95 protein-coding genes and 1 pseudogene (1 of these 96 cut by a window edge) are annotated in these 89,322 nt (G+C 68.1%); 46 read left to right on the forward strand and 50 right to left on the reverse strand.

Annotated features, from left to right (window positions below):
- The 5 genes from ABT313_RS34025 to ABT313_RS34045 form a co-directional block, all read left to right on the forward strand.
- A protein-coding gene (locus ABT313_RS34025) for a succinate dehydrogenase/fumarate reductase iron-sulfur subunit (protein WP_350862261.1) crosses the window boundary here: on the forward strand, nt 1–297 show its end. It extends 456 nt beyond the left edge of the window; 297 of the gene's 753 nt are visible here — the last part of the coding sequence; the start codon falls outside the window, past its left edge; it ends in the stop codon at nt 295–297.
- A 253-nt stretch (nt 298–550) separates the two neighbouring features.
- A complete protein-coding gene (locus tag ABT313_RS34030) occupies nt 551–2,557 on the forward strand; it encodes an ABC1 kinase family protein (protein WP_350862263.1) in 2,007 nt (668 codons plus the stop codon).
- 29 nt (nt 2,558–2,586) lie between these two features.
- A complete protein-coding gene (locus ABT313_RS34035) occupies nt 2,587–3,972 on the forward strand; it encodes an MFS transporter (RefSeq protein WP_350862265.1) in 1,386 nt (461 codons plus the stop codon).
- Nucleotides 3,973–4,013: 41 nt separating this feature from the next.
- Entirely contained in the window at nt 4,014–4,301 is a 288-nt protein-coding gene (locus tag ABT313_RS34040) for a 4a-hydroxytetrahydrobiopterin dehydratase (protein WP_350862267.1), read from the forward strand.
- Between the two features lie 76 nt (nt 4,302–4,377).
- A complete protein-coding gene (locus ABT313_RS34045; RefSeq protein ID WP_350862269.1) occupies nt 4,378–5,427 on the forward strand; it encodes a WD40/YVTN/BNR-like repeat-containing protein in 1,050 nt (349 codons plus the stop codon).
- Here the strand turns inward: ABT313_RS34045 and ABT313_RS34050 are convergent.
- Nucleotides 5,400–5,765, reverse strand: a complete 366-nt coding sequence (locus ABT313_RS34050) for a VOC family protein (protein ID WP_350862271.1) — start codon at nt 5,763–5,765, stop codon at nt 5,400–5,402. The two genes, ABT313_RS34045 and ABT313_RS34050, sit on opposite strands and share 28 nt — an antisense overlap.
- 11 nt (nt 5,766–5,776) lie before the next feature.
- Nucleotides 5,777–6,634, reverse strand: coding sequence for an AraC family transcriptional regulator (locus ABT313_RS34055; RefSeq protein WP_350862273.1), 858 nt, complete (start codon nt 6,632–6,634; stop codon nt 5,777–5,779).
- 49 nt (nt 6,635–6,683) lie between these two features.
- On the opposite strand from ABT313_RS34055, the gene ABT313_RS34060 reads away from it, so the two are divergent.
- Nucleotides 6,684–7,508, forward strand: coding sequence for an acyltransferase domain-containing protein (locus ABT313_RS34060; RefSeq protein WP_350862275.1), 825 nt, complete (start codon nt 6,684–6,686; stop codon nt 7,506–7,508).
- Here ABT313_RS34060 and ABT313_RS34065 read toward each other — a convergent pair.
- The 4 genes from ABT313_RS34065 to ABT313_RS34080 form a co-directional block, all read right to left on the reverse strand.
- Nucleotides 7,503–8,699, reverse strand: a complete 1,197-nt coding sequence (locus tag ABT313_RS34065; protein ID WP_350862277.1) for a polysaccharide deacetylase family protein — start codon at nt 8,697–8,699, stop codon at nt 7,503–7,505. The genes ABT313_RS34060 and ABT313_RS34065 overlap by 6 nt on opposite strands.
- A gap of 75 nt (nt 8,700–8,774) precedes the next feature.
- Nucleotides 8,775–9,404 carry a DedA family protein gene (locus tag ABT313_RS34070; protein WP_350862279.1) on the reverse strand — a complete coding sequence of 210 codons (630 nt, stop codon included), beginning with the start codon at nt 9,402–9,404 and terminating at the stop codon, nt 8,775–8,777.
- Nucleotides 9,405–9,502: 98 nt separating this feature from the next.
- The gene (locus tag ABT313_RS34075) at nt 9,503–10,684 is read right to left on the reverse strand and encodes a cytochrome P450 family protein (protein WP_350862281.1); all 1,182 of its coding nucleotides are present in this window, start codon (nt 10,682–10,684) and stop codon (nt 9,503–9,505) included.
- Between the two features lie 10 nt (nt 10,685–10,694).
- Nucleotides 10,695–13,385 (reverse strand): helix-turn-helix transcriptional regulator, encoded by a 2,691-nt coding sequence (locus ABT313_RS34080; RefSeq protein ID WP_350862283.1) that lies wholly within the window; start codon nt 13,383–13,385, stop codon nt 10,695–10,697.
- A gap of 96 nt (nt 13,386–13,481) precedes the next feature.
- Here ABT313_RS34080 and ABT313_RS34085 point away from each other — a divergent pair, with 96 nt between their 5' ends.
- From ABT313_RS34085 to ABT313_RS34095, 3 genes are read left to right on the forward strand one after another with little or no spacing between them, the layout of a single operon-like run.
- On the forward strand, nt 13,482–14,546 hold the full coding sequence (locus tag ABT313_RS34085; RefSeq protein WP_350862285.1) for a class I SAM-dependent methyltransferase: 1,065 nt from the start codon (nt 13,482–13,484) through the stop codon (nt 14,544–14,546).
- A gap of 33 nt (nt 14,547–14,579) precedes the next feature.
- Nucleotides 14,580–14,906, forward strand: coding sequence for an ArsR/SmtB family transcription factor (locus ABT313_RS34090; RefSeq protein ID WP_350862287.1), 327 nt, complete (start codon nt 14,580–14,582; stop codon nt 14,904–14,906).
- Nucleotides 14,896–15,345, forward strand: coding sequence for an SRPBCC family protein (locus ABT313_RS34095; RefSeq protein WP_350862289.1), 450 nt, complete (start codon nt 14,896–14,898; stop codon nt 15,343–15,345). Before ABT313_RS34090 ends, ABT313_RS34095 begins: the two co-directional genes overlap by 11 nt.
- Here ABT313_RS34095 and ABT313_RS34100 read toward each other — a convergent pair.
- From ABT313_RS34100 to ABT313_RS34135, 8 genes are all read right to left on the reverse strand, one after another.
- Nucleotides 15,305–16,096 carry an ABC transporter permease gene (locus ABT313_RS34100; RefSeq protein ID WP_350862291.1) on the reverse strand — a complete coding sequence of 264 codons (792 nt, stop codon included), beginning with the start codon at nt 16,094–16,096 and terminating at the stop codon, nt 15,305–15,307. The two genes, ABT313_RS34095 and ABT313_RS34100, sit on opposite strands and share 41 nt — an antisense overlap.
- The gene (locus ABT313_RS34105; RefSeq protein ID WP_350862293.1) at nt 16,080–16,892 is read right to left on the reverse strand and encodes a 2-aminoethylphosphonate ABC transporter permease subunit; all 813 of its coding nucleotides are present in this window, start codon (nt 16,890–16,892) and stop codon (nt 16,080–16,082) included. Before ABT313_RS34105 ends, ABT313_RS34100 begins: the two co-directional genes overlap by 17 nt.
- Nucleotides 16,892–18,049, reverse strand: a complete 1,158-nt coding sequence (locus tag ABT313_RS34110; RefSeq protein WP_350862295.1) for an ABC transporter ATP-binding protein — start codon at nt 18,047–18,049, stop codon at nt 16,892–16,894. Before ABT313_RS34110 ends, ABT313_RS34105 begins: the two co-directional genes overlap by 1 nt.
- Complete coding sequence (locus ABT313_RS34115) at nt 18,046–19,080, reverse strand: 2-aminoethylphosphonate ABC transporter substrate-binding protein (protein WP_350862297.1); 1,035 nt, start codon at nt 19,078–19,080, stop codon at nt 18,046–18,048. The genes ABT313_RS34110 and ABT313_RS34115 overlap by 4 nt, the downstream gene beginning before the upstream one ends.
- Complete coding sequence (locus ABT313_RS34120; protein ID WP_350862299.1) at nt 19,077–19,754, reverse strand: phosphonatase-like hydrolase; 678 nt, start codon at nt 19,752–19,754, stop codon at nt 19,077–19,079. The genes ABT313_RS34115 and ABT313_RS34120 overlap by 4 nt, the downstream gene beginning before the upstream one ends.
- Nucleotides 19,751–20,836, reverse strand: coding sequence for a TIGR03364 family FAD-dependent oxidoreductase (locus ABT313_RS34125; protein ID WP_350862301.1), 1,086 nt, complete (start codon nt 20,834–20,836; stop codon nt 19,751–19,753). Before ABT313_RS34125 ends, ABT313_RS34120 begins: the two co-directional genes overlap by 4 nt.
- Nucleotides 20,837–20,958: 122 nt before the next feature.
- Nucleotides 20,959–21,660 carry a GntR family transcriptional regulator gene (locus tag ABT313_RS34130; RefSeq protein WP_350862303.1) on the reverse strand — a complete coding sequence of 234 codons (702 nt, stop codon included), beginning with the start codon at nt 21,658–21,660 and terminating at the stop codon, nt 20,959–20,961.
- Between the two features lie 105 nt (nt 21,661–21,765).
- On the reverse strand, nt 21,766–21,942 hold the full coding sequence (locus tag ABT313_RS34135; RefSeq protein WP_157996243.1) for a DUF5302 domain-containing protein: 177 nt from the start codon (nt 21,940–21,942) through the stop codon (nt 21,766–21,768).
- A gap of 50 nt (nt 21,943–21,992) precedes the next feature.
- Between ABT313_RS34135 and ABT313_RS34140 the strand changes: the two genes are divergently transcribed.
- Entirely contained in the window at nt 21,993–22,607 is a 615-nt protein-coding gene (locus ABT313_RS34140; protein ID WP_350862305.1) for a LysE family translocator, read from the forward strand.
- 33 nt (nt 22,608–22,640) lie between these two features.
- Nucleotides 22,641–23,528: an aminoglycoside phosphotransferase family protein gene (locus ABT313_RS34145; protein WP_350862457.1), complete on the forward strand. Its 888-nt coding sequence runs from the start codon at nt 22,641–22,643 to the stop codon at nt 23,526–23,528.
- Here the strand turns inward: ABT313_RS34145 and ABT313_RS34150 are convergent.
- From ABT313_RS34150 to ABT313_RS34165, 4 genes are read right to left on the reverse strand one after another with little or no spacing between them, the layout of a single operon-like run.
- Entirely contained in the window at nt 23,515–24,240 is a 726-nt protein-coding gene (locus ABT313_RS34150; protein ID WP_350862307.1) for a class I SAM-dependent methyltransferase, read from the reverse strand. The two genes, ABT313_RS34145 and ABT313_RS34150, sit on opposite strands and share 14 nt — an antisense overlap.
- Before the next feature lie 44 nt (nt 24,241–24,284).
- Nucleotides 24,285–25,064, reverse strand: a complete 780-nt coding sequence (locus tag ABT313_RS34155) for an ABC-2 family transporter protein (RefSeq protein ID WP_350862309.1) — start codon at nt 25,062–25,064, stop codon at nt 24,285–24,287.
- Nucleotides 25,061–25,810: an ABC-2 family transporter protein gene (locus tag ABT313_RS34160; RefSeq protein ID WP_350862311.1), complete on the reverse strand. Its 750-nt coding sequence runs from the start codon at nt 25,808–25,810 to the stop codon at nt 25,061–25,063. The genes ABT313_RS34155 and ABT313_RS34160 overlap by 4 nt, the downstream gene beginning before the upstream one ends.
- Nucleotides 25,807–26,775, reverse strand: coding sequence for an ABC transporter ATP-binding protein (locus ABT313_RS34165; RefSeq protein ID WP_350862313.1), 969 nt, complete (start codon nt 26,773–26,775; stop codon nt 25,807–25,809). Before ABT313_RS34165 ends, ABT313_RS34160 begins: the two co-directional genes overlap by 4 nt.
- Before the next feature lie 62 nt (nt 26,776–26,837).
- Between ABT313_RS34165 and ABT313_RS34170 the strand changes: the two genes are divergently transcribed.
- Nucleotides 26,838–27,764, forward strand: coding sequence for a helix-turn-helix transcriptional regulator (locus ABT313_RS34170; RefSeq protein WP_350862315.1), 927 nt, complete (start codon nt 26,838–26,840; stop codon nt 27,762–27,764).
- A 3-nt stretch (nt 27,765–27,767) separates the two neighbouring features.
- Here ABT313_RS34170 and ABT313_RS34175 read toward each other — a convergent pair whose 3' ends face one another.
- Nucleotides 27,768–28,127, reverse strand: a complete 360-nt coding sequence (locus ABT313_RS34175; protein WP_350862317.1) for a hypothetical protein — start codon at nt 28,125–28,127, stop codon at nt 27,768–27,770.
- Nucleotides 28,128–28,178: 51 nt separating this feature from the next.
- Here ABT313_RS34175 and ABT313_RS34180 point away from each other — a divergent pair, with 51 nt between their 5' ends.
- A complete protein-coding gene (locus ABT313_RS34180) occupies nt 28,179–28,766 on the forward strand; it encodes a nucleotidyltransferase family protein (protein WP_350862319.1) in 588 nt (195 codons plus the stop codon).
- Here ABT313_RS34180 and ABT313_RS34185 read toward each other — a convergent pair.
- On the reverse strand, nt 28,755–29,021 hold the full coding sequence (locus ABT313_RS34185; protein ID WP_350862321.1) for a hypothetical protein: 267 nt from the start codon (nt 29,019–29,021) through the stop codon (nt 28,755–28,757). The genes ABT313_RS34180 and ABT313_RS34185 overlap by 12 nt on opposite strands.
- A gap of 99 nt (nt 29,022–29,120) precedes the next feature.
- Between ABT313_RS34185 and ABT313_RS34190 the strand changes: the two genes are divergently transcribed.
- On the forward strand, nt 29,121–30,026 hold the full coding sequence (locus tag ABT313_RS34190) for a hypothetical protein (RefSeq protein WP_350862323.1): 906 nt from the start codon (nt 29,121–29,123) through the stop codon (nt 30,024–30,026).
- 51 nt (nt 30,027–30,077) lie between these two features.
- On the opposite strand, the gene ychF is transcribed toward ABT313_RS34190, so the two are convergent.
- Both ychF and ABT313_RS34200 read right to left on the reverse strand, forming a co-directional pair.
- Nucleotides 30,078–31,154: a redox-regulated ATPase YchF gene (gene ychF, locus ABT313_RS34195; protein WP_350862325.1), complete on the reverse strand. Its 1,077-nt coding sequence runs from the start codon at nt 31,152–31,154 to the stop codon at nt 30,078–30,080.
- Nucleotides 31,155–31,196: 42 nt separating this feature from the next.
- Nucleotides 31,197–31,727, reverse strand: a complete 531-nt coding sequence (locus ABT313_RS34200; RefSeq protein WP_350862327.1) for a GNAT family N-acetyltransferase — start codon at nt 31,725–31,727, stop codon at nt 31,197–31,199.
- Nucleotides 31,728–31,794: 67 nt separating this feature from the next.
- Between ABT313_RS34200 and ABT313_RS34205 the strand changes: the two genes are divergently transcribed.
- The 8 genes from ABT313_RS34205 (at nt 31,795) to ABT313_RS34240 (ending at nt 38,974) form a co-directional block, all read left to right on the forward strand.
- Nucleotides 31,795–32,661, forward strand: a complete 867-nt coding sequence (locus ABT313_RS34205; protein ID WP_350862329.1) for a DUF817 domain-containing protein — start codon at nt 31,795–31,797, stop codon at nt 32,659–32,661.
- A 77-nt stretch (nt 32,662–32,738) separates the two neighbouring features.
- Nucleotides 32,739–33,512: a polysaccharide deacetylase family protein gene (locus tag ABT313_RS34210; protein ID WP_350862331.1), complete on the forward strand. Its 774-nt coding sequence runs from the start codon at nt 32,739–32,741 to the stop codon at nt 33,510–33,512.
- A gap of 23 nt (nt 33,513–33,535) precedes the next feature.
- The gene (locus ABT313_RS34215; protein WP_350862333.1) at nt 33,536–34,540 is read left to right on the forward strand and encodes a methyltransferase; all 1,005 of its coding nucleotides are present in this window, start codon (nt 33,536–33,538) and stop codon (nt 34,538–34,540) included.
- Nucleotides 34,541–34,580: 40 nt separating this feature from the next.
- The gene (locus tag ABT313_RS34220) at nt 34,581–35,750 is read left to right on the forward strand and encodes a DNA recombination protein RmuC (RefSeq protein ID WP_350862335.1); all 1,170 of its coding nucleotides are present in this window, start codon (nt 34,581–34,583) and stop codon (nt 35,748–35,750) included.
- A 101-nt stretch (nt 35,751–35,851) separates the two neighbouring features.
- Nucleotides 35,852–37,024, forward strand: a complete 1,173-nt coding sequence (locus tag ABT313_RS34225; protein ID WP_350862337.1) for a glycoside hydrolase family 64 protein — start codon at nt 35,852–35,854, stop codon at nt 37,022–37,024.
- A 39-nt stretch (nt 37,025–37,063) separates the two neighbouring features.
- On the forward strand, nt 37,064–37,402 hold the full coding sequence (locus ABT313_RS34230) for an ArsR/SmtB family transcription factor (RefSeq protein ID WP_350862339.1): 339 nt from the start codon (nt 37,064–37,066) through the stop codon (nt 37,400–37,402).
- Nucleotides 37,399–37,848 carry an SRPBCC domain-containing protein gene (locus tag ABT313_RS34235; RefSeq protein WP_350862341.1) on the forward strand — a complete coding sequence of 150 codons (450 nt, stop codon included), beginning with the start codon at nt 37,399–37,401 and terminating at the stop codon, nt 37,846–37,848. Before ABT313_RS34230 ends, ABT313_RS34235 begins: the two co-directional genes overlap by 4 nt.
- Before the next feature lie 7 nt (nt 37,849–37,855).
- Nucleotides 37,856–38,974 (forward strand): aromatic ring-hydroxylating oxygenase subunit alpha, encoded by a 1,119-nt coding sequence (locus ABT313_RS34240; RefSeq protein WP_350862343.1) that lies wholly within the window; start codon nt 37,856–37,858, stop codon nt 38,972–38,974.
- Here the strand turns inward: ABT313_RS34240 and ABT313_RS34245 are convergent.
- Complete coding sequence (locus tag ABT313_RS34245; protein WP_350862345.1) at nt 38,958–39,566, reverse strand: NAD(P)-dependent oxidoreductase; 609 nt, start codon at nt 39,564–39,566, stop codon at nt 38,958–38,960. The genes ABT313_RS34240 and ABT313_RS34245 overlap by 17 nt on opposite strands.
- A gap of 76 nt (nt 39,567–39,642) precedes the next feature.
- Here ABT313_RS34245 and ABT313_RS34250 point away from each other — a divergent pair, with 76 nt between their 5' ends.
- From ABT313_RS34250 to ABT313_RS34260, 3 genes are all read left to right on the forward strand, one after another.
- Nucleotides 39,643–40,002: a winged helix-turn-helix transcriptional regulator gene (locus ABT313_RS34250; protein ID WP_130440258.1), complete on the forward strand. Its 360-nt coding sequence runs from the start codon at nt 39,643–39,645 to the stop codon at nt 40,000–40,002.
- 211 nt (nt 40,003–40,213) lie between these two features.
- A complete protein-coding gene (locus tag ABT313_RS34255; RefSeq protein ID WP_350862348.1) occupies nt 40,214–40,732 on the forward strand; it encodes a SigE family RNA polymerase sigma factor in 519 nt (172 codons plus the stop codon).
- Between the two features lie 3 nt (nt 40,733–40,735).
- The gene (locus ABT313_RS34260) at nt 40,736–41,530 is read left to right on the forward strand and encodes a hypothetical protein (protein WP_350862350.1); all 795 of its coding nucleotides are present in this window, start codon (nt 40,736–40,738) and stop codon (nt 41,528–41,530) included.
- Here ABT313_RS34260 and ABT313_RS34265 read toward each other — a convergent pair.
- Nucleotides 41,523–42,563, reverse strand: a complete 1,041-nt coding sequence (locus tag ABT313_RS34265; protein ID WP_350862352.1) for a 4-hydroxy-3-methylbut-2-enyl diphosphate reductase — start codon at nt 42,561–42,563, stop codon at nt 41,523–41,525. The two genes, ABT313_RS34260 and ABT313_RS34265, sit on opposite strands and share 8 nt — an antisense overlap.
- 71 nt (nt 42,564–42,634) lie before the next feature.
- Complete coding sequence (locus ABT313_RS34270; RefSeq protein ID WP_350862354.1) at nt 42,635–43,006, reverse strand: HAD domain-containing protein; 372 nt, start codon at nt 43,004–43,006, stop codon at nt 42,635–42,637.
- 39 nt (nt 43,007–43,045) lie between these two features.
- Between ABT313_RS34270 and xseA the strand changes: the two genes are divergently transcribed.
- The 3 genes from xseA to ABT313_RS34285 are packed head-to-tail and all read left to right on the forward strand — an operon-like array spanning nt 43,046 to nt 44,992.
- Nucleotides 43,046–44,260, forward strand: a complete 1,215-nt coding sequence (xseA, locus tag ABT313_RS34275; RefSeq protein WP_350862356.1) for an exodeoxyribonuclease VII large subunit — start codon at nt 43,046–43,048, stop codon at nt 44,258–44,260.
- 17 nt (nt 44,261–44,277) lie between these two features.
- Nucleotides 44,278–44,472 carry an exodeoxyribonuclease VII small subunit gene (locus ABT313_RS34280; RefSeq protein ID WP_350862459.1) on the forward strand — a complete coding sequence of 65 codons (195 nt, stop codon included), beginning with the start codon at nt 44,278–44,280 and terminating at the stop codon, nt 44,470–44,472.
- A 16-nt stretch (nt 44,473–44,488) separates the two neighbouring features.
- Nucleotides 44,489–44,992 (forward strand): GNAT family N-acetyltransferase, encoded by a 504-nt coding sequence (locus ABT313_RS34285; protein ID WP_350862358.1) that lies wholly within the window; start codon nt 44,489–44,491, stop codon nt 44,990–44,992.
- Here the strand turns inward: ABT313_RS34285 and ABT313_RS34290 are convergent.
- Nucleotides 44,970–45,596, reverse strand: a complete 627-nt coding sequence (locus ABT313_RS34290) for a TetR/AcrR family transcriptional regulator (RefSeq protein WP_350862360.1) — start codon at nt 45,594–45,596, stop codon at nt 44,970–44,972. The genes ABT313_RS34285 and ABT313_RS34290 overlap by 23 nt on opposite strands.
- A gap of 40 nt (nt 45,597–45,636) precedes the next feature.
- On the opposite strand from ABT313_RS34290, the gene ABT313_RS34295 reads away from it, so the two are divergent.
- Together ABT313_RS34295 and ABT313_RS34300 are read left to right on the forward strand one after the other, a co-directional pair.
- Nucleotides 45,637–46,242, forward strand: a complete 606-nt coding sequence (locus ABT313_RS34295; protein ID WP_350862362.1) for a flavodoxin family protein — start codon at nt 45,637–45,639, stop codon at nt 46,240–46,242.
- A gap of 25 nt (nt 46,243–46,267) precedes the next feature.
- The gene (locus ABT313_RS34300) at nt 46,268–46,588 is read left to right on the forward strand and encodes a DMT family transporter (RefSeq protein ID WP_350862364.1); all 321 of its coding nucleotides are present in this window, start codon (nt 46,268–46,270) and stop codon (nt 46,586–46,588) included.
- 108 nt (nt 46,589–46,696) lie between these two features.
- Here the strand turns inward: ABT313_RS34300 and ABT313_RS34305 are convergent, their stop codons facing one another.
- The gene (locus ABT313_RS34305; RefSeq protein ID WP_350862366.1) at nt 46,697–47,353 is read right to left on the reverse strand and encodes a nucleotidyltransferase family protein; all 657 of its coding nucleotides are present in this window, start codon (nt 47,351–47,353) and stop codon (nt 46,697–46,699) included.
- 165 nt (nt 47,354–47,518) lie between these two features.
- On the reverse strand, nt 47,519–48,133 hold the full coding sequence (locus ABT313_RS34310) for a DUF4245 domain-containing protein (protein ID WP_350862368.1): 615 nt from the start codon (nt 48,131–48,133) through the stop codon (nt 47,519–47,521).
- A 69-nt stretch (nt 48,134–48,202) separates the two neighbouring features.
- Here ABT313_RS34310 and glpX point away from each other — a divergent pair, with 69 nt between their 5' ends.
- Genes glpX through ABT313_RS34325 form a run of 3 tightly spaced genes read left to right on the forward strand, consistent with a single transcriptional unit; the run spans nt 48,203 to nt 50,656 of the window.
- Nucleotides 48,203–49,237 carry a class II fructose-bisphosphatase gene (gene glpX / locus ABT313_RS34315; protein ID WP_350862370.1) on the forward strand — a complete coding sequence of 345 codons (1,035 nt, stop codon included), beginning with the start codon at nt 48,203–48,205 and terminating at the stop codon, nt 49,235–49,237.
- Nucleotides 49,234–50,184, forward strand: a complete 951-nt coding sequence (locus ABT313_RS34320; protein ID WP_350862372.1) for a carbohydrate kinase family protein — start codon at nt 49,234–49,236, stop codon at nt 50,182–50,184. The genes glpX and ABT313_RS34320 overlap by 4 nt, the downstream gene beginning before the upstream one ends.
- Nucleotide 50,185: 1 nt before the next feature.
- Complete coding sequence (locus ABT313_RS34325) at nt 50,186–50,656, forward strand: hypothetical protein (RefSeq protein ID WP_350862374.1); 471 nt, start codon at nt 50,186–50,188, stop codon at nt 50,654–50,656.
- Here the strand turns inward: ABT313_RS34325 and ABT313_RS34330 are convergent.
- Nucleotides 50,653–51,321 (reverse strand): FadR/GntR family transcriptional regulator, encoded by a 669-nt coding sequence (locus ABT313_RS34330; RefSeq protein ID WP_350862376.1) that lies wholly within the window; start codon nt 51,319–51,321, stop codon nt 50,653–50,655. The genes ABT313_RS34325 and ABT313_RS34330 overlap by 4 nt on opposite strands.
- 184 nt (nt 51,322–51,505) lie before the next feature.
- Here ABT313_RS34330 and ABT313_RS34335 point away from each other — a divergent pair, with 184 nt between their 5' ends.
- From ABT313_RS34335 to ABT313_RS34350, 4 genes are read left to right on the forward strand one after another with little or no spacing between them, the layout of a single operon-like run.
- A complete protein-coding gene (locus ABT313_RS34335) occupies nt 51,506–52,834 on the forward strand; it encodes a 2-isopropylmalate synthase (protein WP_350862378.1) in 1,329 nt (442 codons plus the stop codon).
- Nucleotides 52,822–53,610, forward strand: a complete 789-nt coding sequence (locus ABT313_RS34340; protein ID WP_350862380.1) for an ABC transporter ATP-binding protein — start codon at nt 52,822–52,824, stop codon at nt 53,608–53,610. The genes ABT313_RS34335 and ABT313_RS34340 overlap by 13 nt, the downstream gene beginning before the upstream one ends.
- A 36-nt stretch (nt 53,611–53,646) precedes the next feature.
- Nucleotides 53,647–54,153 carry a hypothetical protein gene (locus tag ABT313_RS34345; RefSeq protein WP_350862381.1) on the forward strand — a complete coding sequence of 169 codons (507 nt, stop codon included), beginning with the start codon at nt 53,647–53,649 and terminating at the stop codon, nt 54,151–54,153.
- On the forward strand, nt 54,153–54,641 hold the full coding sequence (locus ABT313_RS34350; RefSeq protein WP_350862383.1) for a hypothetical protein: 489 nt from the start codon (nt 54,153–54,155) through the stop codon (nt 54,639–54,641). The genes ABT313_RS34345 and ABT313_RS34350 overlap by 1 nt, the downstream gene beginning before the upstream one ends.
- On the opposite strand, the gene ABT313_RS34355 is transcribed toward ABT313_RS34350, so the two are convergent.
- Entirely contained in the window at nt 54,638–55,342 is a 705-nt protein-coding gene (locus tag ABT313_RS34355) for a DUF1707 SHOCT-like domain-containing protein (protein WP_350862386.1), read from the reverse strand. The two genes, ABT313_RS34350 and ABT313_RS34355, sit on opposite strands and share 4 nt — an antisense overlap.
- A gap of 95 nt (nt 55,343–55,437) precedes the next feature.
- Between ABT313_RS34355 and ABT313_RS34360 the strand changes: the two genes are divergently transcribed.
- Together ABT313_RS34360 and ABT313_RS34365 are read left to right on the forward strand one after the other, a co-directional pair.
- The gene (locus tag ABT313_RS34360; protein WP_350862388.1) at nt 55,438–55,746 is read left to right on the forward strand and encodes a hypothetical protein; all 309 of its coding nucleotides are present in this window, start codon (nt 55,438–55,440) and stop codon (nt 55,744–55,746) included.
- 101 nt (nt 55,747–55,847) lie between these two features.
- Entirely contained in the window at nt 55,848–57,512 is a 1,665-nt protein-coding gene (locus tag ABT313_RS34365; protein WP_350862390.1) for a fumarate hydratase, read from the forward strand.
- A 66-nt stretch (nt 57,513–57,578) separates the two neighbouring features.
- Here ABT313_RS34365 and ABT313_RS34370 read toward each other — a convergent pair whose 3' ends face one another.
- The 8 genes from ABT313_RS34370 to ABT313_RS34405 all read right to left on the reverse strand — a co-directional run bounded on the left by ABT313_RS34370 (nt 57,579) and on the right by ABT313_RS34405 (nt 65,543).
- Nucleotides 57,579–57,737, reverse strand: a complete 159-nt coding sequence (locus tag ABT313_RS34370) for a hypothetical protein (RefSeq protein WP_350862392.1) — start codon at nt 57,735–57,737, stop codon at nt 57,579–57,581.
- Between the two features lie 57 nt (nt 57,738–57,794).
- On the reverse strand, nt 57,795–58,310 hold the full coding sequence (locus ABT313_RS34375; protein WP_350862394.1) for a hypothetical protein: 516 nt from the start codon (nt 58,308–58,310) through the stop codon (nt 57,795–57,797).
- Entirely contained in the window at nt 58,310–58,975 is a 666-nt protein-coding gene (locus ABT313_RS34380; protein ID WP_350862396.1) for a DUF402 domain-containing protein, read from the reverse strand. The genes ABT313_RS34375 and ABT313_RS34380 overlap by 1 nt, the downstream gene beginning before the upstream one ends.
- Nucleotides 58,968–60,371 carry a class II fumarate hydratase gene (locus ABT313_RS34385; RefSeq protein ID WP_350862398.1) on the reverse strand — a complete coding sequence of 468 codons (1,404 nt, stop codon included), beginning with the start codon at nt 60,369–60,371 and terminating at the stop codon, nt 58,968–58,970. Before ABT313_RS34385 ends, ABT313_RS34380 begins: the two co-directional genes overlap by 8 nt.
- A gap of 72 nt (nt 60,372–60,443) precedes the next feature.
- Nucleotides 60,444–61,088 (reverse strand): spermine/spermidine synthase domain-containing protein, encoded by a 645-nt coding sequence (locus ABT313_RS34390; RefSeq protein ID WP_350862400.1) that lies wholly within the window; start codon nt 61,086–61,088, stop codon nt 60,444–60,446.
- Nucleotides 61,089–61,101: 13 nt separating this feature from the next.
- A complete protein-coding gene (locus ABT313_RS34395) occupies nt 61,102–61,668 on the reverse strand; it encodes an aggregation-promoting factor C-terminal-like domain-containing protein (protein WP_350862402.1) in 567 nt (188 codons plus the stop codon).
- 336 nt (nt 61,669–62,004) lie between these two features.
- Nucleotides 62,005–63,336 carry an RNA 5'-3' helicase PhoH2 gene (gene phoH2, locus ABT313_RS34400; RefSeq protein ID WP_350862404.1) on the reverse strand — a complete coding sequence of 444 codons (1,332 nt, stop codon included), beginning with the start codon at nt 63,334–63,336 and terminating at the stop codon, nt 62,005–62,007.
- A gap of 1,427 nt (nt 63,337–64,763) precedes the next feature.
- On the reverse strand, nt 64,764–65,543 hold the full coding sequence (locus tag ABT313_RS34405) for an isoprenyl transferase (protein WP_350862406.1): 780 nt from the start codon (nt 65,541–65,543) through the stop codon (nt 64,764–64,766).
- 260 nt (nt 65,544–65,803) lie between these two features.
- On the opposite strand from ABT313_RS34405, the gene trhA reads away from it, so the two are divergent.
- Nucleotides 65,804–66,499 (forward strand): PAQR family membrane homeostasis protein TrhA, encoded by a 696-nt coding sequence (gene trhA / locus ABT313_RS34410; protein WP_350862408.1) that lies wholly within the window; start codon nt 65,804–65,806, stop codon nt 66,497–66,499.
- Here the strand turns inward: trhA and ABT313_RS34415 are convergent.
- Nucleotides 66,496–66,738 (reverse strand): hypothetical protein, encoded by a 243-nt coding sequence (locus ABT313_RS34415; RefSeq protein WP_350862410.1) that lies wholly within the window; start codon nt 66,736–66,738, stop codon nt 66,496–66,498. The two genes, trhA and ABT313_RS34415, sit on opposite strands and share 4 nt — an antisense overlap.
- Nucleotides 66,739–66,850: 112 nt before the next feature.
- Complete coding sequence (locus ABT313_RS34420; protein ID WP_350862412.1) at nt 66,851–67,627, reverse strand: LLM class F420-dependent oxidoreductase; 777 nt, start codon at nt 67,625–67,627, stop codon at nt 66,851–66,853.
- Between the two features lie 23 nt (nt 67,628–67,650).
- Here ABT313_RS34420 and rph point away from each other — a divergent pair, with 23 nt between their 5' ends.
- Complete coding sequence (rph, locus tag ABT313_RS34425) at nt 67,651–70,269, forward strand: rifamycin-inactivating phosphotransferase (protein WP_350862414.1); 2,619 nt, start codon at nt 67,651–67,653, stop codon at nt 70,267–70,269.
- On the opposite strand, the gene ABT313_RS34430 is transcribed toward rph, so the two are convergent.
- Nucleotides 70,242–70,715 (reverse strand): MarR family winged helix-turn-helix transcriptional regulator, encoded by a 474-nt coding sequence (locus ABT313_RS34430; RefSeq protein WP_350862416.1) that lies wholly within the window; start codon nt 70,713–70,715, stop codon nt 70,242–70,244. The two genes, rph and ABT313_RS34430, sit on opposite strands and share 28 nt — an antisense overlap.
- Before the next feature lie 53 nt (nt 70,716–70,768).
- Here ABT313_RS34430 and ABT313_RS34435 point away from each other — a divergent pair, with 53 nt between their 5' ends.
- Together ABT313_RS34435 and ABT313_RS34440 are read left to right on the forward strand one after the other, a co-directional pair.
- Nucleotides 70,769–71,920 (forward strand): phosphotransferase, encoded by a 1,152-nt coding sequence (locus ABT313_RS34435; RefSeq protein ID WP_350862418.1) that lies wholly within the window; start codon nt 70,769–70,771, stop codon nt 71,918–71,920.
- 57 nt (nt 71,921–71,977) lie between these two features.
- Entirely contained in the window at nt 71,978–72,496 is a 519-nt protein-coding gene (locus ABT313_RS34440) for a hypothetical protein (RefSeq protein ID WP_350862420.1), read from the forward strand.
- On the opposite strand, the gene ABT313_RS34445 is transcribed toward ABT313_RS34440, so the two are convergent.
- The 3 genes from ABT313_RS34445 to ABT313_RS34455 all read right to left on the reverse strand — a co-directional run bounded on the left by ABT313_RS34445 (nt 72,493) and on the right by ABT313_RS34455 (nt 78,234).
- The gene (locus ABT313_RS34445) at nt 72,493–73,902 is read right to left on the reverse strand and encodes a M20/M25/M40 family metallo-hydrolase (RefSeq protein ID WP_350862422.1); all 1,410 of its coding nucleotides are present in this window, start codon (nt 73,900–73,902) and stop codon (nt 72,493–72,495) included. The genes ABT313_RS34440 and ABT313_RS34445 overlap by 4 nt on opposite strands.
- A 71-nt stretch (nt 73,903–73,973) precedes the next feature.
- Nucleotides 73,974–76,055: a M4 family metallopeptidase gene (locus tag ABT313_RS34450; RefSeq protein WP_350862424.1), complete on the reverse strand. Its 2,082-nt coding sequence runs from the start codon at nt 76,053–76,055 to the stop codon at nt 73,974–73,976.
- Nucleotides 76,056–76,281: 226 nt separating this feature from the next.
- Entirely contained in the window at nt 76,282–78,234 is a 1,953-nt protein-coding gene (locus ABT313_RS34455) for a thioredoxin domain-containing protein (RefSeq protein WP_350862427.1), read from the reverse strand.
- A gap of 49 nt (nt 78,235–78,283) precedes the next feature.
- Here ABT313_RS34455 and ABT313_RS34460 point away from each other — a divergent pair, with 49 nt between their 5' ends.
- Entirely contained in the window at nt 78,284–78,820 is a 537-nt protein-coding gene (locus tag ABT313_RS34460; RefSeq protein WP_350862429.1) for a nitroreductase family protein, read from the forward strand.
- Between the two features lie 2 nt (nt 78,821–78,822).
- On the opposite strand, the gene ABT313_RS34465 is transcribed toward ABT313_RS34460, so the two are convergent.
- The 5 genes from ABT313_RS34465 to mca form a co-directional block, all read right to left on the reverse strand.
- A complete protein-coding gene (locus ABT313_RS34465; protein ID WP_350862431.1) occupies nt 78,823–82,350 on the reverse strand; it encodes a caspase, EACC1-associated type in 3,528 nt (1,175 codons plus the stop codon).
- Complete coding sequence (locus tag ABT313_RS34470) at nt 82,350–82,727, reverse strand: hypothetical protein (protein WP_350862433.1); 378 nt, start codon at nt 82,725–82,727, stop codon at nt 82,350–82,352. The genes ABT313_RS34465 and ABT313_RS34470 overlap by 1 nt, the downstream gene beginning before the upstream one ends.
- A gap of 92 nt (nt 82,728–82,819) precedes the next feature.
- Nucleotides 82,820–83,854: a CopD family protein gene (locus ABT313_RS34475; protein ID WP_350862435.1), complete on the reverse strand. Its 1,035-nt coding sequence runs from the start codon at nt 83,852–83,854 to the stop codon at nt 82,820–82,822.
- Between the two features lie 114 nt (nt 83,855–83,968).
- Nucleotides 83,969–84,289, reverse strand: a complete 321-nt coding sequence (locus ABT313_RS34480; RefSeq protein ID WP_350862437.1) for a hypothetical protein — start codon at nt 84,287–84,289, stop codon at nt 83,969–83,971.
- Nucleotides 84,290–84,320: 31 nt separating this feature from the next.
- Nucleotides 84,321–85,184, reverse strand: coding sequence for a mycothiol conjugate amidase Mca (gene mca, locus ABT313_RS34485; protein ID WP_350862439.1), 864 nt, complete (start codon nt 85,182–85,184; stop codon nt 84,321–84,323).
- Nucleotides 85,185–85,242: 58 nt separating this feature from the next.
- Between mca and ABT313_RS34490 the strand changes: the two genes are divergently transcribed.
- Nucleotides 85,243–85,671: a DUF4307 domain-containing protein gene (locus ABT313_RS34490; RefSeq protein WP_350862441.1), complete on the forward strand. Its 429-nt coding sequence runs from the start codon at nt 85,243–85,245 to the stop codon at nt 85,669–85,671.
- Between the two features lie 219 nt (nt 85,672–85,890).
- The gene (greA, locus tag ABT313_RS34495) at nt 85,891–86,403 is read left to right on the forward strand and encodes a transcription elongation factor GreA (protein WP_134108254.1); all 513 of its coding nucleotides are present in this window, start codon (nt 85,891–85,893) and stop codon (nt 86,401–86,403) included.
- A gap of 1,309 nt (nt 86,404–87,712) precedes the next feature.
- On the opposite strand, the pseudogene ABT313_RS34500 reads toward greA, so the two are convergent.
- Nucleotides 87,713–89,322, reverse strand: a pseudogene (locus tag ABT313_RS34500) (hypothetical protein); the annotation flags it as partial.

Genomic DNA, 89,322 nt, shown 5'->3' on the forward strand with positions numbered 1-89,322 from the left:
ACCTGCCACGTGATCCGGGACCACGAGGAGAACAAGGAGTCGTTCTCCGGTCCCCGGTTCCTGATGCGCGTCGCCGAGCTGGACATGCACCCGCTCGACGCCGCCGACCGGCAGCACGCGGCGCAGGAACAGCACGGCCTGGGCTTCTGCAACATCACCAAGTGCTGCACCGAGGTGTGCCCCGAGCACATCAAGATCACCGACAACGCGCTGATCCCGATGAAGGAGCGCGTCGCCGACCGCAAGTACGACCCGATCGTCTGGCTCGGCAACAAGATCCGCCGCCGCCCGGCCTGAGGCGCTACCCGCAAGACCGCAGTACTCGAGCCCCTGGCCCCACCCGGCGCCAGGGGCTCACCATTTGCCTGGTCCACCACCGAATTTGCCTGGTCCACCAGCGAACTGGTGGGTTCCCCACCCTGAGTCAGGGTGGAGAACCCACCACGTGCTGGGTCTACCCACCAAATGCGACCGGGGGCGGGGGTGGTCCGGGATCCTTCACCCGTGTGGGGGAACCGGGCGCCCTGGTTCAGCCCCTATCGTTCCGGGCATGGATGTTGTGGTTGCGGGGTTGTTCAGCCTGGGTGTGTTCCTGGTGATCTTCGTGCCGGTCGCGCAGCGGTTGCTGGGTGTGCGGTTCGGGGTGGTGCGGATGGTGCTGGCGGCCGCGATCACGCTGAGCCTGTTCAGCCCGATCGCCAACGCGCTGGTCGGCAAACCGCCGTACACCGGGTCGAACGGCGTGGCGATCGCGTTCCTGGTGCTGACGACGCTGTTCTCGATGCTGGCCGGACTGGTGTTCCTGGTCCTCGCCGAGGCCCTGGTGCCGACCGGGTCGTTGCCCCGGGCCCGCGATCTGCGCCGGGACCTGAGCGGCCGGATCGCCCGCACCCGGCGGTACCTGCAGATCCTCCGGATCGCGATCAAGCACGGCCTCGGACCGTACCTGCGCGGCCGCCGGCGACCCGGCCGGGAGAACGCCGCCGGCCAGGCCGATCTGGCCCGTTCGCTGCGACTCGCGCTCGACGAGGCCGGTGTGACGTTCGTGAAGCTCGGCCAGGTGCTGTCCACCCGCAGCGACATCATCCCGAGCGCGGTCGCCACCGAACTCAGCCGGCTCCAGGACCAGGTCTCCCCTGCTCCCTGGCCGGAGAGCGAGCAGGTCCTCACCGAGGAGCTCGGCGCCCCACCCCGCCAGTTGTACGCCGACTTCGACACCACGCCCCTGGCCGCCGCCTCGGTCGCTCAGGTGTACACAGCGCGCCTCCGCGACGGCGCCGCCGGGAGTGGAGCCGACCCGGACGCCGGTGCCGCCGTGGTGGTGAAGGTGCAGCGGCCCGGGATCGGGGCGCTGGTCGACCGCGACCTCGACATCGTCCGCCGCCTCGCCCGCCTGCTCGAGCGGAACACCGACTGGGGCCGTTCGATGGGCGTTCGCGCGCTCGCCGACGGGTTCGCCGACGCGATGCGCGAGGAGCTGGACTTCACCGTCGAGGCCGGCAACATGACCACGGTCGCGGCCGGCCGTTCCGTTGCGTCCAGCAACGACCTCGTCGTACCGCAGCTGTATCCGGAGCGGTCCACCCGGCGCGTCCTCACGATGGAGCGCCTGGACGGTATCGGCCTCGGCAACGCCCGGCAGGCGATCGCCGACCGCGGCCTGGATCCGGTCCGTCTCGGCCGTTCGCTCTTCGACTGCCTGCTCGGGCAGGTGGCGATCGACGGCGTCTTCCACGCCGACCCGCATCCCGGCAACTTCCTGCTGCTCGCGGACGGCCGGATCGGCATGCTCGACCTGGGCTCGGTCGGCCGCCTCGATCCGGCGTCGCGCGATGCCTTGCAGCGCTTCCTGCTGGCGATCGACCACGGCGATCCGGTCTCCGCGACCGACGCCCTGCTGGAGATCGTGTACCGCCCCGATGTCATCGACGAGCGGGCTCTCGAGCGTGCCGTCGGCCAGTTCATGACCCGGCACCTCGCCGCCGGGGTCACGCTCGGGCCGGCCATGTTCAACGACCTGTTCAAGATCATCACCTCGCACGATCTCGGCGTACCGCCCGAGGTCGCGGCGGTGTTCCGCGCACTGGCGACGATCGAGGGGACGATCTCGCGGATCTCCCCTGGGTTCGATCTCGTTGCCGCGTCGCGTCAGTTCGCCGCGACCCAGGTCACGGACCGCCTTGCGCCGGACGCGTTACGCCGTACGGCGACCGAGGAGCTGGCGACCTTGCTGCCGATGTTGCGACGGCTGCCGCGGCGGATCGACCGGATCGCGGCCGCCGCGGAGAGCGGACGGCTCGGCGTCAACGTCCGGCTGCTCGCCGACGACCGCGACCGCCGGCACATCACCGGCCTGCTTCACCAGGCCCTGCTGGCGATCCTCGGCGCCACCGCCGGTCTGATGGCCGTGCTCCTGCTCGGTACGCCGGGCGGGCCGCAGGTCACGTCCTCGATGACGCTGTACCAGCTGATCGGCTACAACCTGCTGGTGATCTGCGCTGTCCTCGTGCTCCGCGTACTCGTGCTGATCTTCCGCCTGCCACGGCACTTGACTTAAAGTGAACTTGAACTTCGACCATATCCTTCATGCCCTCCACCACTGAGTCCCGCCCCAGGCTGTTCACCGGACAGCACCTGCCCTTGGTGCTCGGCGTGATCGGGCTGGTCACGCTCGGCGCGTTCGAGAACCGCGCGGTCGGTACGGCGCTGCCGACGATGGTCCGCGAGTTCGACGCGCTCGGCAGCTTCGGTCTCGCGAACGCGGCGCCGAACGCGAGCTACCTGATCTCGCTCGCGATCGCCGGTCTCTGGTCCGACCGCCGCGGACCGATCCCGACCTTGCGCGCGGGCGCGATCTCGTTCGCGCTCGCCCAGCTCCTGGTCGGGACCGCGACCGCGATGCCGATGGTCGTCGCCGGCCGCCTGCTCAGCGGCCTGGCCGAGGGACTGCTCGACGTCTCGCTGGTCGTGCTTGTGGCTCGCGCGCTTCCCGCCGTACTGCGGCCGCGCATGTTCTCGTTGTTCGCCGCGATGTGGATCCTGCCGTCCGTGCTCGGACCTGTGCTGACCGGCGTGGTCACCGAGCAGTTCGGCTGGCGCTGGGTCTTGCTCGGCGCGATCGTCCTGCTGGTCCCGAGCTGGCTGCTGCTCGGCCCGGCGATGCGGCAGTCGGCAACCGCAGAGGCACCCGAACGGACCGTCGACGACGTCGCCGAGCTGGAGGCGTGGCGAGCCGCACTCCCCTGGGCGCTTGCCGCCTCGGTCGCGCTCTTCTCGATGACTCTGGCCGGTGACCACCTCGAGGCGCATCCGATCATCAGCGGTACGGCGGTTGTCGTGGCGCTCGCTGTCCTCGCGCGAGCCGCCGTACGGGTGATGCCTGCGGGCATGTTCGTCGCGCAGCGCGGTTTCCCGGCCGTGGTCGCAGTACGCGCGCTGGGAGGCGCTGCGTTCGCTGTCTCCGGTGCGTACCTCCCGCTGTTGCTGACATTGGAGCACCACTTCAGCCCGTCGAAGGCCGGTGTGACGTTGTCGATCACCGGAGTGTGCTGGGCGTTCGGTTCGTGGCTGCAGGGTCGCGAGCACGGGATCGAGCGAGTCACCGTACTGCGGACCGGGCTGGCCTTCATGACAGTCGGACTGCTTGTCACCTCGTTGCTGGCGTGGACGGACGGGACGACCTGGATCGGTCTGGTCGGCTGGGGGTTCGCGGGTATCGGTATGGGCCTCAGCTCGTCGAGCCTGTCCGTGCTCACGCTCGACCTCTCCGACCACAGCAACTCCGGCCGCAACAGCAGCGCCGGCCAGATGGCCGCGACGATGAGCGTCGCGACCGGACTGGCCATCAGCGGGACGCTGCTGGCGTTCAACGCGGACAATCCGCGCCCGTGGGTCTTCGGCTCGATCGTCACTGCCGGCGGCGTACTGGCACTGCTCGGCTTCCTGGCTGCACCACGGTGCCGCCGCCCCTGAGCAATGCGCAACGGCATGCCGGGCAGGGCTAGAGTGAGCGTATGGCTGAGCTGCTGACCGACGACCAGATCGATCTCGCGATTCGCGACCACCTGCCGCAGTGGAAGGTCGTGGACAAGGAACTGGTCCGCGAGGTCAAGGCGCCGGCCTTCCTGGACGGGATCCGGCTGGTGGCGACCGTCGCACAGCTGGCCGAGTCGATGAACCACCACCCGGACATCGACATCCGCTACACCACGATCACGTTCCGGGTCAGCACCCACGACGCCGGCGGCATCACCGACGACGACCTGGTGCTGGCCCGGCACATCGACACCGCCGCGGGCTGACCTGTTCCCGTCATGACGCTTGTCCGCCAGGGCAAGCGCTGGTCCGGCATGCCCGGAAACGCCTTGAATCTAAGGCATGACCGCCCTCGGTAGTGCCCTCACCGTCCTGCTTGCACTCGTCCCCTCCCAAGCTGATCCCGGCTGGTTCTGGAACGCACCGCACTGCGACACCGTGTACGGCGACGGCTCGGTGACGATCACCGAGTCCGACGGCGAGACCCTCGCGCCGACGACCGGCAAGCTGCGCGCCGTCACGTACGCGAAGGTCGCCGCGCTCGAAGAGCCGAACACGCTGATCACCATCGGCAAGCAGTCCATCCAGCGCTCCAGCGACGCCGGCTGCAGCTGGCAGTTGCTCGACAAGGCGCCCGACGACCTCAGCACGTACGACGTCCAGCCCGGGCCGGGCGATTCGGCGTACATCTACAGCGTCAACGACCAGCCGATCCACCGCGTCCACGGGTCGAAGGTCAGCACCGTGCCCGGACCGGTCGACGGCGGCGGGCTGGCGGCACTGGACGCGCGGTCCGGCCGGTTGCGCGTCGTCGCCGGGGACGGGCAGTTGTACGACTCGTCCGACGACGGGCTGACGTGGCGGCGTACCGGCGTACTGCCTGCTCGCGATCTCTTCGTGTACGACGCTGTCGTGGACCCGCGGAACCCGGACCACGTCGTCATCGGCGTGATGTCCGACGGTGTCTATGTCACCTACGACGCCGGACGGAGCTGGACCCGCTCGCGCCCCGTGGAGCGGGTGAACGCGTTCAGCCTGACGATCTCGCCGGCCGATCCGTCCAAGGTCTGGATGGAGGGGTACGACCGGGACCGGGCGACGCGGTTCATCTGGGAGTCGACCGACGGCGGCCTGAAGTTCCGCGAGGTCCTGGACCAGAGCCGCGCCGACCTGATCAACGGCAACAAGATGTGGGCCAGCCCGGTCGACCCGGACGTCATCTATTTCAGCTACGGCACATCCTTCGCCAACTTCGGCGCCGACCTCTACCGCTTCCGCCCCTCCACCGGCGCCCTCACCAAACACCACAACCACAACGACGGCATCCCCTCCCTGGCCTTCAACCCCTTCAACCCCAAAATCCTCTACCTAGGCCTAGCCGAAGAACGCTGACGGAGGCCGATCAGGACGCCCTCGGTGTCGTGGAGGTAGGTGAGGCGGCCGACGTCGGCGAGTTCCTGGATGGTGCCGACTGGAGTGCCGCCTGCGGCGCGGGCGGCTTCCAGGGTTGCCTCGAGGTTGTCGACCTCGATCCAGGGGATCGCCGGCTGTGACTGGTACCGGCTGCTCATGATCGCGGCGTCGATCCCCTCGCCCGGCCCGGTCTCCGCGAGCAGGTACCCGTCCGGCACCGGGGCCGGTGTCACCTGCCAGCCGAACACCTCGCGGTAGAACTCCCCGGCCCGGTTGTGGTCCTCGGCAACGATTTCGACATGCACAATGCGTCCCATGCGTCGTATCGTCACCCATCCCGGCCACGGTCGTCTTGGACGGATCTTCCGTGCATCAAGGCCGCGATGCCGTTCTGTACAGCGAGGAACGAGGTCGCGCTGACCCCGGTGTAGCGCTTGAAGTCGCGTGCGGCGTGCGCCTGGTCGTAGTACCCGTGGAGCGCGGACAGGGTGGCTGCGGCGTCGGCGGGACCGCCCAGCAGCCCGCCGACGAAGTGGTAGTAGCGGATGATCTCGGCGTACTGCTTCGGCCCGATCCCGACGTACTTCCGGAACACCCGGTACAAGGTGCTGTACGACGTGCCGCACCGGCGTACGACGTCTGCCACGGCGACCTGCCCGCGTAACTCGTCGATCGCCCGTACCGCCTCGGCGACGATCGGCGGCGCGGCTGTGGTCGACATACGTGCCGCAAGAAAGCCCAGTAGCCGGTCCGCCCGCGCCTGGCCGAATGGCACCGACCGCAACTCCGCCGCCAGACCGGCCGTCGTCGCCGGCCCCACCCAGTCCGCCAATTGCCGCACCTCGTCAACCAGCGCAGGCAAGCCGAGCGACGCCAGTCCCCACGGGGTGAACTCCACGCCCGCGTAGCTCGACACACCCGCTTGCCCGATCACCTGCGGCCGCGTCATGACGCCGAACACGGACGCCGCGTTCGGCCACTCGGCCCGCGTCACCGGATCGTGTCGCGTACCGGGATCACCGAGTGCAACCGCAAGCCCCGGCCGGCCGTTCGGAATCAGGATCTCCTGCCGCAGCGAGGGCAGCGGTGCGGAGTCGACCAACCACACATGGTCGATCACTTCCCGCAACTGCGCTGCCGGCAGAAACCGCTCATAGCCCATACCCACCGTCCTACCCCTGTTCACGACGCGAATCGTAAGTCTCTGGCTCGTTTACATCGGTTACCGTTGAGAAGTGACGACTGCTGAGGAGTACCGCCTGCTGGGTTTCGCCGATGCCGACCGGGAGGCGGCGGAGGCGTTCACGCCGGATGCGGCGGTGGTGAAGGATCTGGCCGACCAGATCCGGGCCGCGATCGGGAAGCTCGGAAGTGAGCCGGAGTTCCGGATGCCGGAGGACCCGCGGAACTCGGTCCAGGCGTACCTGGACACCGTGCCGGACATCCGCGCGTACCACTCCGGCCGCGGCATCCCGGACGACATCAGCTGGGCCTCGCTGGCCGACCTCGGACAGCAGCTCAAGGTCAGCCGCCGTACCCACGGCGAGTACAGCCTGGAGACGCACTGGTGGTTGACGAACTTCTGGGTCGGCAACCTCTACACGCTGGGACGTCTGCAGTACATGCTGTTCCAGGTCACGGAGAAGGACCCCGTGCCCGGCACAGAAACCGGTGAGTGGATCATCGGCGTACACATCCCCGAGACGGGTCCGCTGACCCCGGAGCTGGTCGACGACAGCCTCCAGCAGGCGCGTGAGTTCTTCCCGCGGTACTTCCCGGAGTACCCGGTCAAGACCGCGAACCTGTGGTCCTGGCTGATCGACCCGTACCTGCTTGACAACCTGCCGCAGGACTCGAACATGGTGAAGTTCGGCCGCCGCTTCACGCCGTACGGGACACCGAACGACAGCCAGGACAGCGCGATCTTCTTCACGTTCCGCACCCATGGCACCGACCGCTTGGACGAGCTCCCGCAGGACACCCGTCTGCAGCGCCTCGTGGTCGGCCGCATCAAGGACGGCGGCACCTGGCAGAGCGCCTACGGCTACCTGAAGCTATGACGGCCGAGTCTGGTTGGTCGGTACGCCGTACTTCGCCAGCCAGCTCGCCAGCTCCATGTTGGACACGCAGCGTACGTCGGGCTGCCTGCACGTCTGCTTGACGAAGTCCGCCAGGGCGTCCGAGTACACGCTGTTGTTCCAGCGGTTGAAGTGGTTGCCGAGGAACAGCGGCGGGTTGCCGCTCGCCCGGGACTTCGCCAGCGCCTGCTGGTACGTCGCCAGCACCTGTGCCTTCAGCGCGGGCGCCTGGGCGAGCGGAGCCTTCCGCGCCTGGGTCTGCGCGAACCACAGGTTGTAGTCCATCGTCAGCGTCTTCTTGCTGGTGCCGGCCAGGGTCACTGACTCGAGCGGGAAGTCCCACAGGCCGTTCTGCTTCTTCGGCCAGGTGATGTAGCCCGGCGCGGACGCGTCGTACAGCATGCCGCGCTGGACCATCGCCTGCCGGTACGCAGGCCGGTTGCCCTCCAGACACGGAGTCCGCATGCCCTTGACTGTCGACGGGTCGAACGGCGATATGACGGTCTTGCCGGCAGCCAGCGTCGGCCCGGTCCGCACCATCCGGTCGAACGCGCTCAGCTCGGCGGTCCACTGCGCCGTGGTCCAGCGGCCGACGCCGTTCTTGCCGCAGAAGTGCCCGTTCGCGTGGGTGCCGATCTCGTGGCCCTCGGCGATCGCCTCCCGCAGTACCTTCGTACGGGCGAGCACGTTGGCGGCGTCGCCCCAGCCGATGTCGGAGGCGCCGGGCTGGTGGTACGGCGGCTTGTAGTCCGTACGGTGATCTCCCGGGTACAGGTACGGGCCGGACAGGAAGAACGTCATCCGCGCGTTGACCTGCTTCGCGACGGCGCGCCAACGGGCCCAGAGGGCCAGATCACCGGCGCCGTCGAACGAGACCACCACGAAGAGTGGCGGCTTGCCGTTCGGCAGGCGTGCCGGGAACGACCGCAGGACGGGCGCCGCAGCCGGCAGAGTGCCGCTCGCCTTCGGCGGCGGAGGCTTCGGCGTGCTGCTGGCCGTCGGTTTGGCGGTTGTCGGCGCTGGAGTCGGCTTGCGCGACGGCGACGTACCGGTCGACGCGCTGGGTGATGTGCCTACCGACGGAGCGCCTTCCAGCGGTACGTCGGCACATCCGGCCAGCACCGCGGCGACAACGAGCGCGGCGCCCGCGAGGTGTACCCCAGGCCTCACCACGCCCCTACTGACGCACGAAAACCGGCCGAGGTTGGTCCGGGACACGCCCCCGGCCGGAAACCGGGGTGGGGATCGTTAGGCGCTCGTGATCTTCGCCGCGCGGCGCTTCACCGCGATCCGGCGGGACGTCTCGACGACCAGACCGATCATCGCAGCCAGGCCGAGGCTGAACGCGAGCCCCTTCAACTGGTCGTGCGCGAACGCGTCGCCGCCGAGGTAACCGAGCAGCGCGACATACGTGTAGGCGATGGTCACGCCGAAGAACGTGAACACGATGAACTTCTTGAACGAGTACCGCGTGGCGCCCGCGGTCAGCGTGGCGACCATCCGCGCGCCGGGGATGTAGCGGACCGTCATCAGGATCAGCCCGCCGCGGGAGTGCAGCGCGGACGACACCCGTTCATAGACCTGCTGGCGGCGCTCCTGGCGCTTCATCCAGCGATGCAGCGCCGGACCGGAGCCTCGGCCCAGCAGATAGCAGATGGACTCGCCGATGACGGACCCGGCCATTGCGACCGCGATGACCAGCAGCAGGTTCTGGTGGCCGGCGGCCGCGGCCATCCCTGCGGTGATGACCATGCCCTCGCTCGGGACCACCGGGAACACGGCGTCAACTGTCGCAGCGATGAACAGGATGAGCAGCAGCCAGTGCGAGGCCATCGCGATGCCCAGCAGGTGTCGCGCAACCTCCATCAACTCTGTCACCCGGAAAAGGATGCCATCCCGAACCAAAATCGCCGCAATCCCACTGATGTGATTCAGGCGCGGTTCACCGAATGTTCAGGACCTGCAGCCGACTGTGGTCAGAGCTGTACGGGCAGTTCGCGGATCGCGTTCATCAGCAGGCCGGGCGTGCGAACCGGGTCGCGCTCCGGCTCGGCCAGGCGGAGGTCGGGGAAGCGTTCGAAGAGCATGCCGAGCGCGATCCGGCCCTCCAGCCGGGCCAGCGGTGCACCGAGGCAGTGGTGGATCCCGTGCCCGAAGGCCAGGTGCGCGGAGTCCGGCCGGGTGATGTCGAGTTCGTCCGGTCGCTCGACCTTCCGCGGGTCGCGGTTCGCCGGCAGCAGCGCGAACACGATCACCTCGCCGGCCTCGATCCGGCTCCCGGCGATGTCGATCGGCGCCTGCGCGATGTACGGGATCGCCGCCTGCAGCGGGCCGTCGTACCTGAGCAGTTCCTCGACCGCCGCGGGCAGCCGGTCCGGCTCGGCCTTCAGCAGCTCCAGCTGGTCGGGGTGCCGGAGCAGCGCGTGTACGCCGTTCGTGATCAGGCTGACCGTGGTCTCGTGGCCGGCCGCGAGCAGCAGGAAGATCATCGAGGTCAGCTCGTCCTCGCTGAGCCGGTCGCCGCCGTCACGGGCCGCGATCAGGCCGGACAACAAGTCGTCGGTCGGCGCCTGCTGCTTCTGCACGATCAGCTCGTGGACGAAGTCGAGCATCAGCGTGGTCGCCTCGATGTACTCCTCGGCGGTGTGCATGGAGGCGTTCACGAACACGGAGGACCACTGCCGGAAGTCCTCGCGGCGGACCGGCGGAATACCGATCAGCTCGCAGATCACGGTGATCGGCAGCGGGTAGCTGTATGCGTTCACCAGATCGACGCGGTCGCCGGCCGCGGCCATCTCGTCGAGCAGGCCGGTCGCAATCTCGCGGATCCGCGGCTCCAGCGCGTCGATCCGGCGGCGGGTGAACGCGGCCGTGACCAGCTTGCGCAGCCGGGTGTGGTCCGGCGGGTTCGCACCGAGCATGTGCCGCTCGGTGCGGCTGATCAGGTCGTCCAGCATCGTGTCGCGGTGCGGCCCGTCGAGCGGTGAGCGCACCACGTCCGGATGAGCGAGCAGTTCGCGGGTCTCGGCGTACCCGGTGATCAGGCAGACCGGGACGCCGGTGAACAGCGTGAGCCGCTGGACAGGTCCTTTGGCCGCTAGATCCTCGAAGCCCCAGTGCCGGGCGATTCCGCTGGTCTCCGTGAACGGCTGCCTCATACTCGCCAGCCTACGTTCGCCCCAAGGCCTCAGCGAGCTCCGTGCGGGAGTGGATGCCCAGCTTCGTGTAGACCTTGCGCAGGTGGTACTCGACGGTCTTCGGGCTCAGGAAGAGCCGTGCCGCCGCCTCCCGGATGCTGTGCCCATCAGCCAGCAGTACGGCGATCTGCCGCTCCTGCGGGGTCAACTCGTCCGCAGTGCTCGGCACACGACGCCGTGCGGTCTCACCGGTCGCCTTGAGCTCAGCAGCGGCCTGGTCAGCCCAGCCGAGCGCCCCCAGCCCGTCAAAACCCTCCACCGCGAGCCGGAGCTGCGTGCGCGCGTCGACACGCCGCCGTACCCGCCGCAGCCATGCGCCGTACGCAAGACGTGTCCTCGCCAGCTCAAAGGCGTCCAGCGTCACCTCATGCCGACTCAGCGCGAGCAGGAAGTCGTCCTCACTGTCACCCGCAACACCGCGCGCCCGTGCGGCCCGGGCCAACGACCATGGCTGGCCCTTGGCCTCAGCCAGAGCGGAGTGCTCGTCAGCCACACGCTGCGCATCGTCGACACGCCCCAGCCGCAGGTACACCTCAACCAGCTCGGGTGCCGGCGACAGGTCCGGATCCTTCAACCCATACTCGGCCAGCACGTCGACCAGCCGCTCGTACTGCGGTAGCGCCGCCGCCGGATCGCCCCGTCCCAACTCCAGGTCGCCCAACGCGAACAGGGACCACAGCGTGCCGAGGTGGATCTCCTGCTCGGCACAGATCCGCAGACACTCCGCAGCCAGCTCCTGGCACTCCGCTCGTCCCTCGTGCGACCACAACCACGCCAGTCCGGCCAGGTTCATCGCCAGCTCGGTCGTCTGCCCGGTCTCACGTGACAACCGGATCCCCTCGTCGTACGACGTCTCCGCATCGGCCCAGCGATCCGTTGTCGCGTCGTCCCGCGCCAGCACGAACAGGAGGCCCGGCAGCGTCCCGAGAGCGACCTGCTCCCGCCGTTCGAGCATCGCCTGCTGCAGCATCGTCCGGCCGGTGCCGGTCTCGCGGAGGAACAGCGCGGCCATCACCATCCACACCTGGCGGCGGCGGTCGCGGTCCAGCTCGTCCGACGGCTCCAGCCCGATCGCCGCACGGATCTGATCCATCCCGCCGTCCCCGGCGAGCACCTTCGCCACACCGCTCGCGAGCATGCCCATGATCCGTGGACCAGGTCGCTCGAGCGCTGGGCGGAGCCGATCCAACTCGTGCGCGACCTCCAGCCCTGCTGCGGCATCACACAGGCGAAAGCACGCCCCGACAGCATCAGCCAGCAGCCCGGTGGCCACCTCCGGGTCCGTGCACTCGGCCGCTGCGGCCACGAGGATGTCGCGAGCCCGGCGCGGCGAGCCGCACTTCACTTCGATGTCGCCGCGAATCTCCTGCGCCCGAAGTTTCACCGACAGCGGCGGCTGCAGCATCAACGCGTCAGCAAGCAAGGCGTCTGCCCGCTCCGCAAGTCCGGCCGACCACGCCGCCTCGCCAGCGGACACCAGCCTGACTGCGCGGTCCTGCAGCCCCTCGCTCAGTCGCCCTGCCCGCTCGTACGCCGTCGCAGCGACTGCATGCGCCCCGCGAGCCGCGGCGTGCTCAGCCGCAACGACCAGTGCGGCGGCCACCTCGTCGTCAGCGCCTAGCACTGCCTCGGACAGGTGCCAGGCACGCCGGTCCTCGTCCGGTGTACTGCGGGCAACCGCGCGATGCGCAGTACGTCGCGCTGCTGGATCAGCACTCGTGTAGATAGCGGATCGGACCAGAGGATGCCGCCAGACGACCTCACCATCGCGGATCGCAACCAGTCCGGCTGCCTCTGCCTCCTCGAGTACCGCGACGTCCACGCGCAACTCTGCGCACGCTCGCGCCACGGCTCCGAGTTCACAGTCGTCGATCGCCGCGACCAGCAGGGCCGTGCGCACATCCGGGTCGAGTCGGTTTGCCCTGCTGACAAAGGCTTCCGCGAGCATCGTCGGTACTGCGAGCGGCACACCAGGCGGCGTACGGTGCAAGCGGTCCGGGTCGTCTGCGAGCTCGAGCAGGGCCAGTGGGTTGCCTGCCACAGTTCGGTAGAGCTGTTCGACCAGGTCGCCCGGCAGGTGCGGCACGAGTTGCTGCGCGGCCTCGAGCGTGATCCCGTCGAGCTGCAGCCTCGGCAGGTCGGCCTCCAGCGCATGTGGTTCGTGCGCGCGGGCTGCGATCAGCATGACGATCGGATCGGCCACCAGGCGTCGCGCGGCGAACAGCAAGGCTTCTGCGGACGGACGGTCGAGCAGGTGTGCATCGTCGATGATCAGTGCGAGCGGGGCGTCTTCGGCGTACCGGCAGATCAGGCTCAGGGTTGCAGCGCCGACAGCGAACCGGTCCGCCGGAGTGCCGGTGTCAGGTCTCAACGCCAGCGCGGATGCTAGTGCTGACTGTTGGGGACCGGGGATACGGTCAAGGCTGGACAGCGCTGGTCGTAGTAGTTGGAGCAGCGCCGCGAACGGCACCTCCTGCTCAGCTTCGGCGCCGCGAGCACGCAGGACGCGCAGTCCGTCGGCCTGTGCGGCGGCCTCGTCCAGCAGGCTGGTCTTACCGATGCCGGGCTCGCCGGTGACGAGCAGCACCCCAGCGGCTCCGACACGCGCCCCCGCGATCACTTGCTCGATCACCCGGCGCTCAGCCTCCCGCCCGATGAGCATGTCTCGCAGTGTGCACCAGGTGCCCCACCTGATGCGACGGTCAGTCCACGTTGCCTAGGTTCGCTCGGGTACGCAAACCACTAGGGGGCAAAGCAAATGACTGTTGCAATCGACGCCGACAAACTGATGGGCTTCGTGTTCAAGGCTGTGGACGAGGTAGGTGCGACGCTGAATGCGGCGCTGGTGGTGATGGGCGATCGACTCGGGTACTACCAGGCGCTCAGCGATCAGGGCCCGGCCACACCGTCCGAGCTGGCCGAGCGGACCAGCACCGACGAGCACTACACACGCGAATGGCTGAACGCCCAGGCCGCAGGTGGGATCGTCGAGTACGACGCGAGTACCGGCCGCTACACGTTGCCACCGGAGCACGCCGTCGCCATGACCGACCCGAGCAGCCCGGCGTACCTGCCCGGCTTCTTCCAGATCGCGCTGGGCACGCTGCAGCACACCACGGACACGATCGAGGCGGCGCGCAGTGGTGCCGGGGTCGGCTGGCACGAGCACACGTCGGATGTGCACGTCGGGTGCGAGCGGTTCTTCCGGCCGTCGTACAACGCCAATCTGCTGCCGAGCTGGCTTCCCGCGCTCGACGGCGTGGTGGAGAAGCTCCAGCAGGGTGCGACGGTGGCCGACATCGGCTGCGGGCACGGCTCGTCGACCATCCTGATGGCCGAGGCATTCCCGCGGTCGACGTTCATCGGCTCGGACTACCACCAGGCCTCGATCGAGACCGCCCGGCTGCGTGCGGCGGACGCAGGTGTCGCCGATCGGGTGTCGTTCGAGGTCTCACCGGCCGACAGCTTCAGCGGGTCCGGATTCGACCTGGTGACGACGTTCGACGCCCTGCACGACATGGGCGATCCGGTCGGCGCGGCCCGGCACGTACGGGAGGCGCTGGCGCCCGACGGCACCTGGATGCTGGTCGAGCCGATGGCCGGCGACCGCGTCGAGGACAACCTCAACCCGGTTGGACGGGCGTACTACGGCTTCTCCACGCTGCTCTGCACACCGGCGTCACTGTCCCAGCCGGTGGGGCTCGCGCTCGGCACCCAGGCCGGTCCGGCGCGGATCCGGGACGTCACCAAGGCCGCCGGGTTCACTCGGTTCCGGATCGTGGCGGAGACGCCGTTCAACCTGGTGTTCGAGGTGCGCCCTTGACAGATTAATTCACCAACTGGTGAAGTGTTGCAGGTGCTGACTGGGCTGCCGAAAACGTTCGGAGCGCTCGCGGACCCGACTCGGCTGGCGATCGTGAGCCGGCTGAGCCGGGGCGACGCGACGATGGGCGAGCTCGCCGAGCCGCACCGGATCACCCCGCCCGCGATCACCAAGCACGTCGGCGTGCTGGTGGACGCGGGTCTGGTGCGCCGGCGCCGGGTCGGGCGGACGGTTGTGTGCACGCTCCGTCCGGAGGCGCTGTCGGAGGTGGAGCAGTGGCTCGGCGACCTCACGACGTACTGGAACAGCACCGTTGACCGGTTGGAAGAACTCCTGCGAGGGGACGACGATGGACACTGAGATCCGGATCGAAAGGGTGCTTCCGGCAACGATCGGCCGGGTGTACGACGCCTGGACCCGCGCGGAACTGCTGGCCCGGTGGTACTGCCCGAACCCCAAGCTCGATCTGTTGGTGCAGGCCGACGTCCGGGTCGGCGGCGAGTACGTCGTCGAGATGGGGCCACACGTGGTCCGCGGGAGCTACCTCGAGGTCGAGCCGCCGAGCCGGCTGGTGTTCAGCTGGAAGTGGGACGGCACCGAGGACGAGCCGACCCGGGTCGAGGTGGCGTTGACCGAAGTTGCCGACGGCACCCGGATGGTCCTCAGCCACACGGGCTTCGCCGACGCCGAGGACGCCGCCAACCACCGCCTGGGCTGGGAGCCCGAGGTCGGCCGGCTGGTTGCCCTGCTCGAGTCCGTCACCGCTCCACAGCCCGGCCCCGCAGCCGATCGAGGATGAGGACGAGGACGACGGTTGCCGCCAGCAACACCACGGCCTCGGCCGCGGCGACGAACGTCTGACCGCGGTCGGTCAGCGCGAAGATACTCACCGGCAAGGTCCGCCACGACGCCGGGTACACCATGATTGTCGCGCCGACCTCGCCCATCGACAACGCGACGGACAGCCCGGCCGCCGAGGAAATGGCGGGCAGCAGCATCGGGAGCCGGACCCGCCACAGCACTCGCGCCGGCGAGGCACCGAGCGAGGCGGCGACGTCGGCGTACGACGGATCGACTCGTTGCAGCGCCGCGGCAACCGTTCCGTAGCTGAAGGCAACCATCAGCACCAGGTGTGCGATCACCACGATCCATTTGGTCCCGTTGAGGAGCACGGGTTGCCGCGAGAACGCGACCAGCAGGCCGAGCCCGACCACCACCGACGGCACGGCGATCGGCAGGTGATGCATCGCGTCGGCAACTCTCGCAAACCGCGAACCATAGGCAGCGATCGCGCCCCATGTCCCGAACACCACCGCGAGCAACCCGCCCATGAACGCGGTCTGCAGACTCACCGACAACGACGCGAGCTCGTCACCCGACAACGCCTCGCGCAGGTGAGCCCCCGTCGGATCCGAAGGCAGTACGCCGTTCCACGAGCCCGCAAAGGCCGCCGCGATCACCACCACGAACGGCAGCAACACCAGCAGCCCGAACACCACGGCGAACGCGGTCCAGACGACTGCCTTCCCGGTCCTAGTCCAGACGAGCACGACGGCCTCCCAGTGCCATCCGCAGTACGGCGTACAGCCCGAGCGACAACACGATCTGGACGACCGCGATCACGCACGCGCCCGGGTAGTCGAACATCACGATGCCCTTGGTATGCACGAGCATCGGCAAGGTGGTCGTCCCCTTCGCACCGAGGAACAGCACGATGCCGAACTCGTTCAGGGTCAGCAGCAAGGTCAGGCTGCCGCCCGCGACGAGCGCCGGGCGGACCTCGGGAAGCACGACCTGGCGCAGTACACGCCACGGGCCGGCGCCGAGACTGGCTGCCACGTCGAGCTGTGCCCGCGGCAACCGACTCATTGCTGCTAGCAACGGTCGCATCACGAACGGCGTGTAGAACGCGACCTCGGCCAGTACGACGGACCACGGCGACGTGAGGAACCCGCCCGCGCGCAGGATCCCGGTCGTGCCGTAGATGAACGTGAACGACAACGCCACCAGGAACGACGGCAGCGCCAGCATCGTGTCGACGAGCCCGGCGACCACGCGCGCACCCGGGAACGGCACGAAGCTGATCACCACCGCGAGGAACGTTCCGACGATCAGACAGCCGGCCGTCGAGCTCACGGCGATCTGCACGGTACGCACCAGCGCGTCCCGGAACTCCACCGACCCGACGACGTCACCCCATGCGGGGATTGACTCGATCGCCACCAGCACCAGCGGATACACGACCAGCACCGCGATCACCAGCAACGGCGGCAACATCCACAACCACCACCCGTCCCGCCGCTGGCTGTTCACGACGACGGTGGCCCCCAACGCCTCGACAGCCATCACCCCACCCCCGCCGGCACCAAGCTGCACGCCTCCACCGGCAACACAATCACCACAGCCGCTCCCAGCTCGGGCACCCGCCGATCAGCCGGCACATCAACCCGCACCACCACATCAGCAAGCCCATCCACCACACAACTCACCTGACTAGAAGCCCCCCGCCACTGCGCCGCCACCACCCGCCCCACCAACCTCACCGTGTCCTCGCCCGCACCCAGCACGCCCACACCACCCGCCGCCGGCGGCGCGCCCGCACCACCCGGCACCGCCACACCAGCCGCGCTCACACCAGCCGCCGCGGCCGCGCTAGCGGCCGCTGGCGGCTCGAAGCGGATTGCATGCGGGCGGATGCACAGCAGGCTCTTCCCCTCCTCGGGCTTCAGCCCCGGGATCACGACGCCCGCCACCCGTATGACACCGTCGTCCACCACGACCGGCAGCAGGTTCGCCCCGCCCAGGAACGACGCGGTGAAGGCCGTCGGCGGTGCGGCGTACAACTCGGCGGCCGGCGCGATGTCGACAAGTCGAGCATCGCGCATCACCGCGATCCGGTCCGCGAGCGCCAACGCCTCCGACTGATCGTGGGTGACGTAAACGATCGCAATATCCGGCACCTCACGCCGCAACTTCTGCAACTCACCGAGCATGTCCGCCCGCAGCTGCGCGTCCAGCGCCGCAAGCGGCTCGTCCAGCAGCAAGACCGACGGCTGGATCGCCAGCGCCCGCGCGATCGCGACTCGCTGCTGCTGCCCACCGGACAACTCCCGCGGAAAGCGCCGCCCGTACGCCGTCATCCCGACCATCTCGAGCATCTCGCCCACCCGCCGCCGGACCTCGCTCGCGGGCTTGCGGGCCGCCCGCAGCCCGAACGCCACGTTGTCCGCGACCCGCAGATGCGGGAACAGCGCGTACTGCTGCACGACCACCCCAATCCCCCGCCGGGCAGGCGGGAGGTCGGTGACGTCTTTCCCGCCCAGCCGGATCCGCCCGCGCGTCGGCCGGACGAACCCGGCCACCGCCTTCAACGCGGTCGACTTCCCCGACCCGGACGGCCCGAGCAGCGCGACCGTCTCACCGGCCGCGACGCTCAGGTCGAACCCTTCCAGCGCGCACGTCCCGCCAAAGTGCACGGTCACGTCCTCGAGCTGAACCGTCATCCAACAGCCTTCGTGTACGCCGCGACATCGCCGTCCAGGTCGCTCAGCACGGCGGACCAGTCCGGCTGCCAAACCTCGACGCCGGCAGTCACCTTCTCGACCGTCTGGAAGTTCGCGTCGGTCGGCTTCACGTCGTCCCGCGCCGGAACCCCGAAGGCGTCCTTCGAGACCGTCTGCTGCGCGTCGGTCGAGAGCAGGTAGTCCATCAACTGCTTGCCGCCATCGGCGTTCGGCGCACCGGCCGCGAGCCCCATGACGTACGGCAGCGCCAGCGTGGTCTGCTTCCCGTCCGCACCAGCGGGGAAGAAGATGCTGAACGCCGACTTGTCGTTGGCGATCGATGCCGCGTTCATCTGTACGTCGCCGTTCGCGACCAGCAGCTCGCCCTTGCTGACCTTCGGCTGCAGCTTGCCGGTCGACGCGGACGGACCGACGTTGTTCGCCTCGAGCTTCTTCACGTAGTCGAGCGCGCCCGGCTTCCCGAGCAGGTGCTGAAGCAGCAGCAGTACGGCGGTACCGTCACCGGCCTGACCCGGCGTCGAGTACTGCAGCTTGCCCTTGAACTTCGCGTCGAGCAGATCGTCGAACGTCTTCGGCGTACCCGCCTTCTGGTTCGCGATGAAGCACAGGTAGTTGTCGACGACCGTGACGTAGTCGTCGCCCTTGACGCCCTTGACGTGATCGGCGCCGGCTACGGCGTACTTCTGCAGCAGGCCGTCCTGCGACGCCTTCTGGATGAACGGCGGCAGCGTCACGAGGACGTCGGCCTGCGGGTTCGACTTCTCCTTCTGCAGCCGCGACACCACCTCGCCGGAGCCGGCCTCGACGGTCTGGACCTTGATCCCGGTCTTCTGGGTGAACGCGTCGAACCGGGTCTTGTACCAGTCGCCCAGGCCGTCCGCGGTGTACACGGTGACGGTCTTCTTGCCGCCGTCGCCGGTGGCCGCGACTCCGGTCCCACCGCACGCCGTCACACTGATGGTTGCCGTCAACACCAACGTCGCGGCAAGCAGGGTCTTGAGTGCCTTCACTTCTCCAGCCTTCGATCGAGGAGCAGGCCGGGCAGTTCCCGGACCGACTCGAGTACATGCGTCGCACCCGCGGCGTCGAGCTGTTGTTTGCCGTGGGCACCGGTCAGGACGCCGGCGACGATCCCGGCACCGGCCCGGATCCCCGTCGTCATGTCGTAGGCGGTATCGCCGGCCACGGCCACGTTCGCCACGCTGTCGGTCTTCAGCTCGAGCAGCGCTTTCAGGACCATGTCCGGATACGGTCTGCCACGGCCCGCCTGAGCCGGACAGAGAGTGAGGTCGGCCAGCGTCTGCCAGCCGAGTGCGGTCAGGATTCGGTGTTGGGTGGTCTCGGAGAAGCCGGTGGTCAGACAGACCTTGATGCCGGCGTCCTTGAGTTGGCGGATCGCGTCCGCTGCGCCGTCGATCGGCTTCAGCCCGTCGATCAGGTTGCTGTAGGCATCTTCGAACGCCGCGTTCGCCTCCTGCGCCGCCTCTTCACGGTCGAGCAGCGCACGGAAGACGGTGATCTTCGACTCGCCCATCGTCGCGCGGACATGCGCGATCATCCGCTCGCACTCCGGTGTGCCCGGCTCGATGCCCTGGGCACCGATCGCGGCGGTGAATGCCTGTTCCACCAGGCCGCCGTCGGCAACCGTCGTACCTGCCATGTCGAGTACTGCGAGCTGGATCATGCGCCGAGCCCTTCGAAGCTCGCCTCGGCGATGGCGGGTGACATCGTCATCCCCCGGCCGCCCGGTCCCGTCACCAAGTGGATGCCGCGAGCAACTTCCCGCCGTACGACCACCTCGTCGTTGGTCGCCTGTGAGTACACGCCGGCCCATCGCTGGGTGATCGCGGGCAGTTCGCGCCCGAGGATGCTTTCGGCCGTCGCGCGCAGGTACTCGTACGGCTCGCTGCGCACGTCGAACGAGAACGGCTCGTCGTACTCATGGGTGTCACCAATGGTCAGCCCACCGTGCGCGCGCTGCACCATCAGCAGCTGCATCCGGTGCTCCTCGGCGATGGGAGCCTGCGGCGGGAGATCATCGGCGTTGTACGCCGGGTAGTACCGGAAGCTGTCCCCGTCGGCGACCGCGGTCGTGAGTACGTCGTCGAGCGGCGCTGTCTGCATCATCTGCAGGCGCACCCGGCGTACCGGGAGGTCCTCGGTGAGCTCGCGGACCAGCCCGCTGTGCCACGCCCCGGTGCAGAGGAAGACAAGGTCGCCCTCATGGGCCTCACCGCGGTCGTCGACGATCCGGCCGTCCTGAACGTTGCGCACTTCCCGGCCCCCGAGGAACTGGTAGCGGTCCGACTTCATCAGCTCGGTACGCAGCGCCGGCACCACCTCCCGCGGCTCGACGATCGCATCCCGCGCGCACCACAGCGCACCTTGCAGCTCGCCCTTCAACGCCGGGTTGCGTTCCCGGGTCTGCTCCGCGTCGAGCACCTGAAACCCACGCGCCGCCGCATCCGGCCGAGCTGCCGCCTCCTTGGCAATGGCGACCTCGGCCTCGCTCCGGCAGACCGTCAGCGAGCCGGCCTTCCGTACGCCGATCCGCGGCAGCTCCGCCCACAGGTCCCGCGCCCGCTGCGCCAGCTCCACCTCGGCGCCGTCGGCGCGCCCGCTGACCCAGACCAGCCCGAAGTTCCGCACGCTGGCGCCACGGGCCTCGAGCTCGCGCTCCACCTGGACCACGTCGTGCCCCCGCCGTACCGCTTCCCAGGCATGGAACGTGCCCAGGACACCTCCACCGACCACAACCACCCGCACACTCGCTCCTCTCGTCGGACCATAGATTGGTCCGGACCAATGAAGAGCGCGTGCGAAGAGACCGACCGCCGGATGAACCGACGGCGAACAGGTGGGGATCTAGGGCCCGGCCCAGCGCGGATCTAGGGGCGGAGGGTGGCGCGGAAGCCGACGCGGTCGCCCCTGTACAGCGAGCGGACCGCCTCGATCGGGCGGCCGGCGGTGTCCCGGCTCTTGCGGTGCAGCAGGAGCATCGGGAGTGACTGGGTCGCCTTCAGCAGGTCAGCCTCACGAGGCGTCGCGATGACGGTCTCGACGAGCTCTTCCCCTTCGCCGAACTGCACCCCGAGCTGACCGGTCAGGCACCCGTACAGCGAGCCGGTGGGATCCAGCACCTCTTTCAAGGTCGGGAAGCGTTCAACGGAGAGGTACGTCGTCTCGAGCCCGATCGGCTGCCCGTCCGCGAACAGCACCCGCTCGAGCCGGTGGACCGGCGCGCCCTCGGCAATGTCGAGCTTCTCCGCGAGTACTGCGTCCGCGGCAAGGTCGTCGAACTCCACGACCTCGCGTGCCGGCGTATGACCCTGCGCCCGGAGCGCTTCCGTGTAGCTCACCAGCGCGAGCGGCTGCACGAGCTTCGGCGTCGCGACGAACGTGCCCTGCCCCTGCCGCGCCCGCAGCCGCCCGTCCGCAATCAGCTCCCGGATCGCCTGCCGCATCGTCCAGCGGGAGACCCCGAACTCCTTCGCGAGCACCCGCTCTGGCGGCAACGCCGCGCCCTCGCCCAGACCCTCGACGACCTCGACCAGCCGGGTCTTCACCACGAAATGCAGCGGAACGCTCACGAAACCGACTCTAGTCGAGCCCCGGTTCCACTCCCGGCCGTCACAAAGGTCGAGCCCCGGGCGGCAACCCGGGGCTCATGCGGATGGATGGACAGTTGGCGGAACTCAGCTGCCGGACTTGCGCCTGAACTGGCGCTTCTGCTTGTCGTTGTGCGCGTCGCCGACGCCCTGCCCCCGCACCCCGGATCCCGGATGCGAGTGCTTCCCGGCGTTCTTCTTCTCGAGCGCTTCCCGGAACTTCTTCTGCAGATCGTCCGCCGGCTCGCTGGACTTGTCGCTCATACCGTCTCCTTCACAAACCGTCAGGCGTACGCACCCCACGCTAACCGAGGGTGAAGACGAACCGCGAGTGGAATACCGCCGATCTCACCTGTGGAAAACTCCGGCCGCGGTCCGGGCCGCGCTGTCGCCGCGCCGGCCTGATCTCGCTCGCCGGGGTCGGCATCGGCTTTCTTGTGTACCTGCTCGCCGCGAGCGCCGGTCTCGCCACACTCTTCGCGCTGGTCCCCGAGATCTACCTGACGCTGAAGCTTGCCGGTGCGGCGTACCTGCTCTGGCTCGCCTGGAACGCTCTCCGTCCCGGCGGCTCGTCGGTCTTCGCGACCCAGGAACTGAACCCCGACCGCCCGCGCAAGCTGTTCGGCATGGGCCTGCTGACCTGCCTGCTCAACCCGAAGATCGCGATCCTCTACATCTCGCTGCTCCCGCAGTTCCTCGACCCGTCCCGCGGCCATCTCGGTCTGCAGAGCCTGATCCTCGGCCTCACCCAACTCACGGTCGGCGTCGTCATGAACGCCGTCTTCGTGATCACCGCCGGCTCCATCGCCGTCTTCCTGTCCGCCCGCCCGGCCTGGATGCGCATCCACCGTTACCTCATGGGCACCGCCCTCGCCGCCTTCGCCATCCGCCTCGCCACCGACCGAGCCCGCCCACTCGCCTCCCACTGAACCCTGTCGTCCCGGATACTGCTGCGCGTGGTGATGCATGCGGGGCAGCTGAGCGTGACGGTCGAGCTGGTCGAGGGGCTGGTGCGCGAGCAGTTCCCGGAGTGGAGTGGGCTCGCGGTTCGCTCGGTGTCGTCACACGGGACGGTCAACGCGCTCTTCCGGATCGGCGACGACCTCGTGGCGCGGTTCCCGATTCTGCCGGGTGACGTTGCGACGGTGCGGGCCGAGCTCGAGGACGAGGCCGATGCGGCCCGCCGGTTGCGGCGCATCTCGCCGTACCCGACTCCTGAGCCGGTCGAGATCGGGGTGCCCGGCCTCGACTATCCGCTGCCCTGGAGCGTCTACAGCTGGATCGACGGGACGATCGCGTACGACGCCGACGTGGCAGGCTCGACAGCGTTCGCCGAGGATCTGGCGCGATTCGTGCTGGCGTTGCGCGCGGAGCCGACCGACGGACGCGTGTTCACCGGCACGTGGCGCGGTGGCGTACTGACCTCGCAGGACAAATACGTCGTCGATGGGCTGGAGCGCAGCCGCGACCTGATCGACGTCGACGGCCTCGCTCGGTTGTGGGCCGACCTCCGTACGACACCGCGCACCAAGCCCGACGCCTGGACCCACCGCGACCTGATGCCGGGCAACCTCTTGGTCGAGGACGGCCGGCTCGCGGGCGTGATCGACGTCGGCACGTTCACCGTCTCCGACCCCGCGATGGACCTCCAGCCCGCGTGGAACCTCCTCGACCCGACCGCGCGCGCCGCCTTCCGCAGCGCGCTCGGCAGTGATGACGACGAGTGGCGCCGCGGGATGGGCTGGTCGTTCGCGCAGGCCATCGGTTGCCTCTGGTACTACGTCGAGACCAACCCGGTCATGTCCCGGACGGCCCACCACACCCTGACGGCGCTGCTCACCGCCGCCTAGCCACGAAGACCCACTCCTTGCCCGGCCGATCCGGCGCCTCCCGTACGTCGTCCACCGTGAACCCGGCCGCGGTCAGCGAATCCTCGACCTCGCTCCGCTCCCGGAACCGCAACGTCGAGTCCGACGTGAGTACGGCGCCGTCCGACGAGAACACGTACGTACCCCGGAACGTCACGTACGGCAGCTCGACACTGACCAGCTCGCTCCAGACCTCCACCGTCCCACCGCCCGGGACCGGCTGCACCTGATGCGTGGGCTCTCGCGTCCACTCCTCCCACTGTCGCCGCGCCGGATCCCGCGTCTCGAACACGAACCGCCCGTCCGGCTTCAACGCCGCATGCACACCGTCCAGCGTCGCCGACCACTCCTCGTCGGTCAGGAAGACCTGCGCCACGTTCCCCGTCATCACAGCGAAGTCCACCTGCAGCGGCGGCAACGTCGTCGCATCCCCATGGATCCACCGCACCCGATCCGCAAACTCCTTGCCCCGAGCAACCTCCAACGAGGCCTCCGCCGGATCCACACCGACGACTTCGACGCCGATACGAGCCAGCCAACAAGCCAGCTCCCCCGTCCCGCACCCCACATCCAGCACCTGCCGCGCCCCGAACTCCCCCACCATGGCGACGTAATGCTCCAGATCCCCCCGCCCAGCATCCAGCGAGTCATAGATCGCCACCAACCGAGGCACCCCGAACAAGGCATCAACCATGCCCGCGACGCTAACCCGTCGCCCGTGATCTGGGCGAACGCATTTCAGGACGTCGCTCCGGTGTAGCGCCGCAACCCCCGTCGCCACGCAAGTCCTGCCAGCGCGGCCGCACCGATGGCTGCAAGGACCCCAGCTGCGACCACGCCCACCCGCGGTCCGCGCAGCAACGCGGCCGACGGGACCGAGGCGATCAGCGCCATCGGGAACACATAGGTGAGGACGACGCGGATCGGGCGGGCGAAGACGTCGGTCGGGTAGCGGCCGAGCTGCCACGCGGAGTGGAAGAACACATCCAGCTGCAGCTTCGGCGCCCAGAACGCCAGGCATGCGAGCAGCACACTCAGCGCCCACGTCACGACCAGCCCCGCCACGACAAGCACCAGCCAACTGACCACCCCGGCCACGCTCAGCGGCTGACCAGCGATCCCCCAACCGAGCACACCGAGGCCCAGCACGAACTGGATCAGCGCCAGCGGCGAGGACAACGACAAGCTGGCCAGGAACAGACTCGATGCCGGCTGCAACAAATACCCGTCGAGCTTCCCGTTCCGGATCCCGGTCTCCGGGAACCACGACAGGTTCGGATCGATGAACGTCCCACGCAACCCGGTGATCAGCTGATACGTCCCTATCAGCACCAGGAACTCCGCCTTCGACCAGCCCGCCAGGCTGTCCGCCCGCGTGAACACGATCAGCACCGCGGCCACCGCCGTACCAAGGCCGGTGAACGCCAGCAGTACGTCGAAGACCAGGTTGACCCGGAACGCCACACTCCGCCGCAGCGCCATCGAGAACCCCACACCCACCAGCCGCAGCAGCTTCACGATCCCACCGCCGTGTACCGCCGTACGCCGATCCGCCAAACGACCGTGACCACGAGCACCAGCACCACCACCCAGATCAGTTGATAACCCAGCGAACCCCGGCCGCCGGAAGCGATCTCGGCCGGCAGACCATTCATGCCGTAGAACGGCAGCACCTCGGCCACCCGGCGCCACGCATCCGGCAGCAGCGCGATCGGCGCCGCCGTACCGCCGAGCAGGAACGTCAGCTGACTCCCGAAGCCGACCACCGCATGCACGCGATCGGTCCAGAATGCGGTCAGCGCCAGCAGGAACGTCCACAGGAACACGAGGACCGCGGCGAGCAGGATGTACGGCGTACTCCGCACCACCGCCGACCATTCGAATCCGACCTGCAACGCGATCCCGGTCAGCAGCACGATCGGTGCCCCGAGCAACGTCAGCCACGCGCGGATCGCGAGGTTCATCCCGATGACGCCGATCACGACCGGTTGCGGGCGGAGCAGCTCGTGGCTCAGCGTCCCGTCGTAGATCCGCTCGGAGAACGTGTGCTGCTCGAACGACTCCGTCATCAACGTCACGAGGATGATCGCGACGTAGTACCGCCCGATGGTTGGATCGTCCGGGTAGACGGCGGACCACACGAACAATCCGATCAGCGGCGCGACGACCGCCTGAACCACGAGCGTCAGCAGGAACCACCACGCGCCCGACCACTCCAGCACCTCCTGCCGGAGCCGGAATCCCAGCAGGACTGCGGTTCTCATCGCAACCCCTCGCGATAGGCCTGGTCGATGACCTTCTCCAACGGCGGCTCCTCGACGGCGAGATCCACGACTTCCATTGCCTGCAGCAACCGTCCGGTCGTCGCCGCCACCTCGTCGCGCGGCACCCGCAGTACCCACTGCCCGTCGGCCTTCTCGACCACCTCGCCGAACGCGGCCGGATCGCCCTGGGTGGAGATCCGGATCAGCTTGTACGGCGACAACCGGGCGGACAGCTCCGCGAGCGGGCCGTCGTACTGGACCTTGCCGTGGTCGATCAGGATCAGCCGCGGGCACAGGGTTGCGACGTCGGCCATGTAGTGGCTGGTCAGGAGGACTGTCGCGCCGGTCTGCTCGACGTACTCGGAGACGAACTCGCGGATCTGGCTGGCGGCGCTGACGTCGAGGCCGATCGTCGGCTCGTCGAGGAACAGCACCTCGGGGCGGTAGATCAGCGCCATCGCGAGGCCGACGCGCATCCGTTCGCCGAGGCTGAGGGCGCGGAGTTGCCGTTCCAGCAGGGGTTCGAGATCGAGGAGAGCCTCGAGGTCGGCGAGCGTACGGCGGAACGTGGGGCGCGGGACGTCGTACAGCAGACGCTGGTACTCGAGGGAGTCCATCACGGTCAGTTCCTGCGATCCGCCCACCGGCTGGCTGCCTCGGACGAACGCGATGCGCTTGAGGAAGGCGGAGCGGCGTTGCCACGGGATCGTGCCGAGGACGCGGACGTCGCCGCCGGTCGGGTGCAGGATCCCGGACAGGATCTTCATCGTCGTGGTCTTGCCGGCGCCGTTCGGGCCGATGAAGCCGGACACCTGGCCCGGCGCGATCGTGAACGAGACCTGGTCGAGGGCCTGGACCGTCTTGTACTCGCGTTTGACCAGCGAGCCGAGCGCGGCCCGGAGACCCCCCTTGCGGACCGGAGCTTTGTAGGACATCGAGAGGTTTTCGACTTCGACGGCAGTCATGCGCCCGACGGTAGGAAGAAAAGACGCCCGTAAGTGGCTTATTTTCCTGAGATGATCGGTGGATGCGTGCCGAACGGCTCCTCCGACTGCTTCTGCACCTGCAGACGCGCGGACAGTCGACGGTCGCGCAGCTCTCCGCCGCGCTCGGGGTCTCGCCGCGCACGATCCAGCGCGATCTCGAGGTACTGAGCCTCGCCGGCGTTCCCGTGTACTCGATCCGCGGGCGCGGTGGCGGGTGGGCGCTGCTGCCCGACTACCGCACACGGATGACCGGCCTCACCCCGTCGGAAGTCATGTCCGTCTTCGTCGGCGCGACGGCGCACGTGCTGGCCGACCTGGGCCTCGACGCCTCGAGCGATCAGGCCGTCAGCAAGCTGATCGCTTCCCTCCCTGAGGGCACGCGCCGCGAAGCGGAGTACGCCCGCCAACGCCTCCTCATCGACCACGCCGGCTGGGACGACCGCCGCGAAACCCCCCGCTGGCTAGACCTCTGCCGCCAAGCCCTGTGGGAAGAACTGCACCTGTCGATCACCTACGCCGACGGCACCTCACCCTTCCCCGTCTCCCCCTTGGGCTTAGTAGCCAAGGCCCGCACCTGGTACCTGGTAGCAGCCCGCACCGACGGCCGCCTCCGCACCTTCCGCCTCTCCCGCCTAACCTCAGCTACCCTCACCACCACCCCCTTCACCAGACCGGCGGACTTCGACCTGGCCACCTACTGGACCCAGTCCCAACGAGAGTTCCAGGCCTCCCGCCCCTCCTACCCCACCACCCTCAAAGTCCGAGACCACGCAGTACGCCGCTTCCGCCCCACCCACCCCATGCTCCCCGCCCCCAACGGCTGGTGGATCATCCACACCGACCTCGAAAACCCCCAAGAAGCCCAATCCGCAGTCCTAGCCCAAGCCGGCGCCGCCATAGTCCTAGAACCCCCAGAACTAAAAACCCTCGTCCGCGAAGCCGCCCAGCAAGTCGCAGAATCGCACTGAGCGTCAGCCCTGTTCGGTCGCGATCATGAAGTTGTAGCCGGCGAGCTTCACGACGAACGACCGCACGCCCCACGCGCGTTGCTCGATGGGGCCTGGGTGTTGGTGGGCGGCATGTACGTCGTCGATCGCGTCCGCAGGCACTTCGACGTAGAACTGGACGCCCGCCCCGCGATGGTCCCGCGCCTCAGCCGGCAGGAACTGCTCCGAGTCCACCCCGAGCATCACCTGTCCGCCGCGTAACTCCACCACAGCCATCGGATCCCCGGAGTCCTTCGGCGTCGAGTACGCCAGCCTCCACCCGCTCGCCACGAACTCATCAGCAGCCGCATACGGATCCGAGGTCGCCAGGATAGGAGTAAGCACGCACGTCATCCTGCCGGAGAATGTCGGCGGGGGCAGCTACCTTCACCAACCATGTGGACGACCACGCTGGCGACCGTCGCCGAGGCCCTGAACGGCGCCCGCATCGAGTGGATGCTCCTCGGCAGCGCGGCGACGGCGCTTCGCGGGGTCGCGATCGTCCCGGGCGACATCGACATCGCCGTACGCACGCCAGACGACATCACCCACGCGGCAACAGTCCTGCCGACCCCGCCCGAGCCGCCTGATCCGAGCCTGTGGTTCAGCACGCTCGCCCAGCCGACCCTCGAGTGGGGCGATGCGGGCGAGCGCTGGTACTTCGGCCGCTGGATGATCAACCAGGTGAAGGTCGAGCTGGCCCACATCGACGCTCCCGCCACCGCCGAGCTGCTGGTCGAAACCCGAAGCCCGCTCGTATGGCGCGAACGCCAAACCCTCACCTGCCACGGCCAGCCCATCCCGACCGTCCCCATCGAGGTACAACTCGCCACGATGATCGCCCGCCACCAAGCCGCCCGGATCGACGCGACCCTCGCCCACGCGCCCCTCGACCTGCAGCTCCTCCGCCGCGCGATCACCGACAAACAGTCAGAAATCCCCGACCTGACAGTCCCCGACCAACTACAACAACTACTGACCTAGATAGGCGGAGTGCACCTCGGCCCAGAGCTCACTAAGCGTCTCAGTGAGATCCGTCAGCCGATCCAGCTCCTCCCGATCCTCACCGGACGCCGTCCGAAGACTCCGAAACGCCTCCGCATTGAACTCACCAGCCGCACCCGCAACCACCCCAGCCAACCGGCCCAGCTCATCCCTCCCAAGCCCCGCGCGCAACCCACCGATATAAGCAGCCTCGGCCTGGTCGTAAGCCTCTTCGAAGTTCCCCAGATCTGCCATGCCAGTAAGTCCAACACGTTGAGGTAGCACTCTGCCGAACGCCGGGCGGTACGGCGAGCTCGTCACGGCTTGTCGGTGCCGCCTGCCATGCTTCATTCCGTGCTAGAGGATGCCACCGAAGAAGACGCTCAACCGCCGTACGCCGAGCCGATCCGGCTCATCGGTGGCATCAACTTCACAACCTGGCCGGATCTCAAGTGGAGCCGAGGGAACTCCCACCTGGCGCTTCTGCAATCCAAGTTCGCAGAATGGCACTCCAGCGCCCCTGTCTCGGTCGATGGGGTGCTGCGCGAGGACCTTCTGGGGATCGACCTGGTCGCGCGAGTTCCGAGAGGGATCCCCAAACACGAATGGTCGCTCGACCTCGGCGACGCGCTCCACAACCTCCGAAGCGCGTTCGATGCCATGGCGTGGGGCATGGCGCATTTCAACGACACCGAGCCTGCCCGCCCCAGGTCGGTTTCCTTCCCGATCTGCACCGAACAGAAGCAGTGGGAGAAGGCACTCAACGACTGGGTTGGCGACATCCGCCCAGAGTTCCAAGAGCGGCTCCGGATCATGCAACCGTTCACGTACATGCCGTCCGGGAGCGTGTCGGTGCTGTCGATGCTCCACGACCTCGACATCCAGGACAAGCATCGCGACAACCTGACAGTCTCGGCCGACCTGCAAGCCATGGACGTAAGCGGCTCGTTCCAGTACGAGGATCCCGACACTTCGGCTGTACCGCGCGTGGAGATGGCCTCGAACATTAAGTTCGGTGACGGCGTGGTGCTGGGGACGATCCACACCGGAGCGCCGATTCGCATGAGCGGCCAGCTGATCCTGCGCCCGGCGATGAAGGTTCAACTGACCTACCGCGACACTACGTACGACGTGATGCCGATGCTCCAACAGTTCGTGACCGAGACCCGGCGCTACCTCGACATCCTGCTGTCCGGCCTGGCTTCGCCGAACGAGCCGGCCGAAGCGGACTGGTCACCGATGGAAGCAGTCAGACGTTGAAGCGGAACCCCACGACGTCGCCGTCCCACCCCAACTCCCCCTCCTCTTTCCTTATACGTTGAACCTGAACTCCACGACGTCGCCGTCCTGCATGATGTAGTCCTTGCCTTCGATGCGGACCTTGCCGGCGGAGCGGGCGGCGGTCATGGAGCCGGCGGTCATCAGGTCGTCGTAGGAGACGATCTCGGCCTTGATGAAGCCGCGCTGGAAGTCGGTGTGGATGACGCCGGCGGCTTCGGGGGCGGTGGCGCCGCGCTTGATCGTCCAGGCGCGGGATTCCTTCGGGCCGGCGGTCAGGTACGTCTGCAGGCCGAGCGTGTCGAAGCCGACCCGGGCCAGTACGTCGAGGCCGGGCTCCTCGATGCCCATCTCGGAGAGCATCTCGCGGGCCTCGTCCTCGTCGCCGAGCTCGACCAGCTCGGCCTCGAACTTCGCGTCGAGGAAGATCGCCTCGGCCGGCGCGACCAGGTCCCGCATCTGCTGCTTCAACGCCTCGTCGGCGAGCTCGTCGGCGTCGCAGTTGAACACGTACAGGTAGGGCTTGGCGGTCATCAGCATCAGTTCGCGGATCGCGTCGCGGTCCACGTCGGTCGCGATCACCGGCGTACCGGCCTCGAGGTGCTTCTGCGCCTCGCGGACCGCGTCGAGGACGGCGACCGATTCCTTCTTCAGCCGGGCTTCCTTCTCCAGCCGCGGGATCGCCTTCTCGACGGTCTGCAGGTCGGCGAGGATCAGTTCGGTCTGGATCGTGGAGATGTCGTCGGACGGCGAGACCTTGCCGTCGACATGGGTGACGTCGTCGTCGCGGAACACCCGGGTGACCTGGCAGATCGCGTCCGACTCGCGGATGTGGCTGAGGAACTTGTTGCCCAGCCCCTCACCCTCCGACGCGCCGCGGACGATGCCGGCGATGTCGACGAACTGGACGGTGGCGGGGATCACCTTCGCGGAGTCGTACAGCTCGGCCAGCTTGCCCAGCCGGGCATCCGGTACGCCGACCACCCCGACGTTCGGCTCGATGGTCGCGAACGGGTAGTTCGCGGCGAGCACGTCGTTCTTGGTCAGCGCATTGAACAGGGTGGACTTGCCCGCATTGGGGAGCCCGACGATTCCGATGGTGAGTGCCACGGGCGTCAAGGTTACGCGGCGAACACCGAAGTACCCCAATCGTCAGAGCACGAAGGCCTCCAGCGAAGCGCCGTACCACCGGTCGACACGGCCCAGCGGACGCATGCCCAGTCGCCCGCAGACGGCCAGCGAGGCGACGTTGTCGGGGCGTACGACCGCGTAGATCTCGCTCAGACCGGACTTGAACCCGTGCGAGATCGCGCCCCGCGCCGACTCGGTCGCCAGCCCGCGGCCCCACGCGTCGGGATGGAAATGCCAGCCGACCTCGACCTCGCCGCGGCTCGCGGTCCCGTCCGACGGCTCGGGCAGCGGCACCAGCAGCACCGTCCCGGCGACCTCCCCGCTGGCCCGCTCCTCGACGGCCCAGACGCCGTACGTCGTGTCGCGGTTGCGCTCGTTCCAGCGCTCGATCGTGCGGCCGGCCGCGTCCCGGTCCGCCATCACCCGCGGCGCGGCGCCGAGCCAGCGCGACACCTCCCAGCGCCGGTAGATGTCGAACACGCGGTCGCCGTCGGTGTCCACCCAGTCGCGCACCACCAGCCGGTCGGTCTCGTACACAATCCTCGGATCCATCGCCACACCTCCCCAACCGTTCATTTATCCGTCCCAACCAGCGGCGAGCAAGCGACGTCTCCAGTCTGTGACCACTTGGACGGATCGCATCGGGATTCCCTCACGCTTCGTGTTCGGCTGCCTGCAATTCCTGCGGTTCGGCTGCCTGGAACTGGTGTCCTGCCTGTTCCCGGCGTTCCTGTTCGCGGGCCTGGCCGTCTCGAAGTACGTCGACCTGCCGATCGCGCGGTACGACGCCTTGCTGATCTACTGCATCGCCCTGACCCTGCTGTTCTGGGTGGTGCGCCTGGAGACGTGGCGCGAGGTCGCGGTGATCTTCGGGTTCCACCTGGTCGGCCTCGGGCTGGAGCTCTTCAAGGTCCGCGTCGGCTCCTGGCAGTACCCGGGCGACGCCGTGACGAAGATCGCCGGCGTACCGCTGTTCGCCGGTTTCATGTACGCCGCCGTCGGCAGCTACCTGTGTCAGGCCTGGCGACGGTTCGACCTGCGGGTCAGCAACTACCGCCCGTTCCTGACCACGATCTTCGCGGTCCTGATCTACGCGAACTTCTTCACCCACCAATGGCTCCCCGACCTGCGCATCCCGATCGCGCTCGGTCTGCTGATCGTGCTGCGCCGTACCTGGGTCTTCTTCACCGTCGGCGTACGCCGGTACCGGATGCCGCTCGCCGTCTCGTTCGCGCTGATCGGGTTCTTCCTCTGGATCGCCGAGAACGCCGGCACGTTCCTCGACGCGTGGAACTACCCCGACCAGGTCAACGTGTGGCATCTCGTGCACCCGGCGAAGTTCGGCGCGTGGTCGTTGCTGGTCAGCATGAGCTTCGTGCTGGTCGCCAGCGTGAAGTCGCTCGAGGGCCGGCTGTACCACCGTGGCACGACCGCAACAGTCGAGATCGCACCGCAACATCGCGATGCCAACCCTGCTGACGGGTAAGGCGTCTTCAGTGGTGTGAGGCTCCTGAGGGGGAGCTGTTGCTGGGGAACAACCGCCCGATCTGCAAGGGGAGCATGATGTCGCGAAAGCTTGCCGCCTTCGTCGCGACCGGTGTGGCGCTGGCCGTCGTCGTCGGATCGCTACTGGTCCTGGCGCTCGGCCACCAACGCCAGCCGGAAACGACCGCGGCAACCACGCAGACCACGAGGTCCGCCACGCCGTCGCCGACACCGACCGACACACCGACGCTGAACGCACCGCCGTCGACACCGCGCAAGCCGGCGCCGGACCCGACCGCAGCGTTTGCCATAGGCAACAAAAAGGTGCTGTTCTTCAGCTTCGACGACGGACCGGACCCGCTGTGGACGCCGAAGGTGCTGCAGGTGCTCGCGAAGTACGGCGCACACGCCACGTTCTTCGAGCTCGGCGCGATGCAGGCCGCGCACCCGGGTCTGCGCGAGCAGGTGCTTGCCGCCGGCAACACAATCGGCAGCCACTCGATCACGCACCCGCAGCTGACCGCGATCTCACCGGCCAAGCGGCACCACGAGATCTTCGACGGACCGCACTCGACCTGCTTCCGCCCGCCGTACGGCGCCTCGAACCCGAAGGTCCGCGCCGACATCAAGGCCGCCGGGATGGTCCAGGTGCTCTGGGACGTCGACCCGCGCGACTGGGCCCGTCCCGGGACGAACGCGATCGTGCACAACATCATGACCCACGCGCACAACCACAACATCATCCTGATGCACGACGGCGGCGGGAACCGCGCCCAGACGGTCGCGGCCCTCGACAAGGTTCTTCCGCTACTGAAGGCCCAGGGCTACAGCTTCCCAGCCATGGACTGCTGACCGCCGTCGGCGCAGAATGCGCCATGGATGCTTCACGGGAGCTGCATCGCCTGGCCAGCGGGTACCAGGTGACACAGGCGATCCACGTCGCCGCCCGGCTGGGACTCAGCGACCTGCTCGCCACCAGCCCGAAGAGCCTGTCCGAGCTCGCCTCGGCGACCAACGCCGACGAAGAGGCGTTGGGCCGGCTCATGCACGCGCTCACCGCACTCGGCCTCTACTCGGCCGACGGTGACGCCTTCGCCAACACGGAGCTCGGCGCGGCGCTGCGGGTCGACGCACCGCACTCGGCTGCCGGTTGGGCCCGGTTCATCGGCACCGGGTCGCACTGGGAGGCCTATACCGGGCTCGAAGAGAGCATCCGTACCGGTGAGACGGCCTTCCCCGCCGTGCATGGCGAGCCGGTGTGGGAGTACCGCGCGAAGCATCCGGACGAGCAGGCGGCGTTCGACGCGGCGATGACGTCCAGGTCGGACGCGGTGGCCGACGCGGTTCCCGCGGCGTACGACTTCAGCCGCTACCGCACCGTGGTCGACATCGGCGGAGGCCGCGGCCGGCTGCTGACCAGGATCCTCGAGCGCAATCCGTCAGTCAGCGGGGTCTTGTTCGACCAGCCCGACGTGGTGGCCGGTGCGGACGAACTGCTCGCGGAATCCGGTGTCGCGGCGCGCTGCAAAGTCGTCGGAGGCAACTTCTTCGAGAGCGTCCCGGCCGGTGACGCGATGGTGCTGAAGTCGGTGATCCACGACTGGGCGGATGCCGAGTCGGTCGAGATCCTCCGCACCTGCCGCCGCGCGCTGCCCGCCGACGGCCGCGTACTCCTCGTGGAACAACTCCTCGACCGCTCCCCCGACCCCGTCGGTACGGCGTTCTCCGACCTCAACATGTTGATCATGACCGGCGGGCGGGAACGCACCACCGATCAGTACGAGGCGTTGTTCGCCGCCGCCGGCCTCGGTCTCAGCGACGTCGTTCCGACGGCCGGCCAGTCGTTCATCATCGAGGCGACACCCCGGCAGCAGGCGTAGTTCGCAGAAACTGTCGGTGGGCTTCGGCACTATCAGTGACATGTCCGGTACGACGGTGTTGTTGATGCTGCTCTTCCTCGCGGTGGGGCTGCTGCTGGGTGCTGCCTTCGGGGTGTTGTGGGTGCGCGGGCGCGACGGCGCCAAGCTCGCGCGAATCACGGCCGAGCGGGACGCGGCCGAGGATCGCGTGGTCGAGCTGACCCAGGAGCGGACGTCTGTCGGCCAGCAGATGGGCGGGCAGGCCGTCGTCAAGGATGCGCTCGATCGCCTGCACGCACAGCTGAACCAGCTCGAGAAGGGCCGCGCCGCCTGGCAGAGCCAGCTGCATCAACAGGTCAATGAGGTGCGGATGAGCGGCGAGGCGTTGCGTCGCGAGACGGCGTCGCTGTCGACCGCGCTGCGAAAACCCCAGGTCCGCGGACGGTGGGGCGAGCTGCACCTGCGCCGTACCGTCGAGCTGGCCGGCATGGTCGCGCACTGCGACTTCACCGAGCAGACGACGACGTTCGGCGAGGACGGCGTCCTGCGGCCCGACCTGGTCGTGCGGCTTGCCGAGGGCAAGAACATCGTCGTCGACTCGAAGGTCCCGCTGGCCGCGTTCCTCGATGCGAGCGAGTCCGACGACGCGGCGTACCGCGAGGATCGGTTGCGTGCGCATGCCCGCCATCTGCGGACGCATGTCGATCAACTCGCGTCGAAGGCGTACTGGACGCGACTGTCGCCGTCCCCCGAGTTCGTCATCCTGTTCGTGCCCGGTGAGTCGTTCCTGTCCGCGGCCCTCGACATCGAGCCGTCCCTGCTGGAGTACGCCGCTGAGCGCCGCGTGATCCTGGCGACGCCGACGACGCTGATCGCGACACTGCGCGCGGCGGCGTACGCGTGGAACCAGTCGGCGCTGACCGAATCGGCGCAGCAGGTGTTCGAGCTCGGCCGGGAGCTGTACGAGCGGCTCAGCACGATGGGCGAACACCTCGGCCGGGTCGGTCGATCGCTCACGTCCGCGGTCGAGGCCTACAACGGTACGGTCGGTTCGTTCGAGCGCCGCGTGTTCATCACCGCACGCAAGCTCCGCGACCTGCACGTCACCGAGTCCGAGCTGACCGCGATGGAGTCGATCGAGGCCTCCGTCCGACCGCTCACCGCGCCCGAATTCCTGGCCATCGAGGACCCGCAACCCACCAGACATTGGCCGCCCACGCAGGCCGGCTAGATGATTGTCGGAAAGCCGACAGTGGTGGGCTGTTGACAGTCGGTGGTCACCTCACGACACGATGAGAGCGCTCTCTCGGGGGGCCGACGTGAGGAGGAACCATGCGGTTCAGAACGCGAATGCTGGCTGTCGCCGCGGCCGCCGCGACCGTCGCCGGTGTGCTGTCGGCGCACGCGGACCGGCCGGCGGAGGCTGCGGTACCGGCGACGATCCCGTTGACGATCACGAACAACTCGGGCCGCGGCGACGCGGTGTACATCTACAACCTGGGCACGAACCTGGCCACCGGCCAGCAGGGCTGGGCCGATGCTTCAGGCGTCTTCCACGCCTGGCCGGCAGGCGGCAACCCGCCTACCCCGGCGCCGGACGCGTCGATCACCGGGCCGTCGAACGGGCAGTCCGTCACGATCCAGATGCCGAAGTTCTCCGGCCGGGTCTACTTCTCGTACGGCCAGAAGCTCGTCTTCAAACTGACCACGGGCGGCCTGGTGCAGCCCGCTGTGCAGAACCCGAGCGACCCCAACCGGAACATCCTGTTCAGCTGGTCGGAGTACACGCTCAACGACGGCGGGCTGTGGATCAACAGCACCCAGGTGGACATGTTCTCCGCGCCGTACGCCGTGAGCGTGAACGGGAACACGACCGGCCACCTGAAGGCGGGCGGCTACAACTCCGTCTACAACGCGCTCAACGCCAGCGGCTGGGGCGGCCTGATCCAGAAGGCCCCCGACGGCTCGGTACTGCGAGCACTCTCCCCGCTGTACGGCGTCGAGACCGGCGTATTGCCCGCGAGCGCGATGGACGACTACATCAACCGGGTCTGGTCGAAGTACAGCTCGGAGACGCTGACCGTCACGCCGTTCGGCGACCAGCCCAACACGAAGTACTTCGGCCGCGTGTCCGGCAACGTCATGAACTTCACCAACAGTTCCGGCGCGGTCGTCACGTCGTTCCAGAAGCCTGACTCGGCCAGCGTGTTCGGCTGCTTCAACCTGCTCGACGCTCCGAACGACCAGGTCCGCGGCCCGATCTCCCGCACGCTCTGCGCGGGCTACAACCGCTCCACGCTGCTCACCAATCCCAACCAACCCGACTCCAGCGACGCCAACTTCTACCAGGACGCCGTCACCAACCAGTACTCCAAGAACATCCACGCCCAGATGGCCGACGGCCGTGCCTACGGCTTCGCCTTCGACGACGTCGGCAACCACGAAGCCCTCGTCCACGACGGCAACCCGCAACAGGCCGGCCTGATCCTCGATCCGTTCAACTGAGGCTTGACTCCTCGGTCCGTTAGTGGCAACTTACCGTTCGTGGGTACTTACGGATCACTCGAAGCGGCGGGGCCGGTGCTGGATGCGCTCGGGGACCCGACGCGGCGGGTGATTCTCGAGACATTGCGGACCGGCGGGCCGTGCTCGGTCGGGGTGCTGGCCGAGCGCGTGCCCGTCAGCCGTCCCGCGATCTCGCAGCACCTGAAGGTGCTCGGGGCGGTCGGTCTGGTGCGGCACGAGTCGCGCGGCACCCGGAACATCTACCGGGTGCACCAGTCCGGTCTGGACGAGCTGCGCAGCTGGCTCGACCGGTTCTGGGGCGACACGCTCGATGCGTACGCCGACCACGTCAGGCGGACCGAGGAGGAACGGAAATGACTGTGGAGCAAGACATCTCACCCTTGGTGAAGACGGTTGTGGTGCCGGTCGGCGTCGAGCGGGCGTTCGAGGCATTCACCGCGGAGACGTCGGCCTGGTGGCCGCTGTTCAGCCACTCGGTCGGCGAGGCCGCAGCAAGCGAGGTCCGTCTCGAAGGCGCCGTCGGCGGCCGCATCGTCGAGTACGGCGCCGAGGGCGAGCTCGCGACCTGGGGCACGGTGTCGGACTGGGATCCGCCGGCGAAGGTCGGCTTCAGCTGGCACCCGGGCGGCGACCCGGACGAGGCGGGACAGGTGACGGTCACGTTCAGCCCGACCGACGACGGCACCGAAGTACAACTGGTGCACGCCGGCTGGGAACGCCGCGGCGACGGCGCTCGGGCGCGCATCGGCTACGACACGGGATGGGACTACGTGCTGGGCAAATATGTGGAGTTCGCCCGATAGTTGGTCAATGACGGCTCCGCTTGACGCTCGCGCACTGGAAGCTTCGTTGCGGCCGCATGGTGAATCGGTCATGCTGCCGCGCGAGGCGTACACCGATCCCGCCGTGCTCGCCTGGGAGCGCCGGCACTTCTTCGCCGGCACGTGGACCTGCCTCGGTCGCGTCGACGAGTTGTCCGACGGTACGACGTACCGCGAGGTGACCGTCGGCGATATCGCGACCATCGTGACGTTCGGGGAGCGGCCGCGGGCGTTCGCGAACACGTGCCGGCATCGCGGTCACGAACTGCTGCAGCGCGACGAGACCAGCCAGCGGCCTGCAGTGGTGTGCCCGTACCACGGGTGGTCGTACGAGCTCGACGGCTCGGTGAAGGCGGCGCCGCGGATGGGCGACGGCTTCCATACCAAACCGTATGGTCTGGTCGAACTGCCGGCCGAGGTCTGGCAGGGCTGGCTGTTCGTCAACGCGACCGGTACGGCGACGTCGTTCACGGATCACGTCGGCGGACTGACCGAGCTCGTCGCGCCGTACGCGCCGGAATCCCTTGTCCTGAAGGCGCGACACACGTACGACGTCGCGTCGAACTGGAAGACGATCGTGGAGAACTACCACGAGTGCTACCACTGCCCGCTGATCCACCCCGAGCTCTGCAAGGTGTCGCCACCGACGTCAGGCGACAACTGGAACCTTCCCGGCGCGTGGGTAGGCGGCCTGATGGACCTGCGACCGGACGCCGAGACGATGTCGCTCGACGGCCGGTCTCACGGGGTGCCGCTCGACGGCGTCGACCCGCGCCGGGTGAACTACCTCGGCCTGTTCCCGAACCTGCTGATCTCGCTGCACCCGGACTACGTGATGACACATCGCATGGAGCCGCGCACGCCTGGCCTGACCGCGATCGAGTGCTCCTGGTACTTCCGGCCCGAGGTCAAGGATCCGTCCTACGCCGTGGAGTTCTGGGACATCACGAACCGCGAGGACTGGGCCGCGTGCGAATCGGTCCAGCGCGGCGCCGAGTCGCCGCACTTCCGGCCCGGCCCACTGGCACCCGCGGAGGACGCCGTCTACCAGTGGGTCACCATGCTCGCCCGCGGCTACCTGGGCAAGGCGCTCAGTAGCCCAGCGTGAAGCGCTGCTGGTTGTGGGCCGGCTGCTCGAGTTCGTTGATCAGGGCAACCGCGTAGTCCTCGGCGGAGATCTGCTCGCCGACCGGCTCGTCCTGGCCGAGACGGAAGACACCCGTGCGCTCGCCGGGGGCGATCACGAAGGCCGGGGACAGCATCGTCCAGTTCACGTCGCTCGCCCGCAGGTTCTCGAGCGCCTGCGACACCGTCAGCGACTCGTTCTTGTACTCCGCCGGGAAGTCCGGGCCGTCCACCACACGGTTGCCGTTGACAACCAAGCTGCCGGCGCCGCCGACCACGATCAACCGGGTCGCCGTCCCCTGTACCGCGGCGATCAGGTTGTCGACCGCGTCCAGGTAGTCCTGGTGGTCGCCGCCGGTCCGGCTCGGCCCGATCGCCGCGACCAGCGCGTCCGAGTCGGCCGCAAGCTCCTTGGCCGAGGCGACGTCGTCGGCGTTCGCCCGTACCGCGCGGACGTCGGCCGGCAGTTCGCCGCCGGACCGGGTGACGCCGGTCACCTCGTGGCCGCGGCTCACCGCCTCGGCCGCAACCCGGCTGCCGACCATGCCACTTGCTCCGTACACCGCGATCTTCATCGTTGTCCTCTCGTCTGCGATCGCCGCCAACGGTATCTATTGGTAACTGGCTACTTCAACGTGCTATAAGTACCTTGTGGTAACCAAAGGGAATGTGTTCGACCCGAACTGCCCGACCCGGGTGATCCTCGACCGGATCGGCGACAAGTGGACGGTGCTCGTCGTCCTGCTGCTGCGCGACGGCCCGCTCCGGTTCACCGAGCTCCGCGACGGCATCGGCCGGGTCGCGCCGAAGGTGCTGACCCAGACGCTGCGCCGGATGGAGCGCGACGGCCTCGTCAGCCGCGAGGTCTTCGCCGAGATCCCGCCGCGGGTCGTCTACACGCTCACCCCGATGGGCGCGTCCCTGATCGAGCCGATCAGCGTACTGACCGACTGGGCCGAGACCCACATGCCCGCGATCAGCAAGGCCCAGACGCAGTACGACGCGGTCTGATCTGCATCTGGACAGGTAGTGCACTGCCGACACGGTGTACGCGCGGGCGCGTTCGCGCTCGGGTGCACTGCCGGCCGCCGGACACCTCCTGTCCAGGTGCAGATCGCCGGCGCAACATCACAAGCTCCGCACTGTCGGATTACAGCTCAACCTTTCGGCTGCGCTCAGGCATCACAAGTCTGACCGAATTGAACGAGATGGGGGGCTGGGAATGGACCCAGGACGCGACCACGAATTCGCCGAGTTCGTGGACGGGAGATTCACCGCACTGCAGCGGTTCGGCTACCTGCTGACCGGTGAGTGGCATCTGGCCGAGGATCTGGTGCAGACAGCGCTGACCAAGGTGTGGTTCCACCGGAACTCCTTGCGGAACGAGAACGCGCTGGAGAGTTACACCCGGACCGTGATGGTGAACACCAGCACGCAGTGGTGGCGCCGGAAGTGGCGCGGCGAAACACCCACCGAGCAACTACCCGAGCCGCGGGCGCAGGAACAGTACGGCTCTGTCGACGACCGGGACGTGTTGCTGCGAGCACTCGCCACGCTCCCCCGCCGAACGCGCGCAGCACTGGTCCTGCGGTACTTCGAGGACCTGCCGGAGACCGAGATCGCCCAGATCATGGGCTGCTCGGTCGGCACCGTGAAGTCGAGCGTCTCCCGCGGACTGGCCAAGCTCCGCGAGCACCACCTCGTCGCCGCCGTTTCCGCTCCGGCCCAGAAGGAGGGCTGACCCATGACCAACGATCTCAAGCAGCAGTTCGAGTGGCTCGTCGCCGATCCGCCGCCACCCACCACAGTCCCGAGCGAGTCCGTGTTGGCGCGTGTCCGTTCGGTACGGCGTCGTCGTACGGCCGGCGCGCTGACGCTGGCCGCGGCCGCGGTGGTCGCCGTCGCCGTTGCCACGAGCAACCTCACGGACCTCGGCAGCAGCCCGCCGGTCACCAACAGCCCGAGCGCACCGGTGACGATCGCCACCGGGCCCCCGACCGGAACGCAGTCGACAGCGGCCCCGACCACGACCGCACCGACCTCGACCGGAACGACCACGACCACGCAAGGGACGACCGGCACGCCGGGCGCCGGGACCACCCAGAGCACCGAGAAGCCGACGGGCACGACGACAACGGGAGCCGGGACCACGAACACGCCACCGCCGACTCGGCCGATCGAGGTCGGTGTCGTGCTCAAGCCGACCGTCACCGGCCGCACAGTCGCGGTGAAGGTAACTGTCTCGGGCACCGTCATCGTGCCCACGGTCGACGGGAAGAACCTGCCCGCCGACACATCGTTCCTCAACCTGTCCGGCGGCACGAACTACTACTGGGGCGATGGCCAGCAAGGCGGTTCGGACGGCGGTTCGGCCGGATGCGGTGGCGCCACGCGGAAGACCGGCCGCGAGACGTACTCGATCGATACGCACACCTACGCAAAGCCGGGTACGTACACGCTGCGCTACGAAGTGCGGTACTGCAACGCCAAGGACAGTGCGTTCACTATCACCAAGACCATCAAGGTGACAGTCAGATAGTCCAGGCGTGGTCGGAGGTGCCGGTGGTGGGGAGGCCGGCGGCCTTCAGGTCGGTGCGGAGGTCGCGGGGGAGGGCGAAGGTGAGGCTCTCCTCCGCGGTGGTGATTTCGCGTACGTCGCCGTAGCCGCGCTCGGCGAGCCAGCGCAGTACGTCGCGGACCAGCACCTCCGGGACGCTCGCGCCGCTGCTGACGCCGACCGAGTCGACGCCCTCGAGCCACGCCTCGTCGATCTCGTCGGCGTAGTCGACCAGGTAGCCGGCCTTCGCGCCGTGCTCGACCGCGACCTCGACCAGGCGCACCGAGTTCGACGAGTTGCGGGAGCCGACGACGATCATCAGATCGGCCTCGGGGGCAAGCTTCTTGACCGCAGCCTGGCGGTTCTGCGTCGCGTAGCAGATGTCGTCGCTCGGCGGGTCCTGCAGGTGCGGGAACCGCTCGCGGAGGCGGCGTACCGTCTCCATCGTCTCGTCGACGGACAGCGTGGTCTGCGACAGCCAGACGACCTTCTCCGGGTCGCGGACGGTGACGTTCGGTACGTCGTCGGGCCCGTCGACCAGCGTCACGTGCTCGGGGGCCTCGCCGGAGGTGCCGATGACCTCCTCGTGGCCCTCGTGGCCGATCAGCAGGATGTCGTAGTCCGTCGCGGCGAACCGCTTCGCCTCGTGGTGGACCTTGGTCACCAGCGGGCAGGTCGCGTCGATCGTCTTCAGCTGCCGCGTCGCCGCCTCTTCGTGCACCACCGGGGCGACACCGTGCGCGGAGAAGATGACAGTCTCCCCCTCCGGCACCTCCGCGGTCTCGTCGACGAAGATCGCGCCACGCTTCTGCAGCGTCTCCACGACGTACTTGTTGTGCACGATCTCCTTGCGCACATACACCGGCGGCCCGTACAGATCGAGCGCCTTCTCGACCGCCACCACGGCCCGGTCCACGCCCGCGCAGTACCCCCGCGGCGCCGCAAGCAGCACCCGCTTGGTCTCCACGGCGGTCGTCGTACCGGTGTCCTGAGGCTGGGAAGTCACGATCCCCATGGTACGGGCCAGTTTCGAGGAGCCGTCCGCCCTGTCCGGACGGCTCCCCCGTGGGAGGTGTTACCAGCACGTCAAGGATGCGTGGGATACGCCTTGTCCGCAAAGGATTTTCCGGCGGCCCAGGACCGGATCGCGACGAAATCCGTTGCGGTCAGACCGATCCGCGCATCCACCGGGAAGACGAACTGATGATCACCTGTGAACTCCGTCTCGTCCGCCTCGTCGTCCACCCAGACGAACGGCCGATCGCCCACCCATTCGGCGATGTACGGCGTCTTCCACGAACCACGGCGTACCGGCCGCCGATCCGGCCAAATGATCGTCGGCAGCTCGGGGAGACCGAGGCGAGGTCCGAGGAGGCGGTTGGCACCGTGTTCCCAGCTGCTGGCCCAGACCAGGTTGAGCCGTCGAAATCCAACAGCAAGAGTGGGCGCATTACTCAACGTTAGGGTTTGTCGGTGGCGGGCCGTAGGGTCTGGGGCGTGGCTTTGGAGACGTCGCCGGAAGCACCCGCGGCCGTTCGCACGATCGCGAACGGTATTGCCGGCTGGATCAACCAGCTCGGCGCCGTGTGGGTCGAGGGGCAGCTGACGGACGTCTCGATCGGCCGCGGAACGACGACGGTTTTCGGCACGCTGCGGGACACCGATGCGGATATCTCGCTCCGGTTCACCTGCAACCGGCGGGTGTTCGAGACGGTCGAGGTACACGACGGCTCACGCGTCCTCGTGCACGCCAAGCCGAACTTCTTCGCCCGTCGCGGCACGCTCGCGCTCGCGGTCAGCGAGATCCGCCACGTCGGCATCGGTGAGCTGCTGGCGCGGATCGAGCGGCTGAAGCAGCTGCTCGCGGCCGAGGGGCTCTTCGAGCCGTACCGGAAGAAGAAGCTGCCGTTCCTCCCGCACACGATCGGCCTGATCTGCGGGCGCGACTCGGCGGCGGAGCGCGACGTGCTCGAGAACGCGAAGCGGCGTTGGCCGGCGGTCGCGTTCCGGATCGAGTACGCATCGGTGCAGGGTCCGTCGGCGGCCGGCGAGGTGATGACCGCGCTGCGGAAGCTCGACGCGGACGACTCGGTCGAGGTGATCGTGATCGCGCGCGGCGGCGGCTCGCTCGAGGATCTGCTGCCGTTCTCCGACGAGGGCTTGATCCGCGCGGTTTCGAAGACGAGTACGCCGGTGGTGAGCGCGATCGGCCACGAGCCGGATTCGCCGCTGCTCGACCTGGTCGCGGACCTGCGCGCGTCGACGCCAACCGACGCGGCGAAGCGGATCGTGCCTGACGTCCGCGAGGAGCTCGACGGCGTGCGACTGCTGCGCGAGCGTGGCCTGCGGGCGATCACGTCGTGGCTGGATCGGGAGACGCATGCGCTGGCGGCGATCCGTTCGCGTCCGGCGTTGGCGGCGCCCGTCACGGATCTCCAGCGACGCTCCGACGAGGTCGCGGCGCTGATCGAGCGCAGTCGCCGTACGCTGACGCATCGGCTGGATCGCGCGAGCGACGACATCGCGCACCGGCTGGCGAGCGTGCGGGCGTTGTCCCCCAAGGCGACGCTGGAGCGCGGGTACTCCGTGTTGCAGCTGGCGGATGGCACCGCCGTACGGGAAGTGGCGCAGGTGGCGCCCGGTGACGTGCTGCAGGCACGCGTCACCGACGGCCGCTTCGCGGTCGAAGTCAAGTCCGAGGAGAACAAGTGAGCGCCGACCGACCCGAGATGACGTACGAGCAGGCCCGCGAGGAACTCGTCGAGGTAGTCCGCAAACTCGAAGCCGGCGGCACCACCCTCGAAGAATCCCTGGCCCTGTGGGAACGCGGCGAAGAACTAGCCACCACCTGCCAACGCTGGCTCGACGGAGCCCGCGAACGCCTGGCCAAAGCCCAAGCCACCCACGAAGAAAAACCCAAGTAACAACCTCCTGCCGACCATGCAGCTGACCACACGCGCGGCCCGCCGCGGCGACTTGCTGCCGGCGGCCGAGGCCCGAGTTGCGAGCTGGCGAGGCGCCTTCACCGGCCTGGTGCCCCAGGACTTCCTGGACGCGATGGACCCGGTGTCGATCGCGTCGTCCTGGGCCGACAGCATCGCCGCGGGCCGCTCCCGCTTGTATGTCGCCGCCGCCGGCTCCGAGGTGATCGGGTACGCCGGTGTCGGGCCCGAGCGTGATCCGTCAGCGCCGGCGAACACCGGGGAGTTGTACGCCCTCTTCGTGCACCCCTCCCACTGGGGCACCGGGGCGGGGCGGGCGCTTGCCGACGCCGCATGCGCGGACCTTCGTGGCGCGGGCTGCGAGACGGTGTGGTTGTGGGTGCTGGAGGCGAACATGCGCGCCCGCCGGTTCTACGCGACGTACGGGTTCCAAGAGACGGGCGACCGGACCTACTCCTCGCTGAACAACCTTCCCGAGCTCAGGCTGGCAGCAAGGCTGTAGCGACCGCGCGGAGGCCCGACTTCATGCGCTCGAGGTCGAAGTTTTGGGTGCGGAGGGCGTGGTGGAGGTCGGCGGCGAGGGGGGCCAGGAGGGCGTGGGCGGTGTAGTCGGCGTCGAGGGTGGGGTGGGCTGCCTCGATCAGGTGGGCGAGGTGGCGGTGCCAGAGGTGGTACGAGCCGATTCGGTAGCGGGCGCCGTCTGAGGCGTTCTCGCTGTCCATGAACAGTTCGACGTGGCGGTCCAGGAGTTCGAGGTAGGCGTCGAGGAACGCCGTCACACGGTCGAGCGGCGGCGCACCCGGTCCGAGCGGGGGCGGCCCGGTGAGGATCTTCGCCTGGAGTTCCTGCTCGCGTTCGTCCAGCAGCGCGACCGCCAGGCCGGCCCGATCGCCGAACCGGCGGAAGACCGTGCCCTTCCCCACGCCTGCCTCCGCGGCGATCGCGTCGAGGGAGACGTTCTTCACCCCGTGCTCGGTGAACAGCCGGTCGGCCGCCTCCAGCACGCGCAGCCGGTTGCGCCGGGCGTCCGCGCGTTCCGGGCGCGGCTCACCCACAACCTCCAGAGCCCATTGCGAAGCGGACTGTGGTCCGGTACTGTCATCCATAAGACGGACTGTAGTCCGCTAAGTCCTCAGGAGGAAGCACATGAGCACGACACCTGGCACCGCGACCGTCGCGGTGGCGTATCACTCGGGGTATGGGCACACCGCGAAGCAGGCGGAGGCGGTCGCGGCCGGCGCCGCTTCGGTGCCGGGGACGGTGACGGACCTCGTCCCGCTCGACGAGCTGACCGAGGACGTGTGGGAGCGGCTGACCGCGGCGGACGCGATCATCTTCGGCGCGCCGACGTACATGGGGAGTCCGAGTTGGGTGTTCAAGAAGTTCGCCGAGGAGAGCGTGCGGATCTGGGCGGCCGACCTCGGCTGGCGGGACAAGATCGCGGCGGGGTTCACGAACTCCAAAGCGATGTCCGGCGACAAGCTCAACAGCCTGGTCGACCTGGCCGTGTTCGCCGCGCAGCACGGGATGATCTGGGTCGGGCTGGACATCTACCCGGGCTGGGCGGAGAGCACCGCGAGCATCGAGGACCTCAACCGCCTCGGCAGCTGGATGGGCGCGATGGCCCAGTCCGACGCGGACCTTTCAGCGGAGAAGGCACCCCCGGCCACCGACCTCCGCACGGCGGCCGCACTCGGCGCCCGCGTCGCACAGGTGACGCACCGCCACCTGCGGGGAGCGCTGGCCGCGTGAGCGCATACTCCAGTAGGGCTGGCTGATGGCGTGGCTTGTGCTGCTCGCGGCAGCCGCGTTCGAGATTGCGTTCGCGCTCAGCCTCAAGCCGAGCGAGGGATTCAGCCGCTTGTGGCCGACGGCCGGCGTGCTGGTGTTCGGCGTGATCTCAGTCGTGCTGCTCGCGAAGACGCTCGATCGCCTCCCCGTCGGTACGGCGTACGCAATCTGGACCGGCCTCGGCTCGGTCGGGGTGGTGACGCTAGGCATCATCGTATTCAACGAGCCTGCGACGCCGGCCCGCCTCGCCTGCATCGGCCTCATCGTCGCCGGCATCGTCGGGCTGCGACTGGCCGGAGCCGAGTAGGGGCGGACCTGCACCACTCATCAACGAGCCGCCTCGGCCGGTTCACGAGGGCCGCTGAGCGTGCAGGCGGGCGCGTGCGGGCCGTTGGTGAGTGCTGGAGGTCCGCGATCAGCTGGAGGCGTGGCGTCGGCGGCGCGGGTGGCTGGCGAGCGGGATCGGGTGCGTGTCTAGCGGCAACTCCTCGGCGGCGACGGCTTCGCCCGAGAGCATCTGGTGGTACGCCGCCCACGTGGTCGCCCGCGGCGGAATGTTGCCGATGGCATCGACCTTGGTGACCGGGTGGGTGCCGTTGTGGATCGGGGTCCACAGGTCGGAGTCGCTGCGCAGACCGCGGAGCTCGCCGAACAGCTCGCGCCCGAACCAGCACGGGTAGCTCTCGCCGTCGTCGTACCGCGTGACTCCGATCGGCGTCGCTGCCTCGGCGACCAGCGACCAGACGGCCGCAGAGGTGATCCCGGGCTGATCACCGAGCAGTACGACGATGCCGTCCGCGCGCCGGTCGACCGCGTCGAGGGCCGGCACGATCGACGAGCTGTCGGTGTCGTAGTGCGGGGACTCGACCACCCGCACGCCGTCGAGATCGACCCGGTCGTGGATCTGCTCGGACCCGCTGCCGAGCGTCACGACCAACTGGTCGAATCCGCACTCCCGCGCGGATTCCAGCGACGAACCGAAGAGGGTGCCGCCTTGATAAGCCAGCAATTGCCAGGGGGCGCCGAGGTGCGGCGAGCCGTTGGCGCCCAGCAGGAGACCCGTGACGAACATCGCCGGATCAACTCCCCGCCCGGGACGGCGTGAGCGTGGTGGGCATGGCTGCTCGGGCCCTCTCGCTAGTCCCCGAGCGTCAGAAGCCGAGCTTCGATCGAACCCTCTGCTGTGGGGGCATGTCAACGACCGTCCGGAAAGTGGTCGGGAATGCCCGGAAAATGGTCAGCGTAAGACGGAAGCGAACGCTTCAAGGGCGGGATATCCCGCATTTCCGGTAACGATCGTGGTGACTCCGGAACCGACCAGTACCAAGGCGTTCTCGCCCTTGCGATCGAGCAGAACCTTGCGCTGCCAGGTGACGCCGGTCACGGTCGCCGTACCGTCGTCGGACGTTCGGCCGAGTTTCTCCGCCAGGAATTTACCGCCGGTCACGTTGGACTGCTCCAGCCCGACGTATTTCTTCTCGGTGGTGACGACGCCCAGGTGCCAGGTCATCGGCTCCTGCTCGGGCTTGAGGAATTCGACGCTGGTCGCGACCCAGCCGGCCGGCATCGGCTCCGGACCGCGCACCCACGCCGCGGTCGCGTGAGCGTCCTGCAGTTGCGCCGTGTACTCGATCGCCTTGGGCTCGTCGGCCGGCTTCGGCCGCCAGGTGACCAGGATCAGGAACGCGACCACCACCAGGCAGATGACCAGCGCGAACACCATGTTCCCGACGGTCTGCGACTTCCGCTTGTCCCGTCGGTACGCCTGGCGGTACTCGTTCGCCTCCGCCTGGATCTGCGCGCGTTCCCGCGCCGCAGCCTCGTTGGAAGCACCCTGACCTGTCGAACTCATACGCACAGTGTCTCGCGAGCCGCAATCCGCCCGAACACCGGTCAGACTCGTTGGCTACGATCCGTTGGCATGAGCGATCCGACCACGCCACCGGCCCACCTGGAGGTCGAGGCAGATGCGCCCGACCGGAACCTCGCCCTCGAACTGGTGCGGGTCACCGAGGCCGCGGCGATGGCGGCGGGGCGCTGGGTCGGCCGCGGCGACAAGAACGGCGCCGACGGCGCGGCGGTGAACGCGATGCGCACGCTGATCGGCACGGTCGGGATGAACGGCGTGGTGGTGATCGGCGAGGGCGAGAAGGACAACGCCCCGATGCTGTTCAACGGCGAGCAGGTCGGCGCCGGCGAAGGCCCGGAGTGCGACGTCGCAGTCGACCCGGTCGACGGTACGACGCTGGTCGCGAAGGGTATGAACAACGGCATCGCGGTGATGGCGGTCTCCGCGCGGAACTCGATGTACGACCCGTCCGCGGTCTTCTACATGGAGAAGCTCGTCGTCGGACCCGAGGCGGCCGAGGTGGTCGACATCCAGCTCCCGGTTGCCGAGAACATCCGCCGCGTCGCGAAGGCCAAGGGCTCCTCGGTCGACGACGTCACCGTCGTACTGCTCGACCGGCCGCGGCACGACGAGCTGGCCACGCAGATCCGGGCGACCGGCGCACGGATCAAGTTCATCTCCGATGGTGACGTGGCCGGCGCGGTCGAGGCGGCGCGCCCGGACACCGGCCTGGACATGCTGCTCGGCATCGGCGGTACGCCGGAGGGCATCATCGCCGCCTGCGCGATGAAGTGCCTCGGCGGCAAGATCCAGGGCAAGCTCTGGCCGCGCGACGACGCAGAACGGCAGAAGGCGCTCGACGCGGGCCACGACCTGGACCAGGTGCTCGACACCGACGACCTGGTCAGCGGTGACGACTGCTTCTTCGTCGCGACCGGGATCACCGACGGCGAGCTGCTCCGCGGCGTCCGGTACGGGCGGTCCACCGCGCGGACGCACTCGCTGGTGATGCGATCGCGCAGCGGCACGATCCGCAGTATCGAGAGCGAGCACCAGCTGTCCAAGCTGCGCGCGTACTCCGCCATCGACTTCGAGCACGCCCGATGAGCGCACCCGTCCTCGTCATCGGCGAGGCCCTTGTCGACATCGTCGGTACCGCCGCCAAAGCCACCACCCGCAACGGGAACGGGAAGGCCAAGGCGATCCCGGGCGGGTTCGCGGCGAACGTCGCCGTCGGACTGGCCAGGATGGGCGTGCCGACCGAGTTGGTGGCGCGCTTCGGCACCGACCAGTACGGCGACCTGCTGGGCGCCCACCTGTTCGGCAACGGGGTTCAGCTCGCTCCCGGGACGGTCGATCCCGGGTTCCGGACCAGCACCGCGACGGCGACGCTGGACGCCGAGGGCGTGGCGACGTACCAGTTCGACATGACCTGGGACCCGCCGGCGTTGTCGCTGCGGCGGGGTTGCCCGGCGATCCACACCGGTTCGATCGCGACCATGCTCGAGCCCGGTGCGACGGCGATCCACCGGTTCCTGGAGTCGCTCGCCGATCAGCCTGTCACGGTCACGTTCGACCCGAACGCGCGTCCGGCGATCACCCCGGACCCGGTGACCGCGTGGGCCGCCGTACGGAAGTTCGCCGCGCTGTCCGACCTCGTCAAGCTAAGTGACGAGGACTGCGCGTTCTTCCGCCCGGGGGTGTCGCTGGACGACATCGCGACAGAGCTGCTGACCGAGAAGCGGACGCAGTGCGTGGTCATCACCCGCGGCGGCGAGGGCGCTCTCGGCGTCGGCCGCGACGTACGGGTCGAGGTGAAGGCGCCGGCGATCCAGGTGGTCGACACCGTCGGGGCCGGTGACTCGCTCATGGCGGCGCTCATCACCGGTCTGCTCGAGCGTGATCTCTTGGGCGAGCAGCGACTGGCCGGGCTGACCGCCGAGGACCTGCACGACGTCGTGGACTACGCGGTGAAGGCGGCTGCGATCACCTGCACGCGGCACGGCGCGGACCCGCCGACCGCGACCGAGCACACGGCGCGGTGGGGCGCCTGACATGTCGGCGGAGACGTGGACGTCCGAGCTGGAGTCCAAAGGCAGCGTGGTGTTCCTGCCACGCCGCGGCCGGTTGGCGATCCGGCTGGCCGGGTTCGCGCTGCTGATGGTGCTGTCCGCGTGGACGAACGTCGACCATCTGCGGGCTGACGGCGTCTCGGGTGCGCTCGGCGTACTGCGGCTGACCGCGCTCGCCGCGTTCGTCTACGGTACGGCGCTCACCGCGTGGCAGCTGATCACCAACCGTCCGGTCATCACAGTCGATGCCGAGGGCATCACCCGCGGCCGCAACCTGCCCTGGTCCGGCATCACCAGCATCGACGAGCCGACCGGTCTGCCGCTCGCCCGTACGGTGCAGGTCAACCCGGCGGACCGCCGTACCCGGCCGATCTCGATCCCGCAGGACAACGTCGAGGACCTCGAAGCGCTGACGCCCTGGCTGCGGTCGCTCCTGGACCAGCACCGCGACTAGGTGAGGGTGTTGCGGACCGCGCTGAGATGGGCGCGGGAGCGGGCCGCGGCGAGGTCGGGATCCTGCAGGCGGATAGCTTCGGCGATCGCCGCGTGGGCGGCCTGGTCGTGCCGGTGGCGATGCTGGTCGTCGAGCTTCAGCATGTCGATCATCGCCCGCCGGATCCGCGGCGCGAACGAGTCGAACAGCTCGGTCAGTACGGCGTTGTGCGCCGCCACGACGACCGCGCGATGGAACGCCATGTCGGCCTCGATGTACCAGTCGTCCGGCGCGCTCAACGCTGCACGCTTGCGGTCCGTCAGCGTGTAGCGGAAGTTCTTCAGATCGGCCGGCGTACGACGGACCGCCGCGAGCCGGGCGCCCTCGGTCTCGATCGCGAGCCGGCCCTCGAGGACGTCGGTGATGTCGGCCTTCCGCAGTACCTTGTCCCAGTCCTCGGCGGCCTGCAGCGCGATGACGAACACGCCCGCGCCCTGACGGCTCTCGAGCACACGACGGCCGGCGAGCTCGCGGACGGCCTCGCGGATCGTCGACCTGCCGACGCCGAGCTGCGCGGCCAGCGTCGTCTCGCCGGGAAGCTTGGCGCCGAGCGGCCACTCACCGCTCCCGATCCGGCGCAGGAGCTCCTCCGCGGCCTGCTCAGCTAACGGGTGACGGCGAATCATCAGACCATTCTACGAGACCTCAGGTTGTCAGCTTGTCTGAGGAGTTGGTAGCGTGCTCGGCATGCGCAAGCTTTCGGGTCTCCTCCTTCTTGGCCGCCACGGCGGGAGCTGATTCGACCGGCGCTCCCTCCGTGGAGTGCACTCGCCTGCCGGTCCTCCCATCGCTCCGGAAGGACCACCTCTGATGAACCGCCAGCAGCCCTCCCCCATGCCCAGCCACCGCTACCGCGACATCTTCGCCAAGGTCCCGGTCGCGCCGGTCGACCGCACCTGGCCGGACCGCCGGATCACCGCCGCGCCGCTGTGGGTGCCGGTCGATCTCCGCGACGGCAACCAGGCGCTGGCCGAGCCGATGGATCCGGCCCGCAAGCGCAAATTCTTCGAGCTGATGGTTGCCATCGGCTACAAAGAGATCGAGGTCGGGTACCCGTCCGCGTCGCAGACCGACTTCGATTTCGTCCGCCTGCTCGCCGAGTCGGACCTGGTGCCCTCGGATGTGACGATCGTCGTGTTCACCCCGGCCCGTGCGGATCTGATCGCGCGCACGGTCGAGTCCGTCGCCGGGATGCGCGGTGACGTGGTGATCCACATGTACGCCGCGACCGCGCCGACGTGGCGGGACGTCGTACTGCGTCGTACGCGGGACGAACTGGCATCCATGATCTACGCGGGGTCCGAGGAGATCCTGCGGCTGGCGGGCGATTCCGTGCGGTTCCAGTTCTCGCCCGAGGTGTACAACCTGACCGAGCCGGACTACGTGCTGGACCTCGCGGATCACCTCACCAAGCAGTGGGACGCGACGCCGGAGCGGCCGGTGATCATGAACCTGCCGGCCACCATCGAGGCCGCGACGCCGAACGTGTACGCCGACCAGATCGAGTACATGCACCAGAACCTGCCGCGGCGCGAAGGCGTGATCCTGTCGGTGCATCCGCACAACGACCGCGGCACCGGGATCGCCTGCGCCGAGCTCGCCGTACTCGCGGGAGCGCAACGGGTCGAGGGCTGCATCTTCGGGAACGGCGAACGCACCGGCAACGTGGATATCGCGACGCTCGCGCTCAACCTGCACGCGCAGGGGGTGGATCCGATGGTCGACTTCTCCGACATCGACCGGATCCGTGACGTGGTCGAGTACTGCACGCGGATGCCGATCCACCCGCGGCACCCGTACGTCGGGGAGCTCGTCTACACGGCCTTCTCCGGGACGCACCAGGACGCGATCCGGAAGGGTTTCGCCGTCCAGGGTGACGGCTTCTGGGACGTGCCGTACCTGCCGATCGACCCGGCGGACGTCGGGCGCGGGTACGAGGCCGTCGTCCGGGTAAACAGCCAGTCGGGTAAGGGTGGGATCGCACACGTGCTGGAGTCCGTGTACGGCGTACGGCTGTCGGCTGCGCAGGAACGGGAATTCGCGCAGCACGTGCAACGACGTACGGACGAGACCGGGCGCGAAGCGAGTGCGGAAGAGCTGAAGGCGTTGCACGAGGAGGTTTACGGGTGCTCGAACTGAAAGATGTCGACTTCGTCCGGGACGGCAAACTGCTGCTGTCCGGGGTGTCGCTGACGGTCGGCGAAGGTGAGCGATGGGCTCTGCTCGGGCCGAACGGCGCGGGCAAGAGCACGATGCTCGGCCTCTGCGGCGCGGTCACCCACCCCACCCGCGGCACGGTCGAGATCCTCGGGAAGCGACTGGGTACGGTCGACATCCGCACCCTGCGCGAGTCCATCGGTCACGTCAATCCGCGCCACCCGCTTCGCTCGCCGCTCTCGATCGTCGACGTGGTCCTCACCGGCCTGACCGGCACCATCGAACGCATGCCCCGCTGGGAGCCGACGGCTGCTCAGACCGAGCGCGCCTTGGAGCTGATCGACCTGCTCGGCATCAGCTCGCTGGCCCACTCCCCCTGGACCACCCTCTCCCAGGGGGAACGCGGACGGGCTCTGATCGCCCGCGCCCTCATCGCCGACCCCCGGCTGCTACTCCTGGACGAGCCGTCCACCGGTCTCGACGTAGCCGCGCGCGAACAACTCCTCGAAACCCTCGACCACATCCACACCACCCACCCCCACCTCGCCTGGCTCCTCGTCACCCACCACCTCGAAGAACTCCCCACCTGCACCACCCACGCAGCCCTCCTCCGCGAGGGCCAGATCCTCGCCGCCGGCCCGGTGGACGACGTGATCACCACCCCACTCATCTCCACGACCTTCAACCACCCCATCAAAATCACCCACCGAGCCGGCCGCTGGACAGCCACCGCAGGAGCCCGCACTGCCTTAGAGTGATCTCGCTTCGGGGATGGGGCGACGGCTGGGGGCGGCATGGCGGTAATGGGCGAGCGGCTGCCCGAGGCCTGGATGGTCGAGATGCACCGCAATGGGCGGGTGGAGTTTCCGGTACGCCGCTCGGCCCTCCTGCAGCTGCCCCTCCTTCTGCTTCTGGGACCGGCTCTGTTCTCGATCGGCCGGCTGCCGGACATGCTCGACGGAGGCACCTCGCGGTACTTCGGCTACCTGATCATCGTCGGGTACGCAGGCATCGCGATCGCCCTCGCCTGGCAGTTCATCACCCAACGCCCGTATGTCGTCGTGGACCGAACGGGTGTCCGCGCCGGCCGTCGCTTCATGCCGTGGACCGACGTCGGCTCCATCGGCCTGATCCGCGGCCAGAACCCGTTCCGCCAACTACCGATCCACCCGAAGAACGTCTGGGCCAAGGACCTCGTCCTCAGCCGGCACCACGTGAACGACCTTGCAGCGTTCCGGAGCTGGCTCGATGAGCTACTGGCCGAGCATCGGCAGGCGGCGCAGGAAGGTGGCGTGGGCTGATGCGGGACATGGGAGACGCTTCGGCGGAGGTTTGGGACGAGGAGTGGCGTCGTACCGGACGAGTGGGGTTTCCGTTGCGGCGACGGGCCACGCTTGTCGCGTACCCAGTCACGCTAGCGGGCCTGGTGCTGTCCGCGCTGAACCTGTTGCTCCATGGCGTGCAGCGCGACCTCGTCGGGGATCTCCTGTGGGCGGCGTTGTTCGCCGGCTTCATCGGCAGCGGGGCGTACCGCTTCGTCGCGCAGCGGCCGAGTGTTGTGGTGGATCGGGAAGGCATTCGGTACGGGCGGCGGAAATACCTGCCGTGGAGCGCGGTACGAGGGATCGGGATCGTGTCCGGGATACCTGGGAACCGGTCGCTACTGGTCCATCCGTGGGACAGGTCCGCCAAGGGCGTCCGGCTGAACCAGCAGAATGTTCGCGATATGCCGGCCTTCCAGCAGTGGTTGGCGACGGTGCTCGAGGAGCAGCGTCGTACGGCGGGCTAGGTGAGGCCGAGGCGTTTGCTCAGGCGGGGGCCTCGTTTGATTTTGATTTCGCCGAGGATGGCGGTGCCGCGGATGTGGAAGCGTTTCGGGGCGGCGGGCTGGGCGTTCGGGTCGGGGACGGCCTTGAGGCCGGCTTCCTGTTCGGAGACGGAGCCGAGGATGGGGTTGCTGTCGAGCAGGACGATCGCGTTCGCGGGGACGCGGATCTTCACGTCGGCGAGGATCGACTTCACGTCGACCTGGATGTCGTCGTACGGGATCTGCGCCTCGGTGTAGTCGAGGGTGACGTCGCCGAGGACCGCGTTCACCTCCTGCCGCTGCGGGACGAGCCAGTTGCCCATCCGCTTGGTCTCGGACATGAACACGTTGATCACCGGGCCGGTCTCGACCATCGCGCCGCTGTACTGCGGGGTGACCGACGGGACGCCCGCCGTACCCGGGGCGCGCGGGCCGTTCGGCAGGTCGGCGGTCAGCTCGACGAGTTCGCCGTACGTCTTGGAGCCGTACAGCGTCTCGAGCCGCTCCTCCAGCTCGCCGTACGACAACCGGCCTTCGCCCGCGGCCTCGCGCAGTACGTCGGCGACCTCCTCCCTCTCGAGGTCGGACACCCGCCGCCGCAACGCCAACTCGTCACCGCTCGCCGCCTGCGCGGGCACGGCATCCTGCGGTCGGTTCTCCTGAGGAACGTCATCCTGGGCCACGCCAAAACCATACGCGCGAGACGCTCCAGCCGCCGCCCGTTTCTCCCCCGATTCACCCCTGATGCGGACCCTGAACCGGCCTCATACTGAGCCTCATGAACTGGGGTGCGGTACCTAGGCCAAGGGTTGTCGCGGCGCTGTACCTGCTCGCGTTCGTCAGCCTTTACGGCGGAGTGGCATGCGTCCTGCTCGCGCAGTTGACCGGGCAGGAGCGCCTGGCCTTCGGTGGCGTCCCGTTTGTCGTAAGCATCGTCGTGATGTTCCTGCTGTCCTGGCTGCTGCGAGCGCAGGTCCCCCAGCCGGCGAGCCGATGGACAGCGCGGATGGGCACGCACCAGCGCGCTTACCAGCGACTTGCTCTGGGGCTCGAGGTGCGGCGAGCCTGGCAGGTCGTGCGTGGGTGAGGGTTGCCTCACCCCCGTGTGAGACGGAGGTCGCGTCGGCGCGCGGTCCGGGGAGAACTAGGCTTTAGCCGTCCAGTCCAGTCCTTGTGGAGGTATGCCCGGTGTCTGCCGACTTCAACTACTCCGATCTGTTGCCGTTGGGTGTTGACGAGACGGAGTATCGGCTGCTGGCGACGGAAGGTGTCAGCACTTTCACGGCGGGCGATCGGACCTTCCTGCAGGTGCAGCCCGAGGTGCTGCAGGCGTTGACCGCGGAGGCGATGCACGACATCTCGCACTACCTGCGGACCGCGCACCTCGCGCAGCTGCGGCGGATCATCGACGACCCGGAGGCATCCGGGAACGACAGGTTCGTCGCGCTGGACCTGCTCAAGAACGCGAACATCTCCGCCGGCGGCGTCCTGCCGATGTGCCAGGACACCGGCACCGCGATCGTGATGGGCAAGAAGTCGGAGGGCGTGCTGACCGGCGCGGTCGACGAGGAGTGGATCAGCCGCGGCGTGTACGACGCCTACACCAAGCTCAACCTGCGCTATTCGCAGATGGCCCCGCTGAACATGTGGGACGAGAAGAACACCGGCTCCAACCTGCCGGCGCAGATCGAGCTCTACTCGACCCCGCAGCACGGCGACCCGGCGTACAAGTTCCTGTTCATGGCCAAGGGCGGCGGCTCGGCGAACAAGTCGTTCCTGTACCAGGAGACCAAGGCCGTCCTGAACCCGTCGCGGATGATGGAGTTCCTGGACGAGAAGATTCGCTCCCTCGGTACGGCGGCCTGCCCGCCCTACCACCTCGCGGTCGTGGTCGGCGGTACGTCGGCGGAGTACGCGCTGAAGACCGCGAAGTACGCCTCCGCGCACTATCTCGACACGCTGCCGACCACGGGATCGCCGCTGGGGCACGGGTTCCGGGACCTGGAGCTGGAGGAAGAGGTCTTCAAGCTGACCCAGGAGTTCGGGATCGGCGCACAGTTCGGCGGGAAGTACTTCTGCCACGACGTCCGCGTGATCCGGCTCCCGCGGCACGGCGCGTCCTGCCCGGTCGCGATCGCCGTGTCGTGCTCGGCGGACCGGCAGGCGCTGGCGAAGATCACGCCCGAGGGGGTGTTCCTCGAGCAGCTCGAGCGGGACCCGGCGCGGTTCCTGCCGGACACCACCGACGAGCACCTCGATGACGCGAGCGACGTCGTACGGATCGACCTGAACCGGCCGATGAGCGAGATCCGCGCGGAGCTGTCGAAGCTGCCGGTGAAGACGCGGCTGTCGCTGAGCGGGCCGCTGGTGGTGGCGCGCGACATCGCGCACGCGAAGATCAAGGAGCGGCTGGACGCGGGCGAGGAGATGCCTTCGTACCTGCGCGATCACGCGGTGTACTACGCGGGACCGGCGAAGACGCCCGAGGGGTACGCGTCCGGATCGTTCGGGCCGACGACGGCGGGGCGGATGGACGCTTACGTCGACCAGTTCCAGGCGGCCGGCGGGTCGTTCGTGATGCTTGCCAAGGGCAATCGGTCGGCGAAGGTGACGGCGGCGTGCAAGGAGCACGGCGGCTTCTACCTCGGCTCGATCGGCGGCCCGGCGGCGCGGCTGGCGCAGGACTGCATCAAGTCCGTCGACGTCCTGGAGTACGCCGAACTCGGCATGGAAGCCGTGTGGAAGATCCAGGTGGAGGACTTCCCCGCGTTCATCGTGGTGGACGACAAAGGCAACGACTTCTTCACCGACACCCGCAAGCCGGTCCCCCTCACGGTGCGTCCGCGGAGCTGAAAGAACCGTGACGAAGGCACGGCGGACGATCCCCGTCGCCGTCCTGCAACCGCTGGAGGTGTGACCTCAGCCGGCCTTGGTCTCGATCTGCTCAGGGAGCTTTGCCAGGAGGGCGCGGGTGGCTTTGACGAGATCTGCTTCGTTGTGCCCGAAGGCCTGCAGGTAGCACCCAAGCGCCGAGCGGACCATCTGTAGCTCCTCGGCCTCCAACTCAATGGTGTACATACTTCCAAGCTAAGCCCATCCGCCCCAGTTGCAACCGCTCGTGACCGACCTGTGTTGTCAGCTCCCCGGCCAGCCCACAAGCGTGAGGATCTCCCCCGCCGTGTCCGCCACCGCGCCGTCGTTGCGGACGGTGTAGTCCTCGATGGGCTGATGCGTCTCGGCGAACGCGAGGGCCGTGGCCAGATCCCACTCCGGTCCACGCGTCGTACGGGTGCGGGCGGCGATCCGCTCAGGCGCCGTGACGATACGCACCACCTGCACGGCACAGTCGGGCAGCGCCTCGGTATAGGCGGCCCGGAGTTGGGCCGTGAACACCGGCCCGCTGGCGATCAGGAAGTCGGCCCCGGCCGCTCGGTACGTCTGCCAGACCGCCGCGAGGTTGTCGATACGCAGGTGGTCGCTGAACCGCAGACCGGAGCTCCGCGCCGGGCGAGGCGGGCCGAACTGGGCAACAGCGTCCAGATCCAGTACGCCGGTGGTGTGGCCGGCGCCTGTCAGCACACCACCGATCGCCTGGGCGGTGGTGGTCTTGCCGACGCCACTGCCTCCGGTGAGAAGCAAAGCACGTGGCATCAGCTGTGGAGCTCCTCCGCGATCAGGGTGGGCTGGTGGGTCGTCGGTGCGGCAGGGAGGCGCCAGGTCGGCGGCGGCGTCCAGAACTGCCAGTCGTCGGAGAACGGGGACGTCCACGCCTCGATGTCCCGGATGGCGGCGTGGGCGTCACCAACGATCCGCTCCGCGTCGGCCGCAGTGAACCGTCCGGCGGTGACCGCTCCTTCCAGCTCGTCCTCGTCCTTCCACTCGATGGTGCGGTCGGGCTTCATCCACAGATCAAGCACATGATCGACGGTGCTGGTACGCCGGGACTCCCAGTCGCGCACATGCTCCCGCTCGAGGTTCACGTACCACCCGAGGAACGTCCCGTCCTCATCCCAGAAGTACCAGACCGACCACGGCTTCCCGGACGGCGATACCTTGAGGATCCCGGTGCCGTGCCAGATGTCGAGCTTCAGCACCCGCTCCTCGGTGAACATCGCGACTGGTCCGGCATGCCGCATCTCCCGCCCGTCGACGAGGACCGGCCTGAGCAACGGCGTACCCGGCGCGAGCCAGGCGACCAGCCCGTCCGCGTCGTCACGCACCACCGTCATCGGCCGCACGTTCGGCTTGTCCGCGTGCCTCCCGCTCCCTTCGTACACCCACTCGATCGTTGTCCCCGACTCCCAGTACTCAGCCACGGGCGGGCCGAGTCATGGACAGTACGTCGAGGGCCGCGTCCAGCTGCTCCTCGGTCAGGTCTCCCTTCTCGACGTGACCGTTCTCGATCACGACCTCGCGGATCGTTTTCCCTTGTTTCAAAGCACTCTTGGCAACCGCGGCGGCGTTCTCGTAGCCGATGTAGCGGTTCAGCGGGGTGACGATCGACGGCGACGACTCGGCCAGCGCGCGGGCGTGGTCGACGTTCGCGGTGATGCCGTCGACGCAACGATCCGCGAGCAGGCGGGAACTGTTCGCCAGCAGGGTGATCGATTCGAGCAGGTTGCGGGCGATCACCGGGAGCATCACGTTCAGCTCGAAGTTGCCTCCGGCACCGGCCACGGTGATCGCGGCGTCGTTGCCGATCACCTGCGCGGCGACCATCAGCGTCGCCTCACAGATCACCGGATTTACCTTGCCCGGCATGATGCTCGAACCAGGTTGCAGGTCCGGCAGCGAGATCTCGCCGAGCCCTGCACGCGGACCGGAACCCATCCAGCGCAGGTCGTTGCAGATCTTCGTCAGGCTCACGGCGACCGTCTTCAACTGCCCCGACAGCTCGACCAGCCCGTCGCGCGCGCCCTGCGCCTCGAAGTGGTCCTCGGCCTCGGTCAGCTCCAGCCCGGTCCGCCGGTTCAGCTCCGTGATCACCGCGGCCGCGAACCCCGGCGGCGTGTTGATCCCGGTGCCGACCGCCGTCCCGCCCAGCGGCAACTCGGCGACCCGGGGCAGGGTCGCTCGCACCCGCACGGCACCGCGGCGGATCTGCTGCGCATACCCGTTGAACTCCTGGCCGAGCGTCACCGGCGTCGCGTCCATCAGGTGCGTGCGCCCGGACTTCACCACGTCGGCGAACTCAGATCCCTTACGAGACAGGGAATCCGCGAGGTGCTCGAGTGCCGGCAACAGCTCCTGCACGACGCCCGCGGTCGCGGCGACGTGGATCGCCGACGGGAACGTGTCGTTACTCGACTGGGACGCATTGACGTCGTCGTTCGGGTGTACGTCGTCGCCGAGCGTGCGGGTGGCGAGGGTGGCCAGCACCTCGTTGGCATTCATGTTCGTCGACGTCCCCGAACCCGTCTGGAAGACGTCGATCGGGAACTCCTTGTCGAACTCCCCCGCGGCAACCTGGTCCGCCGCGGCAACGATCGCGTCCGCCCGGCCCGCGTCGATGACGCCGAGCGAGGCATTCACCACCGCGGCCGAAGCCTTGATCTGCGCCAGCGCGTGCACGAGCGCCGGCGCCAGCGGCCGCCCGGAGATCGGGAAGTTCTCCACCGCACGCTGCGTCTGCGCCCGCCACAACGCGTCCCGAGGCACCTTGACCTCGCCCATCGTGTCGTGCTCGATCCTGAATTCCACGTCATCACCCATACCTGCAGAGTACGTCGCTCAGCGTCGCCGGAACGCCCCGATCGACAACCTGTGGACAACGCCACAAGAGATCTAGGAGCTGCCTTGATAGACGAAGTAGGTCTCGTCGCGGTCCTGGAGGCGGACCGGGACATCCGTAACCTGGCACTTGCCGAAGACCGTCGTGACGGCTGACTCCAGGTCAGCAGATGCGGACGACGACCAGACTGTGAGGACGCCCCCAGCGCGCAACTTCAGCCGGCAAGTGGCGAGGAAGCCAGACGTGTAGATGGCCGAATTCTCGTTGTAGACAAGGAAATCCGGGCCGTTGTCGACGTCCAGCAGGATCGCGTCGACGGACGCGTCAGGCAGGTCTGTCACGACAGCACGCACATCACCGACCACCACGCCGACCCGCGGGTCGTCCAGGATCGACGGAACCAGGCCGGAGCGCATCCACGCGACCAGATCCGGTTCGATCTCCGCGACGATCACCTGGCCGAGCCGGGAGTCGGCCAGCAGCGCACGCACCGTGTAGCCGAGCCCCAGCCCACCCACCAGCACTCGCTCAGGCCGCTGCACCGCCGCCAGCGCAGCCGAGGCCAGCAGTTCCTCGCTGGAGGTCTCCTGGTCGTCCATCACGAACACGCCGTTCACCCGCAACTCCAGCGCCCCGTCGTCACGGCGCCGCAGTACCAACTCGCCCCGCTCACTCCAGCCCCGCGCAATCTCCGCCACGCCAGACGGTAACTCAGTACCAGCCCTTGGCTTGGGAGTGGCCCCAGGCGGAGCAGGGGGAGCCGTAGGTGGCTTCGATGTAGTCCAGGCCCCACTTGATCTGGGTGACCGGGTTGGTGCGCCAGTCCTTGCCGTACGCCGCCATCCGGTTACCGGGGAGCGCCTGCGGGATGCCGTACGCCGTCGACGTCGGGTTGTCGGCGTTGACCTTCCAGCGGGACTCCTTGTTCCAGAGCTTCTCCAGGCAGCTGAACTGGCTCTGGCTCCAGCCGTGGTCGGGGAGGAGGTTCATCGCGACCTCCTTGGGCGTGCCCTCGTACTTCTTCCGCTCGGCGTCCCGGCTGGCCCGCTCCTCCTGGACCGAGCGGTCGGCCTTCGCCAGCGCCTCGTACCGGCGCAGTGCAGCGTTCTTGGCCTTCATCTTGACGTCGGCCGCGTCCTGGGCCGCGGTGATCAGCTCGACCTGGTTCCGCATCCGGATCGCGTCGGCGGCCTCGCTCGCGACCGAGCCGGTCGTCTTCGGGGCTGCGGACGGCGTGGCCGCGCCGGAGAGCACCTTCCCGCTGTTGATGACAGCCATCTCAGCTCGCCCTGAGACCTTCTCCGAGGCGCTGCTGCTCCCGGGGGAGCTGAAGAGGTCGATACCCGCGACAACGGAGACTACGGCGATCCCTGTAACTGCGAGAGCCGTGACGGAGCGCTTCGCTTTCATCTGTCCTTCCGAGAAAACCCGACCCCCGTCGGCTGCAACGAGAACATACTCTGGCGTAAACCGTGCGTGATCACAAGCAGGTCACGAACGAACAGTGCGGCCGCCGCGTGGCGACCGCACTGTTCTTACCACCGCTTTACAGAGAGCTACTAGCTAAAAGCTGTAACGCTCCTTACAAATACCTTCCCCGCCCCACCACCCCGGTCACAGCTGCAGATCGTCCAGCATCTCCGTGACCAGCGCCGCGATCGGCGACCGCTCCGAGCGGGTCAGCGTGACGTGAGCGAACAGCGGATGACCCTTCAGCTGCTCCACCACGGCGACCACGCCGTCGTGACGACCGACCCGCAGGTTGTCCCGCTGGGCCACGTCGTGGGTCAGCACGACCCGCGAGTTCGCCCCGACCCGGGACAGCACGGTCAGGAGCACGTTCCGCTCCAGCGACTGCGCCTCGTCCACGATCACGAAGGCGTCGTGCAGCGACCGGCCGCGGATGTGGGTCAGCGGCAGCACCTCGAGCATGCCGCGGTCCATCACCTCGTCGATCACGTCACCGCTGGTCAGCGCGCCGAGCGTGTCGTAGACGGCCTGCGCCCACGGCCCCATCTTCTCGGACTCGGTGCCCGGCAGGTACCCGAGCTCCTGCCCGCCGACCGCGAACAGCGGCCGGAACACGATGACCTTCTTGTGCTGCCGGCGTTCCATCACCGACTCCAGGCCCGCGCACAGGGCCAGCGCGGACTTACCGGTACCCGCGCGGCCGCCGAGCGAGATGATCCCCACGTCGGGGTCCAGCAGCAGGTCTAGCGCGACCCGCTGCTCGGCGGACCGGCCTCGGATCCCGAACGCCTCGCGGTCACCGCGGACCAGCCGGATCCGCTTGTCCGGCATCACCCGTCCGAGCGCGCTGCCGCGGTCGGAGAGCATCACCAGACCGGTGTGCGTCGGGAACTCGCCGGCCTGCGGCAGCTCCACGGAGCCGTTCTCGTACAGGTCGTCCACGACGTGCGTCTCGACCTCGAGCTCGGCCATCCCGGTCCAGCCGGACTCCAGGGTCAGCTCTGCTCGGTACTCCTCGGCCTGCAGACCGCACGCCGACGCCTTGACCCGCATCGGCAGGTCCTTGGAGACCAGCGTGACGTCCTTGCCCTCGGCCATGAAGTTGCAGGCCACGGCCAGGATCCGGCTGTCGTTGTCGCCGAGCCGGAAACCGGCCGGCAGCGTCTCCGGGTCGGTGTGGTTCAACTCGACCCGGAGAGTTCCACCCTTCTCCCCCACTGGCAGGGGCGCGTCCAGACGTCCGTGCAGGATCCGGAGCTCGTCGAGCAGTCGCAGCGCGGTGCGGGCGAAGTAGCCGAGTTCCGGGTGATGCCGTTTGGCCTCCAATTCGGTGACAACGACCACCGGGACGACCACCTCGTGCTCGTCGAACCGCAGCATCGCGTGCGGGTCCGAGAGAAGCACCGAGGTGTCCAGCACGAAGGTGCGCTGGTCCGGTGTTGATGAGGTACTTGACGTCTTGGCGTGGATGGCCATGTCGCACGTCCTCTTCTAGGCCGTGACGTACACCCTCGCCCCGGCCCGCCAGTGGTTAGGTGATGGGTCGGGTGCCGCCCTCGGGGTCCGGTGTTGACCCCTGCCGTGCCGCGCGAGCGGCAACGACGATCAGTGAGTTCGAGACCGGAGGTCTCGGGGACTCCGTTCGGCCCCTCATGGGGCAACCGGCTGGAACGAGATTCTCAAACTGATCGGGCCTCCCGTGACAGCCGGCTTCCCCTCCGACCGTCTCTGCCAGAGTAGGAGCCCCCCGCAAACGGCGCAGCCCGACACGCCCGGCCACGGGGTTAACACGGCGTTACACCTTCCACCGGCCGAGGGAGCAGGTTCACTCCAGCGGGTGATCCGGTACGCCGGTCCGCCCGGCGACGCTCGGTACATGAGGAAGAACTGGCCGTCATGGATCGGGTACGCCACCGCTGCCTGGTCCCTGCTGTACGGCGTACTCGGCGTCTACTGGAGCCTCGGCGGCGCGGGTTACCCGTTCGCGCATGTGCCGGACGACCGCGCCACCGCGTCGATCCTGGAGGGTACGCCGGTGCACGTGGTCGCGCCGGTGATGGCAACGATCGGACTCGCCGGCGCCGTGCTTGCGGTCCTGATGACCCGGATGCGCCCGCGTGGATCGGTCCTGCAGACGATTGCCGCCGTACTCGCGGTCTCATTGGCGCTCGTGATCCCTGACTACACACTGATCGCGGTCGTCGCGCTTTCTCCCGCACTGGTGGTCTTCGCGTTCACCGGCGTACCGGGCGCCCAGGGCGGCGTCGGCGACATCCTGTACTGGCACCGGGTGAACCTGATCATCCTGTTCATCGGCGGCGTCCTGTGGGCGGCCACGGCCGTCGCCTACCACCGCCGTAGCCGCAACGACTGCGTGTCATGCGGCCGGGGCGATCGGGAGAAGGCATGGCAGAGCCGTGAAGCTGCGCTCAGGTGGGGCCGTATCGCCGTCGCTGTAGCGGTCGTGGCGAACCTTCCGTACGAGTTCACCCGCGTCGCCTGGTACTTCGGCTGGCCCGTCGGTATCACCGACGATTTCCACCGGATGATGGCCGACACGCCCGGCATGCTCGAGATGGGCCTCGGCCTGGCCGTAATGGGACTCGCCGGCGGCGTACTCACCCACGGCCTCGTGCACCGCTGGGGCGAGGTCTACCCGCGCTGGATCTGGTTCAAGGCAGGCAAGCGCGTACCGCCCCTGCTCGCGATCGTGCCGGCCTCGATCGTTGCCGTCGTTCTCGTTCCCGCGGGCCTGATGAACACCCAGCTACCCCTGGACGGCGACAACTGGGCGATCAATGCCCCCGGCATCCTCTGGGTCGTGTGGGGCGCGGCCCTCGGTACGGCGACGTACGCCTACTACCTGCGTCGCCGTACGACGTGTGCGCGCTGCGGACGCGGCGTCACGTGCCGAAGCGACGCTCTCGCTGGGCGTAGCTCCGGATCGCGCGAAGGAAGTCGACGTGCCGGAAATCGGGCCAGAGCGCCTCGCAGAAGTAGAACTCACTCAGCGCGCTCTGCCAGAGCAGGAATCCGCCCAGGCGTTGCTCCCCCGACGTACGAATGACGAGATCCGGGTCCGGCTGGCCCTTCGTGTACAGGTGCCGGGCGATGTGCTCGACGTCGACGCGGTCGGCCAGCTCCTCGATCGACATACCCTTCGCGGCTTCCTCGAGGAGCAGCGAACGGACCGCGTCGGCGAGCTCGCGGCGGCCGCCGTACCCGACGGCGACGTTGACGAACAGGCCCTCGTTGTCGTGCGTCGCGGTCTCGGCGGCCTTCAGGACCTCCGCCGTACTGCCCGGGAGCAGGTCGAGCGCGCCGACCGGGTGGATCCGCCAGCGTCCGATCGCGGTCAGCTCCTCGACGGTCTGCTCGATGATCCGCAGCAGCGGCTCCAGCTCGTCGGCCGGGCGGGTCAGGTTGTCGGTGGACAGCATCCACACCGTGACGACCTTGACGCCGACGTCGTCGCACCACTCGAGGAACTCGGAGATCTTGTTCGCCCCGGCCTCGTGGCCGCGCGACACCGGGTCGCCGACCTGGCGGGCCCAGCGCCGGTTGCCGTCGATGATGACGCCGATGTGCCGCGGGATCCGGTCGGGCGACAGCGATCGCATCAGCCGGCGTTCGTACAGACCGTAGACCGCGTCCCGCAGCTTCTGCTTGCCAGGTGTCCGCATGGGCAGGGTGCTCTCCTCAAAGACTCTCGGTCACGAGGCTAGCCCACATCGAGGCGTGGGTGAGAGCCCTCGGAGTGCCTCACAGAAAGCTGCCGGGCAGGCCGAACTTTCCTGCCGGTTCGTGCGTCGTAACCGCGGGTGGTGGTGCGCCGACCGGGTGACGTCGCCTACATTTCATCCTTCTGACCCATGCAACCTACGGTTCCGTAGGTTACGGTTGCGTAGGTATAAACCGCCCGGCACCCCTCGAAAGGACGGCGATGACCGCTACCAGCGCCCAGCCCCAGGAACTCGGTCACCGGCTCTCCGGCCGGCTCGGACCCCTCAAACCGAAGCTCCGCGGATGGCTGCACGCCGGCACGTTTCCCTTCGCCACCGCCGCCGGCATCGTCCTGATCTGCCTGGCCCCGCACGCCGACGCCCGGCTGGCCGCCGCGGTCTATACCGCCGGCGCGATGCTGCTGTTCGGCATTTCCGCGCTGTACCACCGCTTCTACTGGGGCCCGACCGGCGAGGCGATCCTGCGCCGGCTCGACCACAGCAACATCTTCCTGCTGATCGCCGGCACCTACACCCCGCTCGGCATGGTCCTGCTGCACGGCAAGGACCGGCTGCTGATGCTCGGTCTGGTCTGGGGCGGCGCCACCGCCGGCATCCTGTTCCGCATCTTCTGGCTCAGCGCACCGCGCTGGATCTACACGCCGATCTACCTCGCGCTCGGCTGGGTCGCCATCTTCTGGATGGGCGACATCTACCACGCCGGCGGCGCGGCGGTCGTCACGCTGATCGCGGTCGGCGGCGGGCTGTACTCGATCGGCGCCGTCGTCTACGGCACCAAGCGCCCGAACCCGTCACCGCGCTGGTTCGGCTTCCACGAGATCTTCCACGCGTTCACCGTGGCCGCCTTCATCTGCCACTACATCGCCGTCAGCATCGCGACGTACCACGCCGGCTAGCGCCGGTGGCTGAGCGCCGCCAGCAGCACAACCAGCGCGACCCCCGCGCCGGCGTGAAACGCACCGCGGGGCGGTGCTTTCAGTACGTCGTGATCGCCGTCGCTACTCAACAGCGACCAGCGGGAGCGTGCCGAGAGCGCTGACCCGACGGACAGCACCGAGCCCGCGGAGAACGCGGACAGCGTCGACCCCACCGACGCGACCGACAGCGCGGACCCGACCGATCCGATGCTGAGCACCGACCCCACGGATCCGATCGACAGGATCGACCCCCGACTGGCGATCGAAAGAAACGAATCCTCTGACCGCAACGACAGTCCGCCCATATGAGGCATTCTGCCACCGCGCACGTCAGCCGTTCTGCTCGTCGCGCCAGGTGATCCAGCGACGAACGGTGTCGAGGTCGTAATCAGGTCCGCTGGTGCTGAGGGTGAAGAGGCTGACGCCGAGCTCGCGTAGTGCCGGGCCGTTCTCCCACGGGTCGCCGCCGACGTGGACGGAGACCTCGATCGACTCGGGGTCACGGCCGATCTCGGCGCAGTAGCGTTCGAGCAGGCCGATCTTGCGCACCAGGTCGTCGCCCTCGGCGAAGGTGTTCCAGATGTCGGCGTGGCGGGCGACGATCCGGAGCATCTTCTGCTCACCGCCGCCGGCGATGAGAATCGGCATCGGACCCAGCGGCGGCGGGTTCAAAGCGGCGAGCCGCTTCTCGATCCGCGGCAAGGCAGCGTCGAGCTCCGCTACCCGGCGACCTGCCGACGGGAATTCGTAGCCGTACTCGAGGAATTCACGCTCCTTGAACCCGGCGCCGATCCCGAGCACGACCCGGCCGCCGCTGATGTGGTCGACGGTCCTGGCCATGTCCGCGAGCAGATCGGGATTGCGGTACGAGTTGCAGCTGACGAGAACGCCGAGACCGATGCGGGACGTCTGCTCGGCCCACGCGGCCAGAATCGTCCAGCCTTCGAAGTGCGTCCCGTCGGCCGACTTCCCCAGCGGGAAGAAGTGGTCCCAGGTGAAGAGCAGGTCCGCCCCAAGCTCCTCGACCGCTGCCGCGGCACGCCGGATGTCGGCGTACGCCGCTGCCTTTTGCGGGGCGACCTGAGCGCCGATACGGATAGGTTTCATGAGCGATTCTCCTATCACAGGAGATGCCGCCGGACACCAGAAAGGGCAACGTTGTGGACAACCGGTACGTCGTGGACTTCGAGGAGATCAACGAGTTCCAGGTCGGTGCTGTCGGCGGGAAGGGTGCGAATCTGGGTGTGTTGTCGGGGATCGACGGGGTGCGGGTGCCGCCGGGGTTCTGCGTGACGACGTGCGCGTTCCGGCGGATCATGGCGGCGGCGCCGTCGATCGACGACCAGTTGGATCGACTCTCGCGGCTGGCCCCGGACGATCGTGAAGGTGTCGCCGCCGTCAGCGCGGAGATCCGTCGGTCGCTCGAAGCGGTTGCCATGCCCGAGGATCTCGCCGCGCCGATCGTTGATGCGGTGGAGCGGCTCGGGGACGACGTCGCGTATGCCGTACGGTCCAGCGCGACGGCGGAGGACCTGCCGACAGCCTCGTTCGCGGGTCAGCAGGACACCTATCTCAACGTCGTCGGCGCGGAGGCGATCCTTCAGCACGTCAGCCGATGCTGGGCGTCGTTGTTCACCGAGCGGGCCGTGACCTACCGGATGCGGAACGGTTTCGACCATCGGAAGGTCCAGCTCGCCGTGGTCGTGCAGCAGATGGTCCTGGCCGAGACGGCCGGCATCCTGTTCACGGCCGATCCCGTCACCGGCAACCGGAAGGTCGCTGCCGTGGACGCCGGCTTCGGGCTCGGCGAGGCCTTGGTCTCCGGCCTGGTGAACCCGGACGTCTTCAAGGTCCGTGACGGTCAGATCATCGCCAAGTCGATCGCCGCCAAACAGCTCGCCATCCGCGCCCTACCGAACGGCGGCACACAAACCCTGGCGCTCGATCCGGAGCAGCAGGAAGTGCCCGCGCTCACCGATGCTCAGGTACTGCGGCTGGTGGAGCTCGGCCGGCGGATCGAAGCCCACTTCGGCCGTCCACAGGACATCGAGTGGTGTCTGGTCGACGACGACTTCCAGATCGTCCAGAGCCGCCCGATCACCACCCTCTTCCCCGTTCCCGACAGCGGTGACCAGGACAACCACGTCTACCTGTCGGTCGGACACCAACAGATGATGACCGACGCGATGAAGCCCCTGGGCATCTCGATCTGGCAGCTGACGGCGATGGCACCGATGAAGGTTGCCGGCGGACGCCTCTTCGTCGACGCCACCGCGCGTCTGGCCTCACCGTCAGCCCGCGCCGCCTTCCTCGACCTGATAGGCCGCGGCGATCCGCTGATCAGGGACGCGCTGCAGACCCTGCTCGACCGCGGCGACTTCATCCCCACCCGCCCGGACGAGAAACGGAGTACGCCGCCCGCCACACCCGCGCCGATCGAGACCGACCCCGCCATCGTCACGGGCCTCATCGAACGCAGTCAGACGTCCCTGGCCAAGCTGCGTGAAGACCTCGCAGACCTGACCGGTCCCGCGCTGTTCGACGCCCTCCTCAAGGCTTTTCAGGAGCACAAGCAGGTCCTCACCGACCCGTTGAGTGTCCGGGCGATCATGGCCGGGATGGAAGCCACCTGGTGGCTCAACGACCACTTGCAGGAATGGCTGGGCGAGAAGAACGCCGCTGACACGCTCACCTTGTCCGCGCCCAACAACATCACCTCGGAGATGGGGCTGGCGCTGCTCGACGTCGCCGACGTGATCCGCCCGTACCCGGAGCTGGTCGAGTTCCTGCAGGGCGTCGAGGACGAGGGCTATCTCGCCGAGTTGCCGAAGTACCCGGGCGGGGCCGAGGCGCGCGACGCCATCGAGGCGTACCTGGTCCGCTACGGCATGCGCTGCTCGGGAGAGATCGACATCACGAGGCCGCGGTGGAGCGAGCGGCCGACGACTCTCGTGCCGTTGATTCTCGACAACGTGAAGCTCTTCGAGCCCGGCGCCGCCCGGCGACGCTTCGAGGAAGGGCTGCGCAAAGCGCACCAGAAGGAGGCAGAGCTGCTCGAACGCCTCCGGGCCCTGCCGGACGGTGACCAGAAGGCCGACGAGACCCGGCGGATGATCGAGCGGGTCCGCGTCTTCATCGGATACCGCGAGTACCCGAAGTACAACATCATCAGCCGGTACGTCGTCTACAAGCAGGCCCTGCTGCGAGAGGCCGACCGCCTCGTACGCGCGAACGTCCTGCCCGAGCAGGAGGACGCGTTCTACCTGACGTTCGAGGAGCTCGCGCGCACCAACAAGCTCGACCCCCACCTCCTCCAAGCACGCAAGGACTCATTCCAGACCTACCAACTACTCACCCCACCTCGCGTCCTCACGTCGGACGGCGAGGCTGTCGCCGGCGAGTACCGGCGCGACGACCTGCCGGACGGCGCACTGGTCGGGCTGCCGGTCTCTGCCGGGACCGTCGAAGGCAGGGCCCGCGTCATCCTCGACATCTCGAAGGCCAACCTCGAGGCCGGCGACATCCTGGTCACGTCCCACACCGACCCCAGCTGGTCACCGCTGTTCGTCGCGATCACCGGACTGGTGACCGAGGTCGGCGGCCTGATGACTCACGGCGCGGTGATCGCCCGCGAGTACGGCCTACCCGCCGTCGTCGGCGTACCGGACGCCACCCGCCTGATCGAAGACGGCCAACGCATCCGCGTCCACGGCACCGACGGCTACGTCGAACTCCTCGACCCACTCTGAAACCCCAGTTCGCGGAGGGTCTCGCGGAGGGCCTCGTAGCGCTCGGGGCCCAGGCGGGCCGACCAGATCTCTTCGACGCGTTCGATGGCCGCCTGGCTGTAGGCGGCCGCTTCATCGCCCTTCGGCGTACGGCGAACCAGGCGGACCCGGCGGTCGGCGCGGAGCCGGTCGGACTCGACGTACCCGAGGCGTTGGAGGTAATCGACGTGCTGGCCGAGGCCCTGTTTGGTCATGACCGCGACCTCGGCCAGGTCGGTGATGCGGGCGCCGTCGGGCGGGATCATCTCGAGGAGGCGGTAGTGGGAGACCCGCAGGCCGGGGTAGCGATCCTCCGACGTGGCCAGGATCTCCTCCCGGATCCGCTTCAACGCGGCTCCGAGCAGGCCGGCGATGTGTCCGGACCAAGGCCCCTGCAGCCGGCCCGGAACGTCGTTGACGGAAGTCATAAAGCCACTTTACTATACCGTTGGTAAGGTGGCTTTACTTCCTTGGGGGGAACATGATCACCGCACTCGAACCGCTAGGGCGCGATGCCCTGCCGGACGACGAATTCACCGCCCTGGTCCGGACGATCACCGGCGATCCGCAGGCCGTGCCCGCCGACGTCCGGGTCGAGCCGGTCGACTACCCGATCGGCACGCCGAGCACCGAGTCACTCAACCGGGTCTTCGGCACGGCCGACGGGGTCAAGTGGTCCTGCTTCGTGAAGAAGTTCCAGTCGGTCCGGCACTGGCCGATGTTGCACATGCTGCCGGAGGAGTTCCGCGAGTCGTTCATCCACAACGTGCCCTGGCAGCTGGAGATCGCCGTCCACCGCAGCGATATCGCCCGGCTTCTCCCGGACGGCATGCGGCTCCCGGCGACGTACCGGATCGACGTGTACGACGACGACCGCGCCACGCTGTGGATGGAGAACATCACCCAGGAGCCCGGTCCGTGGCCGATCGACCGGTTCGAGCGTGCGGCGTACCTGCTGGGACGCCTGTCCGCGCGTCGCCAGCCGCACCTGGTCGAGCCGTTTCTCCCCCGCGAGCATGTCACGACTCCGGGCATCGGACTGCGCTTCTACGCGGAGGGTCGAGTCAGCCGTGGCACGCTGCCCGCCCTGGCGGACCCGCAGACCTGGAAGCACCCGTTGCTGGGCGCTGCGGTCTGCAACCTCGGCGAACACGGACTGCGGGACGATCTGCTCGAGCTGGGCGAGCGCATCCCCGCGGTTCTCGATGCACTCGAGGCATTGCCGCAGTGCTACCAGCACGGAGACGCGAGCCCGCAGAACCTGCTGGTGCCAGAGGGCAAGCCGGAGGAGTTCGTGGTGATCGACTGGGGCTTCGACTGCCCGCAGGCCGTCGGGTTCGACCTGGGGCAGCTGCTGATCGGGCTGGCGCACGCCGGCGAGCTGGCACCGGAGGCGTTGCCCGCGGTGCACAGGGTCATCCTCAAATCGTTCCTGGACGGACTCGAAGCCGAGGGGATGCAGGTGTCCGAGGACGAGGTGCTGTACGGGTACCTGGGCTCGCTCCTGGTACGCGCGGCATTCACCGCACTGCCTCTGGAGGTGCTCGGTCAGGCCGACGCGCCGAAGGAGCTGTTCGAACAGCGGGTCCAGCTGACCCGCGCAATGGTCGACCTGGTCTCGCCGGTGGTCTGAATATTTCAGTCCCATCACAGCTGCAACGAACGCACGGTCAACGTGTATCCATAGTGCGTGACGAACCTGAGCCGATACACAGCAATCGCCGCCCTGGCAGGACTCGTCGTGCTGAGCGGATGCGGCAACGAGTCCGGCGCCGGCGGCGCACCCACGACCCCGACGCCGTCCGCACCGACACTGCCGACCGCGAGCGTGACGCAGTCGACGCCGGTCGGCGCCGGTCTGCCGCTGACGGTCAGCCGCAAAGGCGGCTTCGCGGGTTTCGACGACCAGGTGCTGATCAGCCCTGACGGCGTCGCGACCGTGAGCGCGCGCGGCAAGGAAACGATCCGGTGCAAGCTGGATCCGAGCCTGCTGGCGAGCATCAGCGCCGCCGCTCAGCAGGTCGACTGGGCCAGTCTGGTCGCGACCAAGCCGACGACCAAGCACCCCGACGACATGATCCTCGCGGTCACGGCGAACGGGAAGACCGCCCGGATCGAGGACCCGAAGGTCAAGCCGCTGGCGGCCCCGGTGAACAAGCTGCTCACCGAAGCCGCCATCCCACCAGGCAAGCTCTGCACGAAGATCTAGCTCGCGGTCACCGCGACATCGTCGATCACGAAGCTCGTCTGCAAGGACGAATCCTCCTGGCCGACGAACTTCACCGTGACCGTCTTTCCCTGGTACGGCGAGAGATCGAGCGTCTTCTGCACGTACGACGTGCTCTTGTTCACGTTCGAGTACGTCGCGAGCGTGGTCGTCGTGGAGCCGTTGACGACCTGCACCTTGAGCGTGTCGTACACCGTGGAGGACGTGGTCTCCGAGGTGTCGATCCTGACCCAGAAGGACAACGCGGCCGCCGACGCCGGCAGCGTCACCGGTTGCCCGATGTTCTCGGTGCTGCTGCGGCCGTTCCCCTGCAGCCATGCCTTCCAGGTCCCGGTGCGGGCCGGTCGACCGGTGTTGCTGGTGATCACGCCGGTCGTCCCCGTCCAGTTCGCCGTACCGGACTCGAAGCCCGGGTTCTGCAGGAGGTTGTCACCCGACGGCGGCGGACCGCCGGTGTAGTCCTTCTGTGCGTAGGTCCAGATCATGTAGCCGATGGCATCGATCTGGCGGTCCAGCGAGGTCAGGTCCAGGTTGCTGATGGTGTCGCAGGACCGGTGGTAGCACGGGTCGAACGCCTGCCCCGCGGTACCTCCCCACTTCGACGCCTGGGCCGAGGACTTGATGTCCTCGGCGCCGGAGAACGTCCCGGCCGTTGGAATCCCCAACGAACGGAACGCCGCATGATCGGAGCGGCCCTGGACGTCGATGAACTCGGTCTGCACGCCCTTGCCGGTGAAGTACGAGACCAGGTCGTCACGGGCGCCGTCGCCGGCCGGGTTGTCGTCGTACACGAAGTACCCCGGGTTCGGCGACGCGATCATGTCGAAGTTCAGGTACAGCTCGATCTTGTCCCGCTCGGCCGCGGGCAGGTTGTTCACGTAGTACTTCGATCCGAGCAGCCCGAGCTCCTCGGATCCCCAGAACCCGAAACGCAAGCGGTTCTTGGGGGTTTGGCCGCTGGCAGCGTAAGCGAGGGCGGTTTCGAGTACGCCGGCGCTGCCTGAGCCGTTGTCGTTGATCCCCGGACCGGCGCTGACGCTGTCCAGGTGCGAGCCCGTCATCACGACGTGGTTCGCGTCGCCGTGCGGCCACTCCGCGATCACGTTGTACGACGTACCCGCCGAGGTGCTGAACGACTGCAAGGTGGTGGTGTAGCCGGCCGCGTCGAGCTTGGCCTTCACGTAGTCGGCCGACGCCTTGTACCCCGGCCGGCCCGTGTACCGGTTGCCGCCGTTGCTGGTGGCAATCGACTGCAGCTGGTCGAGATGGGCCTTGGTGTTGGTGACCGAAATGTCCGGTGACTCCGCCGCGGTAGCGACGTTGCCGTGGGCAATCAGCGCGCCGGCCGCCAGTGCGGTGCCGAGCGCGGCGACGAGGAGCTTCTTCATGGACCGATCTCCTTCGGCCAAAGGGATCCGGGGCGCGGACCCGGGCGGTGGGCCCGCACCCCGGACGTCGGTCAGCTCGCGGTCAGCGAGGTGTCGTCGATGACGAAGCTGGTCTGCGCGGAGGAGTCCTCCTGGCCGACGAACTTCACCGTGACGGTCTTGCCCTTGTACGCCGAGAGGTTCAGCGTCTTCTGCACGTACGACGTGTTCTTGTTCAGGTTCGAGTACGTCGCCAGCGTGGTCGTGGTCGATCCGTCGACGACCTGGACCTTGGCGGTGTCGTACACCGTCGAGGTGGTGGTCTCGGCGGTGTCGATCCGGATCCAGAACGACAGGCTCGCGGTCGTCGCCGATGCCGGGATCGCGACCGACTGGCCTACGTTCTCGGTGGTGGCGCGGCCGTTGCCCTGCAGCCACAGCTTCCAGCTACCGGTACGCGCCGGGCGGCCGGTGTTGTTGGTGACCGGGCCGGAGGTGCCGGTCCAGTTCACCGCGCCGGACTCGAAGCCCGGGTTCTGCAGCAGGTTGTCGCCGGTGGGCGGCGGCGTGGTGCCACCACCGCAGGCAGCCGAGCCGGCCGGGACCGCGATCCCGCCGAACGCGGCCTCGATGCCCTTGCACTCCGCGGAGTCCGCGCCGTACAGCTCCTTGGCGGACGTGATCGCGCCTTCACGGGCGTCCTTGTAGGTGCTGCCCGAGCTGAGCTTGGTGCTCAGCGTGCGGTACCAGACCTTCGAGGCGACGTCGCGGCCGACACCGGCGAACGTCGTGCCGTTGCACGCGGTGCTGTTGTAGGTCACGCCGTTGATGGTCTTGCTGCCGGTGCCCTCGGAGGCCAGGTAGAACCAGTGGTTCAGCGGGCCGGACGAGTAGTGCGGGTCGAGGCCGCCGGTGCTGGTCGACCAGCAGTCCACGCTGGCGCCGTCCTTCGACGGCTTGTCCATGTAGCGCAGCGGCGTACCGTCGCCGTTGATGTTGATCTTCTCGCCGATCAGGTAGTCACCCGGGTCGCTCGAGTTGTTCGCGTACCACTCGACCATCGTGCCGAAGATGTCGCTGGTGGCCTCGTTCAGGCCGCCCGCGTCACCGGAGTAGTTCAGGTTGGCGGTCGCCTCGGTGACACCGTGACTCATCTCGTGGCCGGCCACGTCGATCGCGGTCAGCGGGTGGGTGTTGCCCTGACCGTCGCCGTACGTCATCTGGGTGCCGTCCCAGAACGCGTTCACGTACGAGCTGCCGTAGTGCACGCGCGAGCGGGCGCCCTGGCCGTTGTTGAAGATGCCGTTACGGCCGTGGACGTTCTTGTAGTAGTCCCAGGTCAGCTGGGCGCCGTAGTGCGCGTCCACACCGGCGGTCTGACGGTTCGACGCGGCGCCGGTCCCCCAGGTGTCGTCGGCGTCGGTGAACGTGGTGCCGTTGCCGGACGTCGAGCCGTTCAGGTCGGTGGTGTAGTTGCCACCGCGGCTGGAGTCGGTCATGGAGAAGTTGCCGGACGAGCCCGACGTACCGATGGTGACCGTGCCGGCGTACATCGAGTTGCCGGTGCCGGTCTTGACCTCGTCGTCCTGGTCGAGAACGGCGCCGGTCTTGGCGTCGATGAACGAGTGCAGCACCGACGGGGTCTGGTCGGGCTTCACACCGGTGGTGACGACCTCGTAAGCGAGCACGGGCTTGGTCGGCGTCACGAAGACAACCAACTGGCCCTTGTTGCCGGAGGCCTTGAACTTCGCTGCCTGCGCGCCCTTGGCGAGCGCGGCCGACTGCGACAAGGTCGGCTTGGTGGAGACCTCGACGGCCTTCGCGCCGCGGTTGTAGGTGACCTGACCGATCGATTCGCCCTTGCGCTTGACGATCAGGTCACCGCCGACGACCTTCAGGCCGTTGAACGTGCGGTCGTAGCGGACATACTCGGTGCCGTCGGCATCTTTCACGACGTCGCGAACCTTGAGCTGCTCACCACTGCCGAGACCGAGAGCTGCGGCCGTCTGCGCGGTCAGCGCCTGTTCGGCCTGGACGGCAGCGGGCTGGTTGAAGCCGGATGCCGGAAGCGGAACCGCCCGGTCGGCGGCACCCGCGGTCGAAGCGGTGAACGTCGTGGCAAGACCCGCTGCCGCGACGATGGCCACCGCCCCTGCTGATGTCAGTCGTCTCAAGACAACATCTCCTCACGGTGTGGTCGCTGTTTGGGCGCAGCGACCGAATTCAGTTGGGGACGCGCCGGATGCTGACCCAGCAGTGCCACTGCCTCATTTGTGACACTGCGTGTCGAATCATGCGATTTCTGTTACATCCGACTTGAGGACCGACTGTTGCGGTCCGGTCGCCGTGAGTCAAGGGATTTGACCGAAACGAAGGGGAAAACCTGCGTTCGGCGAGCTGTCAGTCCGCAGGGCGCAACTCGCGCCGAAGGTGTTCCGGCAACGTGACAGGCAGACGACAGGTGAATTTCTGACAGACGTACGCCGCGCGCTGGTCGCGACCCTCCATCAGTGGTACGGCGAGACCGGACTCGCCGGCGACGATCGCCGTACCCCAGGGCGCGTCGGTGAACGCGGTCCTGATCAACTCGGGCTGCAGACCGACGATCGCGATCTCAAGGGGGCCGCCGGCAATCGTCTCGGCGACGGCGAGCGCCCGGCCCGCGAACCGCGGCGCCCGCTCGGCAATGGCCGCGGACGCCTTCAGCGCTTCAGCAGCAGCCGTCTCGTACCGGACCGATCCGGTCAGGCTCGCCAGCGTAGTGAACGCCTCCGCGGCCAGGCTCACACCGGACGGCGTGGCGTTGTCCGTCGGATCCTGCGGCCGCCACACCAGCTGCTCCGCGTCTGCCGCGGTGTCAAAATAGGAGCCATCAGCAACAAATTGCTCCAGAACCCTGTCCAGCAAGGACTCCGCGGTCTCGAACCATTCGATCTCTCCGGTCGCCCCAAGCAACGTCAAGCAGGCTTGGGCAAACGCCGCATAGTCCTCGAGTACGCCGTCCGCACTCCCCCGCACACCGTCCCGCGAAGTCCGATACAACCGCCCGTCGAGATGCACGTCCCGGATCAATCCAGCCGCGGCGGCAGCAGCCTCGACGTACTGCGGTTTGCCGAACACCACTCCCGCCCGGGTCAGCGCCGTGATCGCCAGACCGTTCCACGCGGCAACTACCTTGTCGTCCCGTCCCGGGTAGGTTCGGACACTCCGCGCCTCCTTCAACGCTTGCCGAACGCGCTGCCACCGCCCGGCGTCATCGGGATCCCGCCGGAGCTGGAGGACCGACGTACCGTGCTCGAAGGTCCCGGTCACGTCACAAAGCTCGATGACCCAGTCCGCATCCTCCGCGCTCAACACCTCGCGCAGTTGATCCGGCGTCCAGGCGTAGTACTTGCCCTCTTCCCCATCGGTGTCGGCGTCGAGCGCGGACGCGAACCCGCCCTCCGGCGTACGGAGCTCCGCCAACAGGAAGTCCGCGGTCTCCTCGGCGATGCGCTTCGCGAGCGGATCCGCGGACACGGCCCACCACTGCGTGTAGACATCGAGCAGGAGCGCGTTGTCGTACAGCATCTTCTCGAAGTGCGGCACGATCCACTGACCATCCACGGAGTACCGCGCGAACCCGCCGGCCAACTGGTCGTACATCCCACCACGGGCCATCCGCTCGCACGTCGCCGCCACCATCTGCAGCGCGTCCGGTGAGCCGGTGCGCCGGTGGTGGCGAAGCAGGAAGTCGAGCACCATCGACGGCGGGAACTTCGGCGCCTGCCCGAACCCGGCGTCAACCGGATCGAAGTCGGTCTTCAGCAGCTGCACCGCCCGGTCCAGGTCGACCTCTCCCCCGGTCAGCTGCTGCTGCGCGCCGAGCTGCTCCACCACGCGCTTCCCGATCCCGTCGATCTGCTCGCGCCGGTTCGTCCACGCGTCGGTGATTGCCTCGAGCACCTGCCGGAACGAGGCCATACCGCCCCGCGCGTCCTTCGGGAAGTACGTCCCGCAGAAGAACGGCTCGCCTGCCGGCGTCAGGAACGCCGACATCGGCCAGCCGCCCTGGCCGGTCATCGCCACCGTCGCCGCCATGTAGATCGCGTCGACGTCCGGCCGCTCCTCCCGGTCCACCTTCACGCTCACGAAGTGCTCGCTCAGGTACGCCGCCGTCTCCGCGTCCTCGAACGACTCGTGCGCCATCACATGACACCAGTGGCAAGCGGAGTACCCGACCGACAGGAAGATCGGCACGTCCCGCTCGCGCGCCTCCGCGAACGCCCGGTCCGACCATTCCCGCCACTCGACCGGATTCTCCGCGTGCTGCCGCAGGTACGGACTGGTCGATCGCCCGAGCTCGTTCGCCATGCCCCAACCGTACGGAATGGACCGCTCCACGCAGCAGTTGGACTGGTGCATGCCCGTGCACCCGTTGCTCGCCAGCCGCTTCAGCCCGCTGTGGTTCGACCCCGACTGGACCGTCACCGACGACGACGTCGAGCTCCTCCTCGACGCAGCCCGCTGGGCGCCGTCCGCGGGCAACTCCCAGCCCTGGGCGTACTTCGTGGCCCGCCGCGGCGAGCCCGAGCACGATCGCGTCGTCAAACACCTCGCCCGCAGCTCGGCCCGCTGGGCGCCGAGCGCGTCCCTGCTGATCGTGACGATCGCTCACCGGTACGTCGAAGACACCGACTGGGCCTACTCCGACTTCGCCGACTACGACCTCGGCCAATCGGTCGCACACCTGACGCTGCAGGCCCATGCCATGGACCTCGGCTGCCGCCAGTTCCGGGCCTTCAACCTCGAGAGCCTGACCGACGACCTGAAACCAGGCGCCGGCTGGCACATCGTCTCGCTGATCGCCATCGGCCGGGCGGCTGAGGACCGGCCAGCAGACCGCGAGCGACGTACGACGACAGACCTACGGAACGCCCCTTGGTCCGACAGCCAATGAGTTCATCGAACGTCGGCGAGGACATCCGAAACCATCTGTTCCGGGTCATGGAGGCAACGCCAGAGCGGAACGCGGACCAGGTCGTAGCCCCGGCACCGCACGTCGAGCGTCGCAAGAACCTTCCGTAACGCGCGTCCATCAGCGTCCCCGCGAGGATCGTCGACGTGCACCAGCAGCTTTCCTTCGACCAGCAAGTCGTACCGTCGCCCCTGGACCCGCTGGTCCCGGGCGACATCCAGGCCTGCCCGACGGAAGGCTGCGTGCAGCCTGTCCGTCGCATCATCAGCTCCAGCACCGACCTCATCGCCGCTGTCGGGCCGCAGGACCTCTGGGAGTAGCCCACTCTGTCCGGACCACCAGTCCTCGTCGCCGACGACGATCAGACGGGATCTCGCCCGGGTGATCGCGACATTCCAGAGATTGAGCTGATTGACGAGCCAATGCTGGGTCGGCCGACGGACACCGTGGGCGCCTACAGGCGAGATGACCATGATGTCCTTCTCGCCGCCCTGGAATTTGTGAATCGTCCCGCGGACGACCTCGTCCGGCGGAATGCCCGCTCGGTTGAGGGCGCAGTCCAAGGCCATCGATTGGGCGGCCAGCGGCGTGACGACCCCGATGGAGGACCCGGGGTACGCCGTTCTGAGCTCACGTACTTCGTCGACCACTGCCTCGATCTCGGCGCGATTCCACCCCGAACCAGAGCCGCCGTGGCTGAAGGCTCCGGTGACGTGGCGCCAGGTAACCGTGTCCCCGTTCGATTCGGTCGGCGGCGTCAGTACGGTGAGTCGGTGCTGGTACACGCGGCGATTCGGAGCCGCGATGATCTGCGGGTGGCAACGGTAATGCTCATCCAGCAGGAAGACGCGGCCCGCGACGGCCTCGAAAGCCTCGTAAGCGGAGTACCTCGTGAAGGTCAGTTGCCGGCGCTCCAGCCATTCCCGGCTGAGCCCTGATTCGCGCTGCATCTCTACATCGACCGGGGCGGGCAGGGTGACCACCGGGCTGAGCTGGAACGGATCGCCGATGATGAGCACCCGCCGAGCCCGGAACAGCATTGGCAACACTGCCGGAATCGTGCACTGCGCGGCCTCGTCGATGATGACCAGGTCGAAGATCTCCGGCTGCGGCTGCAACCCTCGGGCAGACATGGTGGTCGTCGCCCAGGCCGGCAACGTGCGTAGGAGATTCGTGAACCCCGTCCACGTTCGTGGCGGTGCTTTCGACAGCTCCCTGATCCGCGTCTCGAGGCTGCTATGCCCTGATCGCAGGCGATCCTGCAGCTGAGCCGACAGCAGCCTCAGGCTCGCTTGCGGCCGTTCCTCGGCCGTCAGTCCGCCCAGTCGATGCCAGACGGCGGACACGTCCGGCAGCTCCGCCAGCCGGCGTCGAGCCGACCGCCACTTGAGCTCCACCGTCAGTCGAAGCGCGAACTCCGCGAGGGGTCCCTGCGCCGACCAGCCGCGAGAGCGCAGCCGCCAGCGCCACCACCAGGCGAACAGTCCTCCGGCGGCCGCCCGCTCTGCCAGCCGGACACCCAGCACGAGCTCTTCATCGGACTGCTCGACCGGCTGGTGTCCAGCACGCTCGACCACCAGGTCAGCCAGATCCCGTTCGAGCTGACGTTGCAGATCGAGCGCGGCCCGCAGCTCGCCGATCTCCTCTGCGGCGATCCGCAGCTCGGCAGCTGGAGTCCGCGCGTCGACGTCGGCCGCAGCACCGCGCTGGATCAAGTGACGCAGTACGTCGGACTCGCGAGCGACGACCTGACGATTTCCGGTCCGCATCAGCAAGCCAGGGCCCAGCAAGGCATCGATTCGCTGACAGACCTCATCGACAGCTCGGTTGTTGGTCGAGCCGACCAGCACCGTCTGACCAGCGGCCGTCGCGGTCGCCACTAGCGCCGCAACCAACTGGCTCTTCCCTGTTCCCGGCGGCCCCTGTGCAACGGTGAGCCGCTGAGTCATCGCTGATCTGATGATCTGTTCCTGGGTTTCGTTCAGACGGTCGGGCGCAACGATCGTGATGGGGCCGGCTTGACGCTCGTCTGCGCTGCCCAACTCGGCCAGGGTCCCTGCCGAGGAGCTGAGGCTCTCCTTCGGTTTCGTCGAGAGGTTCTCGAGATCTTCGAGTAACCGGCCCTGCGCACCTTGGCTGAGGTCTGCCGCGCACAGAATCGCCGTGTTCTGCACGCGATTCACTGGCCCGGCCGCGATCTGACCCGACAGCTGCGCGGGATCCATCGAACCCGCGCCTTGCAAACCAAGCACTTCCATCAGACGGCGCACCACCTCGGCGAGCGCATGCCTGTCACCGGCAACGAAAGTCTCGTCAACTTGCCGGGCCAGATCATCGAGCTCCGGGTCTGTCAGTCCGAGTTCCACCCCAACCGGGCGATTCAGCTCAGGCGGACTCGCGAGCACCTGACCTTGTGCGGTGACGATCGCATCACACACGAGCAGCGGAGCGAATCGGTGATCTCTGCTCCCGGCGCCGCTGGGCATCAGCAAGACCGGGTACCCGTACCTGATCTGCTGATCAGATCCCTGCTTGGCAGCGAATGCGGCGAACTCCGGATTGTGCGGCTGCTGGTCAGGTCCGGCGCTGAACACCGCCTCCGGGCCGGGGGCTGAGACGATGTACGTGTCCCGCTGCATCCGTTGTAGGAACGACCCCAGCTCCGCACCACGACGCAGACACCTGCGGTAGTAGTTGACGAGCCGTCGCCATTGATCGATATCGAGATCCGCGTCCGCATCACCGCCCTGCGATTGCGGCTGGTTTCCGGCCCGCGGCCCGGATGACGGTGCCGTTCCGACGAGCTTGATCGGTTCGGTGACTCCCTCGCTCGACTCCACCGGCCCGAAGGTGCGCAAGGCCTGATGCACATGGCGGGCAAGGTCGTTCGTCGTGATCCATGGCTGGCTGTCGGATGTCGAAGCCGCTCCACGTAGACCGTCGAGCACCGCAGCAGTGAAGACGGACGGCAGACCGTCGCCTTGGGCCTTCGCGGCTCGTAGGTGCGTGCTCGCTGTGAGCACGAACGTCCCGTGCTCACGCAGTCCACGGCGGGGCTCCTGACGCACGCCGCCTCGGAAGCGATTGCGCAGCTCGAACGCTCCGGAGAAGCAGCAGTCCAGCAGCAAGACCTTCTGCGTCGCCTTGGTGGTGTTCAGGCAATGGCGCAGTACGCCGTCGGCATCGACCCCCGACGCATGCAACGAGCCCCTGCTGTCCGAGTCCCTGGTCGCGAGGAACAAGGACTCGGCGTCGCTATCGGCCAGCAGGCCGTGCCCCGAGTAGTACAGCAGCGCAAGATCACCGAACCGTCGTTGCTGGTAGAACTGCTCGATCTTGGTGACCATCTGGTCTCTGCCCAGATCGACGAACGCATCGACGCTTTCGAACTGTCCGGCCTGATCCAGCACGGCCTTGAGCTGATCGACATCGTGCCGAACACCGGGCAGGCTCCGCAACGCGGGATCAGCGGGGAACGTTGCCGCGCCGAGCAGCAGCGCGTGCCTGGCCATCAGCGCTTCCGGCGTTTGGCTGCGGCGAGGAAGGCCTCGACCAATTCGTCGACGTGCTCCGCGCTCGGGTTGTCGATCTCGATCTTCGCGTCTCCCACCGCCACCCTGATCCTTCGATCGGGATTGCGGCGGCGGAAGCTCGTCAAGATGCGTATGACGGCCTCGATCTGCAGCGGGTCGACAGCGGTCAACACATTGAGCGTGGCGAGCACCAACTCGCCGGCGCCCTTGTCGTCGTCGGCCGGCTCGTCGACCGGCAGTGAGACCTCCCCGACTGTACGGAGTTCGTTCGCAAGACTCTTGGTCAGACGGTCGAGGACGAAGTCGTCGTCGGACTCCAGCACGTCGAAGCTGATCCGGCTACGCAGCTCGGGCAAATGACACCTCACCTGGTCATTGGTCCAGGCCACATTAAGCCAGCCCGTCACAATGCGTGACCCGAAGCGTGTCGTCCTGACCGCAGCTCTCGTCAGATCGTCTGGGACAGGGCGATTGAGAGGCCCAGGGCGAGCGCCATGATGAAGAGTTCTATGCCGACGATGCGCCAGAACGGCTGGCCGCCGTCGACGAGGTCGCCGTGCGCGCGGCTGCGGTGGAGGGCGGACAGGACGATGAGCAGCAGGAACGCGGCGATCTTGACGATCAGCAGAGCGCCGTACGCGTCACCGGTGAGCGGGTCGAGGATCGAACCCCAGCCGCCGCCCTTCGCGGCCAACCGCCCGGCTGCGCTGATCAGACCGCTGATCAGCACGGCGATCGACGAGATGAACGCGACCTGGTTGTAGCGCTCCAGCACGATCGGCAGCCCGGTCCGGCTCGCCCGCCCGTACCGGACCAGCCCCGCGAGCCCGCCGACCCAGGTAGTCGCCGCGATCACATGGAGCACGAGCGCCGCTCCCGCGAGCACGACGTACGACTCGTTCCGCGGGTACGCCGTGACCGCGGTCGGGATCAACGCCGCGATCGCGACCAATACGCCGAGCCCTGCCGCTGACGACGTCTGCACCCGGCGGATGCCGATCGCCAGCGCGAGCACCAGGATGCCCGTGATCAGCAGCGCCTTCACCTCGGGTACGCCGAGCGCGTCGTCGAGCCGCATCCGCAGCAGACCGACCGGGGTGTCGAGCAGGATCGCCGCGGTGACTACCGCGTTGGCGAACGCGCAGACCGCCCAGATGATCGCCGAGTTGCTCGCGTCCCGGACCGCACGCCGGCCCTGTACGCCGAGCGGACCGCCCTCGATCCGCAGCAGCACGACCGCCGCCAGCAGCGCGCCGGCACAGCCGACCGTTGCCAGCGTCGAGATCAGCTTGAGCAGTGGCAGCAGCCACGAGATCAAGAGGTCCGGACCGCCGATCCCGCCGAGGTCACGCGGCTGGCTGCCGGCCGCGAACAGCGCGACCACGAGAGCCACCGAGGCGATGACGACAGCACCGACCCCGGCCGCGACCAGACGTCCGGGCATGCGATGCCGGGCGGCGCGGGTCGCGCGAGTCGCGCTCACCGAGCGGACCGGGGAGGGGCACCATTCAGCACCCGGCTCACTATAGGGTCACGCGGAGGTGGGCTGCCCAGTCCGACACCATCTCGTGACCAGGGTTACCGCACTGTCATGGCGTCAGTGCTCAGAGTGTTGCTTCGACTCGTCCGGCTCAGTCGGCGTCGGGGTCTGAATCGAAGTCGCCGTCGGCTCCGAAGTCGTAGTGTCCGCAGCGCCATCCTGGGACGGCGAGCTGTCCGGACTCACTGGGCCGTCGGACGGTGCTGGGTCGTCCGCACCATCGTGGGGCACGTCGATCCGCTTCAGCTGCTTGCCCATGTTGCGCCACAGCAGCACCGTGGCGGCACCGAGAGCGAGCACGATCAACAGCGCGACCCAACCGGGTTTCACCGTGTTCGGGTCGATCTCGGCCGTCAGAAGGGAGGTCGTCGCTGTCACGCCACCAGTCTCTCACTGTCATGCCCGCCCGTCAGCGCAGCCCCGCGAACAGGTCATCTTCAGGCAGCTCCGACTCGACCAGACTCCGCGCAAGCTCGTAGTCCTCGGTCGGCCAGGCGACCTGGTGCACCTCGAGCGGAACAGTGAACCAGCCACCGTCCGGGTCGATCTGCGTCGCGTGGGCCAGCAGTGCCTTGTCCCGGGTGGCGAAGTACTCCGCGCACTCGACCCTGGTGGTGATCCGGCGCTCGTTCTCCGGGTCCGGTTTCCAGTCCTTCAGACGCTCGGCGTACGGCGACTCCAGGCCGCGCGCGACCATCGCGTCGTGCAGCGCCTTCATCCGCTCGTAGTGGAACGTGTGGTGGTAGTACAGCTTCAGCGGCTGGAACGGCTCGCCCAGCTCCGGGTACGCGTCCTTGTCGCCGGCCGCCTCGAAGGCCGCCACGGTGATCTGATGGCACATGACGTGATCCGGGTGCGGGTAGCCGCCGTTCTCGTCGTACGTCGTGACGACCTGCGGCCGGAACTCGCGGATCAGCTTCACCAGCGGCGCGGCGGCGTCCTCGACCTTCAGCGCGCCGAAGCAGCCCTCGGGCAGCGGCGGCAGCGGATCACCCTCGGGGAAGCCCGAGTCGACCCAGCCCAGCCACTCCTGCCGGATACCGAGGATCTCGCGCGCCGCGTCCATCTCCTTGCGGCGGATCTCGGTGATGTTCGCCAGTACCTCCGGGCGGTCCATCTTCGGATTCAGGATCGATCCGCGTTCGCCGCCGGTACAGGTGGCGACCATCACCTCGACGCCCTCGGCCACGTACCTGGCCGTCGACGCGGCTCCCTTACTCGACTCGTCATCCGGGTGGGCGTGCACATGCAACAACCGAAGATCTCCACTCACAAGACACAATGGTCCTCCAACCTCCGGCAAAACCCACGACCGACCCCCTGGACAACCTGTGACCGAGCCAGCAGCCGCCACCCAGACTTCCGACCTGAACAGCCGGTACGGCAGGCGCGCGCGGTCCCGGCGACCGCTCGTGATCGCCGGGCTGGGGGTCGTGATCCTGGCCGGGCTGGTGTGGCTGGTGTGGGCTGCCTGGGTGCAGTCGAATCCGCCGGTCACCTCGCAACTGAACGGTTTCCAGATCGTTTCGCCGACCAGCGCGAAGGCCACGATGCAGGTGGACCGGACCAAATCGGTCGAGGCCAGTTGCCGGCTGCAGGCGAAGGCGGCCGACTTCTCGATCGTCGGTGAGGTGACCGTGACGGTGAAGGCGGATTCGCCCCGCCACCAGGTACTTCCGGTCACGCTGACAACGCAACGCTCCGCAACCGCCGTCGTACTCGTCGGCTGTACGACGGCCGACCAGCACCGCCCGCACTGACCCTGCACAGTCCGGGTCAACCTGACGCGGCAACCGATTGCCGCGACTCTCGCCTCCTGGTGGCGAAAACCTTCCGAGCAAGCGCTTTCCGAGCGTTTGGATCGCCCTAGAACCCCTGCGTGATCGGCGGTCTCTTGCTACGCTCGTTTGATTGGTCGCCGTCGACGACGGCGGCCAGCAGTATTTTCCTGCCCATTCCATCGACACAAGGAGCAGCCCGTGACGCAGAAGATCGATGAGGACAGCGTTGTCTGGCTGACGCAGGACGGTTACGACCAGCTGAAGTCGGAGCTCGAGCACCTGAAGGGCCCGGCCCGCGCGGAGATCACGCAGCGGATCAGCGAGGCCAGGGACGAGGGCGACCTCAAGGAGAACGGCGGCTACCACGCCGCGAAGGACGAGCAGGGCAAGATCGAGGCCCGGATCCGGCAGCTCGAGGACATGCTCCGTCGCGCCCGGGTCGGCGAGACCCCGAAGGCCGGCGGCAAGATCGAGCCCGGCATGAAGGTGTCGATCACCTTCGCCGGCGACGACGACGTCGAGACGTTCCTGCTCGGCTCCCGCGAACTGCTCGCCCTGGACGCGTCGGTCGACATCGACGTGTACTCCCCGCAGTCCCCCCTCGGCGCCGCGATCCTCGGCAAGAAGAAGGGCGACAAGGCCACCTACGAGGCCCCCAACGGCAAGCCCGTAACGGTCCAGATCGTCGCCGCGGAACCCTTCACCGGCTGACCCCACCAAAGCTCCCAAGCGCCCCGGTGGACAACCACCGGGGCGCTTGCTTTGACGGGACCACACAGCATGACCGGCTTCACCAACCCAGTTTGGGGTGGTCGCTGGCTTGAGTGGTCGGCGGAAGACGCTCGCCCAGGTCTGCGAAGTCCCGGCCGCCGTCAAGGGCGGTGGGATGGAACCTCTCGATTCTGCCGTCGGTCAGCGGCGCCGGGTCTTCTTCGATGTGATGCTGAGGTCGGCGCGGGGTAAAGGTCGGAGTGGCAGGCCGATCCGTTGTCGGACGCGACTTGTTCGATGGTGGTGATGCCGCAGTCGGTGAAACAGTCCACTGCGTGACGCGGGACGGCGGTCGCGGTGGTGACGGTTTCGTCGTCATGGACTTCGATGTAGGCGACGCGGGGGTGGTCGCCGAGAACGGTACGGACGAGCGCTGGGCCTGGGGTTGCGGTGGGAGTTGCAGGGCCTGCCGGTAGTGGCTGCGCGGTACTTCAGGGCATTGGCGCGGCCGAGGTAGCGCCGGCCGCCGCCGTCGGGACGGTTGCCGAGTGTCATCACGTCGACGTGCAAGATCGCGCCCGCGGATCATCCGCTCACCCGTGATCCGGTCCGCATACGACACGTGGTTCTTTCGGCAACGCGGCCGTACGGAGTGCACGGTCGAGGCGGGGTATGCCGGTCTGGTCAGCGAGCCGCCCTCGCCCAAGCCTGGGCCAAGCCGGAGCGAGCCAGCCCCGGTGCCAGCGGCAGCGGCACCGCGAGCGGGAGCGGGAGCGGCACCGGCACAGGCAGCGGCACCTGGAGCGGCAGCGGCACCAGGAGCCGCACCAACACCGGCAGCGGCAGCGCCAGCAGCAGCGCCAGCAGCAGCAGCGGCAGCAGCAGCGGCAGCAGCAGCGGCAGCAGCAGCGGCAGCAGCAGCGGCAGCAGCAGCGGCAGCAGCAGCGGCTGACGATCCAGCGTGCGGCCGCGTCCGGTTCAGCTGGTCGCGTGGAGGAGATGACCGGCCCGGCATGGCGGCCTCGCCGAGTTCGCGATCGCAGGCAGCCCACCGGCTCGCAGTCGGGAACACCACCTGGAACAGTTCCGCGACCCACGACGGGCCAGCCGTCATCCACCAGACGCGATAGCGATACCGGGGCACGTGGGGTCAAAGCAGCGTTGGCGTGGAAGCGACAACCTTCTGGTGGTCGGAGGGGTCCTAGACAGCTCCACTCCCCAGGGGGAGGTCTTCACGCATCAACCACACTCACCGCGTGTCGTCACACTTTCTCAACCAACGTGGCTGATCAGTACATCTAGCTCTGGATCAGCTATTCGGTCTCCGGTTGGGCAGGCGGTGCGTCCCGGTCGGACCGACCTCGAACATGAACCCGTGCGGCGTCGTCCACTCCAAGGTCTTGTGATCGACGCGCCGGACATCCCACCCGTGGGCATGGGTCTTCACCCGGTGTGCGAACCGGCTGAGCGGCGCCAGGTTCCCGGTGCTGGTCTGCCCGGCTGGGCCGTACGGGTCGTAGGGCTCGATGTGATCCAGATCGATGCCACGGTGGCTTTCCCTGGTCCCGTACGGGAACAACTCCACCGGGTAGGTCAGCCGCACCCGTTCCCGGATCCGCGCGGGGATCTCGTAGGCGTCCACGCTGACGGCGTCGTTCAGGTCGATCACCGGCTTCACTGTGTACGGCCCGTGGCCGACGAGTTCGGTGAGCTGCTCGGCCAGCAACGGACCGATCCCCTCGGCGCGCAGCACACCGGTCCCGGTGGCCAGCGTGAGATCGGTCAGATGCACGAAGACCTCAGTCTGACCAGGGCGCACCTGTCCACCGCTTCGACCCGCGGAGTTCGCGGAGTTCGCGGAGTTCGCGGAGTCGGCGGGATTGGCGTAGGCGTCACGTTTGATCTGGGCAAGACGTGCGTCGAGCGCCCGCTGCGCGGATGCATCCATCGGCACGCCGTCGTCGGGCTCGCTACGCGGACCGGGGATGTACTCCGGCAGTCGATTGTCGAACGGGTCACTGGGCGGATCAGGATCGTACGGTCCGGCGCCGTCCTCCAACGGAGGCTCCCGCAGCTCGACCGGGTTAGCGCTGGGGTCAACGGTCGGGTCAGCCACGTGGGTGTCACCGCCGTTCGGTCCGTCGTACGGCGGGCTGGCCGGGCGTGCCCTCGTGTCGCTGCGTGCCGGGTCTGCCGACGTGGACGGTCTGCGCGGCGCGCCGCTCGAACAATCGCCTGGACTGTCGCACGGCGTTGCCGGGCTTGCCGTACTGCGGCTGCGGGCCGGGTTCGGCCACAGGTAGGGCGTGTCGGTCGAGCGGTTGCACGAGCCGTCACACGGCGGGTTTGCCGGACTCGCCGTACTGCGGCCGCGGGCAGGGTCCGGCGACGAGCGTGGTGCGTCGCTCGTGCGGTCGAGTGGGCCGAATGCGGCGCCGCCTGCGACTTCCGATCGGGTGCTGGTGCCGGCCTGCGAGTTCGCGGCTGCGGGTCCCGTGCCGGTCGACGTCGAGCCCGTCGACCCGGGTCGCGCACCGACGCCGGTTTGTGAGTCTGGTGCTGCGGGGCGGGGGCCGGGGGCGGCTTCGGAGCGCGTCGCCGAACGCTGGACAGGGGTCGGGGCCGGAGTTGAGGTGCCTGCGGGTGCGGCGGCGGTCTCGGCGGACTCGGCAGGTGCGGCGTCGGCAGGTGCGGCGTCGGCAGGTGCGGCGCCGGCAGGTGCGGCGCCGGCGGGCGCGGCGCCGGCAGGTGCGGCGTCGGCGGCGGTGTCTGCGGCGGTGTCGGCGGGCGCGGTGTCGGCGGCGGTGTCGGCGGGGGTGTCTGTGGCGGTGGTCGGGGTTGTGGTGGGGTGGTTGTGGGCTTGGGTGAGGAGTTCTTGGGTGTAGCGGGGGTCGCTGATGATGCCGAGGGCGTCGGCGC

This window comes from Kribbella sp. NPDC000426, assembly GCF_040300265.1.
In the GTDB taxonomy this organism is placed as follows: Bacteria; Actinomycetota; Actinomycetes; order Propionibacteriales; family Kribbellaceae; genus Kribbella.

Bases quoted from the DNA above. Each gene is read 5' to 3' on its own strand.
- ABT313_RS34030 (WP_350862263.1), top strand. From the start codon at position 551: ATGGATGTTGTGGTTGCGGGGTTGTTCAGCCTGGGTGTGTTCCTGGTG.
- ABT313_RS34035 (WP_350862265.1), top strand. From the start codon at position 2,587: ATGCCCTCCACCACTGAGTCCCGCCCCAGGCTGTTCACCGGACAGCAC.
- ABT313_RS34040 (WP_350862267.1), top strand. From the start codon at position 4,014: ATGGCTGAGCTGCTGACCGACGACCAGATCGATCTCGCGATTCGCGAC.
- ABT313_RS34045 (WP_350862269.1), top strand. From the start codon at position 4,378: ATGACCGCCCTCGGTAGTGCCCTCACCGTCCTGCTTGCACTCGTCCCC.
- ABT313_RS34050 (WP_350862271.1), bottom strand. From the start codon at position 5,765: ATGGGACGCATTGTGCATGTCGAAATCGTTGCCGAGGACCACAACCGG.
- ABT313_RS34075 (WP_350862281.1), bottom strand. From the start codon at position 10,684: ATGAGGCAGCCGTTCACGGAGACCAGCGGAATCGCCCGGCACTGGGGC.
- ABT313_RS34080 (WP_350862283.1), bottom strand. From the start codon at position 13,385: ATGCTCATCGGGCGGGAGGCTGAGCGCCGGGTGATCGAGCAAGTGATC.
- ABT313_RS34085 (WP_350862285.1), top strand. From the start codon at position 13,482: ATGACTGTTGCAATCGACGCCGACAAACTGATGGGCTTCGTGTTCAAG.
- ABT313_RS34095 (WP_350862289.1), top strand. From the start codon at position 14,896: ATGGACACTGAGATCCGGATCGAAAGGGTGCTTCCGGCAACGATCGGC.
- ABT313_RS34105 (WP_350862293.1), bottom strand. From the start codon at position 16,892: ATGGCTGTCGAGGCGTTGGGGGCCACCGTCGTCGTGAACAGCCAGCGG.
- ABT313_RS34110 (WP_350862295.1), bottom strand. From the start codon at position 18,049: ATGACGGTTCAGCTCGAGGACGTGACCGTGCACTTTGGCGGGACGTGC.
- ABT313_RS34120 (WP_350862299.1), bottom strand. From the start codon at position 19,754: ATGATCCAGCTCGCAGTACTCGACATGGCAGGTACGACGGTTGCCGAC.
- ABT313_RS34135 (WP_157996243.1), bottom strand. From the start codon at position 21,942: ATGAGCGACAAGTCCAGCGAGCCGGCGGACGATCTGCAGAAGAAGTTC.
- ABT313_RS34145 (WP_350862457.1), top strand. From the start codon at position 22,641: ATGCATGCGGGGCAGCTGAGCGTGACGGTCGAGCTGGTCGAGGGGCTG.
- ABT313_RS34150 (WP_350862307.1), bottom strand. From the start codon at position 24,240: ATGGTTGATGCCTTGTTCGGGGTGCCTCGGTTGGTGGCGATCTATGAC.
- ABT313_RS34160 (WP_350862311.1), bottom strand. From the start codon at position 25,810: ATGAGAACCGCAGTCCTGCTGGGATTCCGGCTCCGGCAGGAGGTGCTG.
- ABT313_RS34165 (WP_350862313.1), bottom strand. From the start codon at position 26,775: ATGACTGCCGTCGAAGTCGAAAACCTCTCGATGTCCTACAAAGCTCCG.
- ABT313_RS34170 (WP_350862315.1), top strand. From the start codon at position 26,838: ATGCGTGCCGAACGGCTCCTCCGACTGCTTCTGCACCTGCAGACGCGC.
- ABT313_RS34180 (WP_350862319.1), top strand. From the start codon at position 28,179: ATGTGGACGACCACGCTGGCGACCGTCGCCGAGGCCCTGAACGGCGCC.
- ABT313_RS34185 (WP_350862321.1), bottom strand. From the start codon at position 29,021: ATGGCAGATCTGGGGAACTTCGAAGAGGCTTACGACCAGGCCGAGGCT.
- ABT313_RS34200 (WP_350862327.1), bottom strand. From the start codon at position 31,727: ATGGATCCGAGGATTGTGTACGAGACCGACCGGCTGGTGGTGCGCGAC.
- ABT313_RS34210 (WP_350862331.1), top strand. From the start codon at position 32,739: ATGTCGCGAAAGCTTGCCGCCTTCGTCGCGACCGGTGTGGCGCTGGCC.
- ABT313_RS34215 (WP_350862333.1), top strand. From the start codon at position 33,536: ATGGATGCTTCACGGGAGCTGCATCGCCTGGCCAGCGGGTACCAGGTG.
- ABT313_RS34220 (WP_350862335.1), top strand. From the start codon at position 34,581: ATGTCCGGTACGACGGTGTTGTTGATGCTGCTCTTCCTCGCGGTGGGG.
- ABT313_RS34225 (WP_350862337.1), top strand. From the start codon at position 35,852: ATGCGGTTCAGAACGCGAATGCTGGCTGTCGCCGCGGCCGCCGCGACC.
- ABT313_RS34235 (WP_350862341.1), top strand. From the start codon at position 37,399: ATGACTGTGGAGCAAGACATCTCACCCTTGGTGAAGACGGTTGTGGTG.
- ABT313_RS34240 (WP_350862343.1), top strand. From the start codon at position 37,856: ATGACGGCTCCGCTTGACGCTCGCGCACTGGAAGCTTCGTTGCGGCCG.
- ABT313_RS34245 (WP_350862345.1), bottom strand. From the start codon at position 39,566: ATGAAGATCGCGGTGTACGGAGCAAGTGGCATGGTCGGCAGCCGGGTT.
- ABT313_RS34255 (WP_350862348.1), top strand. From the start codon at position 40,214: ATGGACCCAGGACGCGACCACGAATTCGCCGAGTTCGTGGACGGGAGA.
- ABT313_RS34260 (WP_350862350.1), top strand. From the start codon at position 40,736: ATGACCAACGATCTCAAGCAGCAGTTCGAGTGGCTCGTCGCCGATCCG.
- ABT313_RS34265 (WP_350862352.1), bottom strand. From the start codon at position 42,563: ATGGGGATCGTGACTTCCCAGCCTCAGGACACCGGTACGACGACCGCC.
- ABT313_RS34280 (WP_350862459.1), top strand. From the start codon at position 44,278: ATGACGTACGAGCAGGCCCGCGAGGAACTCGTCGAGGTAGTCCGCAAA.
- ABT313_RS34285 (WP_350862358.1), top strand. From the start codon at position 44,489: ATGCAGCTGACCACACGCGCGGCCCGCCGCGGCGACTTGCTGCCGGCG.
- ABT313_RS34290 (WP_350862360.1), bottom strand. From the start codon at position 45,596: ATGGATGACAGTACCGGACCACAGTCCGCTTCGCAATGGGCTCTGGAG.
- ABT313_RS34295 (WP_350862362.1), top strand. From the start codon at position 45,637: ATGAGCACGACACCTGGCACCGCGACCGTCGCGGTGGCGTATCACTCG.
- ABT313_RS34300 (WP_350862364.1), top strand. From the start codon at position 46,268: ATGGCGTGGCTTGTGCTGCTCGCGGCAGCCGCGTTCGAGATTGCGTTC.
- ABT313_RS34305 (WP_350862366.1), bottom strand. From the start codon at position 47,353: ATGTTCGTCACGGGTCTCCTGCTGGGCGCCAACGGCTCGCCGCACCTC.
- ABT313_RS34310 (WP_350862368.1), bottom strand. From the start codon at position 48,133: ATGAGTTCGACAGGTCAGGGTGCTTCCAACGAGGCTGCGGCGCGGGAA.
- glpX (WP_350862370.1), top strand. From the start codon at position 48,203: ATGAGCGATCCGACCACGCCACCGGCCCACCTGGAGGTCGAGGCAGAT.
- ABT313_RS34320 (WP_350862372.1), top strand. From the start codon at position 49,234: ATGAGCGCACCCGTCCTCGTCATCGGCGAGGCCCTTGTCGACATCGTC.
- ABT313_RS34325 (WP_350862374.1), top strand. From the start codon at position 50,186: ATGTCGGCGGAGACGTGGACGTCCGAGCTGGAGTCCAAAGGCAGCGTG.
- ABT313_RS34330 (WP_350862376.1), bottom strand. From the start codon at position 51,321: ATGATTCGCCGTCACCCGTTAGCTGAGCAGGCCGCGGAGGAGCTCCTG.
- ABT313_RS34335 (WP_350862378.1), top strand. From the start codon at position 51,506: ATGAACCGCCAGCAGCCCTCCCCCATGCCCAGCCACCGCTACCGCGAC.
- ABT313_RS34345 (WP_350862381.1), top strand. From the start codon at position 53,647: ATGGCGGTAATGGGCGAGCGGCTGCCCGAGGCCTGGATGGTCGAGATG.
- ABT313_RS34350 (WP_350862383.1), top strand. From the start codon at position 54,153: ATGCGGGACATGGGAGACGCTTCGGCGGAGGTTTGGGACGAGGAGTGG.
- ABT313_RS34360 (WP_350862388.1), top strand. From the start codon at position 55,438: ATGAACTGGGGTGCGGTACCTAGGCCAAGGGTTGTCGCGGCGCTGTAC.
- ABT313_RS34370 (WP_350862392.1), bottom strand. From the start codon at position 57,737: ATGTACACCATTGAGTTGGAGGCCGAGGAGCTACAGATGGTCCGCTCG.
- ABT313_RS34375 (WP_350862394.1), bottom strand. From the start codon at position 58,310: ATGCCACGTGCTTTGCTTCTCACCGGAGGCAGTGGCGTCGGCAAGACC.
- ABT313_RS34385 (WP_350862398.1), bottom strand. From the start codon at position 60,371: ATGGGTGATGACGTGGAATTCAGGATCGAGCACGACACGATGGGCGAG.
- ABT313_RS34395 (WP_350862402.1), bottom strand. From the start codon at position 61,668: ATGGCTGTCATCAACAGCGGGAAGGTGCTCTCCGGCGCGGCCACGCCG.
- phoH2 (WP_350862404.1), bottom strand. From the start codon at position 63,336: ATGGCCATCCACGCCAAGACGTCAAGTACCTCATCAACACCGGACCAG.
- ABT313_RS34405 (WP_350862406.1), bottom strand. From the start codon at position 65,543: ATGCGGACACCTGGCAAGCAGAAGCTGCGGGACGCGGTCTACGGTCTG.
- trhA (WP_350862408.1), top strand. From the start codon at position 65,804: ATGACCGCTACCAGCGCCCAGCCCCAGGAACTCGGTCACCGGCTCTCC.
- ABT313_RS34420 (WP_350862412.1), bottom strand. From the start codon at position 67,627: ATGAAACCTATCCGTATCGGCGCTCAGGTCGCCCCGCAAAAGGCAGCG.
- rph (WP_350862414.1), top strand. From the start codon at position 67,651: ATGCCGCCGGACACCAGAAAGGGCAACGTTGTGGACAACCGGTACGTC.
- ABT313_RS34430 (WP_350862416.1), bottom strand. From the start codon at position 70,715: ATGACTTCCGTCAACGACGTTCCGGGCCGGCTGCAGGGGCCTTGGTCC.
- ABT313_RS34435 (WP_350862418.1), top strand. From the start codon at position 70,769: ATGATCACCGCACTCGAACCGCTAGGGCGCGATGCCCTGCCGGACGAC.
- ABT313_RS34445 (WP_350862422.1), bottom strand. From the start codon at position 73,902: ATGAAGAAGCTCCTCGTCGCCGCGCTCGGCACCGCACTGGCGGCCGGC.
- ABT313_RS34455 (WP_350862427.1), bottom strand. From the start codon at position 78,234: ATGGCGAACGAGCTCGGGCGATCGACCAGTCCGTACCTGCGGCAGCAC.
- ABT313_RS34460 (WP_350862429.1), top strand. From the start codon at position 78,284: ATGCCCGTGCACCCGTTGCTCGCCAGCCGCTTCAGCCCGCTGTGGTTC.
- ABT313_RS34465 (WP_350862431.1), bottom strand. From the start codon at position 82,350: ATGGCCAGGCACGCGCTGCTGCTCGGCGCGGCAACGTTCCCCGCTGAT.